This is a genomic window from Haloarcula regularis, from assembly GCF_029338315.1.
Taxonomy (GTDB): Archaea; Halobacteriota; Halobacteria; order Halobacteriales; family Haloarculaceae; genus Haloarcula; species Haloarcula regularis.
The window spans coordinates 955,689-1,067,900 of the sequence record NZ_CP119794.1 but is presented as its reverse complement, the minus strand read 5'-3'; the positions used below and the strand labels follow the sequence as shown (position 1 = coordinate 1,067,900).

The 112,212-nt window shown below is 67.0% G+C and carries 106 protein-coding genes, 2 tRNA genes and 9 pseudogenes (2 of these 117 running past the window's edge); 46 read left to right on the top strand and 71 right to left on the bottom strand.

The window, feature by feature from the left end; genetic code table 11:
- Both P1N55_RS05780 and P1N55_RS05775 read right to left on the bottom strand, forming a co-directional pair.
- Positions 1–506 (bottom strand): annotated as a pseudogene (locus P1N55_RS05780) (glycoside hydrolase family 68 protein) (it extends 815 nt beyond the left edge of the window).
- Between the two features lie 80 nt (positions 507–586).
- On the bottom strand, positions 587–817 hold the full coding sequence (locus tag P1N55_RS05775) for a hypothetical protein (protein ID WP_276277999.1): 231 nt from the start codon (positions 815–817) through the stop codon (positions 587–589).
- A gap of 131 nt (positions 818–948) precedes the next feature.
- Between P1N55_RS05775 and P1N55_RS05770 the strand changes: the two are divergent.
- From P1N55_RS05770 to P1N55_RS05755, 4 genes and pseudogenes are all read left to right on the top strand, one after another.
- Positions 949–1,979: pseudogene (locus P1N55_RS05770) on the top strand (phytoene/squalene synthase family protein); the annotation flags it as partial.
- Between the two features lie 109 nt (positions 1,980–2,088).
- Complete coding sequence (locus P1N55_RS05765) at positions 2,089–2,469, top strand: hypothetical protein (RefSeq protein WP_276277998.1); 381 nt, start codon at positions 2,089–2,091, stop codon at positions 2,467–2,469.
- Between the two features lie 577 nt (positions 2,470–3,046).
- Positions 3,047–4,297 (top strand): hypothetical protein, encoded by a 1,251-nt coding sequence (locus P1N55_RS05760; protein WP_276277997.1) that lies wholly within the window; start codon positions 3,047–3,049, stop codon positions 4,295–4,297.
- A 103-nt stretch (positions 4,298–4,400) separates the two neighbouring features.
- Positions 4,401–5,075, top strand: a complete 675-nt coding sequence (locus tag P1N55_RS05755; RefSeq protein ID WP_276277996.1) for a hypothetical protein — start codon at positions 4,401–4,403, stop codon at positions 5,073–5,075.
- A 12-nt stretch (positions 5,076–5,087) separates the two neighbouring features.
- Here P1N55_RS05755 and P1N55_RS05750 read toward each other — a convergent pair whose 3' ends face one another.
- Positions 5,088–5,507: a helix-hairpin-helix domain-containing protein gene (locus P1N55_RS05750; RefSeq protein ID WP_276277995.1), complete on the bottom strand. Its 420-nt coding sequence runs from the start codon at positions 5,505–5,507 to the stop codon at positions 5,088–5,090.
- Positions 5,508–5,771: 264 nt separating this feature from the next.
- Here P1N55_RS05750 and P1N55_RS05745 point away from each other — a divergent pair, with 264 nt between their 5' ends.
- Positions 5,772–6,629, top strand: coding sequence for a hypothetical protein (locus tag P1N55_RS05745; RefSeq protein ID WP_276277994.1), 858 nt, complete (start codon positions 5,772–5,774; stop codon positions 6,627–6,629).
- Between the two features lie 66 nt (positions 6,630–6,695).
- On the top strand, positions 6,696–7,556 hold the full coding sequence (locus P1N55_RS05740) for a DUF5995 family protein (protein WP_276277993.1): 861 nt from the start codon (positions 6,696–6,698) through the stop codon (positions 7,554–7,556).
- Positions 7,557–7,559: 3 nt separating this feature from the next.
- Here P1N55_RS05740 and P1N55_RS05735 read toward each other — a convergent pair whose 3' ends face one another.
- Both P1N55_RS05735 and P1N55_RS05730 read right to left on the bottom strand, forming a co-directional pair.
- Positions 7,560–9,764: an LUD domain-containing protein gene (locus tag P1N55_RS05735; RefSeq protein WP_276277992.1), complete on the bottom strand. Its 2,205-nt coding sequence runs from the start codon at positions 9,762–9,764 to the stop codon at positions 7,560–7,562.
- The gene (locus tag P1N55_RS05730) at positions 9,761–10,270 is read right to left on the bottom strand and encodes an LUD domain-containing protein (RefSeq protein WP_276277991.1); all 510 of its coding nucleotides are present in this window, start codon (positions 10,268–10,270) and stop codon (positions 9,761–9,763) included. The genes P1N55_RS05735 and P1N55_RS05730 overlap by 4 nt, the downstream gene beginning before the upstream one ends.
- 239 nt (positions 10,271–10,509) lie before the next feature.
- Here P1N55_RS05730 and P1N55_RS05725 point away from each other — a divergent pair.
- Positions 10,510–13,514 (top strand): annotated as a pseudogene (locus tag P1N55_RS05725) (FAD-binding and (Fe-S)-binding domain-containing protein).
- Here the strand turns inward: P1N55_RS05725 and P1N55_RS05720 are convergent.
- The 4 genes and pseudogenes from P1N55_RS05720 to P1N55_RS05700 form a co-directional block, all read right to left on the bottom strand.
- Entirely contained in the window at positions 13,511–14,005 is a 495-nt protein-coding gene (locus P1N55_RS05720) for a hypothetical protein (protein WP_276277990.1), read from the bottom strand. The pseudogene P1N55_RS05725 and the gene P1N55_RS05720 sit on opposite strands and share 4 nt — an antisense overlap.
- Positions 14,002–14,340 carry a hypothetical protein gene (locus P1N55_RS05715; RefSeq protein ID WP_276277989.1) on the bottom strand — a complete coding sequence of 113 codons (339 nt, stop codon included), beginning with the start codon at positions 14,338–14,340 and terminating at the stop codon, positions 14,002–14,004. The genes P1N55_RS05720 and P1N55_RS05715 overlap by 4 nt, the downstream gene beginning before the upstream one ends.
- A 1-nt stretch (position 14,341) precedes the next feature.
- Positions 14,342–16,076 (bottom strand): annotated as a pseudogene (locus tag P1N55_RS19635) (Nramp family divalent metal transporter).
- Positions 16,077–16,152: 76 nt separating this feature from the next.
- Positions 16,153–16,704: an HTH domain-containing protein gene (locus P1N55_RS05700; protein ID WP_276277987.1), complete on the bottom strand. Its 552-nt coding sequence runs from the start codon at positions 16,702–16,704 to the stop codon at positions 16,153–16,155.
- A 428-nt stretch (positions 16,705–17,132) separates the two neighbouring features.
- Here P1N55_RS05700 and P1N55_RS05695 point away from each other — a divergent pair, with 428 nt between their 5' ends.
- The 8 genes from P1N55_RS05695 to P1N55_RS05660 all read left to right on the top strand — a co-directional run bounded on the left by P1N55_RS05695 (position 17,133) and on the right by P1N55_RS05660 (position 26,783).
- The gene (locus P1N55_RS05695) at positions 17,133–18,515 is read left to right on the top strand and encodes an ABC transporter substrate-binding protein (RefSeq protein WP_276277986.1); all 1,383 of its coding nucleotides are present in this window, start codon (positions 17,133–17,135) and stop codon (positions 18,513–18,515) included.
- A 137-nt stretch (positions 18,516–18,652) separates the two neighbouring features.
- Entirely contained in the window at positions 18,653–19,627 is a 975-nt protein-coding gene (locus P1N55_RS05690) for a branched-chain amino acid ABC transporter permease (RefSeq protein ID WP_276277985.1), read from the top strand.
- A complete protein-coding gene (locus P1N55_RS05685) occupies positions 19,627–20,493 on the top strand; it encodes a branched-chain amino acid ABC transporter permease (RefSeq protein WP_276277984.1) in 867 nt (288 codons plus the stop codon). Before P1N55_RS05690 ends, P1N55_RS05685 begins: the two co-directional genes overlap by 1 nt.
- On the top strand, positions 20,490–21,254 hold the full coding sequence (locus P1N55_RS05680) for an ABC transporter ATP-binding protein (protein WP_276277983.1): 765 nt from the start codon (positions 20,490–20,492) through the stop codon (positions 21,252–21,254). Before P1N55_RS05685 ends, P1N55_RS05680 begins: the two co-directional genes overlap by 4 nt.
- On the top strand, positions 21,251–21,961 hold the full coding sequence (locus tag P1N55_RS05675) for an ABC transporter ATP-binding protein (RefSeq protein ID WP_276277982.1): 711 nt from the start codon (positions 21,251–21,253) through the stop codon (positions 21,959–21,961). Before P1N55_RS05680 ends, P1N55_RS05675 begins: the two co-directional genes overlap by 4 nt.
- A gap of 62 nt (positions 21,962–22,023) precedes the next feature.
- The gene (locus tag P1N55_RS05670; protein ID WP_276277981.1) at positions 22,024–23,391 is read left to right on the top strand and encodes a methyl-accepting chemotaxis protein; all 1,368 of its coding nucleotides are present in this window, start codon (positions 22,024–22,026) and stop codon (positions 23,389–23,391) included.
- A gap of 92 nt (positions 23,392–23,483) precedes the next feature.
- A complete protein-coding gene (locus P1N55_RS05665; protein WP_276277980.1) occupies positions 23,484–24,083 on the top strand; it encodes an AsnC family transcriptional regulator in 600 nt (199 codons plus the stop codon).
- Between the two features lie 105 nt (positions 24,084–24,188).
- Entirely contained in the window at positions 24,189–26,783 is a 2,595-nt protein-coding gene (locus tag P1N55_RS05660) for a heavy metal translocating P-type ATPase (protein ID WP_276277979.1), read from the top strand.
- Between the two features lie 16 nt (positions 26,784–26,799).
- On the opposite strand, the gene P1N55_RS05655 is transcribed toward P1N55_RS05660, so the two are convergent.
- The 8 genes from P1N55_RS05655 to P1N55_RS05620 all read right to left on the bottom strand — a co-directional run bounded on the left by P1N55_RS05655 (position 26,800) and on the right by P1N55_RS05620 (position 34,239).
- Complete coding sequence (locus P1N55_RS05655; RefSeq protein ID WP_276277978.1) at positions 26,800–27,252, bottom strand: universal stress protein; 453 nt, start codon at positions 27,250–27,252, stop codon at positions 26,800–26,802.
- A 305-nt stretch (positions 27,253–27,557) separates the two neighbouring features.
- Positions 27,558–28,694, bottom strand: a complete 1,137-nt coding sequence (locus P1N55_RS05650; RefSeq protein WP_276277977.1) for a UxaA family hydrolase — start codon at positions 28,692–28,694, stop codon at positions 27,558–27,560.
- A complete protein-coding gene (locus P1N55_RS05645; protein WP_276277976.1) occupies positions 28,694–29,008 on the bottom strand; it encodes a UxaA family hydrolase in 315 nt (104 codons plus the stop codon). The genes P1N55_RS05650 and P1N55_RS05645 overlap by 1 nt, the downstream gene beginning before the upstream one ends.
- On the bottom strand, positions 29,005–30,192 hold the full coding sequence (locus tag P1N55_RS05640; protein WP_276277975.1) for a UxaA family hydrolase: 1,188 nt from the start codon (positions 30,190–30,192) through the stop codon (positions 29,005–29,007). Before P1N55_RS05640 ends, P1N55_RS05645 begins: the two co-directional genes overlap by 4 nt.
- 404 nt (positions 30,193–30,596) lie before the next feature.
- Complete coding sequence (locus tag P1N55_RS05635; RefSeq protein WP_276277974.1) at positions 30,597–31,379, bottom strand: IclR family transcriptional regulator; 783 nt, start codon at positions 31,377–31,379, stop codon at positions 30,597–30,599.
- A 134-nt stretch (positions 31,380–31,513) separates the two neighbouring features.
- A complete protein-coding gene (locus tag P1N55_RS05630; protein ID WP_276277973.1) occupies positions 31,514–32,656 on the bottom strand; it encodes an iron-containing alcohol dehydrogenase in 1,143 nt (380 codons plus the stop codon).
- Between the two features lie 89 nt (positions 32,657–32,745).
- The gene (locus P1N55_RS05625; RefSeq protein ID WP_276277972.1) at positions 32,746–33,144 is read right to left on the bottom strand and encodes a nuclear transport factor 2 family protein; all 399 of its coding nucleotides are present in this window, start codon (positions 33,142–33,144) and stop codon (positions 32,746–32,748) included.
- Positions 33,145–33,303: 159 nt separating this feature from the next.
- Entirely contained in the window at positions 33,304–34,239 is a 936-nt protein-coding gene (locus P1N55_RS05620) for a BKACE family enzyme (protein ID WP_276277971.1), read from the bottom strand.
- Between the two features lie 86 nt (positions 34,240–34,325).
- Here P1N55_RS05620 and P1N55_RS05615 point away from each other — a divergent pair, with 86 nt between their 5' ends.
- Positions 34,326–35,120: an SDR family NAD(P)-dependent oxidoreductase gene (locus P1N55_RS05615; RefSeq protein WP_276277970.1), complete on the top strand. Its 795-nt coding sequence runs from the start codon at positions 34,326–34,328 to the stop codon at positions 35,118–35,120.
- 77 nt (positions 35,121–35,197) lie between these two features.
- Here the strand turns inward: P1N55_RS05615 and P1N55_RS05610 are convergent, their stop codons facing one another.
- Positions 35,198–36,514 carry a sugar ABC transporter substrate-binding protein gene (locus tag P1N55_RS05610; protein WP_276277969.1) on the bottom strand — a complete coding sequence of 439 codons (1,317 nt, stop codon included), beginning with the start codon at positions 36,512–36,514 and terminating at the stop codon, positions 35,198–35,200.
- Positions 36,515–36,658: 144 nt separating this feature from the next.
- Complete coding sequence (locus tag P1N55_RS05605) at positions 36,659–37,648, bottom strand: ABC transporter permease (RefSeq protein WP_276277968.1); 990 nt, start codon at positions 37,646–37,648, stop codon at positions 36,659–36,661.
- Between the two features lie 225 nt (positions 37,649–37,873).
- Between P1N55_RS05605 and P1N55_RS05600 the strand changes: the two genes are divergently transcribed.
- Complete coding sequence (locus P1N55_RS05600) at positions 37,874–38,647, top strand: ATP-binding cassette domain-containing protein (protein ID WP_276277967.1); 774 nt, start codon at positions 37,874–37,876, stop codon at positions 38,645–38,647.
- A 42-nt stretch (positions 38,648–38,689) separates the two neighbouring features.
- Positions 38,690–39,139: a hypothetical protein gene (locus tag P1N55_RS05595; RefSeq protein ID WP_276277966.1), complete on the top strand. Its 450-nt coding sequence runs from the start codon at positions 38,690–38,692 to the stop codon at positions 39,137–39,139.
- 178 nt (positions 39,140–39,317) lie between these two features.
- Here the strand turns inward: P1N55_RS05595 and P1N55_RS05590 are convergent, their stop codons facing one another.
- From P1N55_RS05590 to P1N55_RS05580, 3 genes are all read right to left on the bottom strand, one after another.
- Complete coding sequence (locus tag P1N55_RS05590; protein WP_276277965.1) at positions 39,318–40,388, bottom strand: alcohol dehydrogenase catalytic domain-containing protein; 1,071 nt, start codon at positions 40,386–40,388, stop codon at positions 39,318–39,320.
- A gap of 170 nt (positions 40,389–40,558) precedes the next feature.
- Complete coding sequence (locus tag P1N55_RS05585) at positions 40,559–42,754, bottom strand: LUD domain-containing protein (RefSeq protein WP_276277964.1); 2,196 nt, start codon at positions 42,752–42,754, stop codon at positions 40,559–40,561.
- Positions 42,747–43,259, bottom strand: coding sequence for an LUD domain-containing protein (locus P1N55_RS05580; protein ID WP_276277963.1), 513 nt, complete (start codon positions 43,257–43,259; stop codon positions 42,747–42,749). The genes P1N55_RS05585 and P1N55_RS05580 overlap by 8 nt, the downstream gene beginning before the upstream one ends.
- Positions 43,260–43,435: 176 nt before the next feature.
- Here P1N55_RS05580 and P1N55_RS05575 point away from each other — a divergent pair, with 176 nt between their 5' ends.
- From P1N55_RS05575 to P1N55_RS05565, 3 genes and pseudogenes are all read left to right on the top strand, one after another.
- Positions 43,436–44,458: an NAD(P)-dependent alcohol dehydrogenase gene (locus P1N55_RS05575; RefSeq protein WP_276277962.1), complete on the top strand. Its 1,023-nt coding sequence runs from the start codon at positions 43,436–43,438 to the stop codon at positions 44,456–44,458.
- A gap of 99 nt (positions 44,459–44,557) precedes the next feature.
- On the top strand, positions 44,558–46,018 hold the full coding sequence (gene aldA, locus P1N55_RS05570) for an aldehyde dehydrogenase (RefSeq protein ID WP_276277961.1): 1,461 nt from the start codon (positions 44,558–44,560) through the stop codon (positions 46,016–46,018).
- A gap of 83 nt (positions 46,019–46,101) precedes the next feature.
- Positions 46,102–46,964, top strand: a pseudogene (locus P1N55_RS05565) (SDR family NAD(P)-dependent oxidoreductase).
- A gap of 562 nt (positions 46,965–47,526) precedes the next feature.
- Here the strand turns inward: P1N55_RS05565 and P1N55_RS05560 are convergent.
- The gene (locus P1N55_RS05560; RefSeq protein ID WP_276277960.1) at positions 47,527–48,393 is read right to left on the bottom strand and encodes a fumarylacetoacetate hydrolase family protein; all 867 of its coding nucleotides are present in this window, start codon (positions 48,391–48,393) and stop codon (positions 47,527–47,529) included.
- An 84-nt stretch (positions 48,394–48,477) separates the two neighbouring features.
- Here P1N55_RS05560 and xacF point away from each other — a divergent pair, with 84 nt between their 5' ends.
- The 3 genes from xacF (at position 48,478) to P1N55_RS05545 (ending at position 50,766) form a co-directional block, all read left to right on the top strand.
- On the top strand, positions 48,478–49,923 hold the full coding sequence (gene xacF, locus P1N55_RS05555) for a 2,5-dioxovalerate dehydrogenase (protein ID WP_276277959.1): 1,446 nt from the start codon (positions 48,478–48,480) through the stop codon (positions 49,921–49,923).
- Positions 49,924–50,236: 313 nt separating this feature from the next.
- Positions 50,237–50,485 carry a hypothetical protein gene (locus P1N55_RS05550; RefSeq protein ID WP_276277958.1) on the top strand — a complete coding sequence of 83 codons (249 nt, stop codon included), beginning with the start codon at positions 50,237–50,239 and terminating at the stop codon, positions 50,483–50,485.
- Positions 50,485–50,766 carry a hypothetical protein gene (locus P1N55_RS05545; RefSeq protein WP_276277957.1) on the top strand — a complete coding sequence of 94 codons (282 nt, stop codon included), beginning with the start codon at positions 50,485–50,487 and terminating at the stop codon, positions 50,764–50,766. Before P1N55_RS05550 ends, P1N55_RS05545 begins: the two co-directional genes overlap by 1 nt.
- 18 nt (positions 50,767–50,784) lie before the next feature.
- Here the strand turns inward: P1N55_RS05545 and P1N55_RS05540 are convergent, their stop codons facing one another.
- Entirely contained in the window at positions 50,785–51,363 is a 579-nt protein-coding gene (locus tag P1N55_RS05540) for a potassium channel family protein (protein WP_276277956.1), read from the bottom strand.
- Entirely contained in the window at positions 51,309–54,779 is a 3,471-nt protein-coding gene (locus P1N55_RS05535) for a pentapeptide repeat-containing protein (RefSeq protein ID WP_276277955.1), read from the bottom strand. The genes P1N55_RS05540 and P1N55_RS05535 overlap by 55 nt, the downstream gene beginning before the upstream one ends.
- A gap of 152 nt (positions 54,780–54,931) precedes the next feature.
- Here P1N55_RS05535 and P1N55_RS05530 point away from each other — a divergent pair, with 152 nt between their 5' ends.
- Both P1N55_RS05530 and P1N55_RS05525 read left to right on the top strand, forming a co-directional pair.
- Positions 54,932–55,162, top strand: a complete 231-nt coding sequence (locus tag P1N55_RS05530) for a hypothetical protein (protein WP_276277953.1) — start codon at positions 54,932–54,934, stop codon at positions 55,160–55,162.
- A 145-nt stretch (positions 55,163–55,307) separates the two neighbouring features.
- Complete coding sequence (locus P1N55_RS05525; RefSeq protein ID WP_276277951.1) at positions 55,308–56,792, top strand: hypothetical protein; 1,485 nt, start codon at positions 55,308–55,310, stop codon at positions 56,790–56,792.
- On the opposite strand, the gene P1N55_RS05520 is transcribed toward P1N55_RS05525, so the two are convergent.
- Together P1N55_RS05520 and P1N55_RS19900 are read right to left on the bottom strand one after the other, a co-directional pair.
- On the bottom strand, positions 56,793–57,662 hold the full coding sequence (locus P1N55_RS05520) for a hypothetical protein (protein WP_276277950.1): 870 nt from the start codon (positions 57,660–57,662) through the stop codon (positions 56,793–56,795).
- Positions 57,663–57,735: 73 nt separating this feature from the next.
- A pseudogene (locus tag P1N55_RS19900) lies at positions 57,736–57,840 on the bottom strand (hypothetical protein); the annotation flags it as partial.
- Between P1N55_RS19900 and P1N55_RS05515 the strand changes: the two are divergent.
- From P1N55_RS05515 to P1N55_RS05500, 4 genes are all read left to right on the top strand, one after another.
- A complete protein-coding gene (locus P1N55_RS05515; RefSeq protein ID WP_276277949.1) occupies positions 57,790–57,987 on the top strand; it encodes a hypothetical protein in 198 nt (65 codons plus the stop codon). The pseudogene P1N55_RS19900 and the gene P1N55_RS05515 overlap by 51 nt on opposite strands.
- Before the next feature lie 294 nt (positions 57,988–58,281).
- Positions 58,282–58,854, top strand: coding sequence for a hypothetical protein (locus P1N55_RS05510; protein ID WP_276277948.1), 573 nt, complete (start codon positions 58,282–58,284; stop codon positions 58,852–58,854).
- Positions 58,855–58,875: 21 nt separating this feature from the next.
- Positions 58,876–59,742 carry a hypothetical protein gene (locus tag P1N55_RS05505; RefSeq protein ID WP_276277947.1) on the top strand — a complete coding sequence of 289 codons (867 nt, stop codon included), beginning with the start codon at positions 58,876–58,878 and terminating at the stop codon, positions 59,740–59,742.
- A gap of 1 nt (position 59,743) precedes the next feature.
- Positions 59,744–61,255 (top strand): hypothetical protein, encoded by a 1,512-nt coding sequence (locus tag P1N55_RS05500; RefSeq protein ID WP_276277946.1) that lies wholly within the window; start codon positions 59,744–59,746, stop codon positions 61,253–61,255.
- 66 nt (positions 61,256–61,321) lie between these two features.
- Here the strand turns inward: P1N55_RS05500 and P1N55_RS05495 are convergent, their stop codons facing one another.
- The 10 genes from P1N55_RS05495 to P1N55_RS05450 form a co-directional block, all read right to left on the bottom strand.
- On the bottom strand, positions 61,322–63,169 hold the full coding sequence (locus P1N55_RS05495) for an Hsp70 family protein (RefSeq protein WP_276277945.1): 1,848 nt from the start codon (positions 63,167–63,169) through the stop codon (positions 61,322–61,324).
- Between the two features lie 71 nt (positions 63,170–63,240).
- A complete protein-coding gene (locus tag P1N55_RS05490; protein ID WP_276278682.1) occupies positions 63,241–63,951 on the bottom strand; it encodes an Hsp70 family protein in 711 nt (236 codons plus the stop codon).
- Positions 63,948–64,778, bottom strand: coding sequence for an Hsp70 family protein (locus P1N55_RS05485; protein ID WP_276277944.1), 831 nt, complete (start codon positions 64,776–64,778; stop codon positions 63,948–63,950). The genes P1N55_RS05490 and P1N55_RS05485 overlap by 4 nt, the downstream gene beginning before the upstream one ends.
- Positions 64,779–64,860: 82 nt before the next feature.
- Positions 64,861–65,286 (bottom strand): hypothetical protein, encoded by a 426-nt coding sequence (locus P1N55_RS05480; protein ID WP_276277943.1) that lies wholly within the window; start codon positions 65,284–65,286, stop codon positions 64,861–64,863.
- On the bottom strand, positions 65,286–65,687 hold the full coding sequence (locus P1N55_RS05475) for a zinc ribbon domain-containing protein (RefSeq protein ID WP_276277942.1): 402 nt from the start codon (positions 65,685–65,687) through the stop codon (positions 65,286–65,288). Before P1N55_RS05475 ends, P1N55_RS05480 begins: the two co-directional genes overlap by 1 nt.
- A gap of 121 nt (positions 65,688–65,808) precedes the next feature.
- The gene (locus P1N55_RS05470) at positions 65,809–66,705 is read right to left on the bottom strand and encodes a hypothetical protein (protein WP_276277941.1); all 897 of its coding nucleotides are present in this window, start codon (positions 66,703–66,705) and stop codon (positions 65,809–65,811) included.
- A 6-nt stretch (positions 66,706–66,711) separates the two neighbouring features.
- The gene (locus tag P1N55_RS05465) at positions 66,712–67,287 is read right to left on the bottom strand and encodes a hypothetical protein (protein WP_276277940.1); all 576 of its coding nucleotides are present in this window, start codon (positions 67,285–67,287) and stop codon (positions 66,712–66,714) included.
- Between the two features lie 312 nt (positions 67,288–67,599).
- Entirely contained in the window at positions 67,600–67,806 is a 207-nt protein-coding gene (locus tag P1N55_RS05460) for a hypothetical protein (protein WP_276277939.1), read from the bottom strand.
- Positions 67,807–67,809: 3 nt separating this feature from the next.
- Positions 67,810–67,956 (bottom strand): hypothetical protein, encoded by a 147-nt coding sequence (locus tag P1N55_RS05455; RefSeq protein WP_276277938.1) that lies wholly within the window; start codon positions 67,954–67,956, stop codon positions 67,810–67,812.
- A complete protein-coding gene (locus P1N55_RS05450; RefSeq protein WP_276277937.1) occupies positions 67,949–68,149 on the bottom strand; it encodes a hypothetical protein in 201 nt (66 codons plus the stop codon). The genes P1N55_RS05455 and P1N55_RS05450 overlap by 8 nt, the downstream gene beginning before the upstream one ends.
- 125 nt (positions 68,150–68,274) lie before the next feature.
- Here P1N55_RS05450 and P1N55_RS05445 point away from each other — a divergent pair, with 125 nt between their 5' ends.
- Positions 68,275–68,484 carry a hypothetical protein gene (locus P1N55_RS05445; protein WP_276277936.1) on the top strand — a complete coding sequence of 70 codons (210 nt, stop codon included), beginning with the start codon at positions 68,275–68,277 and terminating at the stop codon, positions 68,482–68,484.
- A 393-nt stretch (positions 68,485–68,877) separates the two neighbouring features.
- Here P1N55_RS05445 and P1N55_RS05440 read toward each other — a convergent pair.
- Together P1N55_RS05440 and P1N55_RS05435 are read right to left on the bottom strand one after the other, a co-directional pair.
- Positions 68,878–68,952, bottom strand: a tRNA-Val gene (locus P1N55_RS05440).
- 48 nt (positions 68,953–69,000) lie between these two features.
- Positions 69,001–69,270: a DUF7553 family protein gene (locus P1N55_RS05435; RefSeq protein ID WP_276277935.1), complete on the bottom strand. Its 270-nt coding sequence runs from the start codon at positions 69,268–69,270 to the stop codon at positions 69,001–69,003.
- Positions 69,271–69,385: 115 nt separating this feature from the next.
- Between P1N55_RS05435 and P1N55_RS05430 the strand changes: the two genes are divergently transcribed.
- Positions 69,386–70,336, top strand: coding sequence for an MBL fold metallo-hydrolase (locus P1N55_RS05430; protein ID WP_276277934.1), 951 nt, complete (start codon positions 69,386–69,388; stop codon positions 70,334–70,336).
- A 32-nt stretch (positions 70,337–70,368) separates the two neighbouring features.
- Here P1N55_RS05430 and P1N55_RS05425 read toward each other — a convergent pair whose 3' ends face one another.
- From P1N55_RS05425 to P1N55_RS05400, 6 genes and pseudogenes are all read right to left on the bottom strand, one after another.
- Positions 70,369–71,931 (bottom strand): NADH-quinone oxidoreductase subunit N, encoded by a 1,563-nt coding sequence (locus tag P1N55_RS05425; protein WP_276278681.1) that lies wholly within the window; start codon positions 71,929–71,931, stop codon positions 70,369–70,371.
- A gap of 27 nt (positions 71,932–71,958) precedes the next feature.
- Complete coding sequence (locus P1N55_RS05420) at positions 71,959–73,494, bottom strand: complex I subunit 4 family protein (protein WP_276278680.1); 1,536 nt, start codon at positions 73,492–73,494, stop codon at positions 71,959–71,961.
- Between the two features lie 2 nt (positions 73,495–73,496).
- Positions 73,497–75,590: an NADH-quinone oxidoreductase subunit L gene (gene nuoL, locus P1N55_RS05415; protein ID WP_276277933.1), complete on the bottom strand. Its 2,094-nt coding sequence runs from the start codon at positions 75,588–75,590 to the stop codon at positions 73,497–73,499.
- Between the two features lie 3 nt (positions 75,591–75,593).
- A complete protein-coding gene (nuoK, locus tag P1N55_RS05410) occupies positions 75,594–75,896 on the bottom strand; it encodes an NADH-quinone oxidoreductase subunit NuoK (protein ID WP_276277932.1) in 303 nt (100 codons plus the stop codon).
- Positions 75,893–76,274 (bottom strand): annotated as a pseudogene (locus P1N55_RS05405) (proton-conducting membrane transporter). The gene nuoK and the pseudogene P1N55_RS05405 overlap by 4 nt, the downstream one beginning before the upstream one ends.
- Positions 76,271–76,540, bottom strand: coding sequence for an NADH-quinone oxidoreductase subunit J (locus P1N55_RS05400; protein ID WP_276277930.1), 270 nt, complete (start codon positions 76,538–76,540; stop codon positions 76,271–76,273). Before P1N55_RS05400 ends, P1N55_RS05405 begins: the two are co-directional and overlap by 4 nt.
- A 198-nt stretch (positions 76,541–76,738) precedes the next feature.
- On the opposite strand from P1N55_RS05400, the gene P1N55_RS05395 reads away from it, so the two are divergent.
- Both P1N55_RS05395 and P1N55_RS05390 read left to right on the top strand, forming a co-directional pair.
- Positions 76,739–76,912: a hypothetical protein gene (locus P1N55_RS05395; RefSeq protein ID WP_276277929.1), complete on the top strand. Its 174-nt coding sequence runs from the start codon at positions 76,739–76,741 to the stop codon at positions 76,910–76,912.
- Position 76,913: 1 nt separating this feature from the next.
- On the top strand, positions 76,914–77,903 hold the full coding sequence (locus P1N55_RS05390) for a sodium:calcium antiporter (RefSeq protein ID WP_276277928.1): 990 nt from the start codon (positions 76,914–76,916) through the stop codon (positions 77,901–77,903).
- 13 nt (positions 77,904–77,916) lie between these two features.
- On the opposite strand, the gene P1N55_RS05385 is transcribed toward P1N55_RS05390, so the two are convergent.
- The 7 genes and pseudogenes from P1N55_RS05385 to purE form a co-directional block, all read right to left on the bottom strand.
- Positions 77,917–78,315, bottom strand: coding sequence for a hypothetical protein (locus P1N55_RS05385; RefSeq protein WP_276277927.1), 399 nt, complete (start codon positions 78,313–78,315; stop codon positions 77,917–77,919).
- Between the two features lie 114 nt (positions 78,316–78,429).
- Positions 78,430–78,890 (bottom strand): annotated as a pseudogene (locus P1N55_RS05380) (NuoI/complex I 23 kDa subunit family protein).
- 37 nt (positions 78,891–78,927) lie between these two features.
- The gene (locus P1N55_RS05375; protein ID WP_276277926.1) at positions 78,928–79,974 is read right to left on the bottom strand and encodes a complex I subunit 1/NuoH family protein; all 1,047 of its coding nucleotides are present in this window, start codon (positions 79,972–79,974) and stop codon (positions 78,928–78,930) included.
- Positions 79,974–81,653, bottom strand: coding sequence for an NADH-quinone oxidoreductase subunit D (locus P1N55_RS05370; protein ID WP_276277925.1), 1,680 nt, complete (start codon positions 81,651–81,653; stop codon positions 79,974–79,976). The genes P1N55_RS05375 and P1N55_RS05370 overlap by 1 nt, the downstream gene beginning before the upstream one ends.
- A gap of 85 nt (positions 81,654–81,738) precedes the next feature.
- Complete coding sequence (locus P1N55_RS05365) at positions 81,739–82,431, bottom strand: NADH-quinone oxidoreductase subunit B (protein ID WP_276277924.1); 693 nt, start codon at positions 82,429–82,431, stop codon at positions 81,739–81,741.
- Complete coding sequence (locus tag P1N55_RS05360) at positions 82,424–82,837, bottom strand: NADH-quinone oxidoreductase subunit A (protein ID WP_276277923.1); 414 nt, start codon at positions 82,835–82,837, stop codon at positions 82,424–82,426. The genes P1N55_RS05365 and P1N55_RS05360 overlap by 8 nt, the downstream gene beginning before the upstream one ends.
- 129 nt (positions 82,838–82,966) lie before the next feature.
- Positions 82,967–83,620: a 5-(carboxyamino)imidazole ribonucleotide mutase gene (gene purE, locus P1N55_RS05355; RefSeq protein ID WP_276277922.1), complete on the bottom strand. Its 654-nt coding sequence runs from the start codon at positions 83,618–83,620 to the stop codon at positions 82,967–82,969.
- A gap of 167 nt (positions 83,621–83,787) precedes the next feature.
- Between purE and P1N55_RS05350 the strand changes: the two genes are divergently transcribed.
- Positions 83,788–85,059: a HEAT repeat domain-containing protein gene (locus P1N55_RS05350; protein ID WP_276277921.1), complete on the top strand. Its 1,272-nt coding sequence runs from the start codon at positions 83,788–83,790 to the stop codon at positions 85,057–85,059.
- 43 nt (positions 85,060–85,102) lie between these two features.
- On the top strand, positions 85,103–86,746 hold the full coding sequence (locus P1N55_RS05345) for a phospholipase D-like domain-containing protein (protein ID WP_276277920.1): 1,644 nt from the start codon (positions 85,103–85,105) through the stop codon (positions 86,744–86,746).
- A gap of 105 nt (positions 86,747–86,851) precedes the next feature.
- On the opposite strand, the gene P1N55_RS05340 is transcribed toward P1N55_RS05345, so the two are convergent.
- Entirely contained in the window at positions 86,852–88,765 is a 1,914-nt protein-coding gene (locus P1N55_RS05340) for a DHH family phosphoesterase (RefSeq protein ID WP_276277919.1), read from the bottom strand.
- A 93-nt stretch (positions 88,766–88,858) separates the two neighbouring features.
- Here P1N55_RS05340 and P1N55_RS05335 point away from each other — a divergent pair, with 93 nt between their 5' ends.
- Positions 88,859–89,356: a Mov34/MPN/PAD-1 family protein gene (locus tag P1N55_RS05335; protein WP_276277918.1), complete on the top strand. Its 498-nt coding sequence runs from the start codon at positions 88,859–88,861 to the stop codon at positions 89,354–89,356.
- Entirely contained in the window at positions 89,353–89,775 is a 423-nt protein-coding gene (locus tag P1N55_RS05330) for an FAD synthase (RefSeq protein WP_276277917.1), read from the top strand. The genes P1N55_RS05335 and P1N55_RS05330 overlap by 4 nt, the downstream gene beginning before the upstream one ends.
- A gap of 25 nt (positions 89,776–89,800) precedes the next feature.
- Here the strand turns inward: P1N55_RS05330 and P1N55_RS05325 are convergent, their stop codons facing one another.
- Both P1N55_RS05325 and ribH read right to left on the bottom strand, forming a co-directional pair.
- Positions 89,801–90,961, bottom strand: a complete 1,161-nt coding sequence (locus P1N55_RS05325; protein ID WP_276277916.1) for a pyridoxal phosphate-dependent aminotransferase — start codon at positions 90,959–90,961, stop codon at positions 89,801–89,803.
- Positions 90,958–91,362 (bottom strand): 6,7-dimethyl-8-ribityllumazine synthase, encoded by a 405-nt coding sequence (gene ribH / locus P1N55_RS05320; protein WP_276277915.1) that lies wholly within the window; start codon positions 91,360–91,362, stop codon positions 90,958–90,960. The genes P1N55_RS05325 and ribH overlap by 4 nt, the downstream gene beginning before the upstream one ends.
- A gap of 90 nt (positions 91,363–91,452) precedes the next feature.
- On the opposite strand from ribH, the pseudogene P1N55_RS05315 reads away from it, so the two are divergent.
- A pseudogene (locus tag P1N55_RS05315) lies at positions 91,453–92,160 on the top strand (flippase activity-associated protein Agl23); the annotation flags it as partial.
- A gap of 486 nt (positions 92,161–92,646) precedes the next feature.
- Here P1N55_RS05315 and P1N55_RS05310 read toward each other — a convergent pair.
- The gene (locus P1N55_RS05310; protein ID WP_276278770.1) at positions 92,647–92,823 is read right to left on the bottom strand and encodes a hypothetical protein; all 177 of its coding nucleotides are present in this window, start codon (positions 92,821–92,823) and stop codon (positions 92,647–92,649) included.
- On the opposite strand from P1N55_RS05310, the gene P1N55_RS05305 reads away from it, so the two are divergent.
- From P1N55_RS05305 to P1N55_RS05295, 3 genes are read left to right on the top strand one after another with little or no spacing between them, the layout of a single operon-like run.
- Positions 92,795–93,370, top strand: coding sequence for a hypothetical protein (locus P1N55_RS05305; RefSeq protein ID WP_276278769.1), 576 nt, complete (start codon positions 92,795–92,797; stop codon positions 93,368–93,370). The genes P1N55_RS05310 and P1N55_RS05305 overlap by 29 nt on opposite strands.
- A 50-nt stretch (positions 93,371–93,420) precedes the next feature.
- Positions 93,421–94,578 carry a 5-(carboxyamino)imidazole ribonucleotide synthase gene (locus P1N55_RS05300; RefSeq protein ID WP_276278679.1) on the top strand — a complete coding sequence of 386 codons (1,158 nt, stop codon included), beginning with the start codon at positions 93,421–93,423 and terminating at the stop codon, positions 94,576–94,578.
- Positions 94,579–94,629: 51 nt separating this feature from the next.
- Positions 94,630–95,055 (top strand): plastocyanin/azurin family copper-binding protein, encoded by a 426-nt coding sequence (locus P1N55_RS05295; RefSeq protein ID WP_276277914.1) that lies wholly within the window; start codon positions 94,630–94,632, stop codon positions 95,053–95,055.
- Positions 95,056–95,143: 88 nt separating this feature from the next.
- On the opposite strand, the gene P1N55_RS05290 is transcribed toward P1N55_RS05295, so the two are convergent.
- Genes P1N55_RS05290 through P1N55_RS05275 form a run of 4 tightly spaced genes read right to left on the bottom strand, consistent with a single transcriptional unit; the run spans position 95,144 to position 97,599 of the window.
- Positions 95,144–95,788: a 30S ribosomal protein S3ae gene (locus tag P1N55_RS05290; protein ID WP_276277913.1), complete on the bottom strand. Its 645-nt coding sequence runs from the start codon at positions 95,786–95,788 to the stop codon at positions 95,144–95,146.
- The gene (locus P1N55_RS05285) at positions 95,781–96,020 is read right to left on the bottom strand and encodes a KEOPS complex subunit Pcc1 (RefSeq protein ID WP_276277912.1); all 240 of its coding nucleotides are present in this window, start codon (positions 96,018–96,020) and stop codon (positions 95,781–95,783) included. The genes P1N55_RS05290 and P1N55_RS05285 overlap by 8 nt, the downstream gene beginning before the upstream one ends.
- Complete coding sequence (locus P1N55_RS05280) at positions 96,017–97,135, bottom strand: hypothetical protein (protein WP_276277911.1); 1,119 nt, start codon at positions 97,133–97,135, stop codon at positions 96,017–96,019. Before P1N55_RS05280 ends, P1N55_RS05285 begins: the two co-directional genes overlap by 4 nt.
- On the bottom strand, positions 97,135–97,599 hold the full coding sequence (locus P1N55_RS05275; protein WP_276277910.1) for a 30S ribosomal protein S15: 465 nt from the start codon (positions 97,597–97,599) through the stop codon (positions 97,135–97,137). Before P1N55_RS05275 ends, P1N55_RS05280 begins: the two co-directional genes overlap by 1 nt.
- 228 nt (positions 97,600–97,827) lie before the next feature.
- Between P1N55_RS05275 and P1N55_RS05270 the strand changes: the two genes are divergently transcribed.
- The 3 genes from P1N55_RS05270 (at position 97,828) to P1N55_RS05260 (ending at position 102,178) form a co-directional block, all read left to right on the top strand.
- The gene (locus P1N55_RS05270; protein ID WP_276277909.1) at positions 97,828–98,376 is read left to right on the top strand and encodes a DUF4382 domain-containing protein; all 549 of its coding nucleotides are present in this window, start codon (positions 97,828–97,830) and stop codon (positions 98,374–98,376) included.
- 112 nt (positions 98,377–98,488) lie between these two features.
- A complete protein-coding gene (locus tag P1N55_RS05265; protein WP_276277908.1) occupies positions 98,489–100,273 on the top strand; it encodes a DUF7289 family protein in 1,785 nt (594 codons plus the stop codon).
- 159 nt (positions 100,274–100,432) lie between these two features.
- Positions 100,433–102,178, top strand: a complete 1,746-nt coding sequence (locus P1N55_RS05260) for a polymer-forming cytoskeletal protein (protein ID WP_276277907.1) — start codon at positions 100,433–100,435, stop codon at positions 102,176–102,178.
- A 3-nt stretch (positions 102,179–102,181) separates the two neighbouring features.
- Here the strand turns inward: P1N55_RS05260 and P1N55_RS05255 are convergent, their stop codons facing one another.
- Genes P1N55_RS05255 through P1N55_RS05230 form a run of 6 tightly spaced genes read right to left on the bottom strand, consistent with a single transcriptional unit; the run spans position 102,182 to position 105,581 of the window.
- Positions 102,182–102,925, bottom strand: a complete 744-nt coding sequence (locus tag P1N55_RS05255; protein ID WP_276277906.1) for a DUF7289 family protein — start codon at positions 102,923–102,925, stop codon at positions 102,182–102,184.
- Entirely contained in the window at positions 102,918–103,364 is a 447-nt protein-coding gene (locus tag P1N55_RS05250; protein ID WP_276277905.1) for a DUF7266 family protein, read from the bottom strand. The genes P1N55_RS05255 and P1N55_RS05250 overlap by 8 nt, the downstream gene beginning before the upstream one ends.
- A complete protein-coding gene (locus tag P1N55_RS05245; RefSeq protein ID WP_276277904.1) occupies positions 103,357–103,548 on the bottom strand; it encodes a hypothetical protein in 192 nt (63 codons plus the stop codon). The genes P1N55_RS05250 and P1N55_RS05245 overlap by 8 nt, the downstream gene beginning before the upstream one ends.
- Positions 103,545–104,384, bottom strand: a complete 840-nt coding sequence (locus P1N55_RS05240; protein WP_276277903.1) for a DUF7261 family protein — start codon at positions 104,382–104,384, stop codon at positions 103,545–103,547. The genes P1N55_RS05245 and P1N55_RS05240 overlap by 4 nt, the downstream gene beginning before the upstream one ends.
- The gene (locus tag P1N55_RS05235; protein ID WP_276277902.1) at positions 104,372–104,959 is read right to left on the bottom strand and encodes a DUF7288 family protein; all 588 of its coding nucleotides are present in this window, start codon (positions 104,957–104,959) and stop codon (positions 104,372–104,374) included. The genes P1N55_RS05240 and P1N55_RS05235 overlap by 13 nt, the downstream gene beginning before the upstream one ends.
- Position 104,960: 1 nt before the next feature.
- Positions 104,961–105,581: a DUF7287 family protein gene (locus tag P1N55_RS05230; protein WP_276277901.1), complete on the bottom strand. Its 621-nt coding sequence runs from the start codon at positions 105,579–105,581 to the stop codon at positions 104,961–104,963.
- Between the two features lie 168 nt (positions 105,582–105,749).
- Here P1N55_RS05230 and P1N55_RS05225 point away from each other — a divergent pair.
- Positions 105,750–105,821 (top strand) — tRNA-Ala (locus P1N55_RS05225).
- A 161-nt stretch (positions 105,822–105,982) separates the two neighbouring features.
- On the opposite strand, the gene P1N55_RS05220 is transcribed toward P1N55_RS05225, so the two are convergent.
- From P1N55_RS05220 to P1N55_RS05200, 5 genes are all read right to left on the bottom strand, one after another.
- Entirely contained in the window at positions 105,983–106,189 is a 207-nt protein-coding gene (locus tag P1N55_RS05220) for a hypothetical protein (RefSeq protein ID WP_276277900.1), read from the bottom strand.
- Between the two features lie 83 nt (positions 106,190–106,272).
- Positions 106,273–106,602 (bottom strand): TfoX/Sxy family protein, encoded by a 330-nt coding sequence (locus P1N55_RS05215; RefSeq protein ID WP_276277899.1) that lies wholly within the window; start codon positions 106,600–106,602, stop codon positions 106,273–106,275.
- A gap of 103 nt (positions 106,603–106,705) precedes the next feature.
- Entirely contained in the window at positions 106,706–108,748 is a 2,043-nt protein-coding gene (locus P1N55_RS05210) for a type II secretion system F family protein (RefSeq protein ID WP_276277898.1), read from the bottom strand.
- Between the two features lie 3 nt (positions 108,749–108,751).
- Positions 108,752–111,232, bottom strand: a complete 2,481-nt coding sequence (locus P1N55_RS05205; RefSeq protein ID WP_276277897.1) for a type II/IV secretion system ATPase subunit — start codon at positions 111,230–111,232, stop codon at positions 108,752–108,754.
- A gap of 174 nt (positions 111,233–111,406) precedes the next feature.
- On the bottom strand, positions 111,407–112,212 hold the 3' portion of the coding sequence (locus P1N55_RS05200; RefSeq protein ID WP_276277896.1) for a pyridoxal phosphate-dependent aminotransferase. 340 nt of this gene lie beyond the right edge of the window; the window shows 806 of its 1,146 coding nt (coding positions 341–1,146); the start codon falls outside the window, past its right edge — the gene reads right to left on this strand; its stop codon occupies positions 111,407–111,409.

The following is a 112,212-nucleotide window of genomic DNA, read 5'->3' as shown; positions in this document are numbered from 1 at the left end:
TCGAGCGAAAAGCCGTCGCCCGTGTCGATGGTCCCGCCGCTCGCGCCGACGATGCGCTGGGTGTAGGTCAGGTCGTCGGCGCCGTCCTCGCCGGCGGCCGTGTAGTAGACGTAGACGTCGCCGCCGTCGTACAGCGCCGACCCGGCCCACTGGCGCTGGCCGAGGGGCGCCTCGAAGACGGGGCCGGCGTCGTGCCAGGTCCGCCCGTCGGGGGAGTAGAAACACCGGATGGTCGCCACGTCGTGGCGCTTGCCCGGCAGGAGGTCCGACGGCGCCGTCAGGGAGAAACAGACGCGGTGGCCGTCTACCTCGGCGAGCGTCCCGTCGCGGGTCCGGAGGAACCAGGTGTCCCAGATGTGTACCTCGGGAACCTGGTCGTCCTCGGGCGGGTAGATGATCGGGGCGACGGTGTCGTCGCTCCGTTCGATGCGACTCGCCTGTTCGCGCGTCCAGCCGGCGCGGGCGCCGTAGCCCGGCGTGCCCTCGTCGAGTGACCGGTCAGTCATGCTCCGATGTGCGTCCACGAGCGCAATAAGGGTTGTTAGATGCGCGTTGGTGACTGATTCCGTTTGTTTCTACACGCTACTCACTCGTCGGCCGCGTCCTCGTCCGTGGAGACGCCCTCGGGCGCGGTGATGTCGAGGGGGCGTATCCACTCGTACCAGATAAACAGGACGCCCAGACCGTAGCCGAGCACCCAGACTGCGCTCCCGACTGTCGGGTATCCCACTGCACCCAGGAACCAGTTCGCGAGTCCGGGGACAACCACGACGGCGGCGATGGTCAGTCCGACGACGAACGCACGGGCCCCGTTCACCGTCGTCTCACCCCGTCTGTGACGGACATGGTCCCGCCTTGGGCCGGCGTCGATTTAGGGATGCTGTTTCGGGGCGCGTCGCCCATAGCCAATCCTTTTTAGCACAGTGACCCTTACGCCGGGTGTCGGGAATGTCTCAGAACCAAACAGACCGGTCGGCACAGGATGACATCGAGTGGTGTTACGACGCTGTGCACCGGGTCTCGCGAACGTTTAGTCTCACAATCGCGGAACTCGACGAGCCGATGGCACGGGACATCTGTGTCGGCTATCTCCTCTGTCGCGTCGCCGACACGATAGAAGACGCCGGGCACGTGCCGCCGGGTGCCCAGGCGGAGTTACTGCGGACCTACAGCCGCGTCCTCGACCCCGCCTCGGACACGACAGTCCGGGCCTTCCGGTCGAAGGTCGACGAGTGGTTGCCGGCGACCCGGTCCGCGGACTGGGAGGTCGTCGACGAAGCGCCGCGGGTCGTCCGCGTGTTCCGCCAGCTCGAGGGGACTCGACGGAGACCATCCGCGGTCCAGTCCGCGAACTCGTCGACGGCATGGCGATGTTCGTCGACCGCTACGCCGACGACGGCGGCCTCCGCATCAAGACCTTAGAAGAACTCGAGGAGTACTGCTGGTACGCCGCCGGCACCGTCGGCACCCTCGTGACCGGTCTGCTGACCCACGCCGCCAGCGAGGACCAGGCCCGCCGGATGGAGGAGAACGCGCGAGCGTTCGCCCTCCTGCTCCAGCTGGTCAACGTCGCGAAAGACGCCGCGACGGACATGGAGGAAGAGAACAACGTCTACCTCCCGCTGGAGCTGCTCGACGCCCAGGGCCTGGACCACAGCGACGTGGGTCAGGGGGCCAACGTCGAGTCGCTCGTCCCCGTCATCGAGCGGGTCACCGAACGCGCCGAGCAGTACCTCGACGGCGCACAGGCCTGGCTCGAAGCGATGCCCATCACCCGCGGCAACACGCTCTCGGCGTGGGCGATTCCCTTCCTGCTCGCCGTCGGGACCATCCGCGAACTGCGGACCCGGCCGGCCGACGTCGTCCGCGAGGGCAACGTCAAGATCACGCGCGAGGAGGTCCACGCCGTCTGCCAGCAGTTCGACGGCGACGCCGCACCGGCGCTCGGTGACCTCCGGCGCCGCATCCGGAGCCGCCCTCCACGAGTACTGACCGACCGGTCGTCACGACATTCCCCTTCTCCGCTCGCTCACCGGTCAGCCTCGGCCACGCGCAATACTGAACCGTCTCCCGGCCCAACTGGAACCCATGCCGGACACACTCGAACTCCCGAACGGGGACGTCGTGAGCCCCGACGACGTCTTCCTCTACAACGGCTACCCCTACCGCCTCGTCTGGGTCGGCCGCGAGTCCCACGCCTTCGAACTCGCGCCGCTGTACTGGGGCGACAGCGGCATGAACGTCCCGTTCCGGGACCACGAGGCCCTGGTCGACCAGTGGGACGCGGACTCCGAGGGACTGCTCTCGCCGGCCGAGTGGGACCGGTGGCTCGACGACGCCGAGTCCGATCCCCGCTTCGACGACGCCGAGGTCAGCGCGCTCTCCGAGGCACTGCCGGGGGTCGACGCCCGGGACGACTCGCCGGCCGGCGGCCCGCTCGCGCGCATCCGGTCGCTGCTAGGTCGGTGAGGGCGGTAGTGTTTCTTTTAGCATCACCCGGTTCAGAGAGCCAGAAAGCCCCCGCGCTCTCCGCTTCCGCGGCTCGCTGCGCGCTTCCTTCGCTCACTTCGTTCGCTCCGTCCAGTGCTTGTGATCTGAAAATCGCCGCCAGCGATTTTCATCATCTCGAAAGACGCTCCGCGTCTTTCGGTGACGTCGCCGGGGTTCGCTGAGAGCGCGGCCCCTTTCAGTCCCACCCAGGCCGGCTGACCACCCGCCTTCGGGCGGGACTGAAAGGGGCGGCTGGCTGAACGACGTTCGCAAGAGCGCAGCTCTTGCGCAGCCCATCAGAAATCTCCGATTTCTGAGGACGGCGGACGACGTCGCCGAAAGACCGGAGATCTTTCGTGATGACGAAAGACGCGAAGCTTCTTTCGAACCACCCCCGAGTTCAGCCAGGGCGAGACCCTCGGTCTCGCGAGCAATCGGGCGCGAAGCGCCCGATGACAGCCGGGGCTTTCTGGCTGTTTGCGACTATCCTCCCTTAACTAAACACCGCCGTGAGTCCAGGTGGGGGATTCTTGAGGACTGGCCCGCAACGGCCCGTATGACAACGGCGGCGAGCCTGACCGAGCCCCAGGTCCTGGCACGGGCCAAGCGGGACCTCTTTCCGGGCGACGACGAGCGTACCTACGTCGTCGCCGACACCCAGTTCGCACAGGACCGGTGGCTCGAGGACTATCCGATTCCCGCCGAGACGCGGGACGCGCTGGCCCCGTTCAACCACGTTCAGGTCGGGTCGGGCTACCCGGACCTCGTCGCCGTCGGCCAGCTCGACGCCGACCTGCTCGCCGTGGACCGGCTCGGGGACGACCCGCCACTGGTCGCCGTCGAGGCCAAGGGCCACACGAGCGGGGGTCGGGTCGACGTCGAACGCGGGGTGATACAGGCACACGACCGCCTCAACGAAGCGAACGTCGCCTACGTCGCCGCGCCGACCGGTGCGATATCCCGGTCGGCCCGGACGCTGGCGCGGGAGCTCAACGTCGGCGTCCTCGGCGTCGGCACCGGCGACTCCCTCCGGGTGCTCGAACGACCGCGGGTCGTCGGTGCACGGGCCACTGACGAGGCGTCGGCGCTCCGGTTCCAGGCCAGCGCACAGGGCGTCACCGACCGGAGTTTCGGCCTGAACCACCCGAAGAACTACCTCGCGGTCCCGATTGCGGTGGCCCACGGCGGCGATACGCGGTCACTCGTCGCGGACAGGGTCGTCGAGGCCGTCGACGCCGCCGTCGACGGTGCCGTCTTCCTCGGCCTGGTCGATGACGACCGCTCGTCCATCCGGCTCACCTCGCTCGGGAACGAGGTCGTCCGCTTTGCGCGCAGGCGACACGACTCGGTCGACGCGGCGCTCGACGTGTTCGCCCAGTGGTCGGGGTCCCGCGCTCGGTTCATCGAGGCCGCGCCGGCCTGGGGTGAGCTGACCCGGCGCGTCGTCTTTGCGTATCCGGCCACGCGGTTGCTCGTCGAGGAACTCCAGCAACTCCACGACGACGGCTTTCCGACCCCCTCGCTGGTCGAGTTCGTCGAGTGGCTCCACGTCCAGCACCCGACGTTCACGGTCGAGCTGTTCGTTCGGGGCACGGACCGCGCCCGCGAACGGGTGCTGACGGCCGAGGGCGACCTCCGGTCCGACGCGCTCGTCGACGGCGAGGTCTATCACTCGCCGACGGTCTTCCAGCTGAAGGCGATGCTGTACCACGCGGGCATCCTCACCGAGCGCGGCGCAGAACCCACGCGGCTGGACCCGACGACGGACGTGTGGGCCCTGCGAGAATCAGTCTCGGCGCGAGGCTGATGTCGTGTCGTAGCGGCGCTCGACCGGTACGCGATGGAACGTGTCGCTCGGCGTGACGGACCCGGGGAACGAATTATACCCGTCGGCGGCGTGTGACCGCACGATGCCGGAGATATCGCTCACCGAGTCGCAGTACGAACAACTCGAGGCCATCCGGGCGGACGTCGAGGCCGCGTTCGTCGACACATACGGCCACGCGCGCCTCGAGGACGCCGTCGACTACCTGCTTGACACCTACACGCCGCCGGACGAGCGCGACTCCGTGGTGGTCGCCGAGGGATACGAGCGCATCGCGACGGCGGAGTATCCAGAACTCCAGCACATCGCCGCCGAGGTGCCCGACATCCCCGGCAGCGGCATCGACGCCGACGAGATGCGGGGCAAACTGCTCTCGGAACTCGGGCCCACGGAACTGGCCGACCGCCTGGCCGACGCGGGGGACGAGGACGGAGCCGAGGCCGTGGCTGACGACGAGACGGCCGAGGACACGTCGCCGGCCACCGCCGATGCGGACGCTGACGCCGACGCGACGGCAGACGACGCCGAGGCGGCCGATACCGACGCGGACGGGGAATCGACGGCCACCACCACGTCGAACCCGGTCGACGACGCGGGCGACGCCCTCTCGATGGCCAACCAGTTGCTCCGCGAGCACGACGACAAGTGGCGCAAGACCGAGGACGGCGAGGCGCCATACGAGGTGGACCTGCCGGACGGGACGACCGAAGGGGTGCGGACGAAAGACGACGTCCGGCAGCAACTATTCAAGAACTACTGAGCGGCCCGGCGGTCACGCACCGCCGTCGGCGTCCACCGCCGCGGGTTCCTCGCCCGACAGCTGCGTGATGAGCCGCGCGGCGAGTCTGGGGCCGATGCCGTCGACGGCCTCCAGATCCTCGGGCGTCGCCGTCGCCAGCGCGTCGACGGTGTCGTAGCCGCTCTGTCTGAGACGGGTCGCGACCGCCGGGCCCACACCCTCCAGGTCGGTCAGGTGTCTGACCATGGCCGTCGCTGTCGACGCCGTCTCGTCGGCCTCGACGCCGAAGCGGTCGTAGAACCGTTCGAAGGCGTCCTGCCAGGACTCGTGGGGCGGGGGCTCGGCCTTGTGGTCGACCGGGACGCCGATGAAGCCACACCCCGGGCAACTGATGGCGGCCGCTCCGTCGAGCTCGTACCGTTCGACGGGTTCGCCGCAGCGTTCACAGCGCACGAGCGGACGTTCGACGGCGACTCCCTTAATTCATATGCCGGGGGCGAGCCCGATGACCGTCGCCGGACCCGTCCCATATTGTGGGCCTCGACCGACGACAAGATACATTAGTAGTCCTCTCTGTGTGTCGGGTTGTCCGTCGAAAAGTGGCGGTGGTAAATGGAAACGGCTGATATACCGATCGATAGCATCTCACGAGCAAGTGCTATCGTGTCGTTAGCAAGGTATTTAGCCATAGTCAGTGTACTTATATAATTGATTCACATGGTAACCACCGTCGAACAGGGTTCGGCCACCGAGTCGGGCTTTGGATCGCTGACTACGACCCAGAAGATACGGTTCGTGCTCTTTAGCCTCGCCGTCCTCGCGCTGGCCGGGCTCAACGTCGCGCTGACGCCGCGCGAGGTCATCGGGGCCGGCGTCCTGGGCTGGTTCCAGTCCTACGGGGCCCACCAGATACACGACATGGTGATCTCGCCGCTGCTGGTCCTGGGCGTCGTCGTCCCGGCCCTGCTCGTGCTGTACCACCCGCGCCGGCGGGTCAACACCATCCTGGCCCCAGTCGTCGGCATCCTGACCGTCGCCGTCCTGGCGTTCCTGGCCGACTCGCCGCTCCTGACCGGGTTCGCCGTCTCGGCCGTGCTGGCGCTGGTCGCGCTTGCGCTGCACCCCGCCGGCCGGTCGCTGTTCCGCTTCGAGCGGGCCGACCGCGTGGACCGCCGGGTCGCCGCGCTGTACGTCATCGGGGCCGTCCCGCTGCTGGCCTACGCGGGCCTGGAGCTGCTGAAACAGATCGGTCCCGCCGACCCGATGGGACACGTGGCATTCGTCCACTACGGCGGGATGGCCGTCTCGGCGTTCCTCGTCGTCCTGATGGGCGGGCTCGCCGTGTTCCGCGACCGCGACTGGCGCTACCCGACCTGGTTTGCCGGTCTGCTGGCCGGATTCATCGGCATCGTCTCCATCGCGTGGCCGACTCTCGCGTCGAGCGTCGGCGTCGTCGGTGGCGCGCTCATGCTCGCCTGGGCGCTGGCCTTCGTGGCGGGCGTCGAGTACACCCGCCGCGGCAGCGAAACGGAGACCGACGAGCTGTCGCGCCAGCGCCCCGCCGGGGCCGCCTGAGGGGGCCGTTTTTCACGACCAGGCCGCGGTGAGCAGTTATGAGGACAGCCGACGTCCGTCCCAGTGATGTTCCACGACGCGTCGCCGACGGGCGGGCGGCGCACCCAGTTGAAATATGCGGTCAGCGGCGTCCGGCCGCCCCGCCTGGAGTCACCGGCCCCGGCCGGCGACCCCGACGTACTCGCCCTGGTCGAGACGCCGTACGCCGACGTGGCCGACGCCCACCGCCGGCTCGCGACCCTCAACCGCGTGTTCGAGTCCCAGCGCGACCGCCGGGCGGTGTTCCTGACCATATACACGCAGATGACCGCCGCCGTCGCCGCGGGCATCCGGCGGCGGACGTTCGCCGACCCGGAATGGGTGAGTGAGTACTTACTCACCTTCGCGGACCTCTATCGAGCGGCCGTCTACCGCTACGAGGCCGGCCGCCACGAGTCGCTCCCGACGGCCTGGCGACTCGCGTTCGACGCCGCGGCACGCGGGGACTCGCTGGTGGTCCAGGACGCGATGCTCGGCGTGAACGCCCACATCAACTACGACCTGGCGCTGACGCTCGAACGCGTCGGCGTCGGGCCGAACCGCCGGCAGAAGTACGCGGACCACCACGCCGTCACGGACGTCATCCGCACGCTGGTCGACGAGGCCCAGGACTCGCTGGTCGAGCGCGATGCCGACGGCGTCGCCCGCATCGACGACTCCTTCGGCCGCGCCGACGAGTGGCTGACCGTCCTCACCATCGACGAGTGCCGCGACAGCGCCTGGCGGACGGCCGTCGCCCTGCACTCGCGGTTCCCGCCGCGGCGCCGCCTGGCCCGGTGGCTGAACGCGGCGACGTCGACGGGTGCGGCACGCCTCCTGCTCGCGTCGCGGACCAGCGACCGTCTCCACGCGGCGGCCGCCGACCTCGAACGGGCCGACGGCGGGTGACGGTCAGCGCGGCGCGACGAGTTCGACGGGGTGGGTCGGCACGCGCTGGAGCAGCGAGTCGAGCTGTTCCAGGCAGGAGGTGCCGCTCGCGACGACGGTCCGGTCGCGCGTCCCGTCGGTCGTGAACTGGGCGGCCAGCTCGTCGCCGACGTCCATCGAGAGGTCGTAGTACTCCTGCTTGTAGCCGAAGCTGCCGGCCATGCCACAGCACTCCACGTCGGAGGTGACCACGTCGTGGCCCAGGCGTTCGAGGACGGCCACGGTGTGGGCCTCCAGGCCGAGCGTCCGCTGCTGGCAGTGGGAGTGGTAGGCCACGGCCTCGCTCCCGTTCGCCAACGCCGCCGGGTCCCCGCCGTTCTCCAGCAGGCCGTAGAGGTACTCCATGACCTCGTAGCTGCGCTCGGCGAGGCGCTCGTGGGACTGCTCGGGGAGCAGGCGCTCGTACTCGCGGGCGAACATCGCCAGGTCCGAGGGCTCGACGACCACCACGTCTCGCCCGGCGTCGATATGTTCCGCGAGCGCGCCGTAGACTCGGCTGGCCTTCTCGCTGGCCGTCGACACCATCCCCTGGGAGAGCGGGGCGCGGCCGGACTCGCCGACCCCGGGGACGGTCACGTGGACGTCCAGGGATTCTAACGCCCGGACGGCGGCCTTCCCGCGGGCCGTCGAGACGTAGTTCGTGTAGACGTCGGGGTACAGCACCACCTCGCGAGTGGCGTCGGCGGGGTCGACCCGCGCGCCCCGGTCGGCGAACCACTCCCGGAACGTCTCGCGTTCGAAGGTCGGCAGGTCCCGCCGGCCGTCCACGCCGACGAACCGCTCGAGCGCCGACCGGACCGGGCCGGCCTCCATCATCCAGTTCGACAGCGGCGCGGTGGCACTGCCCAGTTTCGCCGCCGTCTCGAAGTTGCCGAAGAAGCGTTTCTGGACGTCCAGGCCCGCCGGTTCCGCGTCGGGGGTCAGCCCTTCGACGAGGAAGTCGAACGAGTCGGGGTCCGCGCCGCGGTTGATGCGGTCCCGGACGACGGTGTTAATCCACGGGATGTCTATCTCGACCGGGCACTGGTTGACACACCGCGAACAGCCGGTACACAAATCGTTGAACTCGGCGGCGCTGTCCTCGCCGTGGACGCCGGCCTCCCATCCGGTGGCGATGCCGCCGGAGTAGGTCTCGCCGCCGAAGGCGTGGCCGCCGACGTGCTGGAAGTTCGCACAGGAGTTTGCACACGCCGAACAGCGGATGCAGTAGAGTGTCTCGCGCAGGTCGTCGTCGTCGCGCATCGCCATACGACCGTTGTCGATCAACACGAGGTGGTAGTCGCGGTCGTCGTCGACCTCGGCCAGCGGCGTCTCGTCGTCCTCGAAGTCCGGCACCGGTGTCCCGACGGGCGGGGTCAGCAGGGAGACGTAGGCCGTGATGTCCTGGCCCGTGCCCGACCGGCCGATGAGTTCGACGAACGGCTGGAGGTCCCCGAGGCTGGGGACGATCTTCTCGACGCCCGCGACGGCGACGTGGGTGTCGGTCGTCGCGACGGACTTGCGGGCGTTGCCCTCGCTGGTCACCAGGGCGATGGTGCCCGTGTCCGCGGTGACGAAGTTCGCGCCGGTCATGCCCACGTCGGCGTCCTTGATCTGCTCGGCGAGGTACTCGCGGGCGAACTCGGTGAGGTCCTCGGCGGTCTCCAGGGGCGCGTCGGTCTCGAAGTGGGCGTTGAACAGTTCGGCGATGTTCTCCCGGGAGCGGTGGATGGCCGGTGCGACGATGTGGCTCGGCGCCTCGTCGGCCACCTGGAGGACGAACTCGCCTAAGTCCGTCTCCCAGACGTCGACGCCCTTCGATTCGAGGTGTTCGTTGATCTCTATCTCCTCGCTCGTCATCGACTTGCTCTTGACCACCGAGTCGGCGTCGCGGTCCGCGACCACCTCGGCGATGTACCGCTGGGCGTCGGCCTCGTCCTCGGCCAGGTAGACCGTCCCGCCGTTTCCCTCGACGGTCTCGCGGACCTGTTCGACGAGGTCCGGGAGGTCCGCGATGGCGTCCTCCTTGATGGCCCGGGCTCGGGACTTCAGTTCCTCGTAGTCGTCGAGTTTCTGGACGGACTCGTAGCGCCCGTCGTTGAACGTCGTGGTGTTCTCGAAGACGGCGTCGCCCTCGGTCTCTATGAGCGAGCGGATGCGGGCCGCCTTCTGTCGGCGCGAGTCGCTCATCGGTCCTCCAGCAACAGGACGTGCACGTCACGCGGGCCGTGGACGCCTTTCACGACCGCTCCCATGTCCGCGGTGGCGCTCGGGCCGGTGGCGAGTATCGCGTCTCTCGGCCCCTCGGCGAACCGTTCGCCCAGTTCCTCGAAGGCGGCGGGCATGTCCGGAACCACGTCGCTGGCCGCGACCACGACGACGTGCCGGTCGGGATAGAGGCCGAGCAGTTCCTCGCCGGCTCCGGTCTCCTGGAGGACGACCGACCCGTAGTCGGCGATGGCGGCGGCGCCGGCGGTGACGCCCGTCGCCGCTTCAGCGAGGGCGGCCCCCGTCGGCGCCCCGTCGACCGGGGTGCCGTCGTAGGAGGCCCCCTCGAACGGGAGTGGCGTCCCGACGGCCGGCTCCGTGACGGCGTCCTCGAGCGTGGCCGCGAACTCGTCGGCGGTGGTGGGCGTCACCACGGCGTCGACGCGCCGGGCCGACTCGACGAACGCGTCCGTGTGCGATGTGACCATTTCGTCCCGTGCACACGTATGCAACCGAGGTAAACGTACCGGTGTCGCCGGAACGCGTCGGATTAGACGTCTGTTCGACCGGTAGCCGGCCGTTCGCTGGCATCGGTCTCGTCGTCCGACTGGGTGGGGGCGAACATGCGAACAATTTTGATGCTCGTTTGATTACAGCCTAGGGACTGCGTTGACTGCGACCTGCCGACCGGTCCAGGTCGCCCAGCGCCCCAGGGGAGAACGCTACCATGGCAACCGACTCCGGCCCATCGACGGACGAATCGGCCTACGACTACCGGAGCGACGACGTCGCGCGTCCCGGCCTCGTCGCCGACCTCGAGGAACTGATCGAGGGCGAGGTACGCTTCGACGAGTACTCCCGGCAACTGTACGCGACCGACGCGAGCATCTACGAGGTGACACCCATCGGGGTCGTCTTCCCCCGCTCGACGGCGGACGTCGCGGCCGTCGTCTCCTACTGTGCCGACCGCGAGATACCGGTGCTCCCGCGGGGCGGCGGCACGAGCCTCGCCGGCCAGACGGTCAACGAAGCCGTCGTGCTCGACTTCAGCCAGCACATGGACGCCCTGGTCGAGACGCGGCCGGACGACCGGTGGGCCCGGGCGCAACCAGGCATCACGCTGGGCGACCTGAACGCCGCGCTTGCCGACGACGGCCTGAAGTTCGCTCCCGACCCCGCCTGGGGCGACAAGAGCGTCCTCGGTGGGGCCATCGGCAACAACTCCACCGGCGCCCACTCGCTGAAGTACGGCAAGACCGACGCCTACGTCGAGGAATGTGAGGTGGTGCTGGCCGACGGCACCGTCACCACCTTCGGCGAGGTCACCCGCGATGAACTGCGGGCACGGGCCGACCCCGACGGCGACCTGGAGGCGCGAATCTACGCCGAACTGGAGCGCGTCCTGGAGGAAGAACAGGACGAGATCGACGCCCGCTACCCCGATCTCAAGCGCAACGTCTCGGGGTACAACTTGGACTGGGTGGTACAGGAACTGCGCGAGGACGGCGTCGTCAACCTCGCCTCGCTGTTGGCCGGCAGCGAGGGGACCCTCGCCGTGGTCACCGAGGCCGAGGTGTCGCTGGAACCGATCCCCGCGACGAAGTCGATGGCGCTGCTGGCCTACGACGACCTCATCGAGGCGATGACCGACGTCTCGGACATCCTCGAACACGACCCCGCGGCCGTCGAGATTCTGGACGACGTGCTCGTCGACATGGCCCGGGAGACGGCGGAGTTCGCCGACGTCGTCGACATGCTCCCCGGGGGGACCCGCGCGGTCCTGCTGGTGGAGTTCTACGCCGAGACCGACGAGGCGGGCAAGCGGAAGGTCGCGGACCTGCTCGCCGACCGGACCGACGGCGTCGACGCCCAGGCCGACCCGACCGACGGCGGCGTTTCCGTGTCGGCGCCGGTGCGGGCCTTCGACGCCCTGGAGGCCCACGAGGACGCCCAGCGCGAGAAGTTCTGGAAGCTCCGCAAGTCCGGCCTCCCCATCCTCCTCTCTCGGACCACCGACGCGAAACACGTCGCGTTCATCGAGGACACCGCCATCCCGCCCGAGCGGTTGCCCGAGTACGTCGCCGACTTCCAGGCCCTGCTCGACGAGCACGACACCTTCGCCTCCTTCTACGCCCACGCCGGGCCGGGCGTGCTCCACATCCGCCCGCTGGTCAACACCAAGACCGTCGCAGGCGTCGAGCAGATGGCGGCCATCGCCGACGAGGTGACCGACCTGGTCGTGAAGTACGGCGGGAGCGTCTCGGGCGAGCACGGCGACGGCCGCGCCCGGACCCAGTGGAACCGGAAACTCTACGGCGAGGACCTCTGGAACACGTTCCGCGACCTGAAGACGGCCTTCGACCCGGACTGGATTCTCAACCCTGGACAGGTCTGTGGTGACGTGGACATGACCGAGCACCTCCGGTTCGACCCCGAGTACGAGTTCGACGCCGGGTTCGAGGAGACCCTGGAGTGGGACAACGACAACGGGATGCAGGGCATGGTCGAGCTCTGTCACGGCTGTGGGGGCTGTCGGGGCCCCCAGGAGACCACCGGGGCGTCATGTGTCCGACCTACCGGGCGGCCGACGAGGAGATCACTGCCACGCGGGGCCGGGCGAACATGCTCCGGCAGGCGATGAGCGGCGACCTGCCCGACGATCCGACCGACGAGGAGTTCATGTCCGAGGTGCTCGACCTCTGTATCGGCTGCAAGGGGTGTGCCAAGGACTGCCCGAGCGAGGTCGACATGGCGAAACTCAAGGCCGAGGTGACACACGCCTACCACCAGGAACACGGGTCGAGCCTCCGGGACAAGCTCTTTGCCAACGTCGACACCCTCGCCAGGCTCGGCAGCGCGCTCGCCCCGCTCTCGAACGCCGCCTCGGCGGTTCCCGGGGCCCGGACGGTCATCGAGAAGACGGTCGGCATCGCCAGCGACCGGACGCTGCCGACCTTCGAGCGCGAGAGCCTGCAGGACTGGTTCGCCGACCGGGGCCCGCAGGTCGACGAGGCCGCGGCCGACCGCAAGGCCGTCCTCTTCCCCGACACGTACACGAACTACAGCCACCCCGAGATCGGCCGGGCGGCCGTCGAGGTGCTCGAGGCCGCCGGCGTCCACGTGCAGCTGGCCGACCGGACCGACAGCGGCCGGCCCGCCCACTCGAAGGGTTTCCTCGAGAAGTCCCGTGCGGCCGCCGAGCAGAACGTCGAGGCGCTCGCGCCGGCCGTCGCCGAGGGCTGGGACGTCGTCCTCGTCGAGCCCTCGGACGCCGTGATGTTCCAGCTGGACTACCTCGACCTGCTGTCGGGCGCGGCCGTCGAGACGCTCGCGGAAAACACCTACGGCCTCTGTGAGTACCTCGACCGCTTCGACCTGGACCGCAACGTCGAGTGGGCCGCCCCGGGCGAGGCGCTGACCTATCACGGCCACTGCCACCAGAAGGCGACGAAGAAGGACCACCACGCCGTCGGCGTCCTGCGACGGGCGGGCTACGACGTCGACCCGCTGGACTCGGGCTGTTGTGGGATGGCCGGGAGTTTCGGGTACGAGCGCGAGCACTTCTCGATGAGCAAGGCCATCGGTTCGATCCTGTTCGATCAGGTCGACGACAGCGACGGCGAGACGGTGGTCGCCCCGGGCGCGTCCTGTCGGACCCAGCTCGGCGACCGGGACGCGGCCGACGCCGAACCGCCCCACCCAGTCGAGAAGCTCGCGGCGGCGCTGGCCTAGCGGTCGGCGAGGAACCGCCGGAGGCTGGCGACCGGTCGCAGACCGACCCCGCGCTCCCGGACGACCTCGAACCCGCGCCGGCGGCCCAGCGCCGCCAGCGCGTCCGTGAGCGCAGCCACGTCGACCGGGGCGTGGACGCGGTAGGCGTAGGGCGGACCGGCGACGACGTCGACGGCGACCTTCGGCCGGCCGAGGCGCCGTCCCTCGTAGATTCTGACGCGCGCTACGTCCTCGTAGCCGAGGCGGTGGGTCCGCTCGGCGAAGTCGACGAGGGCGGCGACGCCGCCGGTCCGGTACCGCTCGACGGCCTCCTCGGCCACAGCGTGGGTCTTGCCCCGGGCGATACCCAGCAGTGGCGTCAGGTAGTGGTACTCCGGAATCACCAGCGCGTCGTCGGTAAACAGCAGGTCGGCCATCCGCAGGGGGAAGGTCCCGGCCATCACGAGGTGGACGTGGACGTGGACGTCGGCCGACGGCGCCGCCCCGGTCACGCCGACCCCCCACCGGTCAGGCCGCGGTTGAGAAAGAGGAGGCCCCCGGCGACGAACACCAGGCCGGCGAGCGTGTCCGTGAGCACCAGCCAGCACCCGACGACGACGCCGGCCACGCCCGCCCCCAGGAGGCCGGGGCGGACGGACGGCTGCTCGGCGGCGTGCCACAGTTCGGCCGCGTATGTCAGCACCATCACGCCGAGGACGAGACTCACGGCGAGGGCCCGTCCCGCCGAGGGTGAGAGGAGCGTCCGGACGAGAAGGACCGCCGCCAGTCCGCCGCCGTACACCCAGAGACGGCGGTCGACGAGCGCGGCGAGGCTCGGTCCGGCCATCTCAGTCGAGGTAGCCGGCCGCCTCGCCGGCGTCGCTGACGGTTCCGCTCGTGGCGCGTTTCCCCCGGATGGACGCCGCGACGACGAGGACCTGGACGGCCGCGAAGACGGCGAACAGGGCGTACCCGCCGACGCCGCTCCCGACCACGGCCGCGTCCGTCTCGAAGGCGGCGATGCCCGCGGAGTCGGTCAGCACGCGACCAATGAGCAGGACGCTGAAGTACCCGAAAAAGCCCGTCCCCCACCACATCGTGACGACCCTGAGCCAGCCGGGTTGCGTGTGTTCGGGCAGGCGCGTGGCGTTGACGACCAGCACCAGGGCGGTGTAGGGCCACATCATCACGCCCGACATTGCCGCGGCGACGACAAGCAGGCCGAAGGGCTGTTCGATGGGGATGGGCGAGGCCAGGATGGCGACGCCCCAGAGGATGAAGACGGTCAGCAGCGTCCAGAAGATGCGCGGGAGGCTCCACCCCGCGTCGCGCCCGTACAGTTCGTAGACGATGTCGGCGCTGTTGCGGACGAACGACTCGACGATGGCGTACTCCGTGGTCAACAGGGCCAAAAAGAGGGTCGTGAAGATGAGCGCCCCGCCGATGGCCCCGACCTGGGGGACGATGTTGTTGGCCCACATCGCGACCCCGTCGTCGGCGGTCCCCAGGGCGTACTCGGCGGCCAGCGCCATCATCATGGTGGCGACGACCAGCAGGCCGACGACGAACGTAAGGCAGTGCTCCAGCTGGGCGAGGCGCCACCAGCCGCGCCAGCGGCGCATGTTTGTCACCGTCGGGGGGAACGAAAAGCCGTCGCGCTGGACCGGTTCGGGGTCGTCGCCGACGATGGGGTTCTTGATGCGGCCCTGGTAGCGCCCCATCGCGTAGCCCTTCTCGCGCACCCAGAGGCTCTGTGAGAGGTTGAGGTACCCGCCGGCGCCGGCGTAGGCGAGGCCGCCGAGGAAGATGGCGATGTCGCTGCCCGGGGGGGATGGTCCCAACGCTGGCGATGCCGCCGGGCACGTTCGCCAGTTCGTTGACCGACCCCAGCGCGACGAACAGCGCGACGGCGAACACCGAGGCGATGGTGACCAGGATGATCTGGGTTCGCTCGACGACGTTGTACATCAGCGGCGTCAGCTGGTAGGTCGTCCAGATGAGCACCATCAACACGATGCCAAAGAGGCGCCAGGCCACCAGGTCGACGGGGCCCAGTGCCAGTTCGAGCTCCTCCATGCCGGCGCCGATGGCACCGACCTTGGCGGCGCTCGCCGCCCACCCGGGCCAGCCGAGGCTGACGAACCCGAGGACGAGAAACAGGAACGGCCAGAACGGGTGTACCCGTTCGAACGCGCGAAACACCGACTCGCCGGTCGCGAGCGTCCAGCGCTGTATCTCCGTGTTGATGAAAAACTGCGTCAGGACGCCGAAGAAGAAGGCCCAGTACAGCGCCCAGCCGTGCTGGGCGATGAGGACCGGCCAGAACAGCGTCTCGCCGCTGCCCAGCGAGGCCCCGAGCATGATGGCGCTGGGGCCGACGACGTGGGAGAGCTTTGGCACCCGTGGCAGGTCGAGGACGCGGTAGCCGTCGTCCCTGCCGCGGTCGGGGAACTCCGGGGTCTCGGGAGCGATATCGAGGTTGTCGTAGGCGGTCGGCATGTAGGAGGAGCTGCGGTACTCCCGCCCCTCCTCCTCGGACATGTACACCGTCCCCTCCCGCTCCTCTGTGTTCCCTTGGGTCATAGCGGCAGACTCACTATCCTGATGCGACCGGTCGCCCGTTCGTGTGGGGAACGATGGACTACCCTGTCAAAAGTGTTTACCCCCCGAGGAAGTGCCAGATGTGACCCCGTTCCTCGGGAGGGTTGACGCCCGGCAGCTCCGCGAGCGCGGGCTGGATGGCGTTCCACCACCCCTCCGCGGTCTCGTACTCCGCGGGGTTCTGCGGGAACACGTCCTGGAGGAAGTCCGACTTCTTGGCCTCGGGGTGTTCCTGGAGGTACTCGTAGGACGCCAGCAGGGCCTCCTGGCGAGCCTTGAGAGTCTTGCCCGTCCCGGGCAGGTCGACCTCCTCGACGAGGTGTTCGGGGGCCGTCGACGCCTCGGACGGGCGGTCGTCGGGCCGTTCGTGTATCGGCTCCCACCAGACGCGGCTCCGGGAGCCGACCTTGCGCGTCTCGAGGACCCCCTCCTCGACGAGTTCGTTGAGCTTGTTGTGGGCCGTGCGACGGGAGCACCCGACCTCGTCCATGATGTCGCTCGCGGTCAACGGGCGCGCGAGGTCGTCGCGGTCCCGGAACACGTCGACGATCGCATCCAGCGGGACGCGGTCCGACGCTGCGCGGCCGCTGTCCTCGCGCCAGTTGACCATGACTCACGTATGAGGGGGGACAAAAATAAGAGTTGTTGTGGCGACACCCGTGCACACGAATGCACGCCCGGTTCACTCGTGTACATATCGGGTTCAGTCGTGTACACGGACTCGTGCCAGACGTAGCATGAAACGCGGGTACCACGTGGTCGACACTGGCCCGTGCTCGGCCGGTCGACAAACGACCGGAGAGGCGAACGTTCGCGTCGGTTCCGGTGTCAGGAGTGTTTCGGCGGTCATGGATGCGGGAGCGCGTCGTTCAGTCGTGTGAATACGGGCCTGATATCACGCACGTACACGAACGATTGTAATAAAGCCCATGAATGCCGCCTCCGCCCCGATTAGCGTCGAGTCGTGGATGACGCATGAAAGATGTTGTAAATTATCTTCCCCCAAATTATAAGTGATGCCAGTATAGTGCTAGACTCATGCCACGAGGCATGGACTCGGAGGGACAGAAGCGAATCGGCCGACGAACGTACCTGAAAGGCGCCGGACTCGCGGCGCTGGCCGGACTCGCCGGGTGTAGTGGTGGTGGCGACGGTGGTTCCGGTGACGGCAGCTCGAGCGACGGTAGCTCCGGTGACGGCAGCAGCGACGGTGGCAGTGACGGTAGCAGCGACGGCGAGAGCAGCAGTGACGGCGGATCCGCCGGTGAGAGCGGTGACTCCGGCCCGATCCCCGTCGGGAACCTCTCGCCGTTCAGTGGTGGCCTCGGCTGGATCGGGCCGAACTCCCGCCGCGGCGTCCAGACAGCGCTCGAAGCCGAGGGCGGCGTCAACGCGACAGGCGTCCTCGGGACGACCGTCGAGATCAGCGAACAGGACTCCGAGACGAAGCCCCAGCCGGCCATCTCCGGGTTCAACACCCTCGACAGCGAGGGCGTCATGACGATGGTCGGTCCGTCCAGTTCGGTGACGCCGTCGCTCATCGAGCCGGCCCGGAGCGCGAAACTCTCGTTCGTCTCGCCGATGACGGGGACCATCCAACTCGACAACGTCGGCGGCAAGTACATCTGGCGGACGGTCCCCTCGGACGGTATCGGTGCCCGCGCACAGGCCCAGTACGCCTACAACGAACTCGGTGCGGAGTCGATGGCGCTGGCCTACAAGAACGACCGCGGGTCCCAGAGCTTCTCGGCGGCGTCGGGTGACTACTTCAGCACCCTCGGTGGGAGCGTCAAGGAAGAAGTCCCCCTCGACCCGGCCGCGAGCGACTACCGCAGCGAGGTGCAGGCGCTCCAGGACGCCGACGTGGACGTCGTCTCGATGACGGCCGCGACCGAGGTCAGTGGCCTGTTCATCCAGAACTACGTCGAGGCCGGCGCCGACGAGGACTTCGAGCTGCTGCTCGGCAACGACGTGCTGACTCCCGACTTCATCGAGGAGATGGGCGCCGACGTCATGGAGGGGATGGTCGGGCAGGCCCCGGCTCCCGGCCCCGCCAACGACGTCTTTGTCGAGCGCCACCAGGCCCAGCACGACAAGGAGCCGGGTGCGTTCGCAGCGGCCGCCTACGACGCGATGAACCTCATCGGCCTCGCGTTCGTCAAGGAGGGCGAGGCCAACCGGCAGGCGGTCCCGAAGCACCTCAGCGAACTCGGGAACCCGCCGGGGAAGAAGGTCTCCACGTTCGCCCAGGGCAAGAAGGCGCTCGAGAACGGCGAGGAGATAAACTACCACGGCGCGGCGAACCCGCAGAACTTCAACGACAAGGGCGATCCGCTGGGGCCGTTCTCCGCGCTCCAGGCCCAGGACGGCGAGTGGGTCGAGGTCAAGACCTACTCCGCCCAGGATCTGGCCACGGAGTGAGGACGCCCGCACCGACGAGCTGACGCGGTTCCGACGATCCATCTTTCACATATTTCACTGACGAAGAAAATGACCATAGATACCAATCGATTGAGACGGACGAGACGACGAACAACACGCTCACACACGGGTGGTCGATGATGGCGTACTCACAACTGCTGGTAACGGTTCTCATCATCGCCATCATCTACTCCCTGCTGGCCATCGGGATGAACATGCACTGGGGGGACACCGGCCTGCTCAACTTCGCGCACGCGGGCTTCTTCGCCGTCGGTGCGTACACGTCGACAGTACTCACGACCCCGGCCGCGACCGGGCTGCTCGGCGACCGCATCGTCGGGCTGGAACTCCCGATCGTGATCGGTCTGGTGGCGGCAACGATCGTCGCCGCGCTGTTCGGCATCCTGATCGCGCTACCCAGCCTTCGTCTCGAGGGCGACTATCTCGCGATGGTCACGCTGAGCGCGGCGGAGATGATCCGCCTCATCATCACCAACGAGGCGTGGTTGACCGCGGGGACGCAGGGAATTAAGGACATCCCACGCCCCCTCGCGGGCGCCTTCCCGCTCTCGCTGGGTGGCTTCCAGATGGGCTACAACCTGTTCTATTTGGGCTTGACCATCGCGATCCTGATCGCGAGTTACGCCCTGTTCAAGCGACTCTCGGAGAGTCCCTTCGGCCGCGTGCTCCACGCCATCCGCGAGGACGAGGACGTCCCGCGAGCGCTTGGCAAGCGGACGCCGGTGTTCAAGCTCAAGTCCTTCGGGCTGGGTGCCGGCATCGCCGGGCTCGCGGGTGCGCTGTGGGCGCACTTCTTCTTCGCGATCAACCCCACGATGTTCCTGCCGTCCCTGACATTCAGCGTCTGGGCAGCCGTCATCATCGGCGGGGCGGGGAGCTACGTCGGTGCCATCGTCGGCACCAGCTTCATCGTCGGGATCCGCCAGCTGACCCGGTTCCTCCCCAACGACATCCCGCTCGGGAGCGAACTCCCGTTCCTCCGACTCATCCTCATCGGGGCGGCGCTCATCGTCGTCCTGTACTACCGTCCGCAGGGACTGTTGGGTGACAAGGAACGCATCCAGGCCGGACAGGCCATGGAGGGCGAGTGATGGCGACCTTCGACCCGCAGTTCATCTGGTTCGGGCTGGTCTCGGGGAGTCTCATCGCGCTTGGCGCGCTGGGCCTGACGCTCATCTTCGGCATCCTCGATTTCATCAACATCGCCTACGGCGAGTACATGGCCTTCGGCGCGTTCGTCGCCTTCGGGCTGAACACGCAGGCGAACATGCCGATGGTCGTGGCGGGTATCGGTGGCGTACTGGGGGCCGGCGTCCTCGCGATCGCACTGGACAAGGTGGTCTTCGAGAAGTTCCGCAACCGGTCGGCGATCGTGTTGCTCGTCGTCTCCATCGGACTCTCCTTTATCCTCCGGAACTCCATCCGGATCATCTGGGGGAGCGGGACCAAACGGTTCGACATCCCGATCGAGCAGGCGCCGACCTACTTCGGCATCAGCATCCTCCCGGACCAGGTGGCCATCATCATCCTGAGTTTCGGCGTGCTGGCGCTCACCTTCGTCCTGCTCCGGAAGACGGACATCGGCATCGCGATGCGGGCGGCCTCGGACGACACCGACCTCGCACAGATCCGCGGTGTCAACACCGAACGGCTGGTCCTGTACGTCTGGCTGGTCGGTGGCCTCATCGCCGGCATCGCGGGCGTGATGCTCGGCATCGACAGCGTCCTGCGCCCGACGATGGGCTTCCTGACGCTCATCCCCATCTTCGCCGCCGTCATCCTCGGCGGTATCGGTGACCCGGTCGGCGCGGTCGTCGGCGGCTACGCGATCGGCCTGCTGCAGGAGCTGAGCGTCGTCGTCATCCCGTCGGAGTACAAGCCGCTTATCGGACTGCTCGTCCTCGTCGTCGGTCTGCTGACACGGCCGGACGGGCTGTTCGGGGAGGCCACGCGATGAGTACCGACCCGATCCTGGCGGTCGAGAACCTCCGGAAGTCCTTCGGTGGGCTCACGGCCGTCGACGGCGCGAGTTTCGACGTCGAGAAGGGGACCATCGTCGGTCTCATCGGCCCCAACGGGGCCGGGAAGTCCACGACGTTCAACCTGATCACGGGCTTCTACGAGGCCGACGAGGGCTCAGTCCGGTTCCGCGGCGAGGAGATCATCGACCTCTCGCCGGAGGAACGTTCGAAGGAGGGCATGGTGCGGACCTTCCAGATCACCCGGGAACTCACCGGGATGAAGGTGTCACAGAACATGCGCCTGGGCGGCCAGGACCACGACGGCGAGAAGGTGATCCACGCCGTGGCCGGCACCGCAAAGGACCGCGAGGCGGAGATCGGCGAGCGCGCCGAGGAACTCCTGCGGGAGCTCGAACTGTGGGACCTGCGCGACGAGTACGCCGGCAACCTATCGGGTGGCCAGCGAAAGCTGCTCGAACTCGGCCGCGCGCTGATGGCCGAGCCGGACATCCTCCTGCTCGACGAGCCGATGGCCGGCGTCAACCCGAGTCTCACCGACGACATCATCGAGATGATCCACGAGTTGAGCGCGCAGGGGATCACCTTCCTCATCGTCGAGCACGACGTCGACATGATCATGAACATCAGCGACAAGGTCATCGGGATGCACCAGGGACAGGTGCTGACCAGCGGGCCACCGGCGGTCGTCCAGAACGACGACGAGCTGCTCGAGGCGTACTTCGGAGGTGAAGTATGACGTTCCTCGAAGCGAAGAACCTGAAAAGCGGCTACGGGGACGCCATCATCGTCAACGGCGCGAGCCTGGAGATGGAGGACGGCGAGATGGTGACCATCATCGGTCCCAACGGCGCCGGGAAGTCGACGTTCCTGAAGACCATCGTGGGCCTCTTGCGGGTCCGCGAGGGAACCGTCACGTTCCAGGGCGAGGACGTCACCGACGTCCCGGCCGACGAGGCCATCGACTACGGGATGTGTTTCGTCCCGCAGGTCGACAACGTCTTCCCCAACCTGACGGTCATGGAGAACCTGAAGATGGGCGCGTGGTCGCTCGAGGACGACGACGTCTTCGAGTCGCGGCTGGAGGGCGTCTACGAGCGGTTCCCCGAACTGGAGAACCGGACGACGACGCTCGCGGGCAACCTCAGTGGGGGCCAGCAACAGATGGTCGCGATGGGCGCCGGGTTGATGCTCGACCCCGACCTGCTCATTCTCGACGAACCCTCGGCCGGACTCGCACCGGACCTCGTCGACGACATGTTCGAGAAGATCAGTGAGATCAACGACGACGGCACCTCCGTCCTGATGGTCGAACAGAACGCCCGCCGGGCGCTCTCTGAGTCCGACCGCGGCATCGTCCTCGACATGGGCGAATCCCGCATGGAGGGGACCGGTGCCGAACTGCTCGACTCCGAGGAGGTCGCCGAGCTCTACCTCGGAACCTGACACGAGTCGACGATTCGACGGGCACACGAGCGCACGACAACCGACTTCTGGAGACTATCGAGATGAGCACCTTCGAGACCGAGACACCACACGACGACACGTTCGCATCGTTCGTCGAGGCCGACGAGCCCGACGAAGCAAAAACCCGCGAGCAGCTCCGCGCCGAGCGCGACGAGTGGCGCCACCTGTTTACCCAGCTCATCGCGGAGTTCCCGGAACCGATGTTCGCCGTCGACCGGGACCGGGTGCTCAGACACTTCAACGGGGCGGCCGAGGAAGCGTACGCCCGTTCGCGCGAGGAGGCCATCGGGACGATGGGCTACGAGTTCTTCGGCACCGAGGGCGAGTCCGAGATACTCGCCGAGACGGTCGCCCGGACCGAGGAGACTGTCTGGGAGGAACAGTTCCGGAAGGTGCCGACCGACGAGGGGCCCATCTGGAACCGGTCGATGGCCGTCCCGATGGAGACGACCGACGGCGAGGTCATCGGCGCCGTCGAGATGACGCCCATCGTCACCGACCTGGTCGAGGAGCGAGAGCAGATGGCCGCGGCCCAGGAGACGGTCTCCGAGGAGGTCAGCGATGCCGTCGTCGACCTCCGAGAGTCCGCCCAGGACGTCGCGGAGAGCTCCGACGAGAGCGTCGACATCGCGACCGAGCAGTACGACAACATGGAACAGACCGCGACCGAGGTGTCGGACCTCAGCGCCAGCATCGAGGAGGTCGCCTCGACCGCACAGGAGGTCCAGTCGACGAGCGACGAGGCCGAACGCTTAGCCGAGGACGGCCGCGAGTCAGCCACCGAGGCCATCGAAGTCATGGAGTCGGTGAGCGACGCCGCCGAGGAGATGGCGACCGACGTCAACGACCTGCGCGAGCGCATCGACGACATCGACGAGATCGTCGAGGTCATCGACGGCATCGCCGAACAGACGAACATGCTCGCGCTGAACGCCTCCATCGAGGCGGCCCGGGCCGGCGAGGAGGGCGACGGCTTCGGGGTCGTCGCCGACGAGATAAAGACGCTCGCCAGCGAGTCCCAGTCCCAGGCCCAGGCGATAGAGCGCACCATCGAGGAGGTCCAGGGAACCGCCGGAGAGACCGTCGAGAGCATCCGCGAGACGAACGAGGAACTCTCCCGGGGGGTCGACCAGGCCGAACACGTCATGACGACCCTCGAGGAGATAGCGACGGCGGTGAGTCACACTGCCGAGGGCATCCGGGACGTCGCGACGGCCGCCGATGACCAGGCCGCGAGCACCGAGGCGGTCGCGAGCATGGTCGACGAGGTGACTGCACAGGCCGACGAACTCGTCACCGAGATCGAGGCCATCGCGGAGGCCAACCGTCGCCAGTCCGACCTCGTCGAGGACATCGACGCGTCGATACGGGACCTGGAGGCGACGATGGCCGCCGTCACCGACGAGTAGACCTTCGAATCCAAACTCACCGGGCAGGCAAACCTTCGAACCGAACGGAAACTCGGCGTGACGCTTTTGCGCTACGGCATCGAACTGGCGGCATGCGCGAACTGGACGAGACCGACCTGGAGATCCTGCAGCTGTTGCTCTCGAACGCCCGTCGCCCCTTCAGCGACATCGCCGAGGTGGTGGGCCTCTCGGCGCCCGCCGTCTCGGACCGGGTCGACCGGCTCGAGGACGTCGGCGTCATCCAGCGGTTCACCCTCGACGTCGACCGGTCACAGCTGCGGAGCGGGATTCCCGTCCTCGTCACGGTCGAGGTGGCACCGGAGACCCAGTCGGTGGCGTCGGTGCGGGAGACCTTGCTGAACTCCGGGGCCGTCGACCACGTCTTCACCACCGCCGAGGGCGACCTGGTGGTGTTCGCGCGGGTACCGGACAACGACATCGCCGGCTGGCTCTCGGACACCGTCGCCGAGGACGCGGTGGCGGACATCGAGGTGACGCTGCTGGCCGGGGCTCACTGGTCGCCCGACCTGGGCGGGACGGAGTTCGCGCTCACCTGCGCCCAGTGTGGCAACACCGTCGACAGCGAGGGGTCGGCCCGTCGGTTCGACGGCGACCTGTACCAGTTCTGCTGTCCGTCCTGTGAGGCCCGCTTCGAGGACCAGTACGAACGCCTCAAGCAGGGCGTCGAGTGAGACGGTAGACGACCGGACTCTCTTTGGATTCGAAATTCGAGGGCCACTTTCACTTGGTTCTCGAAAGGGAAACCCCGTTGAATACGGAGGACGTATCCCTACGTAATGAGTCAGCGCCGCAGTCAGATCGAGATCGGGGGGATGAGCTGTGCGAACTGCTCGGGGACCGTCCAGGAGGCCCTGGAGTCGCTCGACGGCGTCTCGTCGGCGTCGGTCAACTTCGCCACGGACGAGGGGACAGTCGAGTACGACCCCGAGCGCGTCTCGCTGCGAGCGGTGTTCGACGCCATCGAGGACGCGGGCTACGAACCGCGGACGGAGTCGGTCACCGTCGGCATCAGCGACATGACGTGTGCGAACTGCTCGAAGACGGTCGAGCGTGCGCTCGCGGAGACTCCGGGCGTCGTCGAGGCGACGGCCAACTTCGCCACCGACGAGGCGCAGGTGACCTACAACCCCGCCGAGGCGAGACTGGCCGACCTCTACGAGGCCATCGAGGACGCGGGGTACACGCCGGTCCGCCCGGACGGCGAGACGGACGGCGCCGAAGACGAGCGGCGTGAGGCCGCCCGGACCGAGGAGATTCGACGCCAGCGTCGTCTCACGCTGTTCGGTGCGGCGCTCGCGGCCCCGCTCCTCGGTTTCCTCGTCGAGCGCCTGGTGCTGGGCGGCGACCTCCTCCCGGCGACGGTGTTCGGCGTCGACTTTGGCTGGGTCGAGTTCCTGCTGGCGACGCCCGTTCAGCTCGTGCTGGGCTCCCCGTTCTACAGGAACTCCTACAAGGCGGTGGTCAGGAACCGCACCGCGAACATGGACGTCCTCATCGCGCTCGGGTCGTCGACGGCGTACCTGTACTCCGTCGTCGTCCTGCTGGGCCTGCTCGCCAGTGAGGGCCTGTACTTCGATACGGCCGCCCTCATCCTGGTGTTCATCACGCTGGGCAACTATCTGGAGGCCCGCTCGAAGGGCCAGGCCAGCGAGGCGCTCCGGAAACTCCTGGAGATGGAGGCCGACACCGCCACGCTGGTCGACGAGGACGGCAGCGAGCGCGAGGTGCCCGTCGAGGACGTCGAGGTGGGCGACCGGATGAAGGTCCGCCCCGGCGAGCAGATACCCACGGACGGCGTCGTGGTCGACGGCCAGAGCGCCGTCGACGAGTCGATGGTCACCGGCGAGTCCGTGCCCGTCGAGAAGGGCGAGGGCGACGAGGTGGTCGGGTCGACGATCAACGAGAACGGGGTGCTCGTCGTCGAGGCGACGAAGGTCGGGGCCGACACCGCGCTCCAGCAGATCGTCAAGACGGTCAAGGAGGCCCAGTCCCGCCAGCCCGACATCCAGAATCTCGCCGACCGCATCTCGGCGTACTTCGTGCCCGCGGTCATCGTCAACGCCCTGTTCTGGGCCACCGTCTGGTACTTCTTCCCGGCGGCGCTCGCGGGCTTCGTCGGGGCGCTCCCGCTGTGGGGGCTGGTCGGGGGCGGCCCGGCCGCGCTCTCGGCGTTCGAGTTCGCGGTCATCGTCTTCGCGTCCGCGGTGCTCATCGCCTGTCCCTGCGCGCTGGGCCTGGCGACGCCCGCGGCGACGATGGTCGGGACGACCATCGGCGCACAGAACGGCGTCCTGTTCAAGGGCGGTGACGTCTTAGAGCGGGCCAGAGACGTCGACACCGTCGTCTTCGACAAGACCGGGACGCTGACCGAAGGCGAGATGCGCCTCACCGACGTCGTCGCGTTCGAGGCCGACGCCGCGGTCCCGGACGGCGGCGACTCGGTCGCCGACGGGGGCCAGGTGACCGTCAGCGACGAGCTCGACGAGGACGCGGTCCTCCGCCTGGCCGGAAGCGCCGAGCGCGGGAGCGAACACCCGCTGGCCCGGGCCATCGTCGACGGCGCACACGAGCGTGCCCTGTCGCTCGCGGACGCCGAAGACTTCGAGAACGTCCCCGGTCACGGGGTCCGTGCCACCGTCGATGGCGGCGAGGTACTCGTGGGAAACCGCAAGCTGTTGCGGGACAACGGCGTCGACCCGGACCCGGCCGCCGAGACGATGGAACGCTTAGAGAGCGAGGGCAAGACGGCGATGCTGGTCGCCTACGAGGGCGCGCTGGTCGGCGTCGTCGCTAACGCCGACACGGTCAAGGACAGCGCCGTCGACGCCGTCGCTGCCCTCCGGGAACGCGGCACCGACGTGATGATGATAACCGGCGACAACGAGCGCACCGCCCGTGCCGTCGCCGAACAGGTCGGCATCGACCCCGAAATGGTCCGCGCGGAGGTCCTGCCCGAGGACAAGTCCGACGCCGTCGAGGCCATCCAGGACGAGGGTCGCAAGGCCATGATGGTCGGCGACGGCGTCAACGACGCGCCCGCCCTCGCCGTCGCGTACGTCGGGACTGCCATCGGCTCCGGCACCGACGTCGCCATCGAGGCCGCGGACGTGACGCTGATGCGCGACGACCCGCTCGACGTGGTCAAGGCCATCCGCATCAGCGAGGGGACGCTCGCGAAGATCAAGCAGAACCTCTTCTGGGCGCTGGGGTACAACACGGCGATGATTCCGCTGGCCTCGCTCGGCTTGCTCCAGCCGGTGCTGGCCGCCGGTGCGATGGCGTTCTCGTCGGTCTCGGTGCTCACGAACAGCCTCCTGTTCCGGCGCTACGAACCGGACCACGACTACGAACTGCTCGGGCGCCTCCGCTGACGGCCCCGTCGGTCGCTCACTCGCGTTTGATGTACAGGACCGGGCACGATGCGTTCAGGAGCACCTGCTGTGCGTAGTCCCCGAACATCGCCTTCCCGGCGGGCGAGCGCTTGCTCCCACCGACCACGAGCAGGTCCGCGTCCAGCTCCTCCACGCGGCGGATGATCTGCTCGGACGGACGGCCGCCGGCCACCCCGCTGATCCGGTAGTCGATGCCGTGTTCGTCGAGCATGTCGGCTGGCCCCTTCACGCTCTCGTGGCGCGCGGCGACGTCGTCGGCCGCGATGGCGCTGCCTGCGTCCGGGTCGATCTGGTCGACCATCTCCTCGTACTCCTCTTCCCCGAACAGGTACTGCAGGTACACCGTCGCCCCGCTGGACTCGACGACGTCGATGGCCTCCGCGACGAGCGTCTCCAGGTGCGCTCTATCTGCCTTCTCTACCGACACGACGACTTTCTCGAGGGACATACGCTCACCTCCTCACCGCCGGAATAAATCGTTTTGGGGGGTCGAACGCTAGCTCGGCCCGACGGTCCGCCCCTCCGTGGCCACGGAAGACCACACTCCGCCGAAGATACCACTATAACCGACACGTCTGCGCCTGAATCATAGAATACGGTACCGGATACGCGCCCAATAGATGCTAGTCTGCTGAACTGTCGGTGTAATTCGCCGTTTCTCGAATATTTGGGAACCAGAATTCGATGGTAGTTCCGAAAAAACACGTCGATTATCGCGACGGTACGGTCACCGGCGACGGGCGCGGACCGGCCCTACAGCGAGGGGCCGATGCGGCTGATGGCGAACTTCGTGAGCCCGTGGCGTTCGGTCGCGGTCCGTTCCCCGCCGGCGACCGCGGCGAGTTGCCGGAGGACCTCGTCGGCGTCGGCGGTCCGCGCGTCGACGTCCATGTCGGTCGCCAGCGCCGTGGCCGTCGCCTCGTCGCCGGTCACTTTGAGGACGGGCACGACTGGGTGGCCCGTCGGAATCCCGTCGGCGGTGACGTGGACGACGATTGACGCCCCGGCGGCCGCCAGGGCCGTCGTGGCTTCCTCGAACCGCGAGGGTGCGTCGACGAGGGACAGGCCGCCGTCGGCCGTCGCCTGCTCGCCGTACTCGAGGACGTCCTCGACGGGGGCCCCGCCCCAGGCACCGGTGAGCGACTCGAGGGAGTGCTCCCCGGACCGGTGGACGATGTTCCGCACGTTGCCGGGCTGGCTGGCGCTGCGCTCGGCGACCGCCCGTAGCGATTCGGCGGCCGCATCGTTCGCGGCACGTTCGGCGACGGTGTCGACGTGGGCCGCCAGCCGTTCCGTGCCCGCGACGACGACCCGCCCGCCCGCTTCGAGCAGCGACGCGACAACCTCGCCGACGAGGGGGTCCGCGACCTCGCGGGTCGAGGCCTCGACGTCGGAACTGACGACGCCGACGGTCAGGTCCGACAGCGTCGCCTCCGTGCGTGCCGAGGACTCGGCGGTCCTGGCGAGTTCTCGCGTCGCCTCGGTGCCCTCCTCGATACAGGCGTCGGACCCGCCGGCAGCCTGGATCGCCGTCTCGCGGACCGGTCGGTCCCGCTCGGCGATAGCGGCGGCGAGGTCGTCGCTCTGGAGGTGCTCACAGCCCAGGCCGACGACGGTGGTCCCCGCGATGTTGGGGTTCTGCGAGAGGTTGACCATCGTGCGTTCGGTCTGTTCGTGGTCGGCGCCGATCTGTGCGCACCCGTGGTCGTGCGGGACGCTGACCGCCCGGTCCGTCGCGTCGGCGATGCGGTCGGCGACGATGTGCGAGCAGATGACCGAGGGCATCACCAGGACGTTGTTGCGGACCCCGAGGCTCCCGTCGCCCCGGCGGTATCCCTCGAAGGTCAGCGCGGTCGGGTCGACTGGCCGCTGGTCGGAGACGGGCGCCATCAGGCCACCTCCTCTTTGCCGTCGGTGATGTCGCCGCGGCCGCGCGTACTCCTGCAGTTGTGCGTGTGGACCCACTGGCCGGGTTCGATGCGTTCGGTCGCCCGGCCGATCACCTCGCCGTACTTGTGTACCTCGTCACCCGGAGCCAGTTCGACTAGCGCTATCTTGTGGCCGAAGGGGACCGCCTCCTCGACGCCGACCTCCCCGCTGTCGTACGGGATCACCGCACCCGCCTCGACGTCGTCGATGGCGGTGACCACGTTGTCGTCCCGGCTCATCTGGAGGCCGACGCCGCCGAGTACTTCTCCCTTCATGCGTTCTCCCTCAGTTGGGCCAGCTCGTTTGGCTGCAGTTCGTTGATCGCGAACTCCTCCAGGCGTCGGAGTTCGGCGGCGGTCCGCTCGCCGCTGGCCACCTCCAGCAGGAGGTCGTAGACCCTGTCGCCGGCCGACTCGATGGACTCGCCCTCGAGGATGGTGCTCACGTCGATGTCCATGTTCGAGGCGAGGCGCTCGGCGGTCTTGGGGTTGCCCGTCACCTTGATCACCGGGGCGATGGGGTTGCCCGTGGTCGACCCGCGTCCGGTCGTGAACGCGACGATCTGCGCGCCGCCGGCGACCTTGCCCACGACGCTCTCGATGTCGTAGCCCGGCGTGTCCATCAGCACGAGGCCGCCGCCGACCGGCAGCGACTCGGCGTAGTCGACCAGACCGCGGACGGCCGTGGTTCCGCCTTTCACGATGGCCCCGAGGCTCTTCTCCTCGATGGTCGTCAGGCCGCCCTCCTGGTTGCCCGGGCTGGGCTGGGCCCCCCGGAGGTCGACGCCCATCAGCTGGGCGGCCGACTCGCGGAAGTCCACCCGCTCGAGCAGGCGCTCTCGGAGGGACTCGGACTCACAGCGGTCCGCGAGGATGTGCTCGGCGCCGATGAATTCGGGTGTCTCAGAGAACGAGGCCGTCCCCCCGTCCTCGACGAGGCGGTCACAGGCCCTGCCGACGGCAGGGTTGGACGCGATGCCGCTCGTGGCGTCAGACCCGCCACACTCCACGCCGAAGATGAGCTGGCTGGCGTCCTGTTCGGTCCGCTCCAGGCCGGCGATGTCGGCCCAGAGCCGGTCGGCTGCTTCGACGCCGGCCTCGACGGCGGCGGACGTGCCGCCGCGATCGCGAATTCTGAGTACCTCGACGTCGCGCTCGGCGTCGGCGATCGCGTCGGCGACGGCGTCGGCGTCCGTCGACTCGGTCCCCAGTTCGACGACGACAGCGGCACCGACGTTCGGGTTCGTCCCGATGCCGGATAGCGTCCGCTCTATCTGTTCGCGTGCCTGTTCGGGCGGGTCGGTCCCCATCTGGTGGGGCGTCGAGTGGACCTGTTCGCCCGCGCGGTCCGCGATAGCGTCGGCGACGGCCGACGCCGCGACCGAGACCGGTATCACGGCGACGTAGTTGCGGACCCCTGCAGGGCCGCTCGGTCTGTCGAACCCAGCAAACGTTTCCATACCCTGTGGAACTTCAGCGACCAGTAAAAACGTTGTCCTCGGCGACACATCGGCGCCACTGGGTCTCCGACCGCGGGACTGCGACCGGCGGTGTACTGCTCGGGACACGACCGGACGATATTCTCCACCCTTCCCCGTATTTTCGGGCACTGAAACCGACGAATATTGCTGCCCGACGGACTCAGTTCTGCTGTTCACTATCGTTGGACGATTTTTCTCGCGTCCCGTCCTCCTGATCGTAACATATGTACTTCCGTTATTTAACCTCGAGGGGCCCTTCCCAAGATAAGCACGTCTGTGTCCTGGCGCGCGTCACCGGGTACCACTATCCAACGATATTGGACGATTCGGGAGCCACACGGAGCGTCCCCGTAGTGGGATCGTGACGCTAGAACGGCGATGGCTCAGTAGTGTTTGTAAGAGAGCTCGATGATGTTGACGGCCTCTCTGAGTCCCTCGAGGATGCCGTCGTCGAGGCTGTCGTCACCCAGCCGGCGTTTCGGACCGGAGATGGCCGCGGCGGCGACGGGGTCCGGGTCGTCGCTGTACCGGACCGGGATCGCGACGGCTTTGACGCCCTCGCGGCGCTCCTGGTCCTCGATCGCGTAGCCGCGCTCCCGGATGGCCTCCAGTTCATCGAACAGCGCGTCGCGCTCGGTTATCGTGGCGTCGGTGGCGCTGGGGAGGCCGTGCTGGTCGACGACCGCGTCGACTCGTTCGTCGGACAACTGCGAGAGCAGGGCCTTCCCGAGTGCCGTCCAGTGCATGTTCGTGAACTCGCCCGTCGGGGCGTTGTCGAACATCCCGTCGGAGGGCTGGGAGGTGTACAGCAGGACGCGCTGGCCGTCCTCCATCACGCCGAGGTTCGCCACCTCGCCCACCTGCGAGGAGAGCTCGTCTATCTCCTGTTTGGCAGCCTGGAAGAGCCGGAGGCGCTGACGAATCGACCCACCGAGTTCGAGAAATCGGAGTCCCAGGCGGTACTCGCCGCCGTCGTTTACCACGTAGCCTGCCTCCTCGAGCGTCTTCAGGTAGACGAAGGTCGTGCTCTTGGGTAACTCGAGCGTCGACGCCAGTTCCGAGACGCCGACGCTGTCGAACTCCCGGAGGCCGTCGACGACGGTGAACATCGTGTGGACGGCCTGGATGTTGTGTTCCGACGAACCGGACGCGCCGTCTTGTGCCATATTTACAGCTGCTGGACGTCGGTAAAAGAATCTAATCGTTGGTTTCTGTCACGTTCGGTCCAATATTGATGGACGAGCCGTGGGTCGGCTCCCCGTGGCATCCCGCGACACGGCGATGAGCGCGTCCGGCCTGCTCAGAACGCGTCGCGGTAAATCTCCAGGACGTCCTCCTCGGTCGAGACACGGGGGTTCGTGCCCTTGTTGCGACGCGTGTCCTTGCGCGTAACGGCGGCCTCGGCGAGGTCCGGGAGGTACGACTCCTCGACGCCGAGATCGGCGAGTCCGTCGGGAATGCCCACGGCGGCCGAGAGGTCCTCGACCTCCTCGACGAAGCGCTTCGACGCCTCGCGCGTCGTCATCGTGTGCGTCGCGACGCCCATCGCGTTCGCCAGGTCCGCGTACTTCTCCTCGCGCGCGACCCGGTTGTACTTCAGGACGGCCGGGAGGATGACCCCGTTGGTCACGCCGTGGGGCGTGTCGTAGTGGGCGCTCACCGGGTGCGACATCGCGTGGACCAAGCCGAGACCGGCGTTCATGAATCCGGTGCCCTCGATGGTCGTCGCGATTTGCATGTTCATCAGCGCGTCGAGGTCCTTCTTCGCGACGGCGGCCGGGAGGTTCTCGGAGATCATCTCGACGGCGGCCCTGGTCAGCGCGTCGGTGATGGGATTTGCGTTCGTCGAGAGATAGGCCATGACCGACTGGGTCAGACAGTCCATCCCCGTCGACGCCGCGACGTCCGACGGGAGCGACTCGAGCAGCGTCGGGTCCAGCAGGGCGACGTTCGGGATGAGCGCGTCGTCGAGGATGCCCAGCTTCTCGTCCCGGTCCGGGTGGGTGATGACGGCCGCCGACGTGACCTCGCTGCCGGTCCCGATGGTCGTCGGAACGGTGACCGTCGGAAGCGGGTCGACCTCGAAGTTCTGCAGTCCCTCGTAGTCGGCGATGGTGCCGCCGTTGGTCGCGCGGCCCGCGATGGCCTTCGCCGTGTCCATCGAGCTCCCGCCGCCGATACCGACGACGCCGTCCCTGTCGCCCGACTCCAGGCGGTCGACGCCCGATTCGACCGTGGCGACCCGCGGATTCGGTTCCACCTCGTCGTAGAGGTCGTAATCGATGCCGTCGGCCTCGAGCGCGGCGACGATCGGTTCGACGACGCCCACCTCGACGAGCGTCGGGTCGGTGACGAGCAACGGGCGCTCGACGCCGAGTCGGGACAGTTCCTCCCCGATGTCGGCGGCTCTCCCCTTTCCGAAGACGACGTCTGTGCGGTGCACGAATCGGAACGGCTGGTCGTACTCGTACATGATAAACCGTCTTCGACTTCCCCGGGTGCGATAAAATAGTTTTCCCCGACCGTCGGGGTTCAGTCCCTGAAGTCCGGGACCTCGTCCGGAATCTCGGTCAGAATCGCGCTGTAGTCGAGGTAGACCCGTAGCGCGGTAATCTCGTCGTCCGCGAACTCCATCACGTCGACCAGGCCGACGCCCTCGTAGGACCGCCCGGCCGTCGTCTCGCCGGCGATGGTCCCCTCGCAGACGACGGTCGACCCGTCGGTGTAGAACCGGTCCATGTGGTGGCTCCCGCTGGCGAAGAACTCCGCGTTCAGTTCGAAGAACTCGCGGACGGCCTCCCGGCCCCGGAAGATTCCTTCGCGTGGCGATTTCAACACCGCGTCCTCGGCGAACAGTTCCACCACGTCCTCGACCGACGCCTCCGGGTCGTCCGACCGTTCGAAGTACTCCCTGGCGATTGCTTCTGACATCGTCACTTCTTCCCACACGCAGCGACCACTTATTTCTGACGCGCTCCATGCCTGGGGGCGACGACGGCCCGACTGTGACCGGACGCGCCGTCGGCCCTGTGAGCTGATACGGTTCGCAGACGGGATCGGGATGCAGGTGACGCCGTTTCCGGCCGGCGCTCAGAAGTCCGTCGCCGCCTGTCCCTTCAGGCCCAGGAACTCGCGGGTCTCGGCCGGCGTCGCTATCTCTCGCCCGGTCACGCTGTGGGTGAGGTCGACCAGCTTCTCGACGAGCTGGGCGTTGCTCTCGGCCAGCTGGCCGCGGGCGAGATAGAGGTTGTCCTCAAGGCCGACGCGGGCGTGGCCGCCGGCGTCGACGGACTGGAGCGCCCGGGCGAACTCCGACCGCCCGGCCCCGATGACGGAGTACGAGAACTGGTCGCCGAACAGTTTCTCCGCGATGTGGACCATGTGGGTCAGGTTCTCCGCGTCGGTACCGATGCCGCCGTGGATGCCCAGCACGAACTGGACGTGCAGCGGCGGCTCCAGGTACCCCCGGTCGAGCATGTGTTTCGCGTTGTAGAGGTGACCGACGTCGTAACACTCCAGTTCGGGCTTCGTGTCGTGTTCGGCGAAGGTATCGAGCACCGTCTCTAAGTCTTCGAAGGAGTTCGGGAATATCAGGTCGCGGGTCCCCTCGAGGTACTCCCGTTCCCACTCGTACTCGAACGCGTCGTACTTCTGGAGGAGGGGATAGAGACCGAAGTTTATCGACCCCATGTTACAGGAGGCCATCTCGGGTTCCAGTTCCGGGACGACACTGACGCGCTCCTCGACGGGCATCGTCGGCGCGCCCCCGGTCGTCGGCTGGACGACGACGTCCGTCTCGGCCTGTATCTCCGACGCGACCTGTCTGAACAGGTCGAGGTCGGTCTGTGGCTCCCCCGTCTCCGGGTCCCTGACGTGGATGTGGACGATGCTGGCGCCGGCCTCGGCGGCGGCGATGGCTTCCGACGCGATCTCCTCGGGCGTCACCGGCAGGTGCGGGGACATCGTCGGGACGTGAATCGCGCCGGTCACCGCACACGAGACGATGACTGGGTCGAGCTGTCGCATACTCCGTTGTGGTCGCCCGGCCCAAATCAATCTACGGATGTGACACACCCAAACGACTATCTTTCGTCCGAACGCTCCATCGACACATGGCGAGTGCAGAACTGACGATTCCTGGCGATAGCGCGATAGTCACGGCGAGCGGCAGCGGCATCGGGAAACACATCGCCGAGCACCTCGCGGCGGCGGGCGTCGACGTGGTCGTCAACGATATCGACGCGGACGCGCTGGCCGCGACGGCGAGCGAGTTCGAGTCACTGGAGGGCACTGTCACGCCCGTCGCCGGCGACGCGAGCGACCCGGACGACATGGCCGGGGTCGTTGACGAGGCCGTCGACGAGTTCGGTGGCCTGGACATCCTGGTCAACAACGTCGGCATCGCCGGTCCGTCCAAACCCGTCGAGGACATCACCCACGAGGAGTTCATGTCCACCCTGGAGGTGAACCTGGGCGGGCACTTCAACGCCACACGGGCGGCGGTTCCCCACCTCCGGGAAGCCGACGCGGGGCGCGTCGTCAACATCTCGTCGATGAGCGGAAAGCGCCCCCTCACCTACCGGACGCCCTACACCACGGCGAAGATGGGCATCATCGGGTTCGTCCGGACGCTGGCCGAGGAGCTGGCCGACGACGACGTCACGGTCAACGCCGTCTGTCCCGGCAGCGTCGAGGGCCCGCGCCTGCGCGAGGTCATCGAAGGGCAGGCGACCAACCAGGACCGCCCCTACGACGAGGTGGAAGCGGAGTTCCGAGCGGTCTCGCCGCTCGACGCGTTCACCCAACCCGAGGACGTGGCAAACGTCGTCCTGTTTCTGTGTTCCGAGCAGGCGAGTCACATCACCGGACAGGACGTCAACGTCACGGCCGGCATCTGCAAGTACTGAGGACGAAATCGAGAGAAGAGAAAGCGAGGCGGACCGAACGTAGCTGGGGAGAGCGTGTCGGAGAGACGAGGGTTCGATTACGACGGCGGGTCGCCCTGCGGCGAGAGGTCGAGGTCGGCCGTCTCGGACTCCATACCGAGGCGACTCTCGGCGAGCTTGGGCCAGTGCATGTCGTTGTCGACGTTCTCCGGCCCCATGATGTAGGTCGGCACCGTGTAGCGCGGACCGTAATCCGTCTGTTCGATCTCCGGTTCCTTGCCCAGTTCCGCGCCGTAGTAGAACCGTTCGGGCTTGATGACGTCGGTCGCCGTCTCGCCGACCGGAATCACGTCGCGGGCACCCTGGCCGATGGCGTACTCGTCGAGCAGGTCGACACAGATCTGGCCGTACGCGACCGGGTTCTGCATCGAGATGAAGTCGATGTACCCCTCGTTCATCCACTTCACGTCGCTGAGGTAGCCGTCGACGGCCCCGACGAAGATGTGTTCCTCGTTGCCGCGGTAGTACAGCTGGTCCTGGCGGTCGAGCGTCTGGACGACACCGGCCAGGAAGCCACCCGAGGAGGCGTTGAGGACGGCGTCGACGTCCTGGTTCTGCGAGAGCCACTCCGTCGCGGAGGTCGAGAACTCCTCGGGGGAGCCGCCGCCTTCGACGTTGTGGAACTCCAGCCCGGAGTTCGACGCGATCTCCTCCATGCGGTCCCGGGTCCCCTTCATGCGCTGGTTCCAGGCGAAGGAGCCGAGGAAGCCGTGGAAGTAGACGACCTTCGTCCCCTCGAGGGAGCCGTACTTGTCTTTGAGCTCCTGGGCACACCGGTCGGCGAGGTTCTCGCCGGCGAGGTAGTTGTCGAACGCGACCGTGACGGTCGCCTCGCGGGACGCGGGCGTGTCGACGACGCCCACCGGGATGCCGTCGTCCATCGCGTTGCTGATGGGTGACTGCTGGGCCTCGCTGTCGACGGGGTCCGTGATGATTGCCGCCGTCTCTTCTCGCGTCGCGAGACTCGAAATCTGGCGGTTCAGCTGCTCGCTGTCCATCTCGGCGCCGATGAGCTGGGACTCGTAGCCGAGCTGTTCGGCCTCGTACTGCGCGCCCCGGGCCGCCGTCCGGAAGAAGAACGCCGACAGGGACTTCATCGGGATGCCGATGAGGTTCCCGGCGCCGCTGCCGCCGTCGCTGGATCCGCCGTCGCTGGACCCGCCGTCACCGCCGGAGCCACCGTCGCCGCCGGAACCGCCGTCTCCGGAACCGCCGTCTCCGGAACCGCCGTCGCCGCCCGAGCCACCGTCGCTCGAACAGCCGGCGAGGCCGCCGGCACCGAGAAGCCCGGCTGCACCGAGTGCTTTCAGATAACTACGCCGCGTTTCGTCCGTGGAGTCGCTCCAGTCGGTCATGATTAACAGGCGTAAACCTACATGCACATGCTACAGTCTGGTACTTAAATCTTTTGCACCAAAAGAAACGGAATTAATATTTCATCCGCACCGCCCGGTCGAAGGAGGATGGCGACTGCCGCAGAAAACGGGGTCCGTAGCGCGTCAGTCCGTCTTGTAGGTCCGCAGCCCGCCGAGGATGATCGCAAAGAGGACCAGCACCCCGGTAAAGAGCCGAACGTTGTACCCGCTGACGCCGGCGATGGTCAGGCAGGTGTCGATCATCTGCAGGAGGAGTGCGCCACCGACGGCCTGGTGGATGCTGGCCTGCCCGCCGGTGAGTCGGATGCCGCCCAGAATCGGGGCCGCGATGGCCGGCAGGAGCCGCCCCTGTCCGAAGGTGGAACTGATGATGGCGAGGCGGGAGGACAGCAGGAAGCCGGCCAGCGCCGAGAGCACGGCACAGATGATGAAGGCGTTCCGGCGGACCTTCTCCGTGTTGATGCCGGCGCGGCTGGCGGAGTCCTCGTTCCCGCCGGTCAGCAGGAGGTCCTGTCCGAACGGAAGGCGCGTGAGCACGACGTGGGCACCGACGGCGATGACCAGGATGGCGACCAGAATCAGGCTGACGCCACCGACGGTCTCGTTCCCGATGAAGGTGTATGCCTCGCCGAACCCGGAGATGGTCGCCCCCTGGGTGAACACGAACAGTAACCCGATGAGGAGGAAGTACGTCCCCAGCGTGGCGATGAGCGAGTCGATCTCGAGCTTGTTGACGAGATAGGCGTTCATCAGGCCGATGGCCGCCGCGACGAGCGGCAGCCCGATTCCCACGGCGACGATGAACGGCACGCCCAGTGACTTGATGAACCACGTCGCCACGAAGGGCGCCACGCCCATCGTGCCGACGATAGAGAGGTCGATCTCCGCGGCGGCCATCACGAACGTGATGCCGATGGCAAGCACCACCAGGTCGACGGAACTGATGATGACCTGGTTGACGATCCGCACACCCCAGACCTGCGGGAACAGGGCCGACATGCTGAGATACACGATGGCCAGCAGCGGCCAGATGAAGTACTCTTTCAACGCCTCCGTCAGTGGGTTCTGACTCGAATCGAAACCTAGCGAGTCAGCGCTCAATTCGAACGCCATATGGCCACTGTAACGGTAATGCTATTTTATTCTTACTGTTGGATGAGACAGACAGACACGGTTGGGGCGGTAGATTCACCACTCGTGGTCGGCCGCCCGTGAACTGGCAACCGTGGGTCGCATCGGTCGGCAATGAGGCGCTGTCTCCCGGTTTCGTCGCCCAGTCGGCCGTCGGCCCGTCCACGGTAGATATAAATAGGGGGACTACAATATTCCTCACAATCAATGTCCAGTCAAGAGACCGTAGAATCGACGGAATCGACCCAGGAACCTGTGTTGAAAGCCGAGAACGTCTCGAAGAACTTCGGGACAGTGCAGGCACTCGACGACGTCTCGCTCGAGCTCGGGGACAACGAGGTGGTGGCCCTCGTCGGCGACAACGGCGCGGGCAAGTCGACGCTGTTGTACTCCCTCGTGGGCCTGCACAACATCAACGACGGGAAGATAACGTACCGGTCGGGGACCACCCTCACGCCGAACAATCAAGAGGATGTCCTCGGGTCCGAGGTCGGCGTCGTCCACCAGGACATGGCGCTGGTCGGCATCCGCCCGGTGTTCGAGAACGTTTTCATCGGCCGGCAGATCACGAAAGACTACCTGGGGGGACTCCTGAAGTTCTCCGACAAGGAGGCGATGCGCCGCGAGTGTGAGATGATGCTCGACCAGCTCGGGTTCGACCTCCCGGTCAACAAGCAGGCAAAACTGCTCTCCGGTGGTGAGCGTCAGATTCTCGCGTTCGCCCGTGCAATCTACCCCGACCCGCCGATTCTCGTCCTCGACGAACCGTTCACGGCGCTCTCCGAGGACATCATCAACAAGCTGATGGACACCATCGACGACCTCAAGGAGGACCACTCGATCCTCATCGTCAGTCACAACCTGGAGATGGTCCGCGAGATCGCCGACCGCATCATCGTCATGCGCCGTGGCGAGAAGGTCGCGGACCTCTCGGGCGAGGAGATCGAGCGCGAGGACATCCTGCGTCTCATGATCGGGTGACGTGTCGGTGACGACTGCAGCGACGTGGGGTCTCGAACCACGATGAACCACAAACGCACTGTTCTGGTCGGACTCGCTCTGGTCGTCGGGGCCGTCTTCGCCGTCCAGATCGGCTACGGCGGCCTCCCGCTCCAGGACGGCACGCAGACCGTCTCCATCCAGGCCATCGAGGACCACCCCGACCGCTACGTCGGGGAGCGAGTTACGGTCGAGGGCTGGTACCAGGGTGGCATCATCCGGGACGCGAACCCCGTCTGTGCCAACACCAGAGAGGGCCTCCAGAAGGAACCGTACGGGACGCTCTATGTCATCGTCCCCGAGAACTCGACGCTGTACACCGACTACAAGTACCGGTTCACCGGCGTCCTGCGGCCGGGGTCGGCCGTCGACCGGGTCATCCCGGAGTCCGAGCCCGTCTTCCTGCCCGAGTCCATCGAGTCGCTGGGCAAGGTCGGCGACTGCAGCTTCGACCCGGACACCGGGACGAACTGACCGCGCGGCGTCGGCACCCGACTGTTTCTGTGACGTTCGTACCCTCTCGACAAGTGCCCACCGTTCCCTCTCCCCGCGCGCTCGCGGACGGCCTCGCGCGTCGGCGCACGCGACCGGCAGCGCACCCGCTCGCCGGTCGTGACGGCCCGAAAAAATCGCGGCGGTGACCGCGGGAGCGTTACTCGAACTCGGTGATGACTTCGACGCCCTTGGTCTCGAAGTTCGTCATCGCCTCGAGACGGTCGTTGATGTCGTCGAGGGCGACGTGCTTCGTGACCAGCTTGTCCGGCTGGATCTTGCCCTTGTCCATCAGGCGGAAGAGCTCGTCGTAGCGGTGGGGCTGGAAGCCCTTGGCCGTGATGCAGTCGATCTCCGAGTGGAGCATGTAGTCGATGGGCATGTCGATGCGGCCCTCCTCCTCGGAGGTCGTGATGCCGATCTGGACGTGGGTCCCGGTCGGTTCGACGCTGTTGATGGAGTTCAGGCAGGTCGTCCGGATGCCCAGGCCGTCGACGGAGATCTGGGCGCCGCCGTTCGTTATGGTCTGTATCTCGCCGGGGACGTCGTCCATGTCGGCGGCGTTGACCGTCTCGACCGCGCCCATCTCCTCGGCGAGGTCGAGCTTGTCGTCGTCTAGGTCGACGGCGATGACGTTCCCGCCGAGCGCGTCGGCGACGTTGACCGCCGAGAGGCCGATGCCGCCACAGCCGTGGACGGCGACCCAGTCGCCGGGGTCGATGCCCGAGCGGTCCGCGATGGCGTGGTATGAAGTGACATACCGGCAGCCGAGCCCCGCCATCTCGTGGGCGCTGATGCCCTCCGGGATGCGGGCCAGGTTGAAGTCCGCGTTCGGGATGCGCAGGTGGGTCCCGAAGGCCCCGGGCTGGGCCGCGTCGTCGAACCCGTAGTGGAGGATGTTCTCACACATGTGGGCGTTGCCGTCGCGGCACTTGTTGCACTTCCCACAGACGATGTTGAACGGGACGACGACCTGGTCGCCCTCGTCGAAGTTCTCGATGTCGTCGCCGGTCTCTAAGATGGTTCCCGCGGGCTCGTGCCCGAGGATGTTGCCCTTCGTGACAGCGCCGCCTTCGAGCCACGCGTAGTCGCCCTGCCAGCCGTGCCAGTCGCTCCGGCAGATGCCACACGCTTCCGTCTTGACGAGCACCTCGTCGTCGGCTATCGTCGGCGTGTCTCGTTCTTCGATTTCAAGCGGTTCGCCATAATCTTTCAGTACAGCACCTCGCATGATAGTAGCTATCTCAAAGACGGCGATTATTAATCTTTCTCCTCTGCGCGCGGGACGCGGGCCAGCCACTCATAGGGCTCACCGTAGCCGGTCGGGACGAACGAGCCGTCCGACCGGTCGAGGGATTCGGTTCTCCCGAGAGAATCGATGGAGTACTACGACGATCCCTATCAGTTCCGGTCGAGCAGCTGGATGGGGTGGCGCGTCTCGGCGCGCAGCAGCGAGTCGAGCTGTTCGATGCACGAGGTGCCGCTGGCGACGACGGTGCGCTCGTCGGCCACCGGGTCGAACTGGGCCGCCAGGTCGGCCCCGACGTCCATACTGACGTCGTAGTACTGGCTCTTGTACCCGAAGCTGCCGGCCATGCCGCAACACTCGGCGTCGGAGGTGACGACGTCGTAACCCAGGTCCGCCAGGACGGCCTCGGTGTAGGTCTCGACGCCGAGCGTGCGCTGCTGGCAGTGACTGTGGTAGGCGACGCCCGCGCCGTCGGCGCCCGGCAACGCGCCGGCGTCGGCCCCGTTTTCCAGCAGGCCGTAGACGAACTCGAAGATCTCGTAACTGCCGTCCGCGAGGCGGTGGTAGGCCGACTCGTCCAGCAGTTTCTCGTACTCGCGCTGGAACATGGCGTAGTCGCTGGGTTCGACGACGACGACGTCGTAGCCGTCTTCGACGTACTCGCCCAGCGTGTCGGCGGCGGCCTCGGCCTTCGACCGCGCCGTCGCGAGCATCCCCTGGGAGAGGGGGGCGCGCCCGGACCCGCCCACCGAGGGGACGGTGACCGAACAGCCCAGCGCCTCCAGCACGCGGACGGCGGCCTTGCCCCGTTCGGTCTGGACGTAGTTCGTGTACACGTCGGGATAGAGGACGACCCGGCGCTCGGGGTTCGTGACCTGCTCAGTGCGGTCGCGCGCCCATTCGACGAGCGTCGTCCGCTCGAAGGTCGGCAGGTCCCGTCGCGCGTCGACGCCGACGAAGCGGTCCATCGCCTTGCGCGCGAGGCTCGTCCCCGCGATGGCGTTCGAGAGCGGCGCGGTGGCGCTCCCGAGTTTCGCCACCGTCTCGAAGTTCCCGAAGAACCGCTTTTGCAGCGGCGTGCCGGACGGTTCCTCGTCGGGGACCAGGCCGTCGACCAGGACGTCGCCGTAGTCGGGTTCGGCGTCGTGGTTGCGCCGGTCCCGGACGACGGTGTTTATCCAGGGGATGTCTATCTTGACTGGACAGGCGTTGACACAGCTGGAACACCCCGTACAGAGGTCGTTGAACTCGCCGGCGACGTCCAACCCCTCGATACCGGCCTCCCACCCGGTGGCGATGCCCCCGGTGTAGGTCTCGCCGCCGAACTCGTGGCCGCCGACGCTCTGGAAGTTCGCACAGGAGTTCGCACACGCGCCACAGCGGATGCAATAGAGCGTCTCGCGCAGGTCCTCGTCCTCGCGCATCGCCGTCCGGCCGTTGTCGATCAACACGAGGTGAAAGTCCCGGTCCGCGCCGGCCTCGCTCATCGTGGGGTCGTCGGCCCCGTCGAAGTCGAAGGCGGGCGTCTCGACGGGCGGGGTCAGGATCGAGAGGTACTGCGTGATGTCCTGGCCCGTCGAGGCCCGGGAGAGCAGTTCCCCGAACGGGTGCAGCTCCTCGATTGAGGGGATGATCTTCTCGATGCCGCCGACGGCGATGTGGGTGTCGGGAATCGAAGCGCACTTGCGGGCGTTGCCCTCGTTGGTCACCAGCGCGATGGACCCGCTCTCGGCCAGCACGAAGTTCGCGCCCGTGATGCCGACGTCCGCTGCCTCGATGCGCTCGCCGAGGTACTCGCGGGCGAACTCGGTGAGCTTCTCCGCCGAGTCGAGTCGCTCGTCGGGGTCGAACTCGGCCTCGAAGAGCTCGGTGATCTCCTCGCGGGAGATGTGCAGCGACGGCCCGACGATGTGGGACGGCTCCTCCTTTGCCACCTGGATGACGAACTCGCCTAAGTCCGTCTCCCAGACGTCGACGTCGGCGGCCTCCAGCGCGTCGTTGAGGTGAATCTCCTCGGTGGTCATCGACTTGGACTTGACCACGCTCTCGGCGTCCTCCTCGGCGAGGAGGCCCTCGATGTGCCGGGTCGCGTCGGCGGCGTCCTCGGCGACGTAGACGGACCCGCCGTTTGCCTCGACGGCCCGGCGGGTTTGCTCGATGAGGTCCGGGAGTCGCTCGATGGCGTCCTCCTTTATCTCCCTGGCCTGCGTCCGGTAGTCCTCGTAGTTCTCGACGCCCGCGACGGCGTCGTAGCGCTGTTCGTTGAACAGCTGGGTGTTCTTCCGTATCTCGTTGTGGTCGGTGCCGGCCCCTGTACTCGTCGACTGGGTGTGGTCTGGTTCACTCATTGTCTTCGATGATGATGACGTGTTCCGTCGAGGGGCCGTGGACCCCCTGGACGAGCGCGCCCATGTCGCCGGTCGCACTCGGTCCCGTCGCCATGACGAACGACTGGCGACCGGCGGCAAACTGGTCGCTCAGCCACCCGAACGCCGCCGTCAGGTCGGGTTCGATGTCCGACGCGTGGACGACGGCGACGTGGCGCTCCGGGTATAGCGAGACGAGCTCGTCGCCGCCGGCGGTCGATTCGATGGCGACGGTTCCCAGTTCGGCGATGCCCAGCGGACTGCCGGTCACGCCACAGGCGGCGGCTTGGAGGGCCGACCGGGACGGGTCCACCGTCACGCTCGTGTCCGCGAGCGAGACGTCGTCGAAGGGCAACGGAGCGCCCACTGCCGGTGTCTCGATGGCGGCCTCGAGCGCGTCCGTGAATCCCTCGGGGTCGACGGTGGTCGACGTCGCGTCCACCTTCGCCAGTGACTGTTCGAACGTCGCTACGCTCCCGGTGTTCATATGCCCATACTGGGAACAGCGGTAGTTAAAACTTGCACTCCCGTGACTGACCGTCTTCGACCGATTTCGGGCCGTCCGCGGGACTCGGCTCGTCTATCATCGTTGGACGCGCCGTCCGACGGTCCCGCGACTGCGAGACAAGATTTAACACGCGGACCGACACACGTTCACCTGCCATGCAAGCGGCCGTCATGACAGACATCGAGACGTTACGGTTCGAAGAGCGGGAGCGACCGACGCCGGCCGACGACGAGGTGCTGGTCAGGATCGCCGACGTCGGCATCTGCGGGTCGGACCTCCACTACTACACCGAGGGGAAGATCGGCGACTTCGTCGTCGAGGACCCAATCGTCCTCGGTCACGAGTGTGCGGGCGAAGTCGTCGAGACGGGCGACGCCGTCGACAGCTCGGCGGTCGGCGACCGGGTCGCTATCGAACCGGGCGTCCCCTGCCGTCGCTGTGAGTTCTGCAAGCGGGGGGAGTACCACCTCTGTGCCGACATCACTTTCATGGCCACGCCCCCGGACGACGGCGCGTTCGTCGAGTACGTCGCGTGGCCGGCGGACTTCGTCTACACGCTGCCCGAGAGCGTCTCCACCGCGGAGGGCGCGCTGTGTGAACCGCTCAGCGTCGGCATCCACGCCAGCAGACAGGCCGGCATCGAGTCCAACGACACCGTCCTGGTCACGGGCGCGGGCCCCATCGGGATGGTCGCGATGGAGGCGGCCCACGCCGCCGGCGCCGGCGACGTCTACATGTCCGACGTCGTCGACGCGAAGCTCGACCGTGCCCAGGCCCGCGGCGCCGCGGGCACCATCGACGTGACCGAACGTGACCTCGCCAGCGCCGTCGCGGACCTCACGGACGGCCGGGGCGTCGACAAGGTCATCGAGGCCTCCGGGGCCGCGCCGGTCTACGGCGCCGCCCTCGACGCCGTCCGGCGCGGCGGCACGATAACCTGCGTCGGTATCGGCGAGGAGGAGATCCCCTTCAACTTCACCCGGGCCACGAACAAGGAGGTCAAGATCCACGGCTCGTTCCGCTACAGCAACACCTACCCGGAGGCGGTGGACCTGCTCCGGCGGGATGCCGTCGACGTGGCGGGTATCATCGACGACGAGTACTCCTTCGACGACCTCACGACGGCGCTCGAGGCCGCACAGGACCCGGGCGTGGTCAAGACGATGGTCTCGATGTAGAGCCACGGTTTTCGCCGCCCTTCCAGGCTCGCTCGCGTTCCGTACCGTGATAGATTGTCGCAAATATTAATACGGAACGGGAAGCAAATCAAACTGACAATGTCTTCGCAGACACTGTACGTCGACGGACAGTGGATCGAAGCGGCAAACGACGAGCGCATCGAGGTGCTTGACCCGGCAACGGAGGAGGTCGCCGGGACCATCGCGAACGCCACGGAGTCCGAGGTGCTGTCTGCTGTCGAGGCCGCGAACGAGGCACAGAAAGAGTGGGGGCTCCGCCCCGCACCCGAACGTGGCCAGCTCGTCCGTGACATCGCCGACGTGCTCATGGACCACCAGGAGGAACTGGCGGAACTCATCATGGCCGAGCAGGGCAAGCCCCGCGGGCAGGCGATGGGCGAGGTCGCGAGCGCGGCGGACATGTCGAACTACATGGCGGAGTGGGACCGGCGAATCGAGGGCGACGTCGTCCCCGGCGACTTCCCGAGCGAGAAGCTGACCCTGGAGCGACGCCCCCACGGCGTCGTCGCGGGCATCATCCCGTGGAACTACCCCATCGCGCTGTTCATGCGCAAGACCGCGCCCGCGCTCGTGACGGGCAACACCATGGTCGCGAAACCCAGCTCGAACACGCCGCTCGCGACGGTCCGTGCCGTCGAACTCATCGACGAGCACGTCGACCTGCCCGACGGCGTGGTCAACCTCGTCACGGGCCACGGCTCGACGGTCGGCGACACGCTCGTCACCGCCGACGGCGTCGACATGGTCACCATGACCGGCGACACGGGGACCGGGAAGGCCATCAACGAGAGCGTCGCGAGTTCGCTCAAGCCCGTCTCGCTCGAACTGGGCGGGAAGGCCCCGGCCATCGTCTGGAAGGACGCGAACCTCGAGGCGGCCGTCGAGGACGTCCTCACCGCGCGCATCGCCAACACCGGCCAGGTCTGTACCTGCGCCGAGCGCATCTACGTCCACTCCGACGTCGCCGAGGAGTTCACCGACCGCCTCGTCGAGGCCGCCGAGGACGTCGTCGTCGGCGACCCGCGCGACGACCCGGACATGGGGCCACAGGTCAGCGCCGCCGAGCTCGAGGCGACCGAGAACGCCGTCAAAACGGCCGTCGACCAGGGCGCGACGCTCCGGACCGGCGGCTCCCCGCCCGAGGGCGAGCAGTTCGACCACGGCTACTGGTACCGGCCGACCGTGCTGACCGACGTCACCCAGGACATGGACGTCATCCAGGAGGAGGTGTTCGGCCCGGTCAGCCCCGTCGTCGAGGTCGACTCCATGGACCAGGCCATCGAGTACGCCAACGAGTCGAAGTACGGCCTCTCCTCGTACCTCTTTACCAACAACTACCAGCTGGTCAACCGCGTCATCGACGAGCTGGAGTTCGGTGAGACCTACGTCAACCGCTCCATCGGCGAGTCCTGGCAGGGCCACCACATCGGCTGGGACGAGTCCGGCCTCGGGGGCGAGGACGGCAAGTACGGCATGCTCAAGTACACGCAGCTGAAGACCATCTACCACAACTACGAGAACCCGGCCGGCTCGAACTGAGCGTCGGGTACTCCTCGCTCGCGGCTCGTTCCCGTCGGTGACGACCGGGGGCCCGTTCGCAGTCCTCCCGGCAGCCCCTCTCAATGCACGCCCAGCGGTTGTACCGGTGTGACACCCTTCGACACGTACGACTGACGAGCCCCGATATTTATATATCGACCGCCAGATACTCCGCCCGCATGTCAGTACTAGACAGGTTCAGACTCGACGGAGAGACGGTCATCGTGACCGGCGGCAACCGCGGCATCGGCAAGGGCATCGCCACGGGTATGGCCGAGGTCGGCGCGAACGTCGTCATCGCCAACCGGACCGCGGAGAGCGGCCAGGCGGCCGCCGAGGAAATCGCCGACGAGACCGGTGCCGAGACGGCCGCGATACCCACCGACGTCACCGACGAGGCGGAGGTGCAGGCGATGGTCGAGGAGACCGTCGACCGGTTCGGGAGTGTCGACGTCCTGGTCAACAACGCCGGCATCGCCATCCACGAACCCGCCGAGGAGAAACCGCTCGAGAACTGGAAAAAGACGCTCGACATCAACACGACCGGTGCGTTCATCTGCGCGAAACACGCCGGCCGGGAGATGATCGACGGCGACGGCGGCTCCATCGTCAACATCTCCTCGATGTCGGCGTTCGTCGCCAACTACCCGCAGTGCCAGGTCGACTATCAGGCCTCGAAAGGGGACTGGAGGGCCTGAAACTCCAGCTGGCCTCCGAGTGGGCCGAACACGGCATCCGCGTCAACAACATCAACCCCGGCTACATCGAGACTGACATCCTCACCGATGACGAGGAGCTCATCGAGACCTGGAAGTCTGAGATGCTGCTCGACGAGTTCGGGACGCCGGAGGACATCGCGCCGCTGGCGGTGTACCTCGCGTCCGACGCCGCGGCCTACGTTACGGGGTCGTCGTTCCTCATCGACGGCGGCTATATGGTCCGGTAACCCCGTTCCCCGGTGGTTCCCGGGTTCAGAACCGGGCAGCACTATTCTCGACGAGGGCTGGACGGTCTCCCTTGTTTCCGGCCTGGATGAACAGTAGTTCAGACTGAGTGGCAAGCCGCGGTGCGCGGGAACCCCGCCGAGACTGTCGACTTGTCCAACAATGTTGGAAATATCTGCACGTCATGAAAAAACACTATAAACCAAGGTGCTAACACAGGTACGACTGTTATCTCAGCCCGGGGACGCCGGATTCGGCCGTGGCAGACGTTCACTATTGTTGGACAGATTGCGATATGAGCCGCTTGACCGTGGGCTCACGCCCAGCCCTGGGCCGTCATCGACCGGCTCCTCGGAGCGAGACATCGGCACTAGAATCGCTAACAGTGCTGCTTATCGGGAGTTCGGGAAATCTCGAACTCGGCTCCGGCCGTCGCGTAGCAGAGTGCCAAACGACACCGGAAAAGGTAGTCGACGAGCGGGGTCGGCTCGGAGCGACCTCGCGTCCTGCGTCCTTGTGTTCACTCAGATCGAACGAGCAGCCAGCTCGTCGTCTCCCGCCGTCTCAGACCATCGTCGCCGGGTTCATCAGCCGACCGATGCCGTCGATGGTGATGTCTATCTCGTCGTCTTCCGACAGGGTGAACCCCTCGTCCGGGACCAGCGAGGTACCGGTCAGCAACACTGTCGACTCGGGCACCGCGTTGTGTCGCGTGAGATAGGAGACCAGTTCCTCGCAGGTCCGGACCATCTCGCCGGTGGACGTCTCGCCCTCGTAGCGTATCTCGTCCCCGTCCGAGATGGTCATCGACATCGTGAGATCGTGGGGGTCGCCGATGGACTCTGCGGACACCACACACGGGCCCAGCGAGCAGCTGCGGTCGTAGACCTTCGCCTGCGGCAGGTAGAGCGGGTTCTCCCCCTCGATAGATCGGCTGCTCATGTCGTTGCCGATGGTGTACCCCACGATGTCGCCCCGGTGTAACACGATACCCAGTTCCGGTTCCGGGACGTTCCACTCCGAGTCCCGGCGGATGCCGACCGCTTCACCCGGCCCGACGACGCGGCTCCGTGTCGCCTTGAAGAATATCTCCGGCCGGTCGGCATCGTAGACCTGGAGGTACATCTCGGGCATCCCACTCTCGGCCTCGCGGGCCTGCTCGCTTATCTCGTAGGTGACACCGGCTGCCCACACCTCGTCCGCGGCGACGGGGACGGCGACCCCATCCTCGTCCGGCACGTCCACGACGTCGGCCTCGTCAACCAGCCCCCTCGCGATGTCGTCGACGGACTCGTCCGCCACATCTGCGACGTGGGCGAGGTCGGCGAAGTCTGTCACGGCGGGCCGGGCCGAGGTCAGGTCGTAGGCCGTCCCGTCGTCGAGTGCGACCAGGTGTAGACGTTCCCCTACCGCGGTTCGATAGTAGCGCATGTCGTACCTGTGCGATGCCCGGGGACTTGGCATTTCCGGTGGGTATCAAAACCTTCTCCTGTCCGGCCCGAGTCGCTCCCACCAATGGTAGAGACGTACCACAATTACGTCGACGGAGCGTGGATCGAAGCGGAGAGCGGCGAGACCTACGAGACGCACAACCCTGCGGCCCCCTCGGAGGTCGTCGCCCGGTACCAGCAGTCCGGGACGGCTGACGCCGAGCGTGCCGTCGAGGCTGCGGCGGCCGCCCAGGACGAGTGGGGCACCACACCGGGACCACAGCGGGGCGCCATCCTGCGCGAGGCCTCGAACAACCTGGCCGCGCGCAAGGACGAGATCACCGAGACGCTGGTGCGCGAGGAGGGCAAGGCGCGCCCGGAAGCCAGCGGTGAGGTCCAGCGCGCCATCGACATCTTCGCCTACTACGGGACGAAAGCCAGCGAGGTCGGCGGCGATGTCAAGCCCGCCAGCGCCCCCGAGAAGACGCTGTACACGGTCAACGAACCCGTGGGCGTCGCGGGGCTCATCACTCCCTGGAACTACCCCATCGCCATCCCTGCCTGGAAGATCGCGCCGGCGCTGGCCGCCGGCACCACCGTCGTGTTCAAGCCCGCCTCCATCGCGCCCAGCGTCGCGCGCCAGCTGGTCGAGTGTCTGGACGAGGCCGGTCTGCCCGACGGCGCGCTCAACATGGTCACCGGTCCCGGTCGGACCGTCGGAAAGACGGTCTCGACGCACGAGGCGATCGACGCGGTGTCGTTCACGGGGAGTTCGGCCGTCGGGGAGACGGTCGGGTCGCAGGCCAACGAGTCGGGCAAGCGCGTCCAGCTGGAGATGGGCGGGAAGAACCCGGTCGTGGTGATGGACAGCGCCGACGTCGACGAGGCCGTCGACATCGCGGCCGCCGGAGCGTTCGGCGTGACGGGCCAGGCCTGTACGGCGACCTCGCGGGCGATCGTCCACGAGGACCTCTACGAGGCGTTCCTCGACGGCATCGTCGCCAAAGCGGAAGATATCGAGGTCGGTCCGGGACTGGACGGGGCGGACATGGGTCCCCACGTCTCGGAGGCGGAGCTCGAGGGGACGCTGGACTACGTGGAGGTCGGCGAGAGCGAGGGGGCGACGCTGGAGACCGGGGGTCGCGAGGTCGAGGCGGGCGAGGGCGGCTACTTCGTGGAGCCGGCGGTGTTCTCGGACGTCGAGCCGGAGATGCGGATCGCCCAGGAGGAGATCTTCGGGCCGGTGCTGTCGGTCATCCCGGTCTCGAGTTACGAGGAGGCTGTCGAGGTGGCCAACGGGGTGCCGTACGGGCTGTCGGCGAGCATCGTCACGGAGGACCTCTCGGAGGCCCACAGTTTCGTCGCCGATGCCGACTCGGGCGTGGTGAAGGTCAACGAGAAGACGACGGGACTGGAGTTGCACGTGCCCTTCGGAGGGATGAAAGACTCCTCGAGCGAGACCTACCGCGAGCAGGGCGACGCCGGCCTGGACTTCTACACCATCTCCAAGACCGTCTACCTCAACTACTAAGACCGCCGGCCGGGCGTGTTCGAACGGTTCGTTCGTCTACTTCAGGAGTACTGACATATCTGTGTGTTCCCTATCCAAAATAAATCCAGACACGCTCGTCTCGGATATTTGTGGCTGAATTCGCAAATACAGACGCCAAACGGTCTGTATGAGTACCGGAACCCCCCTCTCGACATACAGAACTCGGCTTTTCGTGCGTATACCCGGCAATCATGTGGCTACCAGGATACCTCCGACTCCCGGGCGGCCGGCGTTCGACTCACTAGCCCCCGGGAAAAGTCTATTACAGTCGTTGCGAAAAACCAACCCGAAAATGTCAGAAGACAATACGCAGTTCGGGGTCGGCGCGGATCGGTTCTCTTACGAGGACGTCCTGATGCGCATCGGGTCCAGTTCCGAGCTCCTGATGGACGTCCTCGAGCTCCTGACGGCGTTCATCATGGTGGGGCTGTTCGCCATCGGTGTGTACGATCTGGGGTTGAAGATGTACCTGATGATCGTCGAGGGGACGTTCACCGACCCCGAAGTGGTGATCAAGCCATCGACACCGCGCTCCTGTTGATGATAATCGTCGAGATATACCGGACGGTCATCGCGTACGTCGAGGACCTCAACATCCTCCCTATCGTCCTCAACGTCGGCATCATCGCGATGTCCCGGAAGATAATCAGTTTCCGGACGGCGAAGTACGCGACGCCGACGGACGCGTTGCTCAGTGCGCTCTCCTATGGCCTGCTCTTGCTCATCGTCATCGCCGGCTTCTATCTCATCCACCGCATCCAGCAGGACACCTCGTTCAACATCTTCACCGCGGGCGAGGAAGGGTACGAAGAACCAGAGTAAGGCCCGACGTCCCGTGTGTCACCAGGCGACCCGTCGACCCAGCACGAACACGACGAGCGCGACCAGGAGCGCGCCGAAGAACGCCTCCAGTCCCGCCAGCGTCCGGGCCGTCGCGCCCACGGGCTGGATGTCGCCGTACCCGAGCGTGGTGAACGTCACCATGCTGAAGTACATGTTCTCGCCGAGCGTGATGATCCCCTCCGGTGACAGGAGCCAGAGGAGGCCGCTCGAGTCCTGGGCGGCGAGTCCCGTGCTCTCGGTGGTCCCCTTGCTCACCGTCGCGTACATGAGTCCCCAGAGCGCGACGGCGACAGAGGAGACGTAGACGACGCGCCAGAGTCGCTCGCCGTAGCCACACGTCTGGTGTAACACGTTGTTCCCGAACCACTTCCCGAGCGCCTTCGCGCGGTTGCGAAGCGAGACGTCGGCCTCTCGGGTGAAGGCGGCGTCCCAGTTCTTCCGGCGCCGGTAGACCATCTCCTTGATGAAAAACTCGGCCGCGGCCTTGCGGTCGCCGAAGTCGCTGGCGCAGTTCTTTGCCTTCAGGTAGGTGTTCTCGAGGGTCGCCGGGGAGAGTTCACCCCACCGGTCGTCCATCTCCGCCCGCAGGCGGTCGCCGACGGCGAAGGTGTGTATCTCCCAGTTGTTGCGCGCCAGGTACTCCTTGTGGGCGGTGAAATCGAACCCCTCGAAGTCGGTGTTACAGAACAGGAAGTGGTTGAACAGTCCGTGGCGACAGTTTGCGTCGTCGAGGACGACCTCGTGGATCTCGCTGTGGGTGCAGTCGTAGAAGACGTCGCCGTCCTCCGGTTGGCCGAGCCGGCCGCCCTCGACCGTCGCGTCCTTGAGATCGACGAGCGTCTCGGCCTCGACGGGTTCCGGGCGGAAGACGACGGAGTGGGAAACTCCACGCCGGTGAACCGGCCACACTCGCCGAACGTCGTCGCCCGGAAGTTCGCGTACAGGAACGTCGCCTTGTCGAAGTCCGCCTCCCGGTGGAAGGTCGCCCCCTCGAAGCTCGCGTCGTCGTTGTGCATGTTCGCGCTCCCCTCGAACTCCGCCGCCCTGAACGTCGCGTCACCCGAAAAGGTCGCGTCGGCGAAGGTCGTGTCCTTCTCGAACCGGAGCTCGTCGAAGTGGGCCTCGTCGCCGAACCGACAGCTCGAGAAGTCGGCCTCGTCGACGAACCGGGTCCGCGAGAAGACGGCCGACCCGTCGAACGTGGCGTTACGGAAGGTGCCCTTGTCCTCGAACAGCGTCCGCTCGAAGAGGGCGTTCCCGCCGAACGCGACGCTCATGAAGTTGGCAAAGCGGAATTCGGCCATCTTGAAGTCGGCGCTCCCGCCGAAGGTCGCCCCCTCGAAGTCCGCGTCGTCGACGGTGTGGGCCCCGCCGGTAAACTCGGTGCCCCGGAACGACACCGCCGCCTCGAAGGCCGCGCCAGCGAAACTGGCGTCGCTCTCGAAGCGGATCTCGTCGGCGTCGACGGGCGCGGCGAACGTCGCGTCCTCGAAGGTGGCCGGTTCGAGGAACCGGGTGAACGAGACGTCGACGGGGCCGTCGAACCGGGCGCCCTCGCAGTGGGTCCGCCCGAACTCCGCCTGGTGGAACGTGACCGCGTCCTCGAAACGGGTATCGCGGAATCCGGCCTGGCGGAACTCGACCTCGCTGAAGTCGGCCTCGCCACGGAAGCGGGCCCCGGAGAACGCGGCGTCGTCGTCCTCGTGGTAGCCCCCCTCGAACTCGACGCCGAGGAACGAGACGTCGCCGCCGAACGTACACCCCTCGAAGTCGGCGTCGTCGGTGAACCGCGCCTCGACGAAGGCGGTGTCGCCCTCGAAGGCAGCCCCATCGAAGACGGCCTCGCGGTTGAACGCCGCGGCCTCGAAGTTGACCTCGCGGGCGAACGTCGCCCCGGTGTAGGTCGCGGCCTCGAACTCCGCGCGCTCGAAGTCCACGTCACCGGTGAACGTCGCCCCGGCGTAGGTGACGTCGTCGTCGCGGATGTTGTCGCCGCCGTGGAACTCCACGCCGCGGAACTCCGTCAGCCCCTCGAAGGAGGCGTCCTGAAACGAGGCGTCGTCGGTGAACCGCCCCTCGTCGAACAGCGCCCGCCCGTCGAAACTGGCCGCAGAGAAGTCGGCCTCGCCGTCGAAAGACGTCTCGTCGAAAGTGGCCGCCCCCTCGAAGGCGGCCTCGACGAACGCCACGTCGTCGTCGAAGGAGGCCCCCTCGAAGGACGCCCTCGCGCCGAAGGTGACGCCGGAGAAGTCGCTGTACTGGAACGTCGCCTCGAGGAACTCGACCGGGCCGTGGAACGCGCCGCCGACGAACGAGAGGTCGTCGTCGTCGACGTTGTCCCCGCCGTGGAACTCGACGCCGCGGAAGGCCGCCTCGCCTATGAACTCCGTCCCGCGGAAGTTCGAGTCGTCGGCGAAGCGGGCCTCGTCGAAGGCGGCCGCTTGGAACTGTGCCTCCTCGAAGTGTACCTCGTCGCGGAACGCGGCGTCGTCGAAGACAGCGTCGGCCTCGGCGGTTATCGCCCGGAAGTTGGCGTAGCCAAACTCCGAAAGCGAGAAGTCGACGGCCGCCTCGAAGACGGTGTCCGCGAAGGTCACGTCGTCGTCGTCGACGTTGTCCCGGCCCCGGAACTCGGCGCCCCGTAGCGTCACGTCGGCCTCGAAGCCGGCGGCCTCGAACGTCGTGTCGCCCTCGAAACGCCCCTCGTCGAACTCGGCGCGTCCCTCGAAGGTCGCCTCGGCGAAGGAGGTGTCACGGTCGAACGTCGCGGCGTGGAAGTCCGCGGTGTCGAACGTGGCGCCCGTAAAGAACGCGTCCCTGAACGCGGTCCGGCGGAAGTTCGCGTGGGCCCCGAACCGGGCATCCTCGAATGTCGCGTCCGACGACTTGACGTTGTCCCCGCCGTGGAACTCGGCACCGAGGAACCGACAGGGTCCGGCCACCGCCACGTCGGCGAAGTCCGCGTCGTCGTAGAAACGCGCCTCGACGAACTCGACGGCGTCACCGAAGCGGACCCCGCCGAACAGCGCTTCCTCGCTGAACGTGACGTCTTCGAAGCTGGCCGCCGTCTCGAAGGTCGCGCCCTCGAAGTTGCCGCGGGAGAACTCGGCCGCCGAGAAGTCGGCCTCGTCGCGAAACAGCGCGTCCGAGAAGTCGGCATCGTCCATGCGTACGTTGGCGCCGCCGACGAACTCGGCCCCGCGGAACGCCGTCGGTCCGTCGAAGACGGCCCCGATGAACTCCGCGTCACCCGAGAAGTCCGCCTCGGTGAACGTCGCGTCGCCGTGGAACCGGCAGTCGACGAAGTCGGCGTACCGGAAGCCGGCCGACACGAACGAGGCGTCGGCCTCGAACTCGGCGCGCTCGAAACAGACGTCGTCGTCAAGCAGGTTCGCGTCGCCCCTGAACTCGACGCCGTCGAACGTGGCGGGCGCCGCGAACCGCGTGTCCCGGAGGCACGTGTCCCCGTGGAAGCGGGCTTCTCTGAAGTCGACGTCTCCGCGGAACGTCCCCTCGACGAAGTCCACGTCGCTCTCGAACACTGTCCCCGTGAGCGTGACGGCGTCGCGGACGACACACCCCGAGAGGTCGACCGGGTCCTGGAAGGTCGACTCGGTCCACTCGAGGGCGCCGACCGTCGCCCCCCGCAGGTCGACGGGCAGGTCGACCTCCGACCGGTGAATCGCCACCGTCCCGTCGATGGACGCGCCCCGGAGGTCGAGGGGGTACTTGTCCGCCGGGTCGAGCAACTCGCGGTCGAGCGACACCGATCCCAGGTTGGCCCCGACCAGTTGCTTTGCCTCTCGGCCGCGCTGGCGCGCGACGTCACGCAGTGCCTCCGTCACCGCAGCGTCGTCGACACCGCGTGCCGCCCGTTCCTCGCTGGGCAGGTGAAAGAGACAGTACTCTGTCCCCTCGTAGGGCTCCCGGTGACAGCACCACCCGTCGGACAGGCCCGTCTCGTCGTCCCGATACCGACACGCTTCTGTCATGATGGTCGTGTGAGAGACACAGCGGCGAGCGTCTTTTATTTTGGGCCGGCGACCGTGAATTCCACGGCACCGACGGGAAGAATCCGCGCTGATTGGGTTAAATCAGCGCCGAGCGCCCAAATATTTATCATCGACGGCCGATATGTAAGTACATGGGACTGTTCGGTTCCTCGAACCCCACGGGGGCGTGTTACTTCTGTGATGGGAAGGCGGTGAGCGGCGAGAACGCCGCTCACTGTACGAACTGCAAGAACTGCATCGTCCACACCGACTGCCTGAAGCGCAACGGGTTACTGAAAAAGGAGGGGCATCTCATCAGATCTGACAAGATCAAGGCCAAGTGTCCGGCGTGTGGGCACGTGGGGACGCTCGCGAGGGCCTGACGGGCGCGGCGGCGATCTCTCACCGCGGGGGTTCGCCGGCGACGAGCTAAATTTTTTACCTGCCGTCGGCGAACGATTCCTTAATGACCGAGGCTCGGCCGATTGAGGGGGACGACCCGTACGAGAAACTGGGGTCGAGCGGACGATGACCCGCGAGGAGATCCTGGACGCCGCGAACACGCTCAAGAGCAAGAAGGACCTGGAGATCAAACAGCGAAAGGGCGCCGGCGACGAGGAGGGCTACAAGGAAGCGACGGACGCCGTCCTCGAGATCAAGGACGCCATCAGCTGGATCGAGGGCAACCACCCTGCCGAGGGCCACCCCGAACCGACCACCCTCTCGCTCGACGTCGGGGCGCCGAAACCGACGGTCGACGACACGGTCGAGTTCAAGGTCACGTCCTCGGACGGCCCGGAGTCGGGCATCGACGTCGAATCCGATCGCGGCCACAGCACCGTGACCGGCAGCAACGGGACGGCGTCGATGGCGTTCGACACCGCGGGGAACGTCGAGGTCCGGACCAGCGGCGGCATGAACTACCACGATGATTCTGCGACGCTGGACGTCCAGCCCCGACACATCGACCTCGACATCGTCGGCATGCCCACGGAGCTGGCGGTGCGCCAGCGCGAGCGCCTCCGGGTGACCGACAGCTCGGGCACCGGCGTCGAGGCGATCACGGTGCTCGCCGACGGCGATCAGGTCGGACGCACCGACGCCGACGGCTACGTCGAACTCCAGTTTGACTCGACGGGCACGCGGATTATCCAGGCGAACGCGAACGACACGATCTCGGTGACCTACGCCCCGGCCACCGCGGAGGTCGACGTCGTCGAGGAACAGATTCCGCTGCGTCTGCAGGTGGCGACCAACCAGATCCGGGTGGGCGAGGAGACCACGTTCAGGGTCGTCGACGACGCGGACACTGGGGTGCGAGACGCCGTGGTCGAGGCGGCGGGCGGCCCGACCGGGAGCACGGACGGCGACGGCGAAACGACGCTGACCTTCCAGCACCCCGGGTCCTTCGAGGTGACGGTGTCGAAACAGACCGACGCGGCGGACGTGAACTACGTCGAGCAGACGGCCGACCTCCACGTCCACCGGGGGGACGCGTCGCTGGCCGTCGGGCAGACGCGCGGGACCTTCGAGGAGGGCGGCGAGGTGGAGATACAGATCACCGACACGAGCGACACGGGGGTCGCCGACGCCACGGTCACGACCAACCACGGGCACCAGGCGACGACCGACGCCGACGGGTGGGTGTCCCTGACGATACAGCGCGAGGACGACCTGGAGTTGACAGCCGAGAAGTCGTCGGACCGGTTCGAGTTCAGCCCCGTCGAGACCACGTTCACCGTCTCGGAACACCAGCCGGAGCTGTCGATGGCGGACGTCCCCCAGGTGGCCTCGCCGGGCGACCAGGTCAGCGTGAAGGTCGTCGACGAGAACGGGACGCCGGTGTCGGGCGCCGTCATCCACTCCGCCCGGCGGCCCGAGACCTGGGAGACCGGCGAGGACGGGGTCGCCACCGTCGACCTGATGGACCGGACCGGCATCGAGACGCTGACCGCCGACAAGCCCTCGCTCTCGGTGAAAGAACAGGCCGAACAACGGATTCTGTTACAGTAGTCAGGCGTCGTCGTCCCACTCGCTGAGGACCCGCGAGACGTCGTCTTTCGCCTCCTTCTCGTCGCCGGTCTGTTTCATGTCGTCGATCACGTCCTCCATCTTGGCCACCGTGGACTCGGTCACCTCGTCCTCGCGCTCCCACTGACCGATCTTCGTCTCGGCCTGGTCCGGGCCGTCCTCCAGGGCCGTCTCCATCACGTCGCTGATGGCGACGTCGTCGAGGGCACCCTCGTCGTCGGACGCCTCCTCGACGACGACGCCGGCCGCGATCTCGACAGTCATCTCGTCGCTGACGGTCTGGGTCGCCGTCTCGAGGGTCGCGTCGAGTACCTTCTGTTCCTCCAGGCTGGCCTCGCCGTCGACGAAGAGGTCGAGGCGGACCTTCGACTCCTTGCCCGCTATCATGTCGTCCATGCTGACGGTGCAGTCCTGGCCCTCCCACTCGGGGTCCATCGTACTCTGCTGGTCGCCGTGGGTGTGGTAGACGGCCTTGATGTCGGCGAACCGGACCGGCGAGAGGTGGAGGTCCGGGTTCACCGCCCCGACCCCGCGGGCCTCCGAGAGCTTCCGGTCGAAAAAGCGGCCCAGCTTCTGTGGGTTGCCCACGTCGGCCCACTCGCCCTGGGTGCGCTCCGCGACGGTCTTGATCACGTCCTGGCGGTAGTTGCGGATGCCGGCACTCTGGACGGTGATGCCGCTCTCGTCGAACTCGGTGTCGAGTCGGCGCTCGTCGATGGAGCTCCCGCCGTCGGTGATGAGCACGACCCACTCGACGGGTTTCGCCCCGCTGCCAAGCGAGAGGAGGCCACCGAGCGACCCCGACTCGGCCATCCGGCCGAGCAGTTCCTTCGACCGGGCGAGGCCGTTCATGATACTCGTCCCGCCCGGCATCCAGGTTCGAGATCGCCTCGTGACTGTCGCTCGCGTTGTCGCCCTGGGTGGGTGAAACGAGCACCTCGGCGCTGCTCGAGAAGGCCACGACGCCGAAGACGTCCTGGTGCCGGAGGCCCTCTGTCGCCTGAATCAGCCCCTCCTTCGCGACTTCGATGTCACGGCCCGACATCGACCCGCTCTTGTCGATGCAGAAGACGACGTGGACCGGGAGCGGGTCGTCCGGCGGTTCGACGTCGAAGTCGATGGCGCCGGTGAACCGGTCGCCGCCCACCTCGATCGGGTTCTTCTTCGGATACGCTGACAGCTCGACTGGCATACGTATGCCTGCGATCCGTGATATCATATATCTTATCACGGCTTGGGGGGTAGATTTAACGACAGCGCCCCCCGCACGAAGGTGTTCCCCGGGGCAACCTCCGGGACGACGGTTCCGTGGCCGGTTGCCAACGCCACCTGACTCGGCCATCGTGCCGGCGACCAATAGGTACGACAGAGTGCTGCGACGGGGGGTGTTGCTCGTTTCCCCCCTCTCGGGCATTGGTATTTGCTGTAGCACCGCAAGATTATTCTATGAAATGCTGCATGGATACGATAGATGCGCTGGTCTGCGTTATCCAAGGGTGAGAAACAGGACGTGCTCCTGGTGTACGGTGGGGCCGGGATTCTCGGCGTCGGGTCGGTGCTGTTCAGGGCACAGACCGTCGGGGCGCTGCCAGGCGAAGTGCTCCGGATGCAGTACGCGCTCAGCTTCGTCTTGCTGGGTTCGCTGTTGCTCCTCCGGTGGCGCTCCCGGACGGCCTCCGGTGTCGTCATGACGACGGGACTCTCGCTGGTCATGCTCCTGGGCGTGCTGGTGCCCGTTCCGGGGATCGAACTGCTCGACGCCGTCTCCTATGGCCTGCTCGCGGTGCTGGTCTTCGTCGGCGGCATGCTCCACTACCGGTTCAACCAGCCGACGAACTTCCACGCGATCGCGCTCGCTGGCCTCATGGGCATCGAGACGTACCTGTTCGGCATGGGGTATACCGTGATCTCGTTTCTCGCAAACGGGGACACGCCGTTTCTCATCGCCGCGCTGTTGATGACGGTGGTCGTCGTCGGGTACGTCCGCATCCTCCGGCGCGAACTCGCATCGTCGTACAGCGAAGCGCTCCCGTGGATACAGTAGATCACCGAACCTGGAAAAACGATGCCAAAGAACAACAACGTGATGGTCGTGGCGGGACAGGCAGGATCGAAGTCGACGTTCATCGGCGGCCTCTACCGGCACGCACACCGGGCCGACGATATCAACGTCACGTACCGCAAGAAGGAGGGTAACGTCGAGGAGGACTTCTACGACGGGGTCATCAAGCGGATGAACACCCGGGGCGTCTATCCCGACCAGACCACCGAGGGATACGTGGTCGAACTGACGCTCAGCCAGGGGAGCAGTCTCGTCCCCGACATCGACTTCCAGTTCGTGGACATCCCCGGCGAGCAGATCGACATCGTCCTCTCGAACATCTGGGACGAGGTGAAAAACGACGCGATAGACGAGTCGCGGGTGGAGTCGGAGTTCCGGTCGGTCAGGTCGAAGATCGGCGGGGACGAGGCGCTCGACATCGGGGACTGGGAGACGATCTTCAAGCACTACTACTCGCAGGCCTCGATGATACTGTTCCTGGTCAATTTCCACAAGATGACCATCCGGGACGAGGAACCGACCTTCGATTCGGACGTCCTCGAGGCCGTCTCGGGACAGAAGGTCAAGACGGCGCTCGTCCCGACGGCCGTCGACCTGCTCGATTACGACCCGTCGGACCCGGACATGAAGAGCAAGGCGTCGTTCTCCCCGCGGACGTACGATCGGGGTCTGGATGCCCACCTCGACGACAAGCTGAGGCTCGGGGACGCCCCAAGGTACAGAACCTGCTCGACCACGTCGAGCAAAACGAGCGCATCGCCTTCTTCAGCACGGCCGTCCCGCCGGCGGACCCGACGAATCCGAAATCGGACAAACTGGCAAGAGACAACGATGGCGGGTTCGTCACCAAAGGATTCGACGAGGTGGTGACATGGCTCAGAGATTGAACCTCACCTTCGACCACGCGATATTCGACACGTACGACTACCAGCGTGGCGCGGAACCGACGTTCGTTCCGACGCCCGAGGAATCGAGCCGTACCGACCCGCTGACGAGACTGCTCAACGACGGCGACAGCGCACTGAACAGAGAGCCGGGCTACTTCTTCGAGACGATCGGCGACCACCTGGTCGTCGTCTTCGAGGGAAAGCGCGAGGACGACCTGAGTCGGAACACGACGATGGCGTACTTCGACGTGTTCTGGGCCCCGGTGGAGGCAGTCAGCGAGGCGAGTATCAAAGACGTCGTCAACGAACTCAGGGACGCACGCACCCGCTCGTTCACCGCCGACGTCGACGGGTCGGCCACCGTCGACGTCCGGCGGCTCGATTCCCGCATCGGACCCGGGTCCAACGGCGTTCGCCAGCGAGACGACGCCCGAACGACGCGGTTCGAGGGCGATATCACGTCCCGATCTGACCGGCCCGAGCAGCCGCCGGACGAATCCGACAGCGGGTCCGGTGCCGACGACGAGTTCGTCGACATCGACACCCTGAATCCCGACGACGGCGCTCCTGGTGACCCGACTGGCGACGATACCTCACCCGACGACCCCGGCACCGACTCGGCGGAGTCGCCTTCGCCGGACTCTGGGCCCCAGGGGGACCGCCCGACGGCAGCCACCGCGGGCGGCCGGGCCTCGGGCGTCACGCCGCCGGACAGCGAGTACCTCGCGCAGTTCTGGGAGCAGTACCGCCGCCAGGGCTTCCAGATGTACGCGTCGCTCACCCAGGTCGACCGGTTCGCCTACGCCGTCGACGGCACGCTCCGGGCGCTCCGGTGTGTCTCCCACCAGCGAAAGGAGACGGACAAGTTCGACGTCGTCATCGGCGACCCGGTCGGGCGGGTCGAACTCGGGGACTTCGACCTCGTGTCCCACATCGAGTCGCTCGACAAGGAAGGGGCCCTCTCCGTCTCGAACCTCCCGCGCTACCGGGACGAGCTCGACGACCTGAAACGGTCCCGGGCGAAGAGGATCAAGTCAGCCGACACGCTGTTCGAGAACCTCGACAGCACCCTCGAGCGCCGCCAGTCGGAACTCGAGACGGCGCTCCGGGAGTCCACCAAGGAGTCGGCGGAGCTGTTCCTGGAGCTCGCCGAGGGGGACGCCGACCTGGAGGCCTCGGAGAGCGGCGGGCGGTTCGACCGGTTCAAGCAGGTGACGAGCGTCGTCGGCGGCGACGACGACGAGGTCGCCCGGGCCATCGAGAACATGGACCTCGACGAGGTGAGTGATGCGGAAGCCCAGCACGTCGTCGAGACGGTCCTCGTCGAAGAGATCCAGCAGGGGTTTGCCGCCACGTACGAGGAGATCCTTGATGACCTCAGGGCCGACCTCGCGAAGTTCAGCGAGAACAGTCAGCAACAGCTGGCACGGGAGGTGCTGGACCGGGTCGAGGACCTCCGGCAGTCGAAAGCCTACGAGCGGGCCGGCGAGGAGTGAGGCCCTGCGGCCGGGGCTAGCCGGCGATGGCGACAATGGCCTTCTTGGTGATGACCCCGTCGACCTTCACGCCGGGTTCGAGCACCTCGAGGATCGTCCCCTCGGGTTCGTCGGCCGCCCGCTGTTCCCTGATGTAGTGACGCCGCGGCCCGGCCTCGGCCCCGACCTCCGGGACGAAAAACTCGATGCGCTGCTGTTCGAGCTCTGGTCGAGTTCCCGGAGGATTATCTCGACGTTGTCCGGGTCCAGGGGGTTCTCTTTGACGATACCCCACTGCCAGAGGTTCGTCCTGACGCTGTGAATCGCCTCGATGACCGCCTTCGGGTCGGGGCGGTCCGGGCCCCGGTCGTCACGCTGTCGCGCGTAGGTTGCCATCGGCGTCCGTGCCCTGTCCGGGAGGGGCGTGAACTCGCCCTCGTCGGCAAACTGGAGCCAGGTGCCGTCGTCGTAAGTCTCGCGGTCGACGGTCGGGGCTGTCTCACTCGTCGATTCGATGACCTCGAGTTCGATGTCGTCGGCGCTCACCGGCGGATCGCCGGTTACCGAGGCCCCGAGCGTCGTCGCCGCCTGCTCGTCGCCGGCGACCGCCGGGAACCCGGACACGGTGAACGACGCCCTGACCCGTGGCTCCCCGGTCGCCGGGTCGCTGACCTCGACGTCGAGGCGCCCGTGCTGTCCCTCGGGGGTCCGGGTGGCGACCGACACCTGCCTGACCGTGTCGACCCCGGCCAGCGAACCGCCGGTCGGCGTCGCCGCCAGGTCCTCGCCGTCCATCGCGACCACGCGGACGGCTCCGTCGAGCGTGTCCGTCACCGTGTCCGTGTCGGCCGGTGGCGCCGGGTCCTCGGCCCCGCCCAGCGGGTACTGGACGACCGTCGTCGCCTCGCCGACGTGGCCGGCGAGCGCGTTCCGCAACGGTTCGAGGTCCGCGCCGTCCCCGGCGAGCACCGCCGTCGACAGGTCGTCCGGGGTGACGTCTGCGTCCGCGAGGACGTCCGTGGCCGCGGCCGCCAGGTCCGCGGCGTAGTCCTCGAGGGCCGCGTGCAGGAGTCCGGTCGTTATCTCCCGGTCCAGTTCGAGCGACTCCGAGAGCGTGTGGTCGCCCGCGGTGAGCGTGACGCCGTCGGCCAGTTCCAGCTCGACCGACACCGGGAGGGTCGAGTCGCCGCCGACCGCCTCGCGGACGGCCGCCGAGAGCTCGGCGAGCGCGCCGTCCGTGTACTCGACGGTCACGTCGCGGGCCTCGCCGGCCTGTGCCAGGAGCGTGGTCGCGACGGCGCGGCTCCAGTCGGCGCTCCCGAGGCCCTCGACGTTCGTCCGGCGGCGTGCGCGCAGGCCCGTCTCCGTCGCCTCGTACACGCCCAGGTCGGCGCTCCTGTCGCCGACGTCGACGACGAGCGCCAGTGCGCCCGGGGCCGGTCGAGGGAGCGCTGAGTCCCGGTCCGACGCGAGCGCCGCGGCCACCTGGGTGGGCCGACAGACCACCCGACACTCGGGAAGGTGGGCGGACCGTGCCGCCCGCCGGACGGCCGCCCGCTGGTCGGCGTCGAGCCACCCGGGTACGGAAACGGTGGCGCTCAGCCCACTCCCGTCGGCCTGGCCGCCGTCAGTCGGCTCACCGTCGACGCTCGGTCCACCGGACTCGAGGTCACCCCAGAACTCCCCGACGCATGCCGCCAGGAAGACGCCGACCGGGAGCTGGCCCGGTGCACTGTCGGCCGCCGCGTCGTCGGGGACGGCGAGCGCTCCCGGGTCCAGAACCGGTTGGCCGCCCCGCGCGACCGCCTGGTCTCCCACGACGACGCCCGCCGTCGTCGGCGCGATTCGCGAGGGGACGACTTCGAACGTTTCGCTCGTCCCGCTCCTCTCTCTGAACACTGCTCGGTCGGTATCCAGTCGAATACTGAGATCCATTGCTTGTCAAATCCGTGATGATGCCGGCGAGAGCCGACGAGCCGCCTCTCGGGAGTCGAAACGTCCGGGCTTCAGTCGTCGGTCTCGGCGTCCGCCTCGCGACGCTGGACGGCCTTCGAGGTGTAATCCTGGGTCTCCTCTTTGATCCGCCCGGCCTCCTCCTGGGTCAGTCCGATACCGTCTGAGATGTTGATGCCGCCCTCGATGTCCCGGTTCTCTGCCTCGGCGGTCACGTCGAGGGTCGCGTCCTCTTTGACGTAGAACTCGACGTTCAGTTTCGTATCGCCCGGGACGTCCTCGAGGACGAACCGGCCCAGTTCCTCGTTGTCCTCGTGGTTGGCCTCGTCCGCCTCGCCCTGGATGACGTTGACGATGAGGTTCTGCTCCGTCTCGTCGGGGTTCCCGTAGGGTTTTGTCTCTCGGTTCGGGAGGTCCGCGCCTTTTTCGAGAATCGGGTCGAACTGGTTCGGGCCGTCGTCGTTGTGGGTCTCGACGCCCAGCGAGTGCGAGAGGATGTCCGTGATGCTCTGGGTCGGGAGGTTCCCACCCTCGGGGTCGTACTGGGCCGCCTCGAGGGCTGCGCCCTTCGCGACCACCTGGTCAGGATTCGTGTCCGTCGACGGTTCCATCCCGAAGAACTCCTCGACGGCGTCCTGGACGTGGTGCATCCGGGTGCTCCCGCCGACCAGGAGGACGTTGTCGATGTCGTCGACCTCGTAGTCGCCGTCATCGAACAGCTCCTCGGTGAGCGAGATCGTCTTGTCGACTAAGTCCTGGGTCAGGTCGTGGAACTCAGACCGCGACAGCTCGACCTCGTAGAAATCGTCGGCCTGGTAGGGTAGGCGATGGCGGCGTCCTCGCGGCCCGAGAGCTGTTCTTTGGTCTCTTTGACCTTCTCTCGGAGCGTCGCCTTGGTGTGTTTCGACTCGTTGGGGTCGCTGGCGCCCCGGTCGATCAGCTCCTCGCGGGCGAACTCGTAGAGCTCGTCGTCGAAGTTCTCCCCGCCGAGTTCGTCATCGCCGTTGGAGTCGATGACGTCGATTTCGTCCTCCGTCACCTCGACGAGCGTCGCGTCGAAGGTGCCACCACCCAGGTCGTAGACGAAGAGCGTCTCATCGCTCTCCTCTTGGTAGCCGTAGGCGTAACACGCCGCGGTGGGTTCGTTCATCAGGCGGAAGACGCTGAGGTCGGCGAACTTCGTCCCGGCATCCTCCGTGGCCTGCCGGGCGGACCCGCCGAAGTAGTACGGCACCGTGATGACTGCCCCGTCGACGTCGTCGCCGAACTCGCTCTCCTCGGCGTCCTCTTTCAGCTTCTGGAGGATGTAGCCGGCGACGCGCTGGGGTGGGTACTCGGTCCCGTCTATCTCGTAGGTCGTGTCGCTCCCCATGTCGCGTTTCGTCCGCGCGAGCGTCCGGTCGGGGTATCGCTCCTGGTTCGCCAGCGCGTCCTTGCCGACGATGACGTCGTCCTCGAGTACCTGGACGACCGACGGCGTCGTCGGGTCGCCGCTGAAGTTCTCTACCATCTGCACCGACTCCGACTCGTCGTCGTAGACGGCCATCGCGCTGTTCGTCGTGCCCAGGTCGATCCCGATGTTGAAAACCATCTCACCATGTACTCTGACAGAACGCGCTTAAAATTTTGGCAACAGGTAAATTATCTGAACCACGGGGTGGCTATCTTTTAGGTCAGATCCTGTCGGAAACACCGTTCCAGATGCGCTTTATCACCCCGTTCGAGACGGTCAGGGCCGAGAACAGCACCACGTAAGCCATCAGACCGAGTACCTTGATGCCAGCGAGCAGCGTGGACCCGCCGCTCCCGGTGGTGCCCGTCGTCACCAGGCCCTCTGCCACCCGCCGGAAGTAGGAGTTGACCGCCCACCCGATGGGCTCGACCCAGGTGCCCGACGGGCCGTAAGCCGCCACCAGCACGGCGTAGAAGCAAAAGCCCATCAGCGACGCCGTCGCGCGCTGTCTCGCCGTCCGCTCGACCCTCGAGTCGCTGGCGCGCCGGTACTCGACGTGGTGGTACGCGTAAAACAGCAGTATCGCGATCGCCAGCAGGTTGAAGAAGGTCGGTCCCACCCCGCCAACCTGGAGCGGCCCGGGCATCAGGCGTCACCCCCGACGAGGAGCGCCCCGCAGTCGTCACAGTGTCGGTTCAGCTGGTCGTTGGTCGCACCGCAGTTCGGACACCGCTGTCCCCCCGTCTCGCCGGTCGACGAACCGAGTCCCTCGTCGAACAGCCCCGACAGGTCCGGCAGGGCCGGCAGGGCCGGCGTCGACGGGAGGCGGTCACGGTACCGGTAGGCGACCACGAGCGGGGCGACAAGCACCGCGAGGCCGAGCGCCGTCGTTACCACCGGGAAGGCGATCATGAACGCGACGGTCACCGCCGCGGCGACCAGCCCGCTGAACAGCGGGTCGTCGAAGAAAAACGAGAACAGTCGATAGCTGCCACTGAGCGTGACCAGCACCGCGAGCGTCCCCAACACCTGAACCAGCGCGGCCATTGACGTTTGTTTCGTGGACCCGTTATCTAATTGTTACGCCGAGGCCACGGGTTTAGCGCCGACAGGAGCGGGAAAATTCGTCGGCGTGTGCCGGCGGGGGCGCCCGGACGACCCACCCCCGTCACCGCGGGTGCAGGAGGAACACGTGGGCCGCGAACGCTCGGACTCGCACGTAGAGGGCCGCCAGCAGGGCGAGACCGAGCGCGCCCAGTTCCACCAACGTCTGCCGGGCGGTCCGCAACTGGGGGAAAAACGCGTACGCGAGCCAGTAGAGTAGCACCACGATGGCGAGGCCGCCGGCCAGCCACAGCGCGTCTACAGCCGCCCCGGAGACCAGCGGTAGCGTCCGCGCCCACGCGACCAGCTGTCGCGCGATGGCCGCCCAGACGAAGTCGAACAGCGCGCCCTCGACGCCCAGCAGGACCACCGCGACGCCGATGCCGGTGGCAATCTGCGTCAGCGGCGCCCCCCACTCTAGCAGCGCTCCCCGGTACGGCGGCGGATCCGAGAGGAACGACGACTGTCGGTCCCCGTAGCCGGCACAGACGGCGTTGGCTCGGTAGAGCACGCTCAGACAGACGTAGCCCGTCACGACGTAGGCGAGCGTACCGGTCTCAAAGAGGAGTCCCGGCGCCGCGACAGCCGTGGCTCCGGCGACGGCGAGCGGCACGAGGAAGAGCACGATCGGATTCTGGGGAATCCGCTGTCTGGGCGGGAGGAACTCCCGGTCCGAGGCGCTCTGGGCGAGTTCGGTCCTGAACGCCTCGAATGCGGCTATGCCCGAGAACATGGCCGAGGACACCATAAGGAGGGTCCCCAGCGAGTACAGCACCCCGCCCAGCGACGCGGCAACAAGTTCAACGACGAAGCCGACGAGCAAGACGACGAGGCCGGTGACGACGACGGCGACTTTCACGATGGCGAAGAAAATCCCCAGCGCGATCAGGACGATCAGTTCGTTGAGGACGACCGAGAGCGAGCGCTTGGTCTCCGAGATCGCCCCGTTTATCAGTCCCAACACGGGTCACTGCACCTCCGTTGCCAGCGCCTGCCGTTCCCTGACGAACGCGCCGTGGAAGCCGACCACGGTCAGCGTCGCGACGACGGCCGAGACGACGGGCCGTGGCAGGTCGCCGGCGAGTGCCGGACTCGCCACGCCCACCAGTGCCGTGAGGTACAGGACCAAGATCAGGTTCCACGTCAGCACCAGCGGCCCCACCTTGCTCGCGACGATGGCCTCGCTGGCGCCGCCGGCCACCGCGCCGACCACGACCATCCCGTAGCAGACGAGACTCGCCGGCGCCGTGACCCCGTTGGCCCAGACGCCGACCGCGACGGCGCTGGCCGCGACGACGGTAAAGACCCGGAGGACGTTCGTACACGTAACCGTCTCCGCCCGCCGGAGCGTCCAGGGGACGAACCCGACCAGCAAACCGGTCACCGCCAGCGAGACTTTCAGTACCGGCTCGACCAGGCCGTGCCACCCCGACTGCGTCACGAGGACCGCGACCCACGCCGTCCCGCAGACGGCCGTGATCGCCATCGCCGCGAGCGTGAGGAGCCCCCGGCGCCCCAGTTGGTTCGCGCGTGTCTGCCCCATATATTTTCCACAGCGGGTAGCGAACTATAGTAATACTGGTCGGACGGATCGACGTCCGCGGGGAGCGCGGTCCGCGTCACGTCCGTCGGCGTTTCGGACCTGGACGGTACCGAGCTCGTGGGCGAAGCCGGCGACGGTGACGACAGTATCGTCCCCGAGGCCGGACGTCTCGATATCGAACGCGACCGGGATCGGGTTCGAGACGGGGAGACAGCGGACGAGCGTCGGGATAGTCGTCGGCCACGCCTGCGGGGCGAAAGTGGGTGGTCTACGGTCCCGGTGCTACATTGCCTCCGGGTGCGGTGCCTGACCCTACGACTCCGCGTCGTCTGCCGGTCCCACCAGCGTGACGGCGCTCGACTCGCGTGCGTCGACGAGGGCGTCGTACGGATAGGCGGCCCCACAGGTCTTGCAGTACGCCGACGGCCCGCGCTGGTCCTGGAGATCGACGTGGCCGTTCGGACACCGGATTCGCCACCCGTCGACGGGCCCCGCGCCGATGTCTCGCTCGTCGGGCACGGCTCACCCTCCGTCTGGGCCACGGCCGCGCTGCTCGTGGTCGCTGATGGAGTGACATCGGGGGCAGGCGACGACGTCGGCGAGCGACTCGCTGGAGGCGTAGCCACAGCCCCGACAGTGGTACTCGATTCGAACCCCCGACTCACGCATCGTCCCGGGCACGGCCGTCGATCTGCCGGCAGTAGTTCGTCGCCGCCTCGGCGGCGGTCTCGCCGCGCCCCTCGACCGGAATGTCGGTCTGTGTCGCGACCCAGCCACCGTCCGGCCGTTCCTCGAGGACGACGGTCGTCAGGTTGCGAACGGTCGACGAGTCGGGCGTGGGCTGGTTCGGATGCGTGCTCATACCCCCACCCTCGGCGCCGTGCTAGAAAGGGGTGAGCCACGGGTGGAGAGTGAAAGTGAAAGTGAAGCGGGGGCCTGCGCACTGCTGGGCGTGTTATTTTTACGCGGTGCGACAGAGCTGACAATATGGCGAAGTTCGGCCTCTGGGTCACCGTGGCAGGACTCCTCACCAGCGTTGCAGGCACCCTGTTGCTGTTCCTGCATACGACGAACGAGTACCACGCGGCCATCCAGGACATGGGGTCGATCGCGTTCGCGTACCTCGGCCTGACTGTCCTGGGCGCGTCGATCTCCGTCACCGGCGTCGCCTTCTCGTTGCATGCCGACCCCGAGTGACCCGGCCCGTGGCCAGTCGGTACGTGCCTTTCGCCTTCCCTCTCGCTGGGAGATGGCCACATTGGACCAGCATGGGGCTCGCCGGAGCGAGACGCACTCTGTTCGTCTCGCAGGGTTCAATTTAGACGACTCGGACCAGTCGCTCACAGTGTACGGTATGGAGTGGGGCGGCTTCTCACCGGAGAACGACTCGCTTCGCTCAGCTTTCGGGGTCCGAAGCCGAGGATCCACACAGACGCCACTGGCTCCTCGCTTCGCTCGTCGCAGGTCGCGTCAGAATGGAGTGGGGCGGATTCGAACCACGTACAGACGTGCTCACTTCGTTGCGCGCGACTGCTCTGCTTCGAATCCTTCGTACCCACTTCGCTCCTTCACGTCCGTTCGTCGCAGAAGTGGGTTGGGGCGGATTCGAACCGCCGACTTCCTCCGTGTGAAGGAGGTATCATAACCGGACTAGATCACCAACCCGCTACACCCAGGGCTATCGGGGGGATAGTCTTAAGAATTGCTTTCCGGTTACGCCTCTTGTTCCGTGGTGCCACGGTAGTCGTCGATCCTCGCGCGGGCGTCGGCGATGGCCGTCTCGGCCTCGCCCTCGGCTTTCTCCTGGAGTTCTTGCAGGTCGGCCTTGACCTTCTCGAGTCGGCCCGGTTCGGGCTCTTCCTCTTTGCCGGTCAGTTCGCGGAACCGCTCCTCGATGGGTTCGAGTTCGGTCTCGACGCCCTTCTTGGCTGTCTCGCCGGCGCGCTTGAGGTAGTAGCGTGCGTCTTCGAAGTGTTTGTTCATATCTGTCCTTACGTAGAGGACGAATATATCTTTTGTGGCACCCGCAACGGGTCGAGAGACACGCTCCAGCCGGACGGTACGAACTGTTTTGGCCGATGGGCGGGAACACGACGGTATGTTCACACGGGTGTCGATACCGACGCCGTTCCAGGTGGGCCCGGTCAACGCGTACGTCGGCGGTCGGACCGTCGTCGACCCGGGGCCGGACAGCGACGAAGCGTGGTCGCGACTGCTCGAGACGCTCGAGGCCAGGGAACTCGGCCCCGGCGACGTCGAACAGGTGCTGGTGACACACCCTCATCCGGACCACTTCGGGCTGGCGGCCCGCCTGCGATCCCGCGGGGCCCGCGTCCTCGCGAGTCCCGAGGCGGCCGCCATCATGGACGACTTCGCCGCGCGCTTGCAGTACGAGCAGGAGTACTTCACGGACTTCTTCGAGCGGTGTGGCATCTCCCGGGAGACGGCGGCGGCCGTCACCCAGCTCCCAGAGGCCTTCCTCGCGTACGCACAGAGCGTCGCCACGGACCGGGAACTCGACGCGGGCGACGTCGTCACCGTCGACGACGAGCGACTGACCGTCGACGAGGTCACCGGCCACGCGGCCGGCGAGATAATCTTCAGCTTCGACGACGGCGGCGAGCACACGGCCATCGTGGGCGACAACGTCCTGGGCGATATCACACCCAACCCCTTCCTCCAGCCCCCACCGGACAGGGGCGGCCAGCGGCCCAAGGTCCTGCCCGCGTTCAACGACTCGCTGCGGTGGCTCCGCGAGCAGGGCCACGATCGCTTCCTCACCGGCCACAGAGAACCCGTCGAGTCCCCGACGGACCGCATCGACGAAATCCTGGCCGCCCACGACCGGCGGACTGACGAGGTCGCCGATATCGTCGCGGAGGGCGCGACCACGCCCGCGGCGGTGATGACCGGCCTCTTTGGCGACCTGCCCGCGACGGAGTACTTCTCGGGGATGAGCGAGGCCGTCGGTCACCTCGACGTTCTGGAGACGCAGGGACGGGTCGAGCGCCGCGATACCGGCGGCGTGGTGGTCTACGAACGGGCCTGATTGGGAAACGAGCGAGAACTACCGCGAGCCGCCTACAGGAGCGTCGCCGCGCGGAAGGCCACGCTGGAGACGTAGTCGAAGCCGGGCACGAGCAGCACCGTCGCGACGGCGGCCGCGACGACGGCGGTGTACAGGCCGGTCGGGTAGGATTCGACCCGATCCTCGCCGTCGGGTTCTTCGATCCACATCGCCTTCACGACCCGCGAGTAGTAGAACAGTGAGAGGGCGCTGTTGATGACGAGCGCGGCCGCGAGCGACCACGCCCCGACGTTCATCGTCGCCGAGAACAGGTAGAACTTCGAGAAGAATCCACCGCCGATGGGCAGGCCGGCGAGGCTAAACAGGAAGATAGTCATCGCCGCACAGGCCAGCGGGGCCTCGCGACCGAGGCCGTTGTAGTCCTCGAAGCGGCGGCCGACGCCCCAGTACTCGGCCAGCGCGATGAACAGGAAGGCTCCCGTGTTCATGAAGCCGTAGACGAGCAGGTGGGCCATCCCGGCCGAGAGGCTGAAGGCCAGCCCCTCACCCGACGAGGACAGCGCGGCCAGTCCGATGAGGACGTAGCCCGCGTGGCCGACGCTGGAGTAGGCCAGCATCCGCTTGACCGTCTCCTGGGTGGCCGCGGCGAAGTTCCCGATGAACATCGTCGCGATGGCCAGGATCTGGAAGGCGACGACCCAGTTCAGGGCCCCGCCGTCGGCGATGAGCGCCTGGATGGGGAAGGCGGTGGCGAACACGCGAAAGGCGAGCACGAAGCCGGCCGCCTTCGACGCCGAGGAGAGGAACCCGGAGATGGGTGCGGGCGCACCCTCGTAGGCCTCCGGCGCCCAGAAGTGGAACGGGACGGCGGCCGTCTTGAACGCGACGCCGCCGATGACCATGAGGATGCCGACCCCGAGGATGGACATCGTGACAGCCGGTTCGCCGGCCTGTGCCTGGACCGAGCCGTCGACGACGGTCTGAAGGACGCCGCTCTCGATGGCCGTCGCGACGGCGTCGAAGCGGAGCACGCCGGTCGCGGCGTACACCAGCGAGATGCCGTAGGCGAAGACCGCCGAGGAGACGGCGCCGATGAGGAAGTACTTCAGCGCCGCCTCTACACTGCCCTTGTTCTTCTTGAGGAACGCGACGAGCGCGTACGAGGGCAAGGAGACGAGTTCCAGTGCGACGAACGCCGACGCCAGGGAGTTCGTCGCCGACAGCAGCGACATCCCCGTCGCGGCCAGCAGGACCAGCGAGTAGTACTCGGCCTGGTAGCTGTGCTCGCGCACGTAGTCGTAGCTCGCGAGCGTCACGAGCGCGGTGACGCTGCCGACGATGACCATGAAGAACAGCGCCAGCTGGTCGACGACCAGCTGGCCGTTGAACAGCACCGGCGTCCCCTGGCCGCCCTGGCCCGTGGGGATGCCCGTGCCGCCGACGACGAACCAGACGGCGAGCGCGAGCGAGACCAGCGAACCGACGACGGAGATGCCGGCGAGCAAGCTGGTGTCGGTCGTGTCGGGATCGATGCTGTCGACCAGCAACAACACGAGCGCGGTCACGGCCAGCGCCAGCACGGGTGCCAGCGCCGTCCATCCGGGCAGGGCCGCCATCTGCAGCGGCGCCACCTGTGTTACCATCTATGCACCACCTCCGAGGTCTATGACCGGAAGAATCGAGTTCTGTATCATCTCGTAGGAGAGGTCGGGGTTGACGCCGAGCACGATGACGAGCAGCAAGAGCACCGCCAGCGGTGCGACGTCGTGGAACGGTGCCTCAGACACCGTGTAGTCCGTCTCGAGGTTGAACGCACCGAAGAGGGTGCGCTGCATGGCCCACAGCAGGTAGCCTGCGACGATGACGATGCCGAACATCGCGGCGGCCGTGAGCACCGGCGCGGCGCTCCCGAGCGTCGCGGCGTCGAACGCGCCCTGGAAGATGAGGAACTCGGCGGCGAACCCGGCCATCAGGGGCAGTCCCATGTAGCCGAAGGCGGCCGAGACGAAGATGCCGACCGTCCAGGGCATTTTATCGGCTAGCCCGGACATGTCGCCGACCATCCGCGTGTGGGTCACGTTGTAGATGACGCCGACGGACATGAACATCAGCCCCGAGATGAGGCCGTGGGCGATCATCTGGAAGGTCGCCCCGCCCATTCCGTGGGGGGTAAAGGCGACCAGGCCCAGGATGACATAGCCCATCGACGAGATAGAGGAGTACGCGACGATGCGTTTCAGGTCACGCTGGGCCAGCGCAAGCATCGCGCCGTAGATGACGCTGACGACGCCGACGATGGCCAGCGGCACCGCCAGCTGCTGGGCCACCTCCGGCAGCATGGTGAAGTTGAACCGCAGCAGCGCGTAGGTCCCCATCTTCAGGAGGACGCCGGCCAGCATCACCGACACCGGCGTCGGCGCCTCGACGTGGGCGTCCGGGAGCCAGGTGTGGAACGGGAAGACGGGCACCTTCACCGCGAACCCGAAGAACATCAGGATAAACGAGAGTGTCAGCAGGTTCATCCCGAAGACGGTTGGCAGGCCGCTGGCCGACCGGAACGCCTCGGCCATCGCCGGCAGGGCCAGCGAGGTGAGGTCAGTCGAGAAGACCAGCGCGAACAGGCCCGCGAACATGACCAGCGAGGCCACGTTGGTGTAGACGAAGAACTTGATGGCGGCGTACTTGCGCCGTGGGCCGCCCCAGACGCCGATGAGGAAGTACATCGGGATGAGCACGCCCTCCCAGAAGACGAACCAGAGGAAGAAATCGAGCGCGCTGAAGACGCCGATGAGACTCGTCTCCATGAACAGCATCAGGCCGTAGAACTGAGACTGGCGCTCGTCGATGGGCGTCCAGGCCGAGACGATGGCAAGCGTGGTCAGGATGGTCGTCAGCGCGAGCAGCGGCATGCTGACGCCGTCCAGGCCGACGTAGTAGGAGATCGTGAGACCACCGAAGTCGATCCACGGGATCTGCTGGCCGAAGGCGACGTCGCCCGGCTGGAGCAGGGCGTTGCCGGTGCCCTCGAACTGGGTCAGGTAGGCCCAGTACATGTAGACGCTCAGCAGCGCCGGGACGGCGCTGACGGCGGCGGCGAGCTTGCCGGCGTAGCGGTCGGGCGAGAGCATGACGACGCCAGCGCCCAGCAGCGTGATCGCGAGGAGTGCAGCGACCATCACCATCAGAACCACCCCCCGATGATGCCGAACGCAGCGAGCAAGAGGACCAGTCCCAGCGTCAGCAGCGTCGCGTAGTTACTGACGACGCCTGACTGGATGCGCCGGATGCGCTGGCCGCTGAACAGGCTCACGCTTGAGACGCCGTTGACGACGCCGTCGACGACGCCCTGGTCGAACTTGTCCATCACGCGTGCGAGGGGGTAGGTAAGCCCCGTCGCGAGCCACACCTGGTACTCGTCCTGGTAGTAGTTGTGCATGAATAGGGTCTTCAGACTGCCGAGTTTGTCCGTGTGCTCGACCGGGTCCGGCCCGCGGTAGAGCGTGGTCGCGAGGCCGGCCCCGGCGACTGCGAGCGCGAGCGAGACGGCCGCCGACGCCAGGAGCGTGCCGATCGAACCGAGCGGTTCGCCGGCCGAGACGCCTGCCACGTCGTGGAGGAGTTCGCCGTAGTGATGCGAGTCGGTCACGAGCGCGGCCGGCCAGCCGCCCTCTTCGGGCCCCTCGAGCCACGCGTGCAGGAAGTCGATGTGCGCGCCGGTCAGTTCCGCGACGGGCTTCATGTTGATGAACCCGACCGTCGCGGCGAGCACGCCCAGCACCGCCAGCGGGCCCTTGACGTTCCAGCGAACGCCGTGCGGGTCACGCGCGGTGTCTGTCCGGGGCTCGCCGTGGAAGGTCAGGAAGACCATCCGGAAGGTGTAGAAGCCGGTGAAGAAGACGGCCAGCAGCCCCATCGCGTACGCGACGATGTACGAGGTGGCGAGGCCGCCCTCGCTCCCCAGGCCGTGGATGAGCGCCTCGTAGAGCACCTCGTCTTTCGACCAGAAGCCGGCAAAGGGCAGGATGCCAGCGAGCGCCAGCGACCCGGAGAGGAACGCGTAGTATGTCACCGGCATCTTGTCTTTCAGGCCGCCCATGTCCCACATGTTCTCGTTGTGGTGCATGGCGATGATGACCGACCCCGCGCCGAGGAACAGCAGCGCCTTGAACACGGCGTGGGTGGTCAGGTGGAAGACGGCGGCGATGTAGCCACCCGAGCCCAGCGCGAGCATCATGTACCCGTACTGGGAGATGGTGGAGTACGCGAGCACCTGCTTGATCTCCTGTTTCACCAGCCCCATCGTGGCGGCGAACAAGGCGGTGAAGCCGCCGACCAGCGCGATGACGGCGAGGGCCGTCGGCGAGATGGCGTAGAAGCCGTACATCCGCGCGACCAGATAGACCCCGGCCGCGACCATCGTCGCGGCGTGGATGAGCGCCGAGACGGGCGTCGGGCCCTCCATCGCGTCGGGGAGCCAGGTGTGCAGCGGGAACTGTGCGGACTTGCCGATGACCCCACCGAGTACCAGCAGGCCCAGCACCGTGAACCAGGCCTGCGGACCGAGGCCGACGGTGTCGAGCATCGCGATGCCGGCCGTCTCGCCGTCGACGACGGCGTGTTCGGCCAGCACCGGGAAGCTCTGGGCGACGACCTCGCCGCCCTCGGTGATGGGGGCAAACAGCCCCGTGCCGAAGGTGGCGACGACGCCGACGACGCCGATGAGGAAGAAGTAGTCACCGAAGCGGGTGACGAGGAACGCCTTCTTCGCGGCGCTCGGCGGGCCGTCCTCGCGGAACCAGAACCCGATGAGCAGGTAGGAACACAGCCCCACCAGCTCGAAGAACATGAACGCCATCAGGAGGTTGTTGGCGACGACGAACCCGAGCATGCTCGCCGTGAACAGGCCGAGGCCGGCGTAGTAGCGCGGGAGGCCCGTCTCGTCCTCGTCGTTCATGTACCCGAGCGAGAAGATGTGGACGAGGAAGGAGATGAGCGTGACGATGAGCAACATCAGCGCAGAGAGCGGGTCCAGAAGGAGTCCAAAGCGCAGCGTCACCGACTCGATGCCGGCGACCCACGTGTAGACGAACTCGTTGTAGACGCCGCCACCGGCGACAGTGAGTGCGACCCAGATGGAGAGGGCGAGCGAGCCACCGGTCGCGGCGATGCCGGCCAGCGCACCGCCTTTCGGCATCCGGTCGCCGAGGAACAGCGCGACCAGGAACGATACGAACGGCAACAGCACGATCGCGGGTGCGTATGTGAATGCAGCCATGTGTTACCACCTCATCGTCGTCGGAATCGTGACGTCCACGTCGCTGAAGTTCCGGTACAGGACCAGCACGATGCCGATGCCGACTGCCACCTCGGCGGCCGCCAGCGCCATCGTGAACAGGGTGAAGACCTGGCCCGTGAGATTGCCGTGCTGGAGGGAGAACGCGACGAAGTTGATGTTCGCGGCGTTGAGCATCAGCTCGACGGACATCAGGAAGATGAGCGCGTTCTTACGCGTGAGGATGCCAAAGAGGCCGATGCAGAACACGGCCGCAGAGAGCAGGAGGTACGACTCGACGGGGATCACGACTCGTCACCCCCGTCCGTCGCGACAGCCTGGTCCTCGCTTCCGTCGGGGTTCAGCGTGACGTTCTCGCCGCTCTCCTCGCGGCGCGCCAGCATGATCGCCCACGAGCGCGGCCACGAGGACGGCGTCGATGGTCTCGAAGGCGATGAGGAACCCTTCGGCGGGGACGGCCGTCTCGCCCTCGCCCATCAGGACGCTCGGCGAGATATCGAACATCGCGGCCCCGAGGCTCGACGTGATCGCGGCCGACTCGCCGAACCCGACCGGCGCCGGGAACGACGCGGTCATGAACACCGCAGCGAACACGACGAACAGTGCGACTGCGGCCAGTCCCGCCACGAGACTCCCTTCCGTCGACAGCTGGGGTTTGGTGGTCATGGTGTCACCTCGATCACCGACTCGTCCTCCCGGGTCAGCATCACTGCGAAAGTGATGAGCACGAGGACGCCGCCGATGTACACCAGAATCTGCATCGTCGCGACGAATGCTGCCTGGTTCATGACGTAGAACACGGCGACGCTGAGCAGTGACACGCCCAGTAACAACGCCGAGTGCCAGACGTCGCGCACGAGCACGACGCCGGCCGCGCTGCTCACGGTAACGAGAGCGAACAGCACGAACGCGATTGTTTCGTACAGTGCCATCTTGTTTGGTTCTCTTGCCGGCGGCCCTTTGAAGATTCCTCTTTGCGCTCGCGGTCGCTGTATATGTTGCCGGTTCCTCGCCGGGATATCTCGGTCGGATCGGGACGCACGTCGCGATGGGTCCGCTCGGGCCGACAGTGTCGTGTGCCTGACGCGGAGATAGACTTTTGCCGGTCCCGTCCGTCCCCGCTTGCAAACATGTCTGACGGGGACTACTGCGACCGGCACACCTGGGCCTCGGTGGGCGTCGTCATCCGCGACGGGGCCGTCGGGCGCGTCTGGGAGTGCGAGAACTGCCCGGTCTGGACCACCGAGGCCTTCGACCCGGCCCACGAGCTCGAGTGGGACGACACCTGGCTGGCCGGCCGCTGAGATGGTGGTGACCGAGGCGCTCCTGACGCAAGTGTCGGTCGGCGCCGTCGCGCTCTATGCCCTGGTGACCGCCGCGGGTCGCGCCATCGACCGCCTGCTCGCACTCGCCGAGTACTACGACGTCGACGAGGTGCTCGTGGGGATGACCGTCCTCGCGGTGGGGACCAGCCTCCCGGAACTCAGTTCCCACCTGGTCGCCTCGCTGGGCATCGTCTCCGGCGTCCTGGACTACGAGGTCACCTCCGCCGTCGTCCTCGGCGGGAACATGGGGTCCTCGACGGTCCAGCAGTTCCTCCTCGTGGGCGTCCTGCTCATCGCTTACGGGCGCGTGCCCCTCTCTCGCTCGTTCGTCCGCGAGAGCTACCTCCCGATGCTCGGCGCGCTGGCCGTGACGCTCCTGGTGGCCGCCGACGGGACCGTCAGCCGACTCGACGGGGCCGCGCTGCTCGCCCTCTACGTTGCCTACGTGGTCGTCCGGGTGGCCGGCCGGCGACAGCCCGACGCGATGCGCGAACGCCCCAGCACGGACCCCCGCCGCGACGCACTCGTCGCCACCACGCTGCTGGTCGTGGTCCTGCTGTCCGCGTCGCTGCTGCTCTCGGTCGTCGAGACAGTCGTCGCGTCGCTCGCGCTGGGCGGGTCGATGGTCGGCGTCGTGACCCTCGGTGTCGCCGCCGCCCTGCCCGAACTGACGACGGTGATGGAGGCTATCCGCCGGCGCGCGCCCAACGTGGCCCTGGGCACGCTCGTGGGCAGTAACGTCGTGAACCCGCTCGTCGGCATCGGCCTCGGCGGCGTCGTCTCGACGTACCACGTCCCGCTGGCCGTCGTCGTCTGGGACCTCCCGGTCAAACTGGCCGTCGGCGCCGGCCTGCTCGTCTGGTCGACGTCCGTCCGCGACGGGACGCTCACCCGGACCGAGGGCGCCTACCTGCTGGGCTTTTACTTCGTCTTCGTGACCGGACGTCTCCTCCTGTTCCCGGGGCAGTAGCCACGCGCTCGGCTCAGGAATCCGCCGCCGAACAGCGCCCGCTGTACTCGAGGAGGCCGTCCGGGAGCAGCGTCACGCTGAGTTCGAACCGGTTGCAGTCCGCTGGCGACCACTCCAGCGTCTGGCTGTCGGCGTCGGTCGAGACGGTGATGGTGTAGGGTCCGTTCGTGAGTCCGCTCGCGAAGAAGCTCGGCGCGTCGTCCTGATCCGGCGGGAACTCCGATTCCAGCTCGTCGACGACGTCGCCGTCGGCGTCGACCAGTTCCAGCCTGACCATGTAACTCCGGGACGCCCTGGTCTCGAAGGTGACGTCTATCTCGCCGGCCGCCGGGGCCTCGCTCTCACCGCCGCCACACCCGCTGAGGCCGGTCACCGCCATCGCGACCCCGCCGAGATACGCTCGCCGGTCCATGTCGGCTGGTATCGTGGGTACGACATAAGTCTCGTCCCCTCGCGGTGGTCGCGTCTCCTCGAAAAACGTGGGCGAAAAAGCGGGCCCTCGCTCCGCTCGGTCCCGTACTGCAACTTACTGGTAGTCGACTTCGCCGTCGCCCTCGCCGATCCAGGCACCCCGGTCCGGTTCACGCGACTCCAGCGGGTCGATGTCCTTGTACCACGGCACGTTCTTGAGTTGCTCTTTGTTGTAGGCGAACTCGTCTTTCGTGTCCGCGGTGAACTCGAAGTTCTGGGTCAGCAGGATGGCGTCGGTCGGGCAGACCTCCTCGCACAGACGGCAGTAGATACACTGGCCGATGTGGAGGTTGTACTCCTCGCCGTTGCGCTGGTCGTCCATCACGATCTGGATGGTGTCGTTCGGACAGACGTTCTCGCACTGCCGACACCAGATACACCGCTCCTGGCTCCACTTGTGGACGCCGCGAAAGCGGGGGCTCACCTCGGGGCGACGTCGGGGTACTCGACCGTGAACGTCTCCCCGTCGAGCGCGTGTTTCATCGTCGTCGCCATCGATTTCAGGATTCCTATCATTTGGAGTCACCTCCGGCAGCAGACTCGCCGACAGACATCAGGCGATCACCCCGACGATGACCGCGGTCAGCATGAGGTTGGCCAGCGAGAGCACGAGCATGCCCTTCCAGCCGATCTCGATGAGCTGGTCGATGCGCACGCGCGGGACCGCCGATCGGGCCCACTGTGTGAACAGGAAGACGCCCCAGATCTTGATCATGAACCACACGATGCCCGGGAGCACGGGGCCGGCCGGGCCACCGAGGAAGATGGTGGCGATGATGGCCCCGCCCAGGAAGATGTGGATGAACTCGCCTAAGTAGACCAGGACGAAGTAGACCGAGGAGTACTCGGTCTGATACCCGGCGACGATTTCGGTCGGCGCTTCGGGGATGTCGAACGGGTTGCGCCCGACCTCCGCGAGATTCGCGATCATAAAGAGGACGAACGCGAAGGGGTTGACGAAGGCGTACCACGACGGGATGGGCCCGACGAGCGTCTGGCTCTGGGCCGCGACGATCTCGCTCATCTGGAGCGAGCCGGCGAAGATGACGACCGACGCCCCAGTGAGGATGAGCGGAATCTCGTAGGCCAGGTTCTGTGCGACGGCGCGCAGGCCGCCGAGGAACGAGTACTTGTTGTTCGACGCGTAGCCGGCCATCACCAGGCCGACGGAGGCCATCGACGCCGTCGCGAAGACGTACGCCAGGCCGACCTCGGGGTCGGCCAGCTGGATGCCGTTGCCCATCGGGATGACGGCAAAGCCAAGCAGCGCGGTGCTAGCGATGACCAGCGGCGCGAGGTCCCACGCCGGGCGGTCGACGCCCTCGGGGACGATGAGCTCCTTCGAGAGCAGTCGGACGGCGTCGGCCACGATGATGAGCAGGCCGAACGGGCCGATGCGGTTGACGGCGATGCGGTCCGTGAACGCCGCCGTAATCTTTCGCTTGGCCCACGGGCCGGCCAGCGCCGTGTTGGTCATCATCAGCGACCCGATGAACGCCGCACCGATGAGGCTCATGAGTATCATCACGAGCGTGCTGTTCGGGTCCAGGCCCAGCAGGTTCGCCAGTGCCTCGGGGAGCGGGGCGGACTCCTGGAGCATCAGCGGTCCACCTCCCCGAGGACGATGTCGAGGCTACCCAGCGACGCGACCATGTCCGGGACGTACTCGCCCTGGGACATCTCGGGCAGCGTCTGCAGGTTCGAGAAGCACGGACTGCGTATCTTGAACCGAGCGGGCTTGTCCGTCCCGTCGGAACGGATGTAGATGCCGAGTTCGCCCTTCGCGCCTTCGACGGCGCGGTAGATCTCCTTGTCCGGGTCCGGACGCAGCGTCCGGGGGACGTTGGCCTGAATCTCTCGCTCGTCTTCGGGCCACTGTTCGAGCAGGTCGACACACTGCTCGATGATGCGGGCCGACTCCTCCACCTCGCGCATGCGGACGAGCACGCGCGAGAAGTTGTCACAGCCCTCTTCGGTGACGACGTTCCAGTCCAGTTCGTCGTAGTAACCGTACGGGTCGTCTCGCCGGAGGTCGTAGTCGACGCCCGACCCACGTGCCACGGGACCGGTCGCACCGTACTGCTTTGCCATCTCGGGCGTGAGGACGCCGGTGTCGACACACCGCATCTGGAAGATCTCGTTGCCCGTGATGAGGTCGTGGTACTCCTCTAACTTGTGGGGGAGTTCGTCGAGGAAGTCCCGGATCTTCTCGAAGAACTCCTCGCGGGGTTCGGGCAGGTCCCACGCGACGCCGCCCAGTCGGAGGTAGTTGAACATCAGGCGCTGGCCGGTGAGGTCCTCTAAGATGTTCTGGACGACCTCGCGGTCGCGGAACGCGTACTGGAAGATGGCGGTGAAGTCGCCGAAGACGTCCAGCGCGAAGGTCCCGAGCGCGAGCATGTGCGCGGCGATGCGGCAGAACTCCGCCGACATCGTCCGGATGATCTGTGCGTACTCCGGCACCTCGATCTCCGCCAGGTCCTCCGCGGCCCGCGCGTAGGCCCACTCGTTGAGGATGCCGGCCGAGACGTAGTCCCACCGGTCGGGATACGGCATGATCTGGTGGCGGTAGGTCCCCTGCTGGCACATCTGCTCCTCACAGCGGTGCAGGTAACCGATGTCCGGGTCGATGTCGGCGATCTGCTCGCCGTCCAGCGTCGTCTTCACGTGCAGGACGCCGTGGGTCGCCGGGTGGTGGGGGCCGATGTTGATGAACATCGTGTCCGGGTCGTCCTCGCTGCGGTGGTCGCCCTGCAGCGGGTTCGCGTTCTCCCGGAGCGTGACGATCTGTGGCTGGTCCTGGTTGAAGTCCTTCGAGAGCGGGTGGCCCTGCCAGGTCTCGGGCAGGAGGATCCGCCGCAGATCCGGGTGATCGTCGTAGTTGATACCGACCAGGTCGTAGGCCTCGCGTTCGTGCCAGTCGGCCGTGTCGTAGACGCGGGCCGCGGACTGACTCGTCGGGTCGTCCTTCGTCGTCGGGACGACGACCGACAGTTCCTGGGTCGGGTCGTCGTACTTCCGCAGGTGGTAGATCGACTCGTAGCGGTCGTCGTACTCCTGTGCGGTGACACAGGAACAGTGGTCGAAGCCCGCTTCGGTCTTCAGCGTCGAGAGGACCTCCTGTACCTCGTCGGGTCGGATGACGAATCCCTCGGCGTTGACGTGGGTCTCGCGGCCGATCACGTGGCCACCGAGCAGGTCCGCGAGCGCGTCGTAGTCGAGGCCGTCCTCCGTGACACCGATTTCGCCGTCGGATTCTGGTACTTTCTCTATACTCACGCGAGACACCTCCGGTGTCGAGAGTGAGTAGATGAGTCACAGCCCGCACAGCGAAGCGAGCAGGATTGTCTTGTCGTACTCATTGTTATGGCGAGTCGTTCCAGTTGTACCGCATGACGAGGTCGTCCTCGTCGATCTCCGCGGCGAGCTTGTCGACGAGTTCGTCCCGCTCGAGGTCACCGAACTGTTCGAGTTCGTACGGCTTGACCGTCACCGGCGAGGATTCGCCGTTGGCGACGCGTTCCTGGAGCTTGGCGACGCCGTAGACGAGCGCCTCCGGACGGGGGGGACAGCCGGGGACGTGGATGTCGACCGGGATGACCTCCTCGGCGCCCTTGATGACGTTGTAGCCCTCCTGGAACGGGCCGCCGGAGATGGTACACGACCCCATCGAGACGACGAACTTCGGTTCGGGCATCTGGTCGTAGACCCGCTTCATCCGCGGGGCGAACTTCGAGACGATGGTGCCCGGGACGATGATGACGTCCGCCTGGCGCGGGGAGGCGCGCGGAACCCCCGCACCGAAGCGGTCCAGGTCGTGTTTGATGGCGTAGGTGTGGATCATCTCGATGCTGCAACAGGCGATACCGAACTGCAGCATGAACATCGAGGACCCCCGCACCCAGTTCATGAACTTGTCGAACTTCGTCAGGATGAACGGGGTCGACCCGAACGCCTCGCGGAGCGTCGAGTTGAAGCGGTCGTCGACGCCCTCGCCCATCCGGGCCTCCTGTGTCGATACGTCCTCTACGGCCGGTGGTGTCTGGTCACTACTCATATGTGTCTGCTCCCTTCGTCGCGCGTGGACTGCGCACCCAGCGGACTGCGCCGTTGCGCCACGCCCAGGCGAGCCCGACGACGAGCACGCCGATGAACACGACCATCGGCACCAGTACCGTCGTCATGTCGACCTCCGTGACGGCGTCGCGGTAGATGACCGTCCACGGGAAGATGAGCACGGTCTCGATGTCGAAGATGACAAACAGCAGCGCGACCATGTAGTACTGGATGTTGAACCGAATCTGTCGGCTACTGCCGGTCGGCACCTCGCCGGACTCGTAGGTGGCACGTTTGCCTTGTTCGGGCACGCTCGGCCGTAGGATGCTCGACACCACCATCATGCTGACCGGGATGGCGAGCCCCACGACCGCCAGCGCGCCGATGGCGATCCATGGATTACTCATTCGGGAAACTCCTATCGTACGTCGGTTAGAAGTACTGGCATATAAGGGTTGATAACCACTCCGGCCGCCCGATTTCGGGCGGTTCGGATTGCCGGTTTCTCACCGCTCGAATCGTCTGTTTCAGCGTCGCTACGACACGTCCCAGTACTCGGACTTGAACCCGGGCGTGCCGAGCTCGTGGAGATCACGGGAAGCCTCGGCGACGCCCTCCTGGAGGCCCCGGTGGTACTCGACGAGTCGGTCGCGCAGTTCGTCGTGTTCCCGGGAGAGAATCTGGGCGGCCGAGAGCGCGGCGTTGAACGACTTGCCGGCGTCGACGGCCGTGATGGGCGCGCCCTGGGGCATCCCGATGACGGAGTCGACGGACTTCTCCTGGACGGGCACCCCGATCACCGGGAGCGGGTAGGCGATGCTCGCGGTCATGTTCGGGAGGTCGGCCGACTTCCCGCCCGCGCCAGCGATGATGACGTCGACGCCACGGTCCTCGGCCGTCTCGGCGTAGGCGTACATCAGGTCGGGCGTCCGGTGGGCCGAGACGACGAACGTCTCGAAGGTGAAGCGGCTCTCGGGCGCGTCGGTGTAGTCGGTCTGTTCCTCGAAGCCCAGTTCCTCGGCCAGCGCCGCGTACGCGCCGGGCCGTTTCCCCTTCCCGCCGGCCATCGTCGGCAGGTCCGAGTCCGACCCCATCACGATGCCGACGTCGGGCGTCGCTTCGTCGGGCCGGTCCATCGCCGCCTCCTCGTGTAACTGGTCGATGAGCGACTGTACGCTTTCTGCGGGCATACGAGGCCGTCGGCCGGGCGGACACGTAAGGGTATCTCTCTCCGATGGGGTTGAGCGACCGCGGATCGGTCGCGCTGTTCGGCGAGGGAGTGAGTCGAGCGCAGCGAGACGAATGGACTCGCCGGGAAAGGAAAACGCTCTTGGCCCGTACCGACACACCTGCGTACATGAGCAACGGGGACGACGAGCCCGACGCCGAGGACGCCGCCGAAGCGGAGGCGGCCGACGTCACGGCCGACGAACTCGAGACACGACTGGACGAGGCAGCAGCGACCCTCGAAGCAGCCGAGACCGAGGCCGACCTCGACGACGTCGAGGCGACGCTCGAGGCGGCCGAAAGCGACCTCGAGGCCGCCGACCTGCCCGAACCGGACGAGGACGAGGATGACGCCGAAGCCCCCCGTGAGGCGCTCGAATCGCGCCTCTCGGACCTCCAGGACGACCTCGAGTCCCAGCGCGGCCCGTACGCCGCGGACGTCGTCGACAGCCTCGAGACCGCACAGGGAACGGTCACCGACAGCGAGTGGACCGAGAGCGGCGAATCTGATGCCGTTGACGCCGTCGACGCCTTCCTCGCGACGAGCCAGGAGCACGTGGACCACGACGCGGACGTGGGCGATGACACCGAGGCCGCCGCCGCGGCGCTCGGGACCGTCGCCGACGCGATCGCCGACGCAGATCTGAATGCCGACGACGACGCGGAGACTATCGCCGCGCTCCTCGAGGCCGCCGAGACGCTCGAGGACGACCTCGAGGCCGCCGAGGTCTGGGACGACCTCACGGTACAGGAGCAACTCGACGCCAAGGGCTTCTACGACATCCTGACCAACGAGAACCGAAAGGACTTCCCACCCGAGTGGAACGCCGCGAAGCTTCACGCCCAGGAGGGGAACCTCGAACTCGTCCTCTTCGCCTTAGAGAAGGTCGGCTCCGAGTTCATGGAGGAGAACATCGTCGACATCTTCTATCACCTCGGGAGCGACGCCGAACCCGCCTTCGACGTGATGCACCAGCGCGCACAGAAGCGCAACAAGCAGGAGATCGGCGTCCTCGGGAAGATCGGCGACGAGCGCGCGACCGAGACGCTCCACGACTTCATCGACGGGGATGGCGACGTCGCCCTCCAGAAAGTGACCCTGCGCGCGCTGGGCGCCATCGGGAGCTCCGACTCGGTCCAACCGGTCGCTAACCGTCTGGACGCCGAGAATCCCGAGATCCGCTCGGTCGCAGCCCGCACGCTCGGCCTGCTCGGCGACACCCGGGCTATCGACCCGCTGGCAGATATCCTCGCGTCCGACGACAGCGACGAGGTCCGCGCGTCGGCCGCCTGGGCGCTCCGACAGATCGGTACGCAGGCCGCGCTAGACGAAGCGGCTCAGTACGCCGACGACCGCGCGTACCTCGTGCAGGCCGAGGCCGAGAAGGCCGCCGACGCCTGAGCCGGGCGTACCTTTTTATGCGAACGGGCGACCAGACCCGCCGATGCGGAGACTGGTCACCGTCGCGCTCGTCGTCTCGCTCCTTATCGTGAGCCCCGCAGCCGGCGGGACACCGCCACCGGATACGCCCACGCCACCCGAGCAGTCCTCCGTCCCACAGGTCCACGCCGTCTACCCGAACCCTGTCGCCGGCGGCGACCGCGGCGAGTTCGTCGTCCTGTCGGTGCCACCCGGGACCGAGCTGGCGCGGTACGCGCTGACCGACGGGCGCTCGACGGTCGAGTTACCGAACGGGACAGTCGAGGGCCGCGTCGCCGTCACGGCCGACCCGCGACGCGTACGGAACCTGACCGACGCGGCCGTCGTCGGTGTGAACGGGTCGCTGGAACTGGCCAACGGCGGTGACACCGTCTCGCTCCGGCGGGCCAACCACACCGTCCAGCGGGTCCGGTACGCCGACGCCGTCGAGGGGGAGGTGGGCGTCGTGCACGGGTCGACGCTCCGCTGGCGGCCGCTGGGAGCGACCGACCGGCCAGTTGTCGGCGGTGGTCCCGCCGACGTTCGCGTCTTCACGCTTCCCGACGCACCACGGGCTCCGCTGCGCGCCATCCGGCGTGCGGACCGACGGGTCTACCTCGCCGGCTACACGCTGACCTCGGCACGGGTCGCCGACGCGCTCGTGGCCGCCCAGCGCCGCGGGGCCGACGTCAGGGTCCTGCTCGAGGGTGAACCAGTCGGCGGCCGGACCAGGGCCGGCGCACGGACGCTCGACAGACTGGCCGGGGCGGGCATCGAGGTCCGCCTCGTCGCGGGGCCCCACGCCCGGTATCGGTACCACCACGCGAAGTACGCCGTGGCCGACGACCGGGCCGTCGTCCTCACCGAGAACTGGAAGCCGGCGGGCACGGGCGGCAACAGCAGTCGCGGCTGGGGTGTCGAGACGGGCCAGCCGGCCGTCGTCGACGGGCTCGCGGCGACCTTCCGCGCCGACGCCGGGTGGCGGGACGCGGTCCGGTGGTCAACCTACCGCGACGGCCGGCGCTTCGAGCGCGGCGAACCCGCGACGGCGTCGTACCCCCGCCGCTTCGACCCCGAGACGGTGTCGGTCGACCGGACAACGCTGCTCGTGACCCCGGACAACGCCCAGCGCGAACTCGTCGCGCGGGTGGACGGCGCGACCTCGTCCGTCGACGTCGTCCAGCCGACGGTCGGCGCGTGGGACGAACCCCTGCTGCGCGCGCTCCGGAGCGCGGCCCGTCGCGGGATCACCGTTCGCCTGCTCTTGAGCAGCGCGTGGTACGTCCGCGAGGAGAACCGGCGGACCGTCGAGCGGTTCGACCGTTGGGCCGACCGGACCGGGGCGCCCCTTACCGCCCGCCTCGCCGACCCTAGCGGTCGGTACGCGAAGATCCACGCGAAGGGTGCCGTCGTCGACGACCGGGCCGTCGTCCTTGGCAGCCTCAACTGGAACGAACAGGCCGCGACGGCGAACCGCGAGACGGTGCTGGTCCTCCACGGGCGCGACGTGGCCTCGTACTACGGGGCCGTCTTCGACGCCGACTGGCGCGGCGGAACGCCGAACGTGCCGGTCGGAATAGTCGCTGCCGCCGCCGGGGCCCTCGCCGTCGCCGGCCTCGCGCTGCGCCGCGTCAGGTTCGGATCGAACGCGGGGGTCGGTCCGCCGTGACCGCACCCGTCGAGGCGGACACTCGTCGGGGACCGTCCCGACTCTCCGCACAAGCCAGTCCCTCGAACCTGCCCAGACTACCGCGAACGAAGGGCGAGAGGTCGCTTATATCTCTTCGGGCAGGGTCGTCGAGCTCCCGAGCGCCTCGTCGAGCTCGGCCTCGGCCATCTTCTCGACGAGCGCGTCGATGACGGCGTCGCGCATCCCCGAGACGAACTTGATGGAACCGACGACCAGGTGGCCGCCGCCGGAGACGCCGCCGCCGTCGACCTCCTCGGTGAGCTCGGTGACCATCCGCGGGATGTCCAGGCGGACGCCGTCGGACCGGAGGACGGCGAAGTCGGGGCCGTAGCCGATGGTGATGACGGGGTCGCCCGTCTCGGCGACCTTCCGGTCGTGGATCTCCCCGGTGGTCTTGCCAGGCGCGGGGTAGGTAAAGCGATGCGCGTGGTTCTCGACGTCGATCCGGTAGAGGTGAGCGCCGTTGTCGAGTCGCTCGTGTTCGACGTGAGACATCGCGGCGTCGAGCTGGTCGGCGACATCGCGCTCGGCGCGGGTCGCGAGGAACTCGACGACCCGCTCGTGGCGCTCGCGGTCGTCACAGTCGACGTTGAGCACGTCGGTGATGAGCTGCTCGCCCGAGTTGTAGCGCAGCCAGTGGGTCGCGTAGTCCAGCGCCTCGCCGATGTCCCGGAGGTCGCCCTCCGAGTACCCCTGTTCGCGCGCGAGGTCGACGTAGTCGCCCATCGCCTCGCCCTCCGAGCGGTCCGAGAGTCCGGCGACGGCGGGGACGTGCCGGAGGTCGTCGCTCAGGTCGGGGTCGATCATCCGGGCGAGCTCGACACAGAGCATGCCCGTCGTGATGCGGTAGTCCTCGTCGTGGAGATAGGGGTTGACGTGGTGCTCGAGGAACGGTTCGACCGCCTCCGGGTCCGGGTGGTGGTGGTCGACGACGACCACGGGGATGTCGTAGTGGCGGAGGTTGCGGTACGCGGGGGTGTCCTCCTCGGTCGACCCGTTGTCGAGCATGAGGACCATCGGGAGCTTCTGCCCGTGACGGGTGCGGTCCTCGAGCGCGAAGTTCAGGTCGCGGGTGACGTCCTCCATCTCGTAGTACGGCGCCTTGCTCGGCAGGCGCTTGAGCAGGTGGTCGGGAGCGTCCTCGTCGGTGTAGTGGCCGGCGATGAAGTTCTCCAGCGCGACCTGGAGCGGGACGCTCGCACAGAGGCCGTCGCCGTCGGCGTGGTGACGCATCCGGATGGGGCGGCCCTCCAGCACCGTCCGGCGGAGCTCGGTCGCGACCTCGCGGAGGTCGTCCCAGAGCTTCTCGAAGGCCGGCCACTCGACGAGCGGCTCGACGTCGGCCGGCTGGGCGGCCGCCGCGGTAGCGTCCTCGATGTCGGCCCGAATCGCATCGGCCTCGGCCCCGTCGAGGATCGACAGCGAGTCGAGTTCGACCTGGACGCCGCCGTCGCGCTCCTCGGCGCGCCCTGAGACGCGGACGACGTCGTCGATCTCGACGTCGGGGTGGGCGCGGACGCCCGCCTCCTCGAAGACGGCACAGGGGACGACGCCGGTGGTGTCCCGGACCTGGAAGATGGTCGGGCCGCCGGTCTGTTTGATCTGGACGACCTGCCCCTCGACGACGACCGTCTCGCCGGTCGCGTCCGCGAGGGCCGCGACGTCGCGGGCATCGCCGTGGGCGACGTGGCGCTCCTCGTAGTCGGCTATCTGGACCTCCTCGAACGAGAGGTCGCCGTCCGGGCGGATCTCGCCCAGCTCGACGACGAGGTCGTCGCCGACCCCGTAGGTGCCCACGAGGTTCGAGTCGTGGACCAGGCCCGAGACCTCATCCGAGAGGTCGACGAAGACGCCGTACTCGACGGTCCCGTTGACCGTCGCGTGGTAGAGCGCGCCCTCCTCGAGGTCGTCGACAGTACACTCTGCAGCGAGATCGAAGACGACGGTCCCCCCGTCGGGAACCACGGCACCGTCGGGGGTGCCAGTTGGCGAAGACATTTGCACGTTCTTCGGCAAGCCGCCGTTTGTACTCTTCGAAATCCCTGGGCGCGAGACACAACGCTTAGAACCGACCGGACCCGAGCGCCACGCATGGGGTTGTTTCGCTCGGGCGGCATCCTCGGCATCGCCGAGTCGGCGCTCGACTTCGCACTCGCCGCGTCCGAAGACGCCCACCCGAACGAGTACATGGGCCTCCTGCGCGGCGCGAGCGCGAGCGAGGTCGGCATCGACGAGGACGGCACCGTCCTGACCGACGTGCTGGTCATCCCCGGCACCGAGTCGAACCCGGTCAGCGCGACGGTCAAGACGAGCATGGTCCCAAACGACATGCGGGCCGCGGGGTCGGTCCACTCCCACCCGAACGGGGTGCTCCGACCGAGCGACGCCGACCTGGCCACCTTCGGCCGCGGCGACGTCCACATCATCGTCGGCTACCCGTACGGACCCGACGACTGGCAGGCCTTCGACAGCGAGGGCGACCCGGTCGACCTGCCGGTGCTGGACGTGGACCCGCCGGAGGAGGCCTTCTTCGACTTCGACCAGACCGACATCGACCGCGAGTTGCGCGAGGAGGAGTTCGACTCGTGACCCGCGTCGTCGCACAGGGGACCTTCGACATCCTCCACCCCGGTCACGTCCACTACCTGGAGGACGCCGCGGCGATGGGCGAGGAGCTGCACGTCATCGTCGCGCGCTCGGTCAACGTCACCCACAAGGAACCGCCCGTAATTCCGGACGGCCAGCGCCGGGAGATGGTCGCCGCGCTGAAGCCGGTCGACGAGGCACACCTGGGCCACCCGGAGGACATCTTCGTCCCCATCGAGCGCATCGATCCGGACGTCATCGCGCTGGGGTACGACCAGCACCACGACGCGGACGCGCTCCGGACGGCCCTGCGCGAACGGGGGCTGGACGCCGAGGTTCGGCGGGCGACGCCGCTCGAACGCGACGACGAGCTGCTCTCGACCGGACGCATCATCGACCGGATTCTCGACCGGCGGACGTAGTCGGCCCGACCGCTCGCCGCCGGCCTCAGATGAGGTCCGCCTCGGCCAGGCGGTCGACCGCTTCCTGCAGGCGGTCCTTGCTGTTGGCGTAGGAGATGCGCGCGTAGCCCGGCGTCCCGAAGGCGCTGCCGGGGACGGTGGCGACCTGGGCCTCGGAGATGGCCTCGTCACACCACTCGGTGTCGTCGCCCCCGGGGGCGACGTGGGGCATCATGTAGAAGGCACCCTGCGGTTCGGGGACCTCGACGCCGTGGTTCTCGAAGAGGCCCATCAGGAACTCCCGGCGCTCGGCGAAGGCCTCGCGCATCTCCGCGACGGCCTCGTCGGTGTTGGTGATGGCCTCGACGCCGGCGTGCTGGACGAAGTTCACGGCACACGAGACCGAGTGGGAGTGGACCTTCCCGGCCTGCGAGACCAGCTCCTCGGGGCCGGCGAAGTAGCCCAGGCGCCACCCGGTCATCGAGTAGGCCTTCGAGAAGCCGTTGAGCGTGACCGTGCGGTCTTCCATGCCCTCGAGCGTCCCCAGCGAGACGGCCTCGACGCCGTCGTAGGTAATCTCCTTGTATATCTCGTCGGAGATGACCGTTATGTCGTGCTCGACGGCGATGTCGCGGAGGCCCTCGAGCGCGTCGCGGGAGTACACCGCGCCGTGGGGGTTGCCCGGCGAGTTGACGACGAGCAGTTCCGTCTCGTCGGAGACGGTCGCCGCCAGGTCGTCGAGCGCGCCCTCGAGCTGGAAGTCGTGGGCGGCGGTGTCGACGCGGGCGAGCGTCCCGCCGGCGAGCTTCGCCATCGCCTCGTAGGAGACCCACGCGGGGTCCAGCAGGACGACCTCGTCGCCGTCGTCGACGATGGTCTGGAAGATCTCGTAGAGGGCCTGCTTGCCACCCGGCGTGACGATGAGGTTCTCGGTGCCGTACTGGGTCAGGCCGTCGTCGTGGAGCTTCTCGACGATGGCCGCCTTGAGTTCGGGGATGCCGTTGGAGGGGGTGTAGCCGGTGTGGCCGGCGTCGAGTGCGGCCTTGGCGGCGTCCTTGATGTTCTCGGGGGTGTCGAAGTCCGGTTCGCCCACCGAGAGGTCGACGACGTCCTTGCCCTCGGCCTCCAGTTCGGCGGCCTTGTTGCTGATCGCGAGCGTCGCGCTCGGCTCTACACGTTCGACCCGTGCTGAAAAGTCCATAGTCATGGTAGTTGCGTCGCGAGTTCGATGGCGCTCGTGACGGCCGTCCCCCCTTTGTGGGTCCGCGCCTCGGCCTCGGCCCGGCTCATCCCCGGGCCGAGGATGCCCAGGGTAACGGGGGTGTCCCGCTCGAGCGAGACGTCTGTCAGGGCCCGTGCGGCGGCGTCGGTGATGACCTTGTCGTGGTCCGTGTCGCCCTCGATGACGACCCCGAGGACGGCGACGGCGTCGACGTCGTCGCGACGGGCCAGTCGGTCCGCCGCGAGCGGCGTATCGTAGGCCCCGGGGACGGTCACCGTCTCGACGACGTCGTGGTCGGCCGCGGCCGCCCGCGCCGACTCGGTCATTGCCTCGACGACGGCGCCGTGTTTGTCGTACTGGGCGACGACCAGTCCGAGCTGCACCATACCAGAGTGGGTGGCTGTCGGCACTAAAGTACTACCGTTCCGCCTCGGGAAACCAGAAGGATTCTAATCCCGCATGGGCTTGACCCCTGTATGGTCGGGTCTCGCGACGTCCTGTCGTCTCTCCGCGCGTACCGCGGCCGCCTCCAGCGGTGGCTCGACGCCGACGAGCACGCACTCGTGAAACTGGTCGTCGGCGTCTCGATACTCGCACTCGCACTCAGACTCGCCTTCCTGGGGGCGCGCCCAGCCCACTTCGACGAGGGGCGCGTGGCCTACTGGGCGCTCCACTACGGCGAGACCGGCTCGTTCGCCTACCGGCGCATCATCCACGGCCCGTTCATCCAGCACGTCGACCGCTACGTGTTCGCCGCGCTCGGGCCGAACGACTTCACGATGCGCCTGCCCGTCGCCGTCGTCGGCAGTCTGTTGCCGCTGACGGCGCTCCTGTTCCGTGCCCACCTGCGCGATAGCGAGACGGTGGGGATGGCGCTTCTGCTCGCGGTCAACCCCGTCGTGCTCTTTTACTCGCGGTTCATGCGCAGCGACGTCCTCGTCGCGGCGTTCATGTTCGCCGCGTTCGGCCTGCTGGTCCGCTTCTACGACACGCGACGGCCCCGATTCCTCTACGCTGTGGCCTTCTTCATGGCGCTTGGCTTCGCCTCGAAGGAGAACGCCATCGTCTACGTCCTCACCTGGTTCGGCGCGCTTGGCCTGCTGCTCGCGAAGGTCCTCGTCCTCCCGAACGGTTACCGTGAGGCGGCCGCCTTCGTCTGGGCAGGTCCCTCGCTCGGCGACGTCAAGCGCCGGGTCGTCGGCCGGTTCTACGGGGGTCTTCACACGCTGGTCGAGCCAGTTCGCGCGTTCCGCGCGCGTCACGACAGCCCAGCGGGCGTGCTGGGCGCCTACGCCGGCCACGTCGCGCTGGCCGCCGGCCTTTTTCTCGTCGTCTCGCTGTTTTTCTACGCCCCCCGGGGCGCCGGTCTCGAGGGGCTCAGACACCCGCCGGCCCCATCCTCGGAGGGCGCCGTCGGGTTCTGGCAGGGCATCTTCGAACCGCGGCTGTTCCCGCAGATGGTCGAGGCCACGCTGGACCGCGTGGTCGACCAGTACGGCGAGTGGTTCGAACCGGCCTCGGAGAAGACGCCGGACAACTACCGGCGCCACCTCGGCACCTCGCTGAAAGCGCTCGGGTACGCCTCCGCGCCGCTGCTCGCGTTCTCGGTGTTCGGGTTCGCCCTCGACCGCCTGGGTCGTCCGCGCGCGCCACCTCGTCCCCTTCGTCGCCTACGGCGGGTTCGTCTCTATCTTCGGATACCCGGCCGGGACGGACATCGGCGCCCCGTGGCTGGTCACCCACGCCGTCGTGCCGCTGGCGCTCCCGGCCGGGGTCGGACTCGCGGCCGTGTACCGCTGGGGCGTGCAGTCCCTGGCGATGGACGATGTCGTCGGCGTCGCGATCACGGGCCTCGTCGTCGTCCTGGTGGCCGCGCTCGTCGCCAACGTCGCGGTGACGAACGTCTACACCGACGGGACGGCCGACGACAATCCCCTGGTGCAGTTCGCCCAGCCAGAGGAGTCGACGCGGGCGGCGCTCGAGACGATGGACCGGATCGCGACAGCCAACGCGAACGGCACCGATGTCGTCGTCTACCACGGCGAGAAGGGCGACGCCTACGACGAGGACGAGGCCTTCGTGAAGCAGAACCGCTCCGAGTGGGACGACGCCTACTGGGACCTGGAGCCGACCTGTATGCGGTGGTACAACGCGCTCCCGCTTCCGTGGTACTTCGCGTCCCAGGACGTCCAGACCGCCTGCGAGAACAGTCCGACGGCGCTGGGCGTGACGGCCATGACCGAGCGGCCGCCGATGATAATCACGCAGGACTACGACTCGACGGTCCCGAAAGAGCGACTCCGCGAGAACGGCTACACCGGGGAGACCTACCGGCTGCGGACCAGCGGCTACAAGAACGTCTTCACGGTCTGGGTCCACGAATCCCACCGCTGAGACCGGGTCAGAAGTCAACGCTTAAGCGCGCCGCCCCGGAAGCCCGCGACATGACACTCACTTCGCCAGGCCCGACCGTCGGCGTGGTCGGCGGCGGCCAGCTCGGGCGCATGATGGGGGAGGCCGCGGCCCCCCTGGGGCTCGAACTGGTCGTCGCCGACCCGACGCCGGACTGCCCGGCCGCGCCGGTGGTCCGCGACCAGCTGGTCGGCGGGTTCGAGGACCGCGAGACGTTCCGCGAACTGGCCGAGCGCTCGGATTACCTCACCTTCGAGATAGAGCTGGCCGATCCGGACGTCCTCGAGGCCGTCGCCGCCGAGACGGGCACGCCGGTCCACCCCAAACCGGCGACGCTGCGGACTATCCAGGACAAGCTCGTCCAGAAGCGCCGCCTCTCCGAGGCCGGCGTCCCGGTCCCCGAGTACCGCGCCGTCGAGACGGCCGACGACCTCCGGGACGCCTGTGAGGAACTGGGCTACCCGGCGATGCTCAAGGCCCGGACCGGCGGCTACGACGGCCGCGGGAACGTCCCCGTCGAGGGCCCCGAGGACGTCGAGGACGCTATCGAGACCATCGCCGGTCCCGCGATGGTCGAGGAGATGGTCGACTTCGAGCGCGAGCTCGCGGTGATGGGCTGTCGGGGCGACGGCGAGCGCGACACCTACCCGGTGACCGAGACCATCCACGAGGAAGAGATCCTCCGGGAGTCGGTCGCTCCCGCCCGCGCAGACGAGACGGTCCGCGAGCGCGCCCGCGAGGTGGCCCGTGACGTCCTCGACGTGATGGAGGGCCGCGGCGTCTTCGGCATCGAACTGTTCCAGACCAGCGACGACGAGATCCTGCTCAACGAGATCGCGCCCCGCCCGCACAACTCCGGGCACTGGACCATCGAGGGCTGTCACACCTCCCAGTTCGAACAGCACGTCCGGGCCGTCGCTGGCCTCCCGCTCGGGTCGACCGAGCAGCGATACCCGACCGTCTCGACCAACGTCCTGGGCGACGTCGAGGAGCGCCAGGCCGCCGAACTCCACGGCGAGCGCGAGGTGCTCGCGACGCCGCGGGCGCACCTCCACTGGTACGGCAAGCGCGAGGTCTACGAACTGCGGAAGATGGGCCACGTCACGCTGACCGGTCCGGACGACGTCGACCGGGACGCGCTGCTGGCCGACGCGCGCGACCTGCGCGGCGGTCTGACCTTCCGGGATTGATCGGGCCGGCGAACCGAGCGGTCTTTAGTCGCGTAGACCCCAGGGCCGGCTATGGAGCGTCGGGCCTTCCTCCGGACGGTCGGACCGGCCGCGGTGGCCGGCCTCGCGGGGTGTATCGGCGGCAGCAGCGGGACCCAGGACTACGACGTCGGCATGTCGGCGCGGGCCTTCCGGCCACAGCGCATCGAGGTCGAACCGGGGACGACGCTCACCTGGGTGAACACGAGCAAGCAGGGCCACACGGTCACGGCCTACGAGGGCCAGCTGCCCGACGGTGCCGCGTTCTTCGCGTCGGGCGACTTCGCGTCCGAGGAGCGGGCACGCGAGTCCTGGGGCAACAGCAACCGCGGGACGCTCTTCGAGGGGCAGTCCTACGAACACACCTTCGAGGTCGAGGGGGAGTACCCCTACTTCTGTATCCCTCACGAGCGCGGCGGGATGGTCGGGACCGTGGTCGTGACCTCGGGGTCCGACTGAACACGTCCCGACTCGCGACGCTGTGTCGGTGTCCCTGGTGGTGACTGCAGGTAGCGACCGGCTCGCAGAAAAGTGAGTTGCGACCGATTCAGGCTTCCTCGACGTCGACGTCCTCCTCGTCGACGTCGACGGCGGCCTCTTCCTCGGCGGCGACTTCCTCGGGACGGGCCTCGAGGGTGGTCTTCTGTATCTCGACGCGGCGCAGGGGGTAGATGTCCTTGGCCTCGCCGTAGATGGCCGAGGAGAGCCGTCCCTCGACGACGCTGTCGACGACCTCCTCGAAGGTGCGGTCCTTTGCCGTCTCCTCGATGAGGTCGATCATCGTCCGGCGGATGGCCTTCTCCTGGGAGGCGTCGGCCTTCTTGGTCGTGACGGCAACCGGCTGGATCTGGACGCGGTAGTCGTCCGTCGTCAGCACGGTGACGAAGGCTTCGACCTTCGAGGAGCCGCGGCGGACGAGCGAGCGCAGGTAGTCCCGCGTCAGTTCGTGCTTGACGAACTCCGTGTACGCGGAGTCGCTCGCGACCTCGTTGATCTTGAAGGTCAGCTTCGTGTTGTTCTCGCTGGCGTCGTTGTTCAGTTCGCCCAGCGTGGTTTCGATGGTGCGACCGAGCACCTGGTCCGGTTCGTCTGCGGGTGTACGGCCGAGCTCCTCCCGATCGAACTGTTCGGGAGCGAGCACGGTGTACCACCGCTTTTGCTGCTTGCGCTTGGAGACGCTTCGTTCACTCATGGTTGGATTCTGTGGTGTCGTTCGTAAGCTGTGCTGCGACGCGGAGGTTGACGACGTAGTCGTCGACGGTCGACTGCAGGCCGCTCGTGGTCTCGCGCTCGACGGTGGTCACGACGGCGTCGTCGTCGACGCGCGTGTCCATCTCGTCGGTGTTGTCGGGCCGGAGTGCGGCCGCGACGCGCGCTGCGGCGTCGGCTGACCCGTGGGTCGTGCGGACCTCGGCGCGTCTCATAGGGCCTCCCGGAACGCTTCGATGAGGTCGGCCGTGGAGACGTCGAACTGCGCGCGCGCGCCGGCGTCCGTCGCGACGGTGCGGCCGCCGACGGCGTCGGTGGCGGCCCGCAGCGGCGCAGTCACGTCCCGTCCGTCGGTGGCCCGGACCGCCGCCTCGCCGTCCGTGACGACGAGGGTGACGGGTTCGGGCGAACGGAAGTCCGCGACGAGGCGTGCGACGGTGCCGACGGGCATCGCGTCGCCGCGAGCGACGAACAGCCCCTCGTAGCGGCCGGTCGTCGCCTCGCGGACGGCCTCGTGGGCGCGACTCGCGTGTCGTCGCCACGCGGCCAGCGCGTCCTCGCGGACGCTGTCGTGGCCCAGTGCCAGCGCGATGGCGGTCCCGGGCCGCGTCCTGGCGGCGGCGTCGAGGACGTCGGCGTAGCCGCCGACCGTCTCGAACGGGCCGCCGGCGTAAGGCCGGAGTGCCCGCTGGATTGCCGTCGCGGCGCGGTCCGACGCTGTCTCGGCGCCCGTCACCGCCAGTGCGACCAGCGACGCGACGCGCCGGTGGTCGTCGTCGGACGGTGAGGCAGGCAGGTCGAGGTCGGCGAGTGCCGCCCGCGCCCGCTCCTCGTCGCCGGAGAACGGCCCCGACAGGAGCGTCGTGTGGGCCAGTCCGTCGGCGAGGTCCGCCAGGGGGACGGCGACGCCGGGCCTGCGTTCGAGGCCAGCGCGCTCGGCCGCTTCCGCGACCGTCCCGTCGACCTGGCCCGCGGCGAGCGTGCCGGCGAGCGCGAGGGTCGGAGACGTCGTCGCGTCGAGTTCCCGGGCGGTCTCGAAGGCCGTCGCGGCCACCCGGTCGGTGACCGTGACGTCCGCGTTCGGGCCGGTGTGGCCGAGCGCGACCACGCAGTCGGCGTCGGTGGTCCGGTCGGGGTCGGCGAAGGGCCCGACGACGCTCGCCTGGAACGGCGTGCCGTCGTCGTCGAGCGCCCGCGCCAGGACGCCAGTCGCGGCCAGCGACGCGCCGGATGCGCCGCTGACGAGGCGCACGAAGGCGGCCTCACGCAGCGACGCGGCGAGGTCACTGGCGGCGGTTGCCGGCGCGCTGTCCCGACCGGTCACCGACATCACTCGAGGAGCTCGACGGCGGTGTCGTAGCTGTACGTGAAGTCTTCGTCGAGCTCGTCACCGCGGTAGTAGTCGACGAGCCGGCGGATCTTCGACTGCGTGTTCTGGAGCGCACGCTTGTTCTGGTGGTCGCCTGGGTTCTCGTCCATGTGCTCGCGGAGGCGCACGGCGCGCTCCATGAGGTTGCGGAGGTCCTCGGGGAGGTCGGGGTCGGCGTCGTTTGCCTCGAGGATCTCGGTCACCTTCTTGCCGGTCGCGAGTTTGACGTTCGGGACGGGAGTGCCCTGAACGCCCTCGTCGCGCAGTTGCAGGCCGATCTCGCTGGGCGAGTGGCCCTGTTCGGCGAGTTCGACGACGCGTGCCTCGATGGCGTCCTCGTCGACGTCGCTCCACTCCGGGGGTTCGTCTGCCACGGGCTTGTCCGAGTCGGACGAGCCGCGGCGGCGTGTGTGCATTCGTGCCATAGTTCTGGTTGGAACGGCACAGACCGCTCGTCGCTAACCGGTAGCGAGGCGTATTGGCATCGGCTGATGCCGAACACGGCCGCAATCCCGAGCCGCGGAAGCCCGCGGCGTGTCAGATTTGCGGTCGTGCTGTTCCCACCGGGACCTGGTCGCCGGCCCGACAAAACGGTTTCTATCTCGCGGGAGCGGGCAGCAGACATTTATAATGGACTCGTGTACCTCCACGCTATGCAGCGCCGTGACTTCCTCCGGACGGCCGGCTTCGTGGCCGGCAGCGGTGCGCTCGCGGGCTGTCCCGGTCGGGACGGCGAGACGGGGCTCCTCGTGACGCGGTTCCGGGACGACTCGGGTGCCGTCGCGGACTTCGAATCCTGTGTCGTCACGGTCAGCGAGTTGCGCGTGCTCCCGGCGGCAGCTGCCACCGAAACGGAGGAACACGAGGGCGCCGAGTTGCTCTTTTCTGTCGAGGACGTGTCGGTGGACCTGGTCGAGGTAGCCGACGACGGGACCGCCTTCGCGTTCGAACAGGAGCTGATGACGGGCCAGTACGTCTATCTCAAGCTCGTGGTCGCCGGCATCGACGCCGCACTGACAGACGGCCGCGAGGCGGTGGTTACGACGCCCGACGACGGTCCACTGACGTTCGGCGAGCCGTTCGAGGTCCGGACCGGCGACGCCACCATCGTCACGGCAGGCCTCCGTCCCGCCCAGCGCGGTGCTGCCACGAGTTACGTCCTGCAGCCGGTTCCGTCACAGACTACCGTCACGTACGAGTGACCCGACCACGTCCTTCTGAAGGGCGCTCGCGGCTGGTGATCGTCGGCAAGTCTCGAAAGTGATAGCGGAGCCACTGAACTTATTAGGTGAGCAATAGAATGGTATAAGAACTATGGGGTCCAGAGAGCCTCAGTTGGGAACCCGCGCACAGAGCGCACCCCTGGGCCTCCTGCTGGTGTTTGCAGTGATGTTTATCGGCGCGACGGCTGTCGTCGCGCTGGGGTCTGGAGCAATTGCGACGACGCAAGATCAGCTGGCAAACGAACGGTCGGAGCAAGCCCTGACGCAGCTGGATTCCGAGACGGCGCTGGTCGCGCTCGGCAGTTCGAACGCTCGGACTGTCCACATCCCGAGTGGGGTGAACGATGGATACGTATTGGACGAGACAGCCGGGCACGTCACTGTCGAGCACGAGAAACCGAGTGGAACTGTCACGCTCGTCGACCGTGACCTCGGTTCGGTCCGCACAACTGGGGCGAGCAACACCCTCGCATATCAGGGCGGTGGCGTCTGGAAAGCGACGGACGGCGGGTCGGTGATGATCTCGCCGCCGGAGTTTCACTACCGGAACGCGACGCTGACGTTCCCGATCATCAGTGTCGAGGGTGACTCCTCGCTGAGCGAGACAGCGTCGGTTCGACGGACCAAAGCCAACGAGGTAGACGTCTCGAACCCCATTCAGAACGGGACCATCGTCGTCACGATAACGAGCGACTACTACCGGGCGTGGGGACACTACTTCGAGACGCGGACCGACGGGGAGGTCAGTTACGACCCGCCCAACGAACGGGTGACCATCGACCTGGTGACGCCCATCGGGAACACCAAACTCACATCGGCCGTGGCCGGACTCTCGTCCGGTAGTCTCAACGTCCAGGGCAACGGGGGGCGTCCCTGTGGGGACCCGCCCGGACCGAACCCGTTCTACACCGACAGCTACAACTCGTCGGAGCCGGGCGACTACTGTTCACAATACTCCTCGGGCGCCACGGGGTCGAACGGGAACGTCACGTTCGGCGGCTACGTCGACTATCAGGGCAACGCAAACTTCAACGGGAACATTCGGTCGGGGTCCGACGTCGACATCACCGGCAACGCCGACATCAACGGCGATATCTACTGGACGAACAGCTTCTCCGCGTCCGGGAGCGCCACGTACAATAGCGAGGAGCAGATATCCGGTGTCAGCACGCGGTCACCGCTGAATAGCTTCGTCGCCACGATGGGGAAAGAGGTGGCCGACGACAACGACAACGACGACGCCAACGACAGCTACGACGCGATAACGAGCGGACCGGACCCCACGCTCGACTTCTCGAGTCGGTCGACGGTCACGATCGAGAACGGGGGCCGGTACCACCTCGAGCGCATCGACCTCGCCAGCGGCGAGACGCTGGAGCTCGACACGGACGATGGCGCGATCACCATCGTCGTCGACGAGTACGTCGACGTGAGCGGCACCATCGACGTCCAGGGGGACAACCGCGTCAACGTCTACGTCCGGACGATGGGGTCGAACCCGAGCGACGGGAAGGTGAGCGTCTCGGGCTGGCGCGATGCCGGTCTCAGAGTCCACGGTGGCACGGTCTCCGTCCCCGGCGACGACGCCCCACAGCTTCGCTTCTACGCGAACGACACGTTCAACGCATCGGTGAACGGGGGTCAGTTCACCGGCGTGCTCTGGGCTCCTGTCGGCGCTGACGGCCCTGGGGGCTTCCGGGTCGAAAACGGGGACGTCTACGGCGGCATCGTCTCCGGTGACGTGAATATCGACACCAAGGGCCGCATCCACTACGACCGGGCACTCGGAGACACGCAGGTCGTCAGTCGGAGTGCGAACGTCGTGAAGATCACGTACGTGCACGTCTCCGAGAACACGGTGCGGTTCGAGGATTGACTGTCGGGGACCGGTGTCGGCTCGTCTGAGGGGGGCCGACACGAGGTTTCACGTCTGATAGCCGGGGCGTCGAGTATATATTCCCGCTGGCGTTTCAATTAAGCACGAATTCGGTAGATGGCCACTTAATTTATCACACATGATAACAAAGGAGCGGCAATGACCGGTTGGCGTCGCCGCGAGGGTCGACAGCGCGCGCAGTCCGCGCCGCTCGGACTGTTGCTCGCATTCAGTATGGTTATCGTCGGGTCGACGCTGGTCGTTGGGCTGGGCGCGACGGCGCTCACCGACACCGAGGCTGGACTGGACGTCTCGCGCTCGGAGAAAGTGATGACACAGCTGGACTCCGAGGCGGCGATGGTCGCGCTGGGCGCTTCGAACGGCCGGCAGGTGTCGCTCTCGCGGGTCCAGGGCGCCCGGTACCGCGTCGACGGCGGGGCCGGTCGGATGGAGATCACCATCACGAACACCTCTGCGGACCCGGCGACCACGACGACCCTGCTCGACGTCCCGCTCGGCGCCGTCGTCTACGAGAACGAGGACCGCCAGGTCGCCTACCAGGGCGGCGGCGTCTGGAAGCAGTCCCGGAACGGGACCGTGATGGTCTCGCCGCCGGAGTTCTACTACCGCGACGCGACGCTGACGCTCCCGTTGATCACCGTCTCCGGCGACACGACGTTGTCCGGCCGGGCCTCGCTGACCCGCGACGAGACGACCCAGGTCTACCCCGACGCGAGCGCCGACCGGACGAACCCCCTCGAGACCGGCGTCGTCAACGTCACCGTCACCAGCGAGTACTACCGCGCCTGGGGCCGGTACTTCGAGGAGCGGACCGACGGCAAGGCCTCTTACGACCACCCGAACCAGCGGGTCACCGCCACGCTGACGGTCCCGACCGGCCCGCGGGAGGTGACCAGTGCCGTCGCCGCGACGGCCGCCGGCGGCGAGATTCGCCTCTCGGGCAACGGTGGCGACCCCGCCCGGACCGACAGCTACGACTCCTCGGTGGGGACGGGCGCGTACGCCGACACCAGGGGTGCCTTCGGCACCGTCACCACCGCGGGCGACGTCGTGGTCACGGGCAACAGCGAGGTCAACGGGTCGATCCGCTCCGGCGACCGCGTCGAGGTCAAGGGGAGCGGGCGGGTCAACGGCAGCGTCGAGTACACCTCGAGCAAGAAGATACAGGGCACTGTCGAGGGGAGCGTCTCCCAGATCGGCGGCGTCGACGGCGCCGCTCCCATCGACGGCTTTGTCCAGCAGCAGGTCGACAACGCGAGCGCCGACAACGACAACGGCGACGCCGGCGTCCCCATCACGAGCGACACGCTCGACAGCGGCGACCAGACGCTCACCGAGGGCGTCTACTACCTCGACAGGCTGACGCTCGACGACGATACGTTGACGCTCGACACCGGGTCCGGAGATATCGTCATCGCGGTCCGTGACTACGTGGAACTCAAGCAGGACGGCCGCATCGAAGTGATCGGAGACGGGGAGGTTCGCGTGTTCGTCCAGGGTAAAACGACGAACGGAGACGCCCACTTCTCGATACCGAACTCCGGCGGCGTCGTCGACGTGGCGGACAACCAGAACGCCTCGCAGTTCTGGCTCTACGGCAAGTCCGACTTCGCGGCCCACATCAGCGGGTCGAGTTCCTCGACCATCCGCTACGAGGGCGTCATCTACGCGCCCGCAGGCATCACCGGGTCGAGCGACGTCTACATCGGCAAGGCACATCTCTACGGCGGCATCGTCGCCGGCAACGTCGAACTGGACAACGGCGGGACGGTCCACTACGACCAGGCGCTCCTGGGCCAGCGCGCCATCCCGCCCCAGACCAACATCATCCGGCTGACCTATCTCCACATCTCGGAGAACAAACTGAACGTCACGAGTGGGTGAGGCCTACTCGTCGATGCCGACACCGATGTCGTGGTAGACGACGTAGACCCGCTCGAAGTTGCTCCCGGGGTCGTACTCACACGACACCGGCGCGCTGCCGGTACAGGTGAACCCGTGTGACTCGAAGTACTGTTCCCATTGGGCCTCACGCGGGGACTCGACCTGTACCGTCAGCGACTGGATGGACCCGTCCGTCCGCGAGAACGCGACGTCGGCCTCGCGGTGGGTGGCCCGGACCAGCACTGTCGACCCACCGAGGCTCTGGACCTGCGGCGAGTTGAGGCCGATAATCGAGAGCAGTACCCGGTCGTCGTCGACCACCAGCGGCGGGTCGCGCACGACGAACCCGCTGTCGCGGTTGGTCCGGAAGATGGCGCCGGCCTCGTAGACGAGCTCTCGGTCCTGGTTGCCGCTGTAGACCAGCGGCCGAATCTCCCAGGTCCCGACGTCGATCGTGGTCCCACTGTCGTCTTCGACTTTGACGGTCATCGTGACGTTGTCCTCGGTCGCCAGCTGCGCCTGGCCGAGGCTGATCTCGGTCGCCCTGCTCGGGGCGCCCTGCCGGTGGAGATCCGCGAGGTTGTCGGCCAGCACGTCGAAGGCGCGTTCCGCGTTCTCGAGTTGCTCCGCGTCACGCACGTCCTGGAGGCTCCCGAGGCCGCTCACCGACACGATGGCGACCGAGGTCACTATTAGCGCGAACACCAGCGTGAAGCTCAGCACTTCGCTGACCGCCCGCTCAGACATCGCTGATCACCAGATCCCCGCTGTCGTAGGCCAGCTGAATGTTCCCGCCGTCCGCCGAGGAGTCCCGGAGCGGCGTTTCGTGAGTGACGCCGACCGTCACCGTGACTTCCGGCTTCGACGCGGCGAGCACGACCTGCTCGCTCGATTTATCGACGGCTATCCGGTAGGGACTCCCCGTCACGCGGTCGGGGTAGGTCCGGTTGAGCTGGACCGTCAGGTCCCCGCCACTGCTGTCCGCCGCGAGGACGAGCCGGTCCGCCCGGGCCAGGTCGGACCCGACCTGCTGGCCGATGACGGTCAGCTCCTCCCGGACGACCTGCTCGCGGCGGTCTTCGACGAAGCCGCTGCCCGCGACGAGCAGGCCCGTCACGAGCAGGGACGCGATAGAGAGGGTCAAGACGTACCCGAGCGCCGTGGAGACGGCACGATCCTCACGCATCTGTCTCACCCGGGGCGACCCGAATCCTGGTCTCGTACCGGACCTCCGAGGTCTCGTAGGCGAACCGGACGCTGACGTTGTAGACCGCGTCGGTGACGTACGGCGAGAGCCCCACGGTGGCGTTGAGTTTTGGGGCCGGGTTGGCGCCCGTCGACCTGGTCACGAGCGAGTAGTTTCCGGTCACCTGGGTCCCATTCTCGAAGGTGATGTTGTACCGCTCGTCCCCGACGCCGTGTGCGAACCGACCGTCGAAGACGGTGGAGTTTCCGCCCCCATCGTAAAAGCCCCGCCTGAGCGCGTCACACGGTTCGCCGGCCACGGTCCCCCGGTCACGTCGACGTGGACGTAGGGGTGGTCGGTCTCGTGCGTGCAGTGCTCGCTCCCGCTCGGCGTGGTGACCTCGACGGTAACGTCCTCGTTGGCGTCGACGTCTCCGCCGGAGTCGCTGTAGAGGCGCATCTCCCAGGTGGGTTCTCCCTGGGTCCCGTTCGCGGTGACGACGAACGCGTAGTCTGATTCCGGGAGCCTCGAGACGTTCATCCGGAAGGCTCGCGTCGCGTTGTACCGGTCCGAGTGGGGCTCGACGCGGGTGACGACCGCCCACTCGTCGTCGCCGGACATCGCGTTGTCCTCGAAGGCCCGTCCGCCACTCTCGTTCTGTGCGATACGGAGGCCGTCTACCGTCGACCCCGGAACCAGCGACACCTCCACCAGCGCACCGTTGGTGACCTGCTGGAGCTCCAGCTGGTCGGTCGTCTGCTCTATGCCCTCTTCCACGCCGGCGTCCAGCCCGGACGTGTTGTGGACGTTCGCGCCGGCGATGGCCTCGCCCACGCTCGCCTCGACCATCGCGCGCACCTCGAGTGCGTCGTCGCTCCCGCCCGTCTCGCCCCGGCTGGCGAGGTTCTCGGTGAAGATGGCGGAGTTGACGATGAGCGCCAGCGCGATGAACGTCACCGCCAGCGCGAAGGCGGCGATGAGGATTATCTGGCCGCGGTCCTCGCGGGCTAGATGCGCCACGCGACCACCTCCACGCGGACCGTGTTGAACACGGTCCGGCCCGTGTCCGGTATCGGGTACGTGATGTTCGGGTCCGTCAGCACCGTCGCGTTTCGCGTCTCGTTTGCGTTATAGAGGTGGTCGTCGTCGAGGAGCGTCACCGTGTAGGATGCCGCCACCGCGTTGTCGCTGGGGACGCCACTGTAGACGTAGCGCTGAGTGATACTCTCCCCGCCGCTGTTCTGGAACGTGAAGTAGACGTTGTACGCGATGCCGCGCTGGTCGAACGACCGGTTGAGCATCTCGCCGAAGGTGTTGTTTGGCGGGCCGTTCGTGTAGTAGCCCAGGTTCCCGTTCGTGTCGTGGTAGCGCTTACTGGCATTGTTCCAGTACAGCACCGCTGGCTTGAGCGCCCCTTCCTCGGCCGCCGCCGCGAGGACGCCGCTCCCGGTTGCCTGCTGCTGGTTCTCGATGTGCTGGCTGGACGTACTCGCAGACAGCGGCGTCACGGCCGTCATCTGGAGCGCGAAGACGAGACTCGCGAGCATCAACAGACCCGCGACGGTGGCCTCCAGCGTGTGTGCCTGGCCCCGCATCCTACCACATCTCCACGTAGACAGTGACGTCCGTCCCTTTCAGCGAGGCCACGCGGAGGGCGGTCACCGTCGCGTCGTTCGCGTCCGGAGGCGTGTCGCCTCTCGTGAACGGGACGTCGGGATCGCCGGGGGTGGTGCCACACGTCCCGTGCGAGATGCCGACGAGCACGTTGTCGTCCTCGTCCCAGCACAGAATCTCCTCCTCGCCGCTGTTCGGTGCCGTCCCCCGGATGGTGACGTTCAGGTTCTGGCGCGCCGGGTCGAGACCCATCGTCTCCTCGACCGGCATGTCGCCGCTCCAGTCGCCACCGCACTTGTCCGCGGCCGTCTGGTTATCGAAGAAGAGAATCGTACACTGCGTGTCCAGGACGAACGGGTCCCGCGGCGTCCCGAGCGCCCCTTTCGCCAGGTAGTCTGCGACCCGATTCGACGACACCGTCTCCTCCTGCCCGCCGGCCGTAAACGGTGCCAGCAGCCCTGGAACGAACAGGAAAATGAAGATGAGGACCGCGAGGAAGAGGCTCATACCGATGGCGAAATCGAGCGTCGTCTGCCCGCGCTCTGTCGCTGCCTGTCCCCGCTGGCCACGTGCCTCGCGATTCCCGTCCCGTTGCACATCCATAATACTTGACCCGATATGACCCTGGTAACTGCGTCTGACCGATGCTCGTACTGGATGCTCTTAGCCATTGTGCCGCAATTATCAATTGTGTCGTACGGGACCGTCTCACACCTCCCCTGTGGTTCGATGCCTTTAAGAAAGGCCACCGGATACTGGTGAATGCCGTGAGGGCTCGTAGATCAGGGGTAGATCACTCCCTTGGCATGGGAGAGGCCCCGGGTTCAAATCCCGGCGAGTCCACTTTCTTCAGTCGCGTTCGCTCCCTCAGCCGTGGACTCGCCAAACATCGCAGAATCGAAATTCTGCTCAATCCCGGCGAGTCCACTCGTCTCGCTTCGCTCGACTCATCTCGTCGCCGACGTTGCATTCGTTTCGCGGTCGCTCGATTCCGGCGAGTCTATTCATTCCTCCGCGTACACCAGCGTCCGTCGGCACTCGGGACAGACGTACGGCACGGGCGTCAGCACCTCGTCGGCCCGGTGGCTGCTGAGGAAGCCGTCGTCCGAGGCCGGAGAGACGATAGCGAGCGAGCCCAGTGCGTCGCTCCCCTGGAACTCCATCTCTTCGAGCGGTTCCGCGCAGTCGGGACAGGTTCTCTCGGGGGGCACGTGCGACGTTTGAACGCCCCCTCTGAAAAAGCCGCCACGTCGTGCCGGGCCCGCGCTACCGCCGCCCCGTGGCCGGGCCCCACTCACTTCGCGGGCAGCGACTCGGCGAACGAGAGACAGCGGTCGAGCCACGTCTCGAAGGCCTCGTCGGCGGTGAGCCCCGGCGGGTCGACGAGGACGAGGCCACGCATCTCTCGTCCGGTGATATCCATCGGCCGCACGTGCGGTTCGTCGAGGGCATCGTCGTACGTCTCCGGGCCGATACGGGCGAGCAAGGCGTCGTCGATGACGCCACAGACCATGTTGCCACGAGTCATGAACGCGATGCCGCCGAACATCTCCTGCTCGGACAGTCCCGGCCGGTCGCCGAGCGATTCGCGAATCCGGTGTGCGAGTCCATCGTCGTATGTCATCTGTCGTACTCCCGAGCGCGAACCTGGGGCCGCACTCTCTCCCGATGCGCGTTCTGTGGGCTTAACGGTCACTGCGAGAGATCGTGGGAAACGCCGTCGACGGTCACCCGACCAGTATCCAGACGGCGAGCGCGATGGTCGAGAGGATGACGACGAACTTCACACCCGCGATGAGTTTCACCTCGCGGATGTAGCCCGCGATGAACGACGACAGGATGGCCTGCAGGGTCACCGCGTGGAAGAACAGCATCGACAGCATGTTCGTGTCGACGTTGCCCCCGAAGCCACCGCCACCGCCGACCGCGCCCGACCCGCCGGCGTTCGAGGCCTGGGCGGAGAGGCCGGCCATGACGTCTAAGAACTGCGTCTTCAGTAGTGCCATCACGCCCAACAGCGTCAGGTAGGTCATGATGATGATGACCGTCTGCATGCGGGTGCGTGACTTGCGCTCGCGCTCGATGTCGTCCTGGTTCTCGGCGGCCTGTGCGGCCGTCGACAGCACGTCCTGAATCTGGCTGGAGGCCTCCTGGGCCTCCGCGATGAGCTTCACCGTCCGCGCCAGGCGGGGCACGTGGTACTTGTTGTTGAACTCGCGGAGGGCGTTCTTGAGGCTGGTGCCGTAGTTGACTTTCACGTGCATCGTCTCGAACTCGTCGGAGAGCTTCCCGGCCGACGTCTCCGAGACGACCTTGATAGATTCCAGCAGGGTCATCCCGGTGTCGTTGGCAGAGGCCAGCTTCCGGAGGTTCTCCGAGAGGTTGCCGACGATGGCCTTCCGCGAGCGCTGGTTCCACTCGTAGAAGACCGCCAGCGGGAGGAAGTTGATGTACAGCGGGACGTACACCCACGCGAACGTGCCCAGCACGGGGTTCGCGACCATCCCGTCGACCGACAGCGGCGCCCACCCGAGCACGATGGTGACTGCCAGCGCGACGATGGACGTCGGGACGGTCAGTCCCAGCACCAGCAGCGGGTGGTCCCGGAAGAACAGGTGCGGTTTGAGCAGAATCTGTGTGAGTTCGTACGTGCCCTCGCGGTTCTTGATGCGGTCGAAGATACCGTGACGCCCGGTGTACTGCTCGACGAGGCCGAGGTTGAACACGCCGATGCCCTCGTCGACGACGACGTCCTCCTCGCGGCTGTTGGGCCGCAGGTAGCCGTCGCCGACGGAGTCCTGGGTGACCGTCGAGACGAGCACGAGGAAGGCGATGCCGGTGAGCGGAATCAGGCCGTACACCGTCCCGTAGATGAGCATCGTCTGTGCGTTGCCCATCATCGACATGATGACGAGGATGATGATGAGGAGCAGCGGGAACAGCGAGAGTGTCATGTACATCTCGCCGAACAGCTCCAGCGTCTCCAGCATCTTCTCCTGCTCCTGCCGGGCGGTCCGCATGTGTTTCTCCTTCTGGTCTTCCAGGAACGAGGTCATGTCGCCCCCGGAGTTGATGATCGAGAGCATGTCGGTCAGGAACTGCGAGAGCTGGTCGGAGGGGGTCTCGAGCGCCTGGTTCCTGACGGCCGTCCGGTAGTCCGTATCGAAGTACTCGGTCTCTAAGACAATAGACTGGAACTCCTTTGCGGCCTCGCCGTACGTGTCGTCGGCTTGCCCCATCGCGTGCAGAATCTCGAGCTGGTTCAGTCCGCCCACGGAGAGGGCGTACATGAACGAGATGGAGTCCGAAAGCAAGACGTTGATCTCCCGTTTCCGGGCCCCGGCCCGGAAGTAAGGAATCGAGACGAGCGAGCCGAAACCGACGGCGAAGCCGATGAACCCGAAGACGAGGCCGGTACACAGCACCAGAATCGGCAACTTCAGCGTGTCGATGAGCGCCGACGTCGAGTCTGAGACGGGGATGCCGATGAAGGTGAACTCCGCGGGGTTCGGAATCAGGAGGTTGACCAGCAGGTAACCCAGTAGCGTCCCCACGAGCCACAGCGCCAGGCCGGCGATGACGCCGACGGCGAGGGCCCGCGCCAGGAACATCTCGACGTTGTCGGCCATCCGGGCCTGGGCGAGTTTCTCCTCGACGCTCTGGACGAAGTCGCCCTCCTCGTCGAACAGCCGCTGGTAGGCCGGGTAGAAGGTGTCACCCAGCGCGCCGCCGCTGGTCAGTTCCTGGCGGTCCGTCGTCTTGAGGCTCATCGGTCACTCCTCCCCGGCCTTCGGGACGAACTCGCCGAACCCGACGGCGTCCTCGGTCCCGGATTCCTGGTCCATCTCGCCGTCCATCAGGGCCGAGACGATGTCGGGGGTGTCGCGGCTCCGGTAGCTGTCGAACAGCGACGAGGCGTCGTCGAGGACGGCCTTTGTCTCCTCGACCATCTCCGCGGGCGCCTCGGGCCGGGGGACCATCTCCTCTTTCGCGGGGTCGATGTCGATCTTGACCGACTCCATCTCCCGGAGGTCCTCGAGCGAGTTTCGCAACTGGTCGTTGGCGATGAGCGTCAGTATCGTGTCCGGGTCGTTGATGAACGCCTGGATAGTCGCCGCGACCTGGGTGTAGGTATTCAGCTGTTGCTCGATGAGATAGGCGAGCACGACCTTGCGCTTGAATATCTCCTCGTCCAGCTTCTCCTGGGTCCACCCGCGGTCGAACTTGATCTCCTCTAAGGTGTTGGAGTTGCCCATCTGGACGTACTCGTCGCGCTGGGCCCGCCACTCGTAGACGTCCCTGACGTTGATCTCGTCGTTCTCGGCGGAGTACTCGTTGATCTCGGTCAGGGACTTGTTCCGGCGGACCTTGTTGCCGTCGACCCGCGTCTGGGTCTGGATGGAGACCAGGTCCAGCGCCGTGAACAGGGTCTTCGAGACGTTGATCGGTTCGGTGGTGAAGCGCTTGATGACCTCGCCGACCGAGTCGGCGTGGAAGGTGGTGTAGGTCGTGTGGCCCGTGGACATGACCTGGAAGAGGGTACGACCCTCCTCGCCACGGATCTCACCCATGACGATGTAGTCGGGCCGCTGTCGGAGCGCGGCCTCCAGCAGGTCGAACTCGTCGACGTCCCCTTTGTCGTCCTCGCCGAACGAGGGGCGGGTGACGCTCGCGACCCAGTTGCGCTGGGGGAGCTCGACCTCGCGGGTGTCCTCGATGGAGACGATCTTCGAGTTCGAGGGGATGAACAGAGAGACGGCGTTGAGCGAGGTGGTCTTCCCGGACGCCGTCCCACCGGCGAAAATGAGGCTCTTGTTGTTCTCGATACAGAGCCACAGGAACGCCATCTCGTCGAGCGAGAAGGTGTTCCAGTTGATGAGGTCGATTGGAGTGAACGGGACGTCCTTGAACTGACGAATCGTGTAGTTCGTCCCGTGGTCCGAGACTTCACGACCCAGGGTCAGCTGGGCACGCGACCCGTCGGGCAGCGTCGCGTCGACCTGCGGTTGCCGCTTCGAGATGCCCTTGCCCGACCGCTGGGCCAGTTTCACGACGAAGTCGTCGAGTTCGCCCTCGCCGTGTTCGACGTTCGAGATGATCTGTTCGTAGTCGGTGTGGTAGACGAACACCCGCGAGTTGTAGCCGTCACAGGAGATGTCCTCGACGTTGATGTCGTGTTTGATGCCGTCGATGCGGGCGTAGCCGATGAAGTCCCGCTTGAGCATGTAGAGCAGCTTCTCGACCTGGTACTCGGTGAGCGTCTTCGGATCGTCCTCGAGGATGGCCGGTTCCGGTCGCGCGGAGATGCCCTCGAGTGGCCCCCCGCTCTGCTCGGACTCGGTCTCCATCCCGAGGAGGCTCTTTACCTGCCCCACGAAACTCTCGTCGTCGCCCGAGCTCCCGACGGACCCGTCGTAGAGGTCGTACCGCGAGAGCAGCTGCTCGGCTTCGCGCTGGATGACGTCGGCGCGGTCGGCCTCTGACCCCTGGACGATGACGTCGTCCTCGGAGTACTTGATGGCCGTCTTGAGCTTGCCCGAGAGGAAGGACATGAGGTCCGACTCGATGGGGTTGCGGTGCGGTTCGATGACGTAGTACTTCTTCTCGTTTTCTTTCCGGGAGTGGAAGATGACGACGCAGGCGAAGGGCTTGTTGACCCAGTAGCGTTCGAGTTCATTGAAGTGGGACTTCTTGGACTGTGGCACCGCCTTCTCCAAGTCGTAGCGGTTGACGACGGTCGTGTAGCCCTCCTGTGTCGAGAAGAACGCGTCCTCGTCGAGGTCGGGGTTGACGTCGACCGTGTTGCGGTCGACGACGGCGTCCAGTTCGGCCGCGAGGTCCTCGCCGTACGAGAGGACGTTCTCCGTCTGCTCGGGCTCGAACGCGAGGTACTCGGACGCGTCGAACGGGACGACGTTGCCCTCGCCGTCCGTCGGGCGCTCACCCTCCTCGTAGTAGTATTCCTGTTTGAAGTGTTCCCACGAGTAGACGTCCTTCGTCACGGGCGTCGTGCTCGGGTCGATGTGTGACTCGAACACGTCGTTGAGTGACTTGGCGGCGCTCGCCCCGTCATCCAGGTGCCGTGGGAGTTTGTTCGGTTCGAATCCGAGGTACTCGCTCCGGTCGAACCGGCCGCCGCTGTGGACCTCCCGCCGGAGGTCGTCCCAGGTGTACTCGCCGACGGTCGCGCCCTCGTCCGCCGGTCCGGCCTGTAGCTGGTCCGTCGCTCGGTCCTCGGAGTGGTCAATTGCCATTGTCTTTCATGCTCGCGGACCCGTAGAGAAATCGACTGTCAGTGACCCGTCCCGCTGTATTCCAAGCGGTTTGACACGATTCGGCACGGTTGACTGTGCTTTACTCCGGCCCATACTGAAACTTACGGGACCGTTACAAAATCTGATAACTCGGGGATCACCGCGCCAGGCCCGTCACTCGAGGAACGATTCCATCCGCGACATCGCCTCTTTGAGATCGGGCAGGCCGGTCGCGTACGAGACGCGCAGGTGGCCGGACCCGCCCTCGCCGAAGGCAGAGCCCGGCACGACGGCGACGCCCTCCTCCTGCAAGAGGGCCTCGGCGAACTCGTCGGCGTCGTCCCACGGGCACTTCGGGAACGCGTAGAACGCGCCGGCGGCCTCGAAACAGTCGATGCCCATGTCCTCGAAGCGCGAGAGGACGTACTTGCGGCGGCGGTCGTACTGCGAGGTCATCTCCTGGACCTCCTCCCAGCAGCTGTCCAGGGCCTCGATGGCAGCGTACTGGGCCGTCGTCGGCGCAGAGAGCATCGTGTACTGGTGGATGCGGTTCATCGCCTCGATGGCTTCGGGAGGTCCCATCGCGTACCCGAGGCGGAACCCCGTCATCGCGAAGGCCTTCGAGAACCCGTTGAAGACGATGGTCCGCTCGCGCATCCCCGGTAGCGTCGCGATGGAGGTGTGCTCGTGCTCGTAGGTCAGGTCGGCGTATATCTCGTCGGCGAACACGACCAGGTCGTGCTCGCGACAGAACGCCGCCACCTCGGCGAGTTCGTCGCCGGTCATCGTCGCCCCCGTCGGGTTGTTCGGGTAGCAGTAGACCAGCGCGTCGGCCTCGGCGGCGCCCGACGACTCGAGGACGTCCCGCGTGAGCTTGAACTCGTCTTCGGACCGCGTGGGGACGTCGACGACCGCCGCGCCGGCGAAGATCGCGTCCGGCACGTACGAGACGTACGAGGGCTGGACGACGGCGATGGCGT

Excerpts from the sequence above, each read along its gene's own strand:
- P1N55_RS05765 (WP_276277998.1), top strand. The coding sequence starts at position 2,089 with ATGCCGGACACACTCGAACTCCCGAACGGGGACGTCGTGAGCCCCGAC.
- P1N55_RS05760 (WP_276277997.1), top strand. The coding sequence starts at position 3,047 with ATGACAACGGCGGCGAGCCTGACCGAGCCCCAGGTCCTGGCACGGGCC.
- P1N55_RS05755 (WP_276277996.1), top strand. The coding sequence starts at position 4,401 with ATGCCGGAGATATCGCTCACCGAGTCGCAGTACGAACAACTCGAGGCC.
- P1N55_RS05745 (WP_276277994.1), top strand. The coding sequence starts at position 5,772 with ATGGTAACCACCGTCGAACAGGGTTCGGCCACCGAGTCGGGCTTTGGA.
- P1N55_RS05740 (WP_276277993.1), top strand. The coding sequence starts at position 6,696 with ATGTTCCACGACGCGTCGCCGACGGGCGGGCGGCGCACCCAGTTGAAA.
- P1N55_RS05735 (WP_276277992.1), bottom strand. The coding sequence starts at position 9,764 with ATGAGCGACTCGCGCCGACAGAAGGCGGCCCGCATCCGCTCGCTCATA.
- P1N55_RS05730 (WP_276277991.1), bottom strand. The coding sequence starts at position 10,270 with ATGGTCACATCGCACACGGACGCGTTCGTCGAGTCGGCCCGGCGCGTC.
- P1N55_RS05715 (WP_276277989.1), bottom strand. The coding sequence starts at position 14,340 with ATGGCCGGACCGAGCCTCGCCGCGCTCGTCGACCGCCGTCTCTGGGTG.
- P1N55_RS05700 (WP_276277987.1), bottom strand. The coding sequence starts at position 16,704 with ATGGTCAACTGGCGCGAGGACAGCGGCCGCGCAGCGTCGGACCGCGTC.
- P1N55_RS05695 (WP_276277986.1), top strand. The coding sequence starts at position 17,133 with ATGCCACGAGGCATGGACTCGGAGGGACAGAAGCGAATCGGCCGACGA.
- P1N55_RS05690 (WP_276277985.1), top strand. The coding sequence starts at position 18,653 with ATGATGGCGTACTCACAACTGCTGGTAACGGTTCTCATCATCGCCATC.
- P1N55_RS05685 (WP_276277984.1), top strand. The coding sequence starts at position 19,627 with ATGGCGACCTTCGACCCGCAGTTCATCTGGTTCGGGCTGGTCTCGGGG.
- P1N55_RS05680 (WP_276277983.1), top strand. The coding sequence starts at position 20,490 with ATGAGTACCGACCCGATCCTGGCGGTCGAGAACCTCCGGAAGTCCTTC.
- P1N55_RS05675 (WP_276277982.1), top strand. The coding sequence starts at position 21,251 with ATGACGTTCCTCGAAGCGAAGAACCTGAAAAGCGGCTACGGGGACGCC.
- P1N55_RS05670 (WP_276277981.1), top strand. The coding sequence starts at position 22,024 with ATGAGCACCTTCGAGACCGAGACACCACACGACGACACGTTCGCATCG.
- P1N55_RS05665 (WP_276277980.1), top strand. The coding sequence starts at position 23,484 with ATGCGCGAACTGGACGAGACCGACCTGGAGATCCTGCAGCTGTTGCTC.
- P1N55_RS05660 (WP_276277979.1), top strand. The coding sequence starts at position 24,189 with ATGAGTCAGCGCCGCAGTCAGATCGAGATCGGGGGGATGAGCTGTGCG.
- P1N55_RS05655 (WP_276277978.1), bottom strand. The coding sequence starts at position 27,252 with ATGTCCCTCGAGAAAGTCGTCGTGTCGGTAGAGAAGGCAGATAGAGCG.
- P1N55_RS05650 (WP_276277977.1), bottom strand. The coding sequence starts at position 28,694 with ATGGCGCCCGTCTCCGACCAGCGGCCAGTCGACCCGACCGCGCTGACC.
- P1N55_RS05645 (WP_276277976.1), bottom strand. The coding sequence starts at position 29,008 with ATGAAGGGAGAAGTACTCGGCGGCGTCGGCCTCCAGATGAGCCGGGAC.
- P1N55_RS05640 (WP_276277975.1), bottom strand. The coding sequence starts at position 30,192 with ATGGAAACGTTTGCTGGGTTCGACAGACCGAGCGGCCCTGCAGGGGTC.
- P1N55_RS05635 (WP_276277974.1), bottom strand. The coding sequence starts at position 31,379 with ATGGCACAAGACGGCGCGTCCGGTTCGTCGGAACACAACATCCAGGCC.
- P1N55_RS05625 (WP_276277972.1), bottom strand. The coding sequence starts at position 33,144 with ATGTCAGAAGCAATCGCCAGGGAGTACTTCGAACGGTCGGACGACCCG.
- P1N55_RS05620 (WP_276277971.1), bottom strand. The coding sequence starts at position 34,239 with ATGCGACAGCTCGACCCAGTCATCGTCTCGTGTGCGGTGACCGGCGCG.
- P1N55_RS05615 (WP_276277970.1), top strand. The coding sequence starts at position 34,326 with ATGGCGAGTGCAGAACTGACGATTCCTGGCGATAGCGCGATAGTCACG.
- P1N55_RS05610 (WP_276277969.1), bottom strand. The coding sequence starts at position 36,514 with ATGACCGACTGGAGCGACTCCACGGACGAAACGCGGCGTAGTTATCTG.
- P1N55_RS05605 (WP_276277968.1), bottom strand. The coding sequence starts at position 37,648 with ATGGCGTTCGAATTGAGCGCTGACTCGCTAGGTTTCGATTCGAGTCAG.
- P1N55_RS05600 (WP_276277967.1), top strand. The coding sequence starts at position 37,874 with ATGTCCAGTCAAGAGACCGTAGAATCGACGGAATCGACCCAGGAACCT.
- P1N55_RS05595 (WP_276277966.1), top strand. The coding sequence starts at position 38,690 with ATGAACCACAAACGCACTGTTCTGGTCGGACTCGCTCTGGTCGTCGGG.
- P1N55_RS05590 (WP_276277965.1), bottom strand. The coding sequence starts at position 40,388 with ATGCGAGGTGCTGTACTGAAAGATTATGGCGAACCGCTTGAAATCGAA.
- P1N55_RS05585 (WP_276277964.1), bottom strand. The coding sequence starts at position 42,754 with ATGAGTGAACCAGACCACACCCAGTCGACGAGTACAGGGGCCGGCACC.
- P1N55_RS05580 (WP_276277963.1), bottom strand. The coding sequence starts at position 43,259 with ATGAACACCGGGAGCGTAGCGACGTTCGAACAGTCACTGGCGAAGGTG.
- P1N55_RS05575 (WP_276277962.1), top strand. The coding sequence starts at position 43,436 with ATGCAAGCGGCCGTCATGACAGACATCGAGACGTTACGGTTCGAAGAG.
- aldA (WP_276277961.1), top strand. The coding sequence starts at position 44,558 with ATGTCTTCGCAGACACTGTACGTCGACGGACAGTGGATCGAAGCGGCA.
- P1N55_RS05560 (WP_276277960.1), bottom strand. The coding sequence starts at position 48,393 with ATGCGCTACTATCGAACCGCGGTAGGGGAACGTCTACACCTGGTCGCA.
- xacF (WP_276277959.1), top strand. The coding sequence starts at position 48,478 with ATGGTAGAGACGTACCACAATTACGTCGACGGAGCGTGGATCGAAGCG.
- P1N55_RS05550 (WP_276277958.1), top strand. The coding sequence starts at position 50,237 with ATGTCAGAAGACAATACGCAGTTCGGGGTCGGCGCGGATCGGTTCTCT.
- P1N55_RS05545 (WP_276277957.1), top strand. The coding sequence starts at position 50,485 with ATGATAATCGTCGAGATATACCGGACGGTCATCGCGTACGTCGAGGAC.
- P1N55_RS05540 (WP_276277956.1), bottom strand. The coding sequence starts at position 51,363 with ATGGACGACCGGTGGGGTGAACTCTCCCCGGCGACCCTCGAGAACACC.
- P1N55_RS05535 (WP_276277955.1), bottom strand. The coding sequence starts at position 54,779 with ATGACAGAAGCGTGTCGGTATCGGGACGACGAGACGGGCCTGTCCGAC.
- P1N55_RS05530 (WP_276277953.1), top strand. The coding sequence starts at position 54,932 with ATGGGACTGTTCGGTTCCTCGAACCCCACGGGGGCGTGTTACTTCTGT.
- P1N55_RS05525 (WP_276277951.1), top strand. The coding sequence starts at position 55,308 with ATGACCCGCGAGGAGATCCTGGACGCCGCGAACACGCTCAAGAGCAAG.
- P1N55_RS05520 (WP_276277950.1), bottom strand. The coding sequence starts at position 57,662 with ATGAACGGCCTCGCCCGGTCGAAGGAACTGCTCGGCCGGATGGCCGAG.
- P1N55_RS05510 (WP_276277948.1), top strand. The coding sequence starts at position 58,282 with ATGCGCTGGTCTGCGTTATCCAAGGGTGAGAAACAGGACGTGCTCCTG.
- P1N55_RS05505 (WP_276277947.1), top strand. The coding sequence starts at position 58,876 with ATGCCAAAGAACAACAACGTGATGGTCGTGGCGGGACAGGCAGGATCG.
- P1N55_RS05500 (WP_276277946.1), top strand. The coding sequence starts at position 59,744 with ATGGCTCAGAGATTGAACCTCACCTTCGACCACGCGATATTCGACACG.
- P1N55_RS05495 (WP_276277945.1), bottom strand. The coding sequence starts at position 63,169 with ATGGATCTCAGTATTCGACTGGATACCGACCGAGCAGTGTTCAGAGAG.
- P1N55_RS05485 (WP_276277944.1), bottom strand. The coding sequence starts at position 64,778 with ATGGTTTTCAACATCGGGATCGACCTGGGCACGACGAACAGCGCGATG.
- P1N55_RS05480 (WP_276277943.1), bottom strand. The coding sequence starts at position 65,286 with ATGCCCGGGCCGCTCCAGGTTGGCGGGGTGGGACCGACCTTCTTCAAC.
- P1N55_RS05475 (WP_276277942.1), bottom strand. The coding sequence starts at position 65,687 with ATGGCCGCGCTGGTTCAGGTGTTGGGGACGCTCGCGGTGCTGGTCACG.
- P1N55_RS05465 (WP_276277940.1), bottom strand. The coding sequence starts at position 67,287 with ATGGGGCAGACACGCGCGAACCAACTGGGGCGCCGGGGGCTCCTCACG.
- P1N55_RS05455 (WP_276277938.1), bottom strand. The coding sequence starts at position 67,956 with ATGCGTGAGTCGGGGGTTCGAATCGAGTACCACTGTCGGGGCTGTGGC.
- P1N55_RS05450 (WP_276277937.1), bottom strand. The coding sequence starts at position 68,149 with ATGAGCACGCATCCGAACCAGCCCACGCCCGACTCGTCGACCGTTCGC.
- P1N55_RS05445 (WP_276277936.1), top strand. The coding sequence starts at position 68,275 with ATGGCGAAGTTCGGCCTCTGGGTCACCGTGGCAGGACTCCTCACCAGC.
- P1N55_RS05435 (WP_276277935.1), bottom strand. The coding sequence starts at position 69,270 with ATGAACAAACACTTCGAAGACGCACGCTACTACCTCAAGCGCGCCGGC.
- P1N55_RS05430 (WP_276277934.1), top strand. The coding sequence starts at position 69,386 with ATGTTCACACGGGTGTCGATACCGACGCCGTTCCAGGTGGGCCCGGTC.
- P1N55_RS05425 (WP_276278681.1), bottom strand. The coding sequence starts at position 71,931 with ATGGCGGCCCTGCCCGGATGGACGGCGCTGGCACCCGTGCTGGCGCTG.
- nuoL (WP_276277933.1), bottom strand. The coding sequence starts at position 75,590 with ATGGCTGCATTCACATACGCACCCGCGATCGTGCTGTTGCCGTTCGTA.
- P1N55_RS05400 (WP_276277930.1), bottom strand. The coding sequence starts at position 76,540 with ATGGCACTGTACGAAACAATCGCGTTCGTGCTGTTCGCTCTCGTTACC.
- P1N55_RS05395 (WP_276277929.1), top strand. The coding sequence starts at position 76,739 with ATGTCTGACGGGGACTACTGCGACCGGCACACCTGGGCCTCGGTGGGC.
- P1N55_RS05390 (WP_276277928.1), top strand. The coding sequence starts at position 76,914 with ATGGTGGTGACCGAGGCGCTCCTGACGCAAGTGTCGGTCGGCGCCGTC.
- P1N55_RS05385 (WP_276277927.1), bottom strand. The coding sequence starts at position 78,315 with ATGGACCGGCGAGCGTATCTCGGCGGGGTCGCGATGGCGGTGACCGGC.
- P1N55_RS05375 (WP_276277926.1), bottom strand. The coding sequence starts at position 79,974 with ATGCTCCAGGAGTCCGCCCCGCTCCCCGAGGCACTGGCGAACCTGCTG.
- P1N55_RS05365 (WP_276277924.1), bottom strand. The coding sequence starts at position 82,431 with ATGAGTAGTGACCAGACACCACCGGCCGTAGAGGACGTATCGACACAG.
- P1N55_RS05360 (WP_276277923.1), bottom strand. The coding sequence starts at position 82,837 with ATGAGTAATCCATGGATCGCCATCGGCGCGCTGGCGGTCGTGGGGCTC.
- purE (WP_276277922.1), bottom strand. The coding sequence starts at position 83,620 with ATGCCCGCAGAAAGCGTACAGTCGCTCATCGACCAGTTACACGAGGAG.
- P1N55_RS05350 (WP_276277921.1), top strand. The coding sequence starts at position 83,788 with ATGAGCAACGGGGACGACGAGCCCGACGCCGAGGACGCCGCCGAAGCG.
- P1N55_RS05345 (WP_276277920.1), top strand. The coding sequence starts at position 85,103 with ATGCGGAGACTGGTCACCGTCGCGCTCGTCGTCTCGCTCCTTATCGTG.
- P1N55_RS05340 (WP_276277919.1), bottom strand. The coding sequence starts at position 88,765 with ATGTCTTCGCCAACTGGCACCCCCGACGGTGCCGTGGTTCCCGACGGG.
- P1N55_RS05335 (WP_276277918.1), top strand. The coding sequence starts at position 88,859 with ATGGGGTTGTTTCGCTCGGGCGGCATCCTCGGCATCGCCGAGTCGGCG.
- P1N55_RS05325 (WP_276277916.1), bottom strand. The coding sequence starts at position 90,961 with ATGACTATGGACTTTTCAGCACGGGTCGAACGTGTAGAGCCGAGCGCG.
- ribH (WP_276277915.1), bottom strand. The coding sequence starts at position 91,362 with ATGGTGCAGCTCGGACTGGTCGTCGCCCAGTACGACAAACACGGCGCC.
- P1N55_RS05305 (WP_276278769.1), top strand. The coding sequence starts at position 92,795 with ATGGACGATGTCGTCGGCGTCGCGATCACGGGCCTCGTCGTCGTCCTG.
- P1N55_RS05300 (WP_276278679.1), top strand. The coding sequence starts at position 93,421 with ATGACACTCACTTCGCCAGGCCCGACCGTCGGCGTGGTCGGCGGCGGC.
- P1N55_RS05295 (WP_276277914.1), top strand. The coding sequence starts at position 94,630 with ATGGAGCGTCGGGCCTTCCTCCGGACGGTCGGACCGGCCGCGGTGGCC.
- P1N55_RS05290 (WP_276277913.1), bottom strand. The coding sequence starts at position 95,788 with ATGAGTGAACGAAGCGTCTCCAAGCGCAAGCAGCAAAAGCGGTGGTAC.
- P1N55_RS05285 (WP_276277912.1), bottom strand. The coding sequence starts at position 96,020 with ATGAGACGCGCCGAGGTCCGCACGACCCACGGGTCAGCCGACGCCGCA.
- P1N55_RS05280 (WP_276277911.1), bottom strand. The coding sequence starts at position 97,135 with ATGTCGGTGACCGGTCGGGACAGCGCGCCGGCAACCGCCGCCAGTGAC.
- P1N55_RS05275 (WP_276277910.1), bottom strand. The coding sequence starts at position 97,599 with ATGGCACGAATGCACACACGCCGCCGCGGCTCGTCCGACTCGGACAAG.
- P1N55_RS05270 (WP_276277909.1), top strand. The coding sequence starts at position 97,828 with ATGCAGCGCCGTGACTTCCTCCGGACGGCCGGCTTCGTGGCCGGCAGC.
- P1N55_RS05265 (WP_276277908.1), top strand. The coding sequence starts at position 98,489 with ATGGGGTCCAGAGAGCCTCAGTTGGGAACCCGCGCACAGAGCGCACCC.
- P1N55_RS05260 (WP_276277907.1), top strand. The coding sequence starts at position 100,433 with ATGACCGGTTGGCGTCGCCGCGAGGGTCGACAGCGCGCGCAGTCCGCG.
- P1N55_RS05255 (WP_276277906.1), bottom strand. The coding sequence starts at position 102,925 with ATGTCTGAGCGGGCGGTCAGCGAAGTGCTGAGCTTCACGCTGGTGTTC.
- P1N55_RS05250 (WP_276277905.1), bottom strand. The coding sequence starts at position 103,364 with ATGCGTGAGGATCGTGCCGTCTCCACGGCGCTCGGGTACGTCTTGACC.
- P1N55_RS05235 (WP_276277902.1), bottom strand. The coding sequence starts at position 104,959 with ATGCGGGGCCAGGCACACACGCTGGAGGCCACCGTCGCGGGTCTGTTG.
- P1N55_RS05230 (WP_276277901.1), bottom strand. The coding sequence starts at position 105,581 with ATGGATGTGCAACGGGACGGGAATCGCGAGGCACGTGGCCAGCGGGGA.
- P1N55_RS05215 (WP_276277899.1), bottom strand. The coding sequence starts at position 106,602 with ATGACATACGACGATGGACTCGCACACCGGATTCGCGAATCGCTCGGC.
- P1N55_RS05210 (WP_276277898.1), bottom strand. The coding sequence starts at position 108,748 with ATGAGCCTCAAGACGACGGACCGCCAGGAACTGACCAGCGGCGGCGCG.
- P1N55_RS05205 (WP_276277897.1), bottom strand. The coding sequence starts at position 111,232 with ATGGCAATTGACCACTCCGAGGACCGAGCGACGGACCAGCTACAGGCC.